The organism is Hymenobacter qilianensis, assembly GCF_014489555.1.
GTDB lineage: Bacteria > Bacteroidota > Bacteroidia > Cytophagales > Hymenobacteraceae > Hymenobacter > Hymenobacter qilianensis.
On sequence record NZ_CP060784.1, the window covers coordinates 2,007,835 to 2,123,177 of the forward strand.

General features: G+C 54.2%; 99 protein-coding genes, 2 tRNA genes, 5 pseudogenes and 1 riboswitch (2 of these 107 only partly in view). Of the genes and pseudogenes, 62 read left to right on the forward strand and 44 right to left on the reverse strand.

Annotation, left to right across the window (positions count from 1 at the left end; genetic code table 11):
- Positions 1-150, reverse strand: partial view of a hypothetical protein gene (locus tag H9L05_RS09315; RefSeq protein WP_187733921.1) — the beginning only. It extends 261 nt beyond the left edge of the window; only the first 150 of its 411 coding nucleotides appear in the window; it begins with the start codon at positions 148-150; its stop codon lies beyond the left edge, outside the window.
- Between the two features lie 617 nt (positions 151-767).
- On the opposite strand from H9L05_RS09315, the gene H9L05_RS09320 reads away from it, so the two are divergent.
- From H9L05_RS09320 to H9L05_RS09330, 3 genes are read left to right on the forward strand one after another with little or no spacing between them, the layout of a single operon-like run.
- Complete coding sequence (locus tag H9L05_RS09320) at positions 768-1,916, forward strand: hypothetical protein (protein ID WP_187733922.1); 1,149 nt, start codon at positions 768-770, stop codon at positions 1,914-1,916.
- An 8-nt stretch (positions 1,917-1,924) separates the two neighbouring features.
- Positions 1,925-2,224 carry a hypothetical protein gene (locus tag H9L05_RS09325; RefSeq protein WP_187733923.1) on the forward strand — a complete coding sequence of 100 codons (300 nt, stop codon included), beginning with the start codon at positions 1,925-1,927 and terminating at the stop codon, positions 2,222-2,224.
- Positions 2,209-3,279 carry a TonB-dependent receptor gene (locus H9L05_RS09330; RefSeq protein ID WP_187733924.1) on the forward strand — a complete coding sequence of 357 codons (1,071 nt, stop codon included), beginning with the start codon at positions 2,209-2,211 and terminating at the stop codon, positions 3,277-3,279. The genes H9L05_RS09325 and H9L05_RS09330 overlap by 16 nt, the downstream gene beginning before the upstream one ends.
- A gap of 50 nt (positions 3,280-3,329) precedes the next feature.
- Here the strand turns inward: H9L05_RS09330 and H9L05_RS09335 are convergent, their stop codons facing one another.
- A complete protein-coding gene (locus H9L05_RS09335; RefSeq protein WP_187733925.1) occupies positions 3,330-3,788 on the reverse strand; it encodes a hypothetical protein in 459 nt (152 codons plus the stop codon).
- 235 nt (positions 3,789-4,023) lie between these two features.
- Between H9L05_RS09335 and H9L05_RS09340 the strand changes: the two genes are divergently transcribed.
- A complete protein-coding gene (locus H9L05_RS09340) occupies positions 4,024-4,614 on the forward strand; it encodes a DsbA family oxidoreductase (protein ID WP_187733926.1) in 591 nt (196 codons plus the stop codon).
- A 107-nt stretch (positions 4,615-4,721) separates the two neighbouring features.
- Positions 4,722-5,417: a DsbA family oxidoreductase gene (locus H9L05_RS09345; RefSeq protein ID WP_187733927.1), complete on the forward strand. Its 696-nt coding sequence runs from the start codon at positions 4,722-4,724 to the stop codon at positions 5,415-5,417.
- A 257-nt stretch (positions 5,418-5,674) separates the two neighbouring features.
- Here the strand turns inward: H9L05_RS09345 and H9L05_RS09350 are convergent, their stop codons facing one another.
- Entirely contained in the window at positions 5,675-6,103 is a 429-nt protein-coding gene (locus H9L05_RS09350) for a DoxX family protein (protein ID WP_187733928.1), read from the reverse strand.
- Between the two features lie 175 nt (positions 6,104-6,278).
- Entirely contained in the window at positions 6,279-6,674 is a 396-nt protein-coding gene (locus tag H9L05_RS09355) for a VOC family protein (RefSeq protein ID WP_223284845.1), read from the reverse strand.
- A 199-nt stretch (positions 6,675-6,873) separates the two neighbouring features.
- Here H9L05_RS09355 and H9L05_RS09360 point away from each other — a divergent pair, with 199 nt between their 5' ends.
- The gene (locus H9L05_RS09360; protein ID WP_187733929.1) at positions 6,874-7,857 is read left to right on the forward strand and encodes a GlxA family transcriptional regulator; all 984 of its coding nucleotides are present in this window, start codon (positions 6,874-6,876) and stop codon (positions 7,855-7,857) included.
- Between the two features lie 18 nt (positions 7,858-7,875).
- Here the strand turns inward: H9L05_RS09360 and H9L05_RS09365 are convergent, their stop codons facing one another.
- Complete coding sequence (locus H9L05_RS09365) at positions 7,876-8,424, reverse strand: GNAT family N-acetyltransferase (RefSeq protein ID WP_187733930.1); 549 nt, start codon at positions 8,422-8,424, stop codon at positions 7,876-7,878.
- Between the two features lie 845 nt (positions 8,425-9,269).
- On the opposite strand from H9L05_RS09365, the gene H9L05_RS09370 reads away from it, so the two are divergent.
- Complete coding sequence (locus H9L05_RS09370; RefSeq protein ID WP_187733931.1) at positions 9,270-10,667, forward strand: FAD-binding oxidoreductase; 1,398 nt, start codon at positions 9,270-9,272, stop codon at positions 10,665-10,667.
- Positions 10,668-10,708: 41 nt separating this feature from the next.
- Here H9L05_RS09370 and H9L05_RS09375 read toward each other — a convergent pair whose 3' ends face one another.
- Complete coding sequence (locus H9L05_RS09375; protein ID WP_187733932.1) at positions 10,709-11,140, reverse strand: hypothetical protein; 432 nt, start codon at positions 11,138-11,140, stop codon at positions 10,709-10,711.
- 220 nt (positions 11,141-11,360) lie between these two features.
- Here H9L05_RS09375 and H9L05_RS09380 point away from each other — a divergent pair, with 220 nt between their 5' ends.
- The 3 genes from H9L05_RS09380 (at position 11,361) to H9L05_RS09390 (ending at position 16,523) form a co-directional block, all read left to right on the forward strand.
- Positions 11,361-12,995, forward strand: a complete 1,635-nt coding sequence (locus tag H9L05_RS09380) for an amidohydrolase (RefSeq protein WP_187733933.1) — start codon at positions 11,361-11,363, stop codon at positions 12,993-12,995.
- A gap of 390 nt (positions 12,996-13,385) precedes the next feature.
- Positions 13,386-14,783 (forward strand): S8 family peptidase, encoded by a 1,398-nt coding sequence (locus H9L05_RS09385; RefSeq protein WP_187733934.1) that lies wholly within the window; start codon positions 13,386-13,388, stop codon positions 14,781-14,783.
- A gap of 321 nt (positions 14,784-15,104) precedes the next feature.
- Complete coding sequence (locus H9L05_RS09390) at positions 15,105-16,523, forward strand: S8 family peptidase (RefSeq protein ID WP_187733935.1); 1,419 nt, start codon at positions 15,105-15,107, stop codon at positions 16,521-16,523.
- Positions 16,524-16,612: 89 nt separating this feature from the next.
- Here H9L05_RS09390 and H9L05_RS09395 read toward each other — a convergent pair whose 3' ends face one another.
- Positions 16,613-17,089 carry a hypothetical protein gene (locus H9L05_RS09395; protein WP_187733936.1) on the reverse strand — a complete coding sequence of 159 codons (477 nt, stop codon included), beginning with the start codon at positions 17,087-17,089 and terminating at the stop codon, positions 16,613-16,615.
- A gap of 331 nt (positions 17,090-17,420) precedes the next feature.
- Between H9L05_RS09395 and H9L05_RS09400 the strand changes: the two genes are divergently transcribed.
- The 4 genes from H9L05_RS09400 to H9L05_RS09415 all read left to right on the forward strand — a co-directional run bounded on the left by H9L05_RS09400 (position 17,421) and on the right by H9L05_RS09415 (position 20,037).
- Positions 17,421-17,618 (forward strand): DUF433 domain-containing protein, encoded by a 198-nt coding sequence (locus tag H9L05_RS09400; RefSeq protein WP_187733937.1) that lies wholly within the window; start codon positions 17,421-17,423, stop codon positions 17,616-17,618.
- Positions 17,619-18,072: 454 nt separating this feature from the next.
- Positions 18,073-19,122, forward strand: coding sequence for a hypothetical protein (locus tag H9L05_RS09405; protein WP_187733938.1), 1,050 nt, complete (start codon positions 18,073-18,075; stop codon positions 19,120-19,122).
- A complete protein-coding gene (locus H9L05_RS09410) occupies positions 19,109-19,444 on the forward strand; it encodes an STAS-like domain-containing protein (protein ID WP_187733939.1) in 336 nt (111 codons plus the stop codon). The genes H9L05_RS09405 and H9L05_RS09410 overlap by 14 nt, the downstream gene beginning before the upstream one ends.
- Positions 19,445-19,446: 2 nt before the next feature.
- Positions 19,447-20,037, forward strand: coding sequence for a hypothetical protein (locus H9L05_RS09415; protein ID WP_187733940.1), 591 nt, complete (start codon positions 19,447-19,449; stop codon positions 20,035-20,037).
- Between the two features lie 117 nt (positions 20,038-20,154).
- Here H9L05_RS09415 and mfd read toward each other — a convergent pair.
- Positions 20,155-23,627 (reverse strand): annotated as a pseudogene (mfd, locus tag H9L05_RS09420) (transcription-repair coupling factor).
- Between the two features lie 170 nt (positions 23,628-23,797).
- Between mfd and H9L05_RS09425 the strand changes: the two are divergent.
- The 3 genes from H9L05_RS09425 (at position 23,798) to H9L05_RS09435 (ending at position 26,441) form a co-directional block, all read left to right on the forward strand.
- Positions 23,798-24,094, forward strand: coding sequence for a hypothetical protein (locus H9L05_RS09425; protein WP_187733941.1), 297 nt, complete (start codon positions 23,798-23,800; stop codon positions 24,092-24,094).
- Between the two features lie 72 nt (positions 24,095-24,166).
- A complete protein-coding gene (locus tag H9L05_RS09430) occupies positions 24,167-24,907 on the forward strand; it encodes a metal-dependent hydrolase (RefSeq protein ID WP_187733942.1) in 741 nt (246 codons plus the stop codon).
- A gap of 538 nt (positions 24,908-25,445) precedes the next feature.
- Positions 25,446-26,441: an NYN domain-containing protein gene (locus H9L05_RS09435; protein ID WP_308421983.1), complete on the forward strand. Its 996-nt coding sequence runs from the start codon at positions 25,446-25,448 to the stop codon at positions 26,439-26,441.
- Between the two features lie 427 nt (positions 26,442-26,868).
- Here H9L05_RS09435 and H9L05_RS09440 read toward each other — a convergent pair whose 3' ends face one another.
- Both H9L05_RS09440 and H9L05_RS09445 read right to left on the reverse strand, forming a co-directional pair.
- Positions 26,869-27,336 (reverse strand): PaaI family thioesterase, encoded by a 468-nt coding sequence (locus H9L05_RS09440; RefSeq protein WP_187733944.1) that lies wholly within the window; start codon positions 27,334-27,336, stop codon positions 26,869-26,871.
- Between the two features lie 116 nt (positions 27,337-27,452).
- The gene (locus H9L05_RS09445) at positions 27,453-27,896 is read right to left on the reverse strand and encodes a GNAT family N-acetyltransferase (protein ID WP_187733945.1); all 444 of its coding nucleotides are present in this window, start codon (positions 27,894-27,896) and stop codon (positions 27,453-27,455) included.
- A 232-nt stretch (positions 27,897-28,128) separates the two neighbouring features.
- Between H9L05_RS09445 and H9L05_RS09450 the strand changes: the two genes are divergently transcribed.
- Together H9L05_RS09450 and H9L05_RS09455 are read left to right on the forward strand one after the other, a co-directional pair.
- Entirely contained in the window at positions 28,129-28,620 is a 492-nt protein-coding gene (locus H9L05_RS09450) for a YajQ family cyclic di-GMP-binding protein (RefSeq protein ID WP_187733946.1), read from the forward strand.
- A gap of 114 nt (positions 28,621-28,734) precedes the next feature.
- Positions 28,735-29,499, forward strand: coding sequence for a TerC family protein (locus H9L05_RS09455; RefSeq protein ID WP_187733947.1), 765 nt, complete (start codon positions 28,735-28,737; stop codon positions 29,497-29,499).
- An 80-nt stretch (positions 29,500-29,579) separates the two neighbouring features.
- On the opposite strand, the gene H9L05_RS09460 is transcribed toward H9L05_RS09455, so the two are convergent.
- From H9L05_RS09460 to H9L05_RS26835, 4 genes and pseudogenes are all read right to left on the reverse strand, one after another.
- Positions 29,580-30,398: a J domain-containing protein gene (locus H9L05_RS09460; protein ID WP_187733948.1), complete on the reverse strand. Its 819-nt coding sequence runs from the start codon at positions 30,396-30,398 to the stop codon at positions 29,580-29,582.
- A complete protein-coding gene (locus H9L05_RS09465) occupies positions 30,395-30,709 on the reverse strand; it encodes a hypothetical protein (protein ID WP_187733949.1) in 315 nt (104 codons plus the stop codon). Before H9L05_RS09465 ends, H9L05_RS09460 begins: the two co-directional genes overlap by 4 nt.
- On the reverse strand, positions 30,703-30,852 hold the full coding sequence (locus H9L05_RS09470) for a hypothetical protein (RefSeq protein WP_187733950.1): 150 nt from the start codon (positions 30,850-30,852) through the stop codon (positions 30,703-30,705). The genes H9L05_RS09465 and H9L05_RS09470 overlap by 7 nt, the downstream gene beginning before the upstream one ends.
- A gap of 139 nt (positions 30,853-30,991) precedes the next feature.
- A pseudogene (locus tag H9L05_RS26835) lies at positions 30,992-31,395 on the reverse strand (DUF6438 domain-containing protein).
- A gap of 142 nt (positions 31,396-31,537) precedes the next feature.
- Here H9L05_RS26835 and H9L05_RS09485 point away from each other — a divergent pair.
- The 3 genes from H9L05_RS09485 (at position 31,538) to H9L05_RS09495 (ending at position 34,105) form a co-directional block, all read left to right on the forward strand.
- Positions 31,538-32,389, forward strand: a complete 852-nt coding sequence (locus H9L05_RS09485) for a hypothetical protein (RefSeq protein WP_187733953.1) — start codon at positions 31,538-31,540, stop codon at positions 32,387-32,389.
- 70 nt (positions 32,390-32,459) lie between these two features.
- Positions 32,460-33,392, forward strand: coding sequence for a hypothetical protein (locus tag H9L05_RS09490; protein ID WP_187733954.1), 933 nt, complete (start codon positions 32,460-32,462; stop codon positions 33,390-33,392).
- A complete protein-coding gene (locus H9L05_RS09495) occupies positions 33,299-34,105 on the forward strand; it encodes a T9SS type A sorting domain-containing protein (protein ID WP_187733955.1) in 807 nt (268 codons plus the stop codon). The genes H9L05_RS09490 and H9L05_RS09495 overlap by 94 nt, the downstream gene beginning before the upstream one ends.
- A gap of 269 nt (positions 34,106-34,374) precedes the next feature.
- Here the strand turns inward: H9L05_RS09495 and H9L05_RS09500 are convergent.
- A pseudogene (locus tag H9L05_RS09500) lies at positions 34,375-34,910 on the reverse strand (RNA methyltransferase).
- Between the two features lie 147 nt (positions 34,911-35,057).
- Here H9L05_RS09500 and mutS point away from each other — a divergent pair.
- The 9 genes and pseudogenes from mutS to H9L05_RS09545 all read left to right on the forward strand — a co-directional run bounded on the left by mutS (position 35,058) and on the right by H9L05_RS09545 (position 44,884).
- Complete coding sequence (gene mutS / locus H9L05_RS09505; protein ID WP_187734231.1) at positions 35,058-37,769, forward strand: DNA mismatch repair protein MutS; 2,712 nt, start codon at positions 35,058-35,060, stop codon at positions 37,767-37,769.
- A gap of 183 nt (positions 37,770-37,952) precedes the next feature.
- Positions 37,953-38,028, forward strand: a tRNA-Gly gene (locus tag H9L05_RS09510).
- Positions 38,029-38,498: 470 nt separating this feature from the next.
- A complete protein-coding gene (locus tag H9L05_RS26840) occupies positions 38,499-38,666 on the forward strand; it encodes an HNH endonuclease (protein WP_223284930.1) in 168 nt (55 codons plus the stop codon).
- Positions 38,649-38,731 (forward strand) — tRNA-Leu (locus H9L05_RS09520). Before H9L05_RS26840 ends, H9L05_RS09520 begins: the two co-directional genes overlap by 18 nt.
- Positions 38,732-38,878: 147 nt before the next feature.
- Positions 38,879-40,510 (forward strand): PAS domain-containing protein, encoded by a 1,632-nt coding sequence (locus H9L05_RS09525; RefSeq protein ID WP_187733957.1) that lies wholly within the window; start codon positions 38,879-38,881, stop codon positions 40,508-40,510.
- Between the two features lie 38 nt (positions 40,511-40,548).
- Positions 40,549-42,062: pseudogene (locus H9L05_RS09530) on the forward strand (PAS domain-containing protein); the annotation flags it as partial.
- Entirely contained in the window at positions 42,036-42,896 is an 861-nt protein-coding gene (locus H9L05_RS26845; RefSeq protein ID WP_187733959.1) for an ATP-binding protein, read from the forward strand. The pseudogene H9L05_RS09530 and the gene H9L05_RS26845, both read left to right, overlap by 27 nt.
- An 80-nt stretch (positions 42,897-42,976) precedes the next feature.
- Entirely contained in the window at positions 42,977-44,035 is a 1,059-nt protein-coding gene (locus H9L05_RS09540; protein ID WP_187733960.1) for an AAA family ATPase, read from the forward strand.
- Between the two features lie 30 nt (positions 44,036-44,065).
- Complete coding sequence (locus tag H9L05_RS09545) at positions 44,066-44,884, forward strand: class I SAM-dependent methyltransferase (RefSeq protein WP_187733961.1); 819 nt, start codon at positions 44,066-44,068, stop codon at positions 44,882-44,884.
- A gap of 45 nt (positions 44,885-44,929) precedes the next feature.
- Here H9L05_RS09545 and H9L05_RS09550 read toward each other — a convergent pair whose 3' ends face one another.
- The 4 genes from H9L05_RS09550 to H9L05_RS09565 form a co-directional block, all read right to left on the reverse strand.
- Positions 44,930-46,228, reverse strand: coding sequence for a lipopolysaccharide biosynthesis protein (locus tag H9L05_RS09550; protein WP_187733962.1), 1,299 nt, complete (start codon positions 46,226-46,228; stop codon positions 44,930-44,932).
- Complete coding sequence (locus H9L05_RS09555) at positions 46,222-47,457, reverse strand: glycosyltransferase (protein WP_187733963.1); 1,236 nt, start codon at positions 47,455-47,457, stop codon at positions 46,222-46,224. The genes H9L05_RS09550 and H9L05_RS09555 overlap by 7 nt, the downstream gene beginning before the upstream one ends.
- A 109-nt stretch (positions 47,458-47,566) precedes the next feature.
- The gene (locus H9L05_RS09560; RefSeq protein WP_223284846.1) at positions 47,567-49,120 is read right to left on the reverse strand and encodes a hypothetical protein; all 1,554 of its coding nucleotides are present in this window, start codon (positions 49,118-49,120) and stop codon (positions 47,567-47,569) included.
- 49 nt (positions 49,121-49,169) lie between these two features.
- Entirely contained in the window at positions 49,170-52,028 is a 2,859-nt protein-coding gene (locus H9L05_RS09565) for a TonB-dependent receptor (protein WP_187733964.1), read from the reverse strand.
- Positions 52,029-52,325: 297 nt separating this feature from the next.
- Here H9L05_RS09565 and H9L05_RS09570 point away from each other — a divergent pair, with 297 nt between their 5' ends.
- Both H9L05_RS09570 and H9L05_RS09575 read left to right on the forward strand, forming a co-directional pair.
- Complete coding sequence (locus tag H9L05_RS09570) at positions 52,326-53,204, forward strand: YicC/YloC family endoribonuclease (RefSeq protein WP_223284847.1); 879 nt, start codon at positions 52,326-52,328, stop codon at positions 53,202-53,204.
- Between the two features lie 330 nt (positions 53,205-53,534).
- A complete protein-coding gene (locus tag H9L05_RS09575) occupies positions 53,535-54,074 on the forward strand; it encodes a hypothetical protein (protein WP_187309761.1) in 540 nt (179 codons plus the stop codon).
- A 207-nt stretch (positions 54,075-54,281) separates the two neighbouring features.
- On the opposite strand, the gene H9L05_RS09580 is transcribed toward H9L05_RS09575, so the two are convergent.
- The 13 genes from H9L05_RS09580 to tatA (H9L05_RS09635) all read right to left on the reverse strand — a co-directional run bounded on the left by H9L05_RS09580 (position 54,282) and on the right by tatA (H9L05_RS09635) (position 71,475).
- A complete protein-coding gene (locus H9L05_RS09580; protein WP_187733966.1) occupies positions 54,282-55,136 on the reverse strand; it encodes a M28 family metallopeptidase in 855 nt (284 codons plus the stop codon).
- The gene (locus H9L05_RS09585; RefSeq protein ID WP_187733967.1) at positions 55,049-55,495 is read right to left on the reverse strand and encodes a hypothetical protein; all 447 of its coding nucleotides are present in this window, start codon (positions 55,493-55,495) and stop codon (positions 55,049-55,051) included. Before H9L05_RS09585 ends, H9L05_RS09580 begins: the two co-directional genes overlap by 88 nt.
- Before the next feature lie 203 nt (positions 55,496-55,698).
- Complete coding sequence (locus H9L05_RS09590; RefSeq protein ID WP_187733968.1) at positions 55,699-56,106, reverse strand: VanZ family protein; 408 nt, start codon at positions 56,104-56,106, stop codon at positions 55,699-55,701.
- A gap of 18 nt (positions 56,107-56,124) precedes the next feature.
- Entirely contained in the window at positions 56,125-56,505 is a 381-nt protein-coding gene (gcvH, locus tag H9L05_RS09595; RefSeq protein ID WP_187733969.1) for a glycine cleavage system protein GcvH, read from the reverse strand.
- A gap of 145 nt (positions 56,506-56,650) precedes the next feature.
- Positions 56,651-63,196 (reverse strand): T9SS outer membrane translocon Sov/SprA, encoded by a 6,546-nt coding sequence (sov, locus tag H9L05_RS09600; RefSeq protein ID WP_262892696.1) that lies wholly within the window; start codon positions 63,194-63,196, stop codon positions 56,651-56,653.
- Entirely contained in the window at positions 63,079-63,789 is a 711-nt protein-coding gene (locus tag H9L05_RS24950; RefSeq protein ID WP_262892659.1) for a hypothetical protein, read from the reverse strand. The genes sov and H9L05_RS24950 overlap by 118 nt, the downstream gene beginning before the upstream one ends.
- On the reverse strand, positions 63,774-64,028 hold the full coding sequence (locus H9L05_RS09605) for a hypothetical protein (RefSeq protein WP_187733970.1): 255 nt from the start codon (positions 64,026-64,028) through the stop codon (positions 63,774-63,776). Before H9L05_RS09605 ends, H9L05_RS24950 begins: the two co-directional genes overlap by 16 nt.
- 95 nt (positions 64,029-64,123) lie before the next feature.
- Positions 64,124-64,729 carry a Holliday junction branch migration protein RuvA gene (ruvA, locus tag H9L05_RS09610; RefSeq protein ID WP_133271558.1) on the reverse strand — a complete coding sequence of 202 codons (606 nt, stop codon included), beginning with the start codon at positions 64,727-64,729 and terminating at the stop codon, positions 64,124-64,126.
- Between the two features lie 164 nt (positions 64,730-64,893).
- A complete protein-coding gene (locus H9L05_RS09615) occupies positions 64,894-67,164 on the reverse strand; it encodes an NADP-dependent malic enzyme (RefSeq protein WP_187733971.1) in 2,271 nt (756 codons plus the stop codon).
- Positions 67,165-67,329: 165 nt separating this feature from the next.
- Entirely contained in the window at positions 67,330-69,378 is a 2,049-nt protein-coding gene (locus H9L05_RS09620) for a LysM peptidoglycan-binding domain-containing protein (RefSeq protein WP_187733972.1), read from the reverse strand.
- Positions 69,378-70,817 (reverse strand): Asp-tRNA(Asn)/Glu-tRNA(Gln) amidotransferase subunit GatA, encoded by a 1,440-nt coding sequence (gatA, locus tag H9L05_RS09625; RefSeq protein ID WP_187733973.1) that lies wholly within the window; start codon positions 70,815-70,817, stop codon positions 69,378-69,380. Before gatA ends, H9L05_RS09620 begins: the two co-directional genes overlap by 1 nt.
- Before the next feature lie 13 nt (positions 70,818-70,830).
- Positions 70,831-71,244, reverse strand: a complete 414-nt coding sequence (gene tatA, locus H9L05_RS26050) for a Sec-independent protein translocase subunit TatA/TatB (protein WP_308421982.1) — start codon at positions 71,242-71,244, stop codon at positions 70,831-70,833.
- 9 nt (positions 71,245-71,253) lie between these two features.
- On the reverse strand, positions 71,254-71,475 hold the full coding sequence (gene tatA, locus H9L05_RS09635) for a twin-arginine translocase TatA/TatE family subunit (RefSeq protein WP_187309769.1): 222 nt from the start codon (positions 71,473-71,475) through the stop codon (positions 71,254-71,256).
- A 342-nt stretch (positions 71,476-71,817) separates the two neighbouring features.
- Here tatA (H9L05_RS09635) and H9L05_RS09640 point away from each other — a divergent pair, with 342 nt between their 5' ends.
- The 5 genes from H9L05_RS09640 to H9L05_RS09655 all read left to right on the forward strand — a co-directional run bounded on the left by H9L05_RS09640 (position 71,818) and on the right by H9L05_RS09655 (position 74,848).
- The gene (locus H9L05_RS09640; RefSeq protein WP_187733974.1) at positions 71,818-71,970 is read left to right on the forward strand and encodes a hypothetical protein; all 153 of its coding nucleotides are present in this window, start codon (positions 71,818-71,820) and stop codon (positions 71,968-71,970) included.
- Positions 71,946-72,785, forward strand: a complete 840-nt coding sequence (locus H9L05_RS09645) for a GAF domain-containing DNA-binding protein (RefSeq protein ID WP_187733975.1) — start codon at positions 71,946-71,948, stop codon at positions 72,783-72,785. The genes H9L05_RS09640 and H9L05_RS09645 overlap by 25 nt, the downstream gene beginning before the upstream one ends.
- A 450-nt stretch (positions 72,786-73,235) precedes the next feature.
- Positions 73,236-73,760, forward strand: a complete 525-nt coding sequence (locus H9L05_RS26055) for a S66 peptidase family protein (RefSeq protein WP_317175165.1) — start codon at positions 73,236-73,238, stop codon at positions 73,758-73,760.
- 29 nt (positions 73,761-73,789) lie between these two features.
- A complete protein-coding gene (locus H9L05_RS26060; RefSeq protein WP_317175185.1) occupies positions 73,790-74,170 on the forward strand; it encodes a hypothetical protein in 381 nt (126 codons plus the stop codon).
- An 81-nt stretch (positions 74,171-74,251) separates the two neighbouring features.
- A complete protein-coding gene (locus H9L05_RS09655; RefSeq protein ID WP_187733976.1) occupies positions 74,252-74,848 on the forward strand; it encodes a GrpB family protein in 597 nt (198 codons plus the stop codon).
- Between the two features lie 111 nt (positions 74,849-74,959).
- Here H9L05_RS09655 and H9L05_RS09660 read toward each other — a convergent pair whose 3' ends face one another.
- The 3 genes from H9L05_RS09660 to H9L05_RS09670 all read right to left on the reverse strand — a co-directional run bounded on the left by H9L05_RS09660 (position 74,960) and on the right by H9L05_RS09670 (position 79,070).
- Positions 74,960-75,796, reverse strand: coding sequence for a M28 family peptidase (locus tag H9L05_RS09660; RefSeq protein ID WP_223284849.1), 837 nt, complete (start codon positions 75,794-75,796; stop codon positions 74,960-74,962).
- 344 nt (positions 75,797-76,140) lie between these two features.
- Entirely contained in the window at positions 76,141-77,646 is a 1,506-nt protein-coding gene (gene cysS, locus H9L05_RS09665) for a cysteine--tRNA ligase (RefSeq protein ID WP_187733977.1), read from the reverse strand.
- Positions 77,647-77,960: 314 nt separating this feature from the next.
- Positions 77,961-79,070 carry an endonuclease/exonuclease/phosphatase family protein gene (locus H9L05_RS09670; protein WP_187733978.1) on the reverse strand — a complete coding sequence of 370 codons (1,110 nt, stop codon included), beginning with the start codon at positions 79,068-79,070 and terminating at the stop codon, positions 77,961-77,963.
- Positions 79,071-79,250: 180 nt separating this feature from the next.
- Here H9L05_RS09670 and H9L05_RS09675 point away from each other — a divergent pair, with 180 nt between their 5' ends.
- From H9L05_RS09675 to H9L05_RS09700, 6 genes are all read left to right on the forward strand, one after another.
- Positions 79,251-80,762 (forward strand): DUF7948 domain-containing protein, encoded by a 1,512-nt coding sequence (locus H9L05_RS09675; protein WP_187733979.1) that lies wholly within the window; start codon positions 79,251-79,253, stop codon positions 80,760-80,762.
- A complete protein-coding gene (locus H9L05_RS09680; protein WP_187733980.1) occupies positions 80,708-82,711 on the forward strand; it encodes a T9SS type B sorting domain-containing protein in 2,004 nt (667 codons plus the stop codon). Before H9L05_RS09675 ends, H9L05_RS09680 begins: the two co-directional genes overlap by 55 nt.
- Positions 82,712-82,875: 164 nt before the next feature.
- Entirely contained in the window at positions 82,876-83,319 is a 444-nt protein-coding gene (locus H9L05_RS09685; RefSeq protein ID WP_187733981.1) for a ribosome maturation factor RimP, read from the forward strand.
- A 170-nt stretch (positions 83,320-83,489) separates the two neighbouring features.
- Complete coding sequence (nusA, locus tag H9L05_RS09690; RefSeq protein WP_187733982.1) at positions 83,490-84,776, forward strand: transcription termination factor NusA; 1,287 nt, start codon at positions 83,490-83,492, stop codon at positions 84,774-84,776.
- Between the two features lie 122 nt (positions 84,777-84,898).
- Complete coding sequence (gene infB, locus H9L05_RS09695; protein ID WP_187734233.1) at positions 84,899-88,009, forward strand: translation initiation factor IF-2; 3,111 nt, start codon at positions 84,899-84,901, stop codon at positions 88,007-88,009.
- A gap of 165 nt (positions 88,010-88,174) precedes the next feature.
- A complete protein-coding gene (locus H9L05_RS09700) occupies positions 88,175-88,906 on the forward strand; it encodes a porin family protein (protein WP_187733983.1) in 732 nt (243 codons plus the stop codon).
- Between the two features lie 66 nt (positions 88,907-88,972).
- Here the strand turns inward: H9L05_RS09700 and H9L05_RS09705 are convergent, their stop codons facing one another.
- Positions 88,973-89,413 carry a hypothetical protein gene (locus tag H9L05_RS09705; protein ID WP_187733984.1) on the reverse strand — a complete coding sequence of 147 codons (441 nt, stop codon included), beginning with the start codon at positions 89,411-89,413 and terminating at the stop codon, positions 88,973-88,975.
- A gap of 263 nt (positions 89,414-89,676) precedes the next feature.
- Complete coding sequence (mscL, locus tag H9L05_RS09710) at positions 89,677-90,096, reverse strand: large conductance mechanosensitive channel protein MscL (RefSeq protein ID WP_187733985.1); 420 nt, start codon at positions 90,094-90,096, stop codon at positions 89,677-89,679.
- A 145-nt stretch (positions 90,097-90,241) separates the two neighbouring features.
- Here mscL and H9L05_RS09715 point away from each other — a divergent pair, with 145 nt between their 5' ends.
- From H9L05_RS09715 to H9L05_RS09750, 8 genes are all read left to right on the forward strand, one after another.
- Positions 90,242-91,030 (forward strand): enoyl-CoA hydratase/isomerase family protein, encoded by a 789-nt coding sequence (locus H9L05_RS09715; protein WP_187733986.1) that lies wholly within the window; start codon positions 90,242-90,244, stop codon positions 91,028-91,030.
- Between the two features lie 6 nt (positions 91,031-91,036).
- A complete protein-coding gene (locus H9L05_RS09720; protein ID WP_187733987.1) occupies positions 91,037-92,554 on the forward strand; it encodes a lipopolysaccharide biosynthesis protein in 1,518 nt (505 codons plus the stop codon).
- Positions 92,555-92,704: 150 nt separating this feature from the next.
- Entirely contained in the window at positions 92,705-93,139 is a 435-nt protein-coding gene (gene dut / locus H9L05_RS09725) for a dUTP diphosphatase (RefSeq protein WP_187733988.1), read from the forward strand.
- Positions 93,140-93,245: 106 nt separating this feature from the next.
- Positions 93,246-94,256 carry a sugar phosphate nucleotidyltransferase gene (locus H9L05_RS09730; protein WP_187733989.1) on the forward strand — a complete coding sequence of 337 codons (1,011 nt, stop codon included), beginning with the start codon at positions 93,246-93,248 and terminating at the stop codon, positions 94,254-94,256.
- Between the two features lie 123 nt (positions 94,257-94,379).
- On the forward strand, positions 94,380-94,898 hold the full coding sequence (locus tag H9L05_RS09735; RefSeq protein WP_187733990.1) for a tetratricopeptide repeat protein: 519 nt from the start codon (positions 94,380-94,382) through the stop codon (positions 94,896-94,898).
- On the forward strand, positions 94,829-96,211 hold the full coding sequence (locus tag H9L05_RS09740) for a tetratricopeptide repeat protein (protein ID WP_187733991.1): 1,383 nt from the start codon (positions 94,829-94,831) through the stop codon (positions 96,209-96,211). Before H9L05_RS09735 ends, H9L05_RS09740 begins: the two co-directional genes overlap by 70 nt.
- Positions 96,204-96,968, forward strand: a complete 765-nt coding sequence (locus tag H9L05_RS09745) for a DUF4292 domain-containing protein (RefSeq protein WP_187733992.1) — start codon at positions 96,204-96,206, stop codon at positions 96,966-96,968. The genes H9L05_RS09740 and H9L05_RS09745 overlap by 8 nt, the downstream gene beginning before the upstream one ends.
- Positions 96,952-98,325 carry a murein hydrolase activator EnvC family protein gene (locus H9L05_RS09750; RefSeq protein WP_187733993.1) on the forward strand — a complete coding sequence of 458 codons (1,374 nt, stop codon included), beginning with the start codon at positions 96,952-96,954 and terminating at the stop codon, positions 98,323-98,325. The genes H9L05_RS09745 and H9L05_RS09750 overlap by 17 nt, the downstream gene beginning before the upstream one ends.
- Positions 98,326-98,339: 14 nt before the next feature.
- Here H9L05_RS09750 and H9L05_RS09755 read toward each other — a convergent pair.
- The 3 genes and pseudogenes from H9L05_RS09755 to H9L05_RS09765 form a co-directional block, all read right to left on the reverse strand.
- A pseudogene (locus tag H9L05_RS09755) lies at positions 98,340-99,435 on the reverse strand (homoserine O-acetyltransferase family protein).
- Between the two features lie 269 nt (positions 99,436-99,704).
- The gene (locus tag H9L05_RS09760) at positions 99,705-101,090 is read right to left on the reverse strand and encodes an O-acetylhomoserine aminocarboxypropyltransferase/cysteine synthase family protein (RefSeq protein WP_187733994.1); all 1,386 of its coding nucleotides are present in this window, start codon (positions 101,088-101,090) and stop codon (positions 99,705-99,707) included.
- Positions 101,091-101,469: 379 nt separating this feature from the next.
- Positions 101,470-101,584, reverse strand: a riboswitch (SAM riboswitch).
- Between the two features lie 183 nt (positions 101,585-101,767).
- Entirely contained in the window at positions 101,768-102,067 is a 300-nt protein-coding gene (locus H9L05_RS09765) for a LysM peptidoglycan-binding domain-containing protein (protein WP_187309789.1), read from the reverse strand.
- A gap of 221 nt (positions 102,068-102,288) precedes the next feature.
- On the opposite strand from H9L05_RS09765, the gene H9L05_RS24955 reads away from it, so the two are divergent.
- Positions 102,289-102,702 carry a hypothetical protein gene (locus tag H9L05_RS24955; protein ID WP_187309790.1) on the forward strand — a complete coding sequence of 138 codons (414 nt, stop codon included), beginning with the start codon at positions 102,289-102,291 and terminating at the stop codon, positions 102,700-102,702.
- Between the two features lie 57 nt (positions 102,703-102,759).
- Here the strand turns inward: H9L05_RS24955 and H9L05_RS09775 are convergent, their stop codons facing one another.
- Positions 102,760-103,929: a lysylphosphatidylglycerol synthase transmembrane domain-containing protein gene (locus H9L05_RS09775; protein WP_223284850.1), complete on the reverse strand. Its 1,170-nt coding sequence runs from the start codon at positions 103,927-103,929 to the stop codon at positions 102,760-102,762.
- 178 nt (positions 103,930-104,107) lie between these two features.
- On the opposite strand from H9L05_RS09775, the gene dxs reads away from it, so the two are divergent.
- From dxs to H9L05_RS09795, 4 genes are all read left to right on the forward strand, one after another.
- A complete protein-coding gene (dxs, locus tag H9L05_RS09780; protein WP_187733996.1) occupies positions 104,108-106,048 on the forward strand; it encodes a 1-deoxy-D-xylulose-5-phosphate synthase in 1,941 nt (646 codons plus the stop codon).
- Positions 106,049-106,507: 459 nt separating this feature from the next.
- Entirely contained in the window at positions 106,508-106,783 is a 276-nt protein-coding gene (locus H9L05_RS09785) for a hypothetical protein (RefSeq protein WP_187733997.1), read from the forward strand.
- Positions 106,784-107,372: 589 nt separating this feature from the next.
- A complete protein-coding gene (locus tag H9L05_RS09790) occupies positions 107,373-107,810 on the forward strand; it encodes a T9SS type A sorting domain-containing protein (RefSeq protein WP_187733998.1) in 438 nt (145 codons plus the stop codon).
- A gap of 164 nt (positions 107,811-107,974) precedes the next feature.
- A complete protein-coding gene (locus H9L05_RS09795) occupies positions 107,975-108,820 on the forward strand; it encodes an alpha/beta fold hydrolase (protein WP_187733999.1) in 846 nt (281 codons plus the stop codon).
- A gap of 152 nt (positions 108,821-108,972) precedes the next feature.
- Here the strand turns inward: H9L05_RS09795 and H9L05_RS09800 are convergent, their stop codons facing one another.
- A complete protein-coding gene (locus tag H9L05_RS09800; RefSeq protein ID WP_187734000.1) occupies positions 108,973-109,971 on the reverse strand; it encodes an aspartate-semialdehyde dehydrogenase in 999 nt (332 codons plus the stop codon).
- A gap of 199 nt (positions 109,972-110,170) precedes the next feature.
- On the opposite strand from H9L05_RS09800, the gene H9L05_RS09805 reads away from it, so the two are divergent.
- From H9L05_RS09805 to H9L05_RS09825, 5 genes are all read left to right on the forward strand, one after another.
- Positions 110,171-110,479 (forward strand): hypothetical protein, encoded by a 309-nt coding sequence (locus tag H9L05_RS09805; protein WP_187734001.1) that lies wholly within the window; start codon positions 110,171-110,173, stop codon positions 110,477-110,479.
- Positions 110,440-111,057 (forward strand): hypothetical protein, encoded by a 618-nt coding sequence (locus H9L05_RS09810; RefSeq protein WP_187734002.1) that lies wholly within the window; start codon positions 110,440-110,442, stop codon positions 111,055-111,057. Before H9L05_RS09805 ends, H9L05_RS09810 begins: the two co-directional genes overlap by 40 nt.
- The gene (locus tag H9L05_RS09815) at positions 111,006-112,805 is read left to right on the forward strand and encodes a lamin tail domain-containing protein (protein ID WP_187734003.1); all 1,800 of its coding nucleotides are present in this window, start codon (positions 111,006-111,008) and stop codon (positions 112,803-112,805) included. Before H9L05_RS09810 ends, H9L05_RS09815 begins: the two co-directional genes overlap by 52 nt.
- Before the next feature lie 83 nt (positions 112,806-112,888).
- Positions 112,889-113,272 carry an SPW repeat domain-containing protein gene (locus tag H9L05_RS09820; protein WP_187734004.1) on the forward strand — a complete coding sequence of 128 codons (384 nt, stop codon included), beginning with the start codon at positions 112,889-112,891 and terminating at the stop codon, positions 113,270-113,272.
- A gap of 261 nt (positions 113,273-113,533) precedes the next feature.
- Positions 113,534-113,803 carry a hypothetical protein gene (locus tag H9L05_RS09825; protein WP_187734005.1) on the forward strand — a complete coding sequence of 90 codons (270 nt, stop codon included), beginning with the start codon at positions 113,534-113,536 and terminating at the stop codon, positions 113,801-113,803.
- A gap of 94 nt (positions 113,804-113,897) precedes the next feature.
- Here H9L05_RS09825 and H9L05_RS09830 read toward each other — a convergent pair whose 3' ends face one another.
- Both H9L05_RS09830 and H9L05_RS09835 read right to left on the reverse strand, forming a co-directional pair.
- On the reverse strand, positions 113,898-114,743 hold the full coding sequence (locus H9L05_RS09830) for a transporter (RefSeq protein ID WP_187734006.1): 846 nt from the start codon (positions 114,741-114,743) through the stop codon (positions 113,898-113,900).
- 107 nt (positions 114,744-114,850) lie between these two features.
- Positions 114,851-115,343: the 3' end of a TonB-dependent receptor plug domain-containing protein gene (locus H9L05_RS09835; protein WP_191334712.1), read on the reverse strand. Its footprint extends 1,100 nt past the window's final position; 493 of the gene's 1,593 nt are visible here — the last part of the coding sequence; its start codon lies off the right edge, out of view; its stop codon occupies positions 114,851-114,853.

Genomic DNA, 115,343 nt, shown 5'->3' on the forward strand with positions numbered 1-115,343 from the left:
TGCTTTTTTGGGCGGATAAGATTTGGCGGGCGAGGTATTGGCAGTGCTCGTTTCGGGGCGGGTGGAGGAGCTACCCGACGTGCTGCCCTGAGCGGCGGCCGTGGAAAGGCCCGCCGCGAGGGCCACGATGCATGCAAAAACAGTTTTCATAGAAACGTAAAAAGAGTGGGAAGTATTTACGCATAAGCTCAACACTATATGCATACAATCAATCTCTTACGCTTATAAAAGACTTGTGTTCGGCTGAAAAATACGGAGTTGGCAGCAATAGCTGAGCTTACTCTGGACCTGGGCAGCTAGCAAATAAGGCAGCGCTCGACGAAGCCAAACTTGTGTGCTACCCGCCAAAAGGCACGCTTTTTTGCGGAGAAATCGAGAAGAAAACGACGGGTTTGGAAGCTAAAAAGCCCCCAGACCAGCTTTTTGTAAGGGTGACGTGCCCGCTACCCCCGCAGCTACGGGGCGTTATGGCAAGGCGCTGGCAGCGGCAGACTACTACTTGCGGCAGTAGTACCACCCGCGGGCCAATCGACCCAGATTTCGTGGCATTAGCATAGGCAACGACGAAAAACACTTCGAAATTTAGTCAATAAACTCATTTTCAAGCATAAACGCAAGCCCGGCCGGAAGCGAATCCGCTGCTTTTGCCCCAGCCGGGCTGGCCGGGCGAAGCGAAATTATTCCTGTTGAGCAAGACCGGATAATGCCTTAGTATTCCTCTATATTCGAGCTTTATTATCCTTTGTATTCTTTTGTATTATAGATTTATGCTTCGTAGCAAAGCGTTATCAACCAGCATCTTTCTTTGCTTGGCGGTTTTGGTGATTGGTGGCTTTCAGGTAGTTCCAGCCGATGACTTCGTGCGTCAGGCCATTGGTCGCCTCCAGAATTTCTACATCGGGAGCTTCCCCGAAAAAAGCTACATCCACACCGATAAGGCGTTTTATGCCGTGGGCGAAACCATCTGGCTGAAGGCCTATGTGGTAGAAGCCTCGCAGCACCGGCCGGATACCATGAGCCGGGTGCTGTATGTGGATCTGGTTGCCCCCGATCAGCGCGTGGTGGCGCAGCGGGTGCTGCGCCTGACGCAAGGCACGGCCGCCGCCGACTTTGAACTGGCCGACAGTCTGGCCCAGGGTATGTACACGGTGCGCGCCTACACCAACTGGATGCGCAACTTCAGCCCCGACTATTTCTTTTCCAAGCGCCTGCCGGTGTGGCAGACGGCTGCTGTGCCTGCCACCGCAGATGCTGCTCGGCGCGGCGCGAGAACGATAGCCCGCAAAGCGGCTCAGGCTCCTAAGCCCAAAACGGATGTGCAGTTTTTTCCCGAAGGGGGCAATCTGGTGGCGGGGCTGCCTACCGTGGTCGCCTTCAAGGCCACTGACGAATACGGGCGCGGGGTAACCGTGAGCGGGCAAATTACCGACGACCAGGGCCAGGCGGCGGGCACGTTCAAAAGTCTGCACGCGGGCATGGGCACGGTTTTGCTGACGCCCCAGCCGGGCCGGCAGTATAAGGCGGCCGTGGTGTTGCCGGGAGGGGCTCGCGCCGAGTATCCGTTGCCGGCCGTAGCCGCCAGCGGGTTTGTATTGAAGGTTACCCAAACCAAAGAGTTTGTGTATGTGGGCGTGCAGCGCCAGACGGCAGCGGGCAATGCTCCCGCCGAAAATGTGACGCTGCTGGCCCACGTGCGCGGCAACGTAGCGTACGCCGCCAACGGTCAATTGACCGGCAGCGAGGGCTACGCGGCCCGCATTCCCAAAGCCAAGTTCCCAACGGGCGTGGCGCACTTCACGCTGTTCGATGGGCAGGGCGTGGCCCAGGGCGAGCGGTTGGCGTTTATTGATGCTCAGCCCGGCCTGCTGGTGCGCATCACCCCGGATAAAGCCACGTATGCTCCCGCGAGAAAGTAAACCTGACCGTGGCCGTGACCGATGGCACCGGCCAGCCCGTAGCCACCCAGCTTTCTTTGGCCGTGACAAATGCCTTGGCGACGGGCACAAATGAGGCGCCCCAAACGACCATTCTAACCCATCTGCTTCTCACCTCCGATTTGAAGGGCTACGTGGAAAACCCCGGCTATTATTTTCAGAACAAAACCCCGGCCACCGAACAGGCCCTCGATCATCTGATGCTGACGCAGGGTTGGCGGCGGTTTGTGTGGAAAGAGATTCTGACGGACAAAAAGCCCCCAGACCTTTTGCTTTGGAGCAAACTCTGAGTGTAGGTGGTCAGGTGGTGCGCCCCAATGAAAAAGCCGCCGGCGTAAGCCAGCTCACCATTTTCCAGGCGGGCGCTAAAGCAGGAATGACCATTGCCAACACTGATACCGACGGCAGTTTTGTAATCGGAGGCTTTCAGGGCAAAGACACGGCCCGCGTGGTGGTGCAGGCCCGGAAGGAGAAGGGCGGCAGCAACCTGCTGATCAAGCTGAACCCGCGCTGGCCCGAGGTAACGGCCCTTACCTGGCCTTTGCCCGCCGAGCCGCAGCCGGCCGTTACGGCATATTTGCAGCAAAGCCAGAAGCAACAGAAAGCTGAGCGACAGTATCGGGCTGATACGGCCAAAACCATCATGCTGAAGGGCGTGACGGTGGCCGGCCGCAAGCCCACGCCCCGCCCCGATGCGCGGCGTATTTATGGGCAAGCCGATGTGGTGCTGCGTACCGATGATATTCCGGGCAGCAACTCATTCTTTAGCGTATTGCAGTTGCTGCAAGGTCGGGTGGCTGGGGTTCAGGTATCGGGGTCGGCGCCCAACTTTCAGGTGCAGATACGGGGCGGTACTTCTATTTCCGGATCTAACTCGCCGTTGTTTGTCCTGGATGGCATTCCGGTTGATATCGATGCGGTAAACACGATACCCGTAACGGATGTTGAAACCGTGGAAATATTGAAAGGGCCTTCCGCCGCTATTTATGGCAGCCGGGGTGCGGGAGGCGTCATTGCCATCTTCACCAAGCGCGGCAACTCCAACTACGACTACTCCAAAACGCCCGCGCCGGGCATTGCTACCGCGATGTTGCCGGCCTACTATCAGGCCCGCGAGTTTTATGCTCCGCGCTACGAAACGGCGGCCCGCCCCGCCCAGCCGCGCCCCGACTACCGTAGCACTACGCTCTACTGGGCACCCACGCTGCGCACCGACGCCACTGGCCAGGCGCAGGTATCCTTCTACTGCTCCGACGACGCCAGCACTTTTCGGGTGGTCGTGGAAGGCTTATCGAACGCTGGTACGCCCGGCGTAGGTACGGGCGAGTTTAAAGTAGGTAACTAAAAAAGCCTCCCAGATAAGTACCGGGGGGCTTTTTTGGCGAGTAATCAAAGCTACCTGACTACGCGAACGTGGGTGTGGGCAGCAATAGATACTTTCTTCAGCAAGGTAAAATCAGCGGCTGAGGTTGTATCTCGAATGGGGCGGCTGAGTACGTGCAGCGTCGTATCGTTGGCCCGCAGCACGGCTACATCGGTGCCGGTGGTGAGATGGAATGCCCGAAATCCGAGCAGAGTACTATCTGGGAAGCCACGCTCCACCAGGCTGTCCAGTACCGTGGCACGTCCATCGAAAGTGCCCAGCGTCACTTGCTCAATGGGCGCTCCCTGCCGCGTCATCAGTAAAGCGGCCTGCGTAACGGGGCCGGAAGGCTTGGGCGGGGCATATGGGAATATCAGCCCCAAAAACAGTTCATCCGAAACTGCGGACGCTTTGGTTACTGACGGCTGCACAGTGGCGGTTTCCGCTGGCTCGGCTGGCTCCCGCACCGACTTTTGACACGCAACCAGCAAGCCTACGACGAGAACCGCGGTGCATGGTAGCGTTGTTAGAATAACCCGGCTCATTAGAGAGTTGGAAAGATGCGTATATAAAATACGGATTTACAGAGGCTTGTGGCTGTAATCTGGGGTTGTAATAAGTACAGAAGCTGGCGTAAGAATACAAAATCTCGTTAAGCTGATTTTAAAGGCGGTTGACGTAGCAGTAGCAAGCTTTGGTCAGCAGCCCATCGTAAAGCTTCGACGTATGATTTCTATCAAAGTATTCTCCGATTATGTGTGCCCATATTGCCTGCTGAGCGAGCAAGTATTGGCCCGCGCCATAGCCGGCAAAGATGTGAGCGTGGAGTGGATGCCCTTCGAGTTGCGGCCCTACCCCGCGCCCACGCTGCGGCCGGAAGGCGAGTATTTGCAAACCACCTGGGCCCAATCGGTATACCCGATGGCGGCGGCGCTGAACGTGCCCGTGGTGTTGCCCAAGGTGTCGCCTCAACCGCACACGCATTTGGCGTTTGAGGGCTATCAGTTTGCTAAAGAACAGGACCAGGGCGAGGCCTACACACACCGCATGTTTACTGCCTTTTTCCAAGAGGAGCAGGACATCGGCGATGTGGATGTGCTTACTCGTTTGGCCACCGAAGTTGGCTTGGATGCTGAGGCTTTTCGGGCGGCTCTTACAAATCGAACTTACCGCGAACAGCACCAGCGGGCCCTGCGTCAGGCGGCGCAGCTTGGTATCAGCGCTGTGCCCAGCTTTGTGATTGGCAATAAGCTGGTGCGCGGCCTGCCCCGCGAAGAGGATTTGGCCCGCCTGATTGATGCCGAAATGCGCGGCTAGAAGGGCACCGTATAGTTGAGGCAAGTGGTTCAGGGTACCGTAAGTAAACTTTTTACCCCCCAGCGCGCTTATACTCACTTATCTTTTGCTCCCCTTATTCGCTGAATATGAAAGTCGAAATCTGGTCTGATATCATGTGTCCGTTTTGCTACATCGGCAAGCGGAAGTTTGAGGCGGCGCTGGCCGAATTTGCCCCCCACAAGGATGTGCAGGTGCAGTGGCGTAGCTTCGAGCTGGACCCCAATATGAAAACCGTGCCCGGCCAAAGCATCCACGAGCTGCTGGCCGAGCGCAAGGGTATATCGGTGGCGCAGGGCCGCCAGATGAACAACCAAATGGCCCAAACGGCCGAAGAAGTAGGTTTGGAGTTCAACTTTGACAAAACCATTCCCGCCAACACGTTCAACGCTCACCGCCTCATTCACTTAGCCGCCGCCCACGGCCGGCAGGATGCGGCCAAGGAGCGAATCCTGTACGCGTACTTCACCGAAGGCCTGAACGTGGACGACCCCGCCACGCTCACCCAGCTCGCCACCGAGCTGGACTTGCCCGCGGCGGAAGTAGCGCAGCTTTTCGAAACCGACATCTACGCCCAGGATGTGCGCCACGACGAGTATCAGGCCCGCCAGATAGGGGTGCGCGGCGTTCCTTTCTTCGTTTTCGACGATAAGTACGCCGTGTCGGGTGCCCAGCCCAAGGAGGTTTTTCTGGAAGTGCTGGAGAAGGTGTGGGAAGAAAGCAACCCCAAGCCCACGCTCATAGCCGACGGCGCCACATGCGGCCCCGATGGCGTATGTGACTAAACCGCATCGAAAGAAAAACAAGAACGGCCGCCCTATGCAGGGCGGCCGTTCTTGTTTTTGGCTCTAAGATCTTGCTCGAGTAGACTGGAATGGGTGAACGGTTACTAAAAGAACGTCATGCAGAGCGCAAGCGAAGCATCTCGCGTGCTGACGAGAGGTTAGTAATCCCGCATCAGCACGCGAGATGCTTCGCGCTGCGCTGCATGACGGTCTTATGGCACAGGCGTAACTCTCTACAACCAGACTCGACCGTATTCTCAGGCTTCCATCTTTAGCTCAGGCTGCTCGCGAATTATTCGAAGGGTAGAAGAGGACCTGTCATGGCTTCGCAGCAGTTTGTGATGATAGATATACGAACCGCCCAGGATGATAAAGCCAATGGCCATTGGGGCCCACTGACTAGCCGGAACGCCGATGGCAATGTGGGAATACATAGCGCCCGCCAAATCAAAAAAGAAGCCTGCATACGCCCACTCCTTCAGCCGCGCGAAGCCGGGCGTAACCACCGCTAGGGCACCTAAAGCCTTCGCTACGCCCAAGAAAGGCAGCAGGTAAGCCGGGTAGCCCAGAAACTTAAAATACGCCACGCTCTCGGGCGAGCTCATGATGTTCGGAATGGCGGAGGCCGTCATCAGAGCAGCCAGCAGGCCAGTAAAAACCCAGTAAATGATCTTCGTCTTTTTCATCGTGGTGCGTAATTTCAGGTTGATGATCTGATGCAGTACAAAGCTGAATGAAGGAGAATAGCAGGTAGCTCTTGACGCTGTTTTCACCGCTTTTTTGGGTGGCGATTTCGCCAGTCATGTTTTCGTGAGGATGAGGAAGCAGCTACTTACTGCTGCGATGGTTCTTTATCGTAGTTCAGTAGCCAATCCATCCCGAACCGGTCGGTGAGCATGCCGAATTTTGCCCCCAGAAGGTATCATCCAGCGGCATGGTCACGTTGCCGCCTTCCGCCAGCTTTCGAAAGCAGGTTGTGATTTCCTCTTCACTACCACAGTTGAGCGATAGAGAAATGGAGTTGCCACGAGTAACTTTTTGCCCCCCCGCGTCGGAGCCGAACAGAATTATACTTCCATTGGTCAGGCTGGCGTGCAGCACCCCGTTTTGGGCCTCGGCGGGCATGTGCTCAGCGGCCGGCGTGCCGGCCACTTCCTGAATCATCAGCTCGCCGCCCAGGCACTGCTGATAAAAGGTCATGGCTTCACGGCAGTTGCCTTCAAAGGAAAGATAGGGGTTGAGGTAGGGAGCTTTCATACAGGGAGAAGGGAGTGAGATTTGGTGTGAATTGCGAGCGTGAAGGTGTGATGTAAAACTACTAATTTATTTAGCTAAATTGGCGCTGATCTACATCCATTACGCCAACAATATTAGTAAAAAATGCGTCCGGGTAGCGGGTGTAAATGCGACCAAATCAGGGTTTATTGCGACATTAGAGTTGGCCAGCCTTACTACTATGAAGCACATTACTATACTGGTTCCCATGGGAGCCATTTTGGGCAGCATCGAAGGCCCGCGCTTGGTATTTTCGGAGGTAAATGCGCTCCTGCAGCGCATGGGCAAACCCGCCTTGTTCGATATTCAGCTCGCCGGCCTCGCCGACGAAACGCCCGTGTGCGGCGGCATGTACTCGGTGTACACCAAAACGCTGATCCAGGACATTGCCCACACCGATCTGGTGGTCATCCCCGCCATTGACGGCGACATACGGCAGGCCCTGGAAAACAACCGCGCCTTTATTCCCTGGATACTAGCGCACTATAACCGTGGGGCCGAAGTGGCCAGTCTGTGCATGGGGGCCTTTATTCTGGCTTCTACGGGGCTGCTGAGAGGCCGGGAATGCACTACGCACTGGGCCGCGGCCAACGACTTCCGGCATATGTTTCCGGAGGTGAAGCTGGTCGAGGATAAGCTTATCACTGATGAGCACGGCATTTATTCGAGCGGGGGGGCTTTTTCTTACCTCAATCTGGTCTTGTACCTGGTAGAGAAGTATGCTGGCCGCGACATGGCCATCACCTGCGCCAAGGTATTCCAGATTGATATTGAGCGCGTTAGTCAATCGGCATTTATCGTGTTCAATGGGCAGAAGGAGCACGGCGACGAGCCCATCAGAAAAGCCCAGATCTACATCGAGGATAACTACCAGGAAAAAATAACCGTGGACCAGCTAGCGGATATGCTGGCGCTGGGCCGCCGCAACCTGGAGCGGCGGTTCAAGAAAGCGACGGCCAACTCGGTGGCCGAGTACATTCAGCGGGTAAAAATGGAGGCGGCTAAAACCAGCCTAGAGTCGTCGCGCGAAAACGTGAACGAGGTGATGTACCAGGTAGGCTACACCGATCCGAAAGCGTTTCGCTCCACGTTCAAGCGCATCACGGGCTTGTCGCCCAATGAGTACCGCAGCAAATACAACCGGGAAAGAGCAGTAGCTGCCTAAATCATTATAGTAGAGCGCTTACCGAAGCACCGTCACCTGCGACTTATCATACAGCCGCAGCCAGTCGCGGCGCAGAATCGCGTAGAGGTATTCGTCCTCAAACTCGCCCGCATCGTTGCGGCCCGATTCGCGCATGATGCCTTCAAACTGAAAGCCCGCGGTTTTCTCAATCGAGTGTTTGGACGACAGATTCGAGACCCGGCAGCCGGTCGCCACGCGGTTCAGGCCCAGCAACTCGAAGGCCAGATAAAACAAGTGCGGCTTGCTGCGCGGCGTGACGCCCCGCCCGCGCATGTGCTCAAACACATCGGCGCCCGTCGAGCCGGTGCGCTCTTCCCAGCTGTCCACCGTCAGCAGCGTCATACCGGCCAGCTCATCGCCCAGGAAGGAATAAAAGCCGAAGTTCGTCCGCTTGCCTTGCTCGTAGCGCGGCAGATAGTTGCGAAACAGCTCCTCCAGCATTGGGTTTGAGTCGGGAAAGCCCTGAAAATGGCGGTATATATCGGCCAGATTATCCTCGTTGATGAGGTGCAGAGTGATGGAATCGGATTGCAGGGCCTTGAACATAAACGGCTTGTTTTGAGACGACTACAGTTTATACGCTCGATTTTCATAGGAGTAAGCAGCCACTATCCGGAAACAATCCGCGCAAGCTCATCTGGGGGGAAATACCGGCTCCTTTGGTGCAATTAATTGATGGTAAAGTGTTAAATTGTAGTAGCCTGCTTCTAACGTGTACGACCATGGAACCCTACTGGTATATTCCGTGGGGGCAGCCGCAGGCCGACGATTACCCGGCGCGCTCCCCACCAACCACCAAGTGCTCATTCCACCCCTCCGGATACGTATTCCTGCGTCCTGATTGTAGAGTAAAAGCTTGATCTGGAAGAGTTTGTCGGGTCTGGCTATGAGCCTGTCGTCTGTCTTATAGAGTAGCGCGGTTGTTATCCTAAGAGGAATAAGGCGGTCATGCAGAGCATGTGGCGCATCAAGCCAGGGACGAAGCCTCTCGCGTGCTGAGGTTGCCAAACTAACTGTCATGCTGAGCTTGTCGAAGCATCTCTCCCGCTTCGTTGAGAATAGTAACCAGTAGAGATGCTTCGACAAGCTCAGCATGACGTTCTACTTGATTGGTTAGTACTTCTACTAAACACGCGAGATGCTTCGGCTTCGCCTCTGCATGACCGCCTTTTTGCTAATGACATAAGCCCTTAGATGACCACCTTTTCCTGCATCGGGCTGCTTTATAAGCTGAGCAGCTGGTTACAAAAACGCGCCAAACACCACCCGTCAAAAACCTGGGGAAAGCATCTGAAAAAGCCCCCCGGTTGTCTGAAATGATCTTTTGCCCTGGCGCCTGAAGTGCCTGTGGGCGACGATTCGTTATCCCATTCTTTCACAAGTTATACGCCATGCTAACGGAAGAACTCATTGCGGAGCCCCACCTGAATGTGCGGGGCAAGCTGATTCGGCGTCAGGATGCGGACTATGAGCAAGCCCGCAAAGTACATAATGGCATGATCGACAAGTATCCCGATATGATCGTGCAGTGCGTGGATGTGGCCGACGTGATTGCGGCCGTGAATTTTGCTCGCGAAAACGACGTGCTGGTGGCTGTAAGAAGCGGTGGGCACAGCGGAGGCGGCTTTGGCATGTGCGACAAAGGGCTGGTAATTGACCTGAGCCACATGAAAGGCATCCGGGTAGATCCTGTGGAGCGCACTGCGCTGGTAGAGGCCGGCTGCACCCTCGGCGACGTAGACCACGCCACCCACGCCTTCGGGCTGGCCCTGCCCAGCGGTATCGTGTCGACTACCGGGGTGGGGGGCATTACGCTGGGCGGCGGGCTGGGTCACCTCACCCGCCACTGCGGCCTCTCCATCGACAATATGCTCGAAGCCGATGTGGTGCTGGCCGATGGTAGCTTCGTGAAAGCCTCCGCTACGCAGAATCCTGATTTGTTCTGGGGCTTGCGGGGTGGCGGGGGCAATTTCGGCGTCGTTACGTCCTTTCTGTTTCGCCTGCACCCCATCAGTACGGTGTATGGCGGGCCCATGCTGTGGCCCATGAGCGAGGCCCGAGCCGTCATGCAGTGGTACCGCACCTTCATTCAGAAAGCCCCCGACTACATAAATGGGTTCTTCGCGTTTCTTTCGGTGCCGCCCGGCCCGCCGTTTCCCGAGCAGCTGTGGGGCCAGACCATGTGCGGGGTAGTGTGGTGCTACACCGGAGCGCCAGAGCAAGTCGAAAAAACGTTTGAGCCAATTCGCAGCTTCCGCCCGCCGGCGCTGGATTTGGTAGGGCCATTGCCGCTGCCGGCGCTGCAAAGCATGTTCGACGGCTTATATCCGCCCGGCTTGCAATGGTACTGGAAGGCGGATTTTGTGAATGAGCTAAGTGACGAAGCCATCGACATACACCTGAAGTTCGGCCATGAGCTGCCCACTCCGCTTTCCACCATGCACCTCTACCCGATAAATGGTGCCGCCGCCCGCGTGGGTGCCCAGAGTACGGCCTGGAACTACCGCCACTCCACCTGGTCGATGGTCATTGCGGGCGTCGATGCGGACCCCGCCAACCGGCAGCGCATCACAGACTGGGCCAAAGCCTACTGGAATGCCCTGCACCCGTACTCGGCCGGCGGTGCCTACGTCAATTTCATGATGGAAGAAGGCCAGGAGCGCATCAAAGCCACTTACGGCATCAACTACGAGCACCTGGTGACGGTCAAAAACAAATACGACCCTGACAACCTGTTTCGGGTAAATCAGAATATCCGGCCCACGAAAAATGGCCACGTATTCACCTGATCGGGCAGGGGCAAAGCCAGCTTTACCCCAATGAGCTGGACCTAAAAAGCCGCTTGGTCTGACCGACCAGCGGCTTTTGCATTCGTAGGCTCTGGTTGCTGGGTCAGGTTTTGCGGCCTGTCATTCAGGTAGCGCTTTAGGTCGCTGGAGCAGCAAAGAATGCCCAGAGCAGCCAGGTTGAGGGTATTGGTGAGCAAATGCCCCACAATGGGGTCGTCGTTGTCCAGATTATTATACAACACAATGGCGCTGAAGCATAAGCGCAAAATCAGCCAGCCCAGCATAAGGTTGAAGGCATTGCGCCAGCGCTTGAACAGGCCAAGCACCAACACCAGGCTGACGATAATGCTGGTGCTGAAGTTGCCGCTCTCGGCCACAAACCACGACTCTTGCCATCTGGGCAGCAAGTCAGCTACAAGTAGGCATCCGGCCACCAGGTACAAGTGCTGTAAGGCTGTTTTTTTAGAATACATCACGGATAGATATAAGAGTGGCTAATCAGTGAGCTAAGTAAATGACTATCAAGATACAAAAACCTGAAAAAAGCCCCCAGCAGATCCAGACTATGTAGCTTAAAAGACTTGGGGGCTTTTTCTGGTTCTTAAATATATGTCATCCAAAATATTTATCTTCCTATTAAGGAAGCAGCAACGCCGCTGCCTCTTATATGACAGCTGCTGGAGGAGCTATCCGATGAAGCACGTTCTGCTGGGAATCTGGTTGGTGTTAGGGCTGGGACTTAGGGCGCAAGGGCAGTCAGCGCGGGCCGATATGGTGCTGCTGAACGGCAAGATCTTCACCGCCGACACGGCGCGGCCATCGGCGGAGGCGCTGGCCATCCGGGGCGAGCGAATCGTGGCCGTGGGCACGGTGGCAGAAATAAGCAAGCTGGCTGGCCCTAAAACCCGCCGCATCGACTTGCAGGGGCGCGTCGTTACGCCGGGCTTCAACGATGCCCACAACCATTTCGACCCTATGCCGGCCGGGTTTCGGCTGGCCTTCACCAGCATGGAGCCCACCTGGGAAGAAACCAGCCAGGCTATCAAAGCCGCTGTTCAGAAGGTGCCCACCGGCACCTGGATTTTTGGCACCGTGGGCTCCAAAGTAGTGCTCGACCCGCAGGTAACCCGCACCGCCCTCGACGCGCTGGCACCCAACCATCCCGTATTGCTCGGCGCTTTCTACGGGCACGGGCACATTGCCAACACCAAGGCGCTGCCCCTACTACAGCTCGATATCGAACAGCCCGACCCGCTGGGGGGCAAATTTGAGCGCATAACAGGCTCGCGCGAGCTTAATGGCCGCATGCACGAGTACGCCGAATGGCGCTCCAACTTGGTGCTGGCCGCACAAGTACCTGATTCTGCGGCCATACGTGCCCTCCGCGCCATGGCAGCTGAAGCCACCAGCTACGGCATTACTACTATACAGCTGTTTTCCACCATGCCCATCGACCGGTTTGTGCGCCTGCTTACCCAGGCCAATCTGCCGGTGCGGGTGCATGCGCGGCCGTTTCCGCTTACCACGCCCCAGGGCCGCGAAACCACAGAGCTGCGCAAGCTGCTCACGCCGCCTCTGCCCAAGTTTGGCCCCCGCGTGCAGGTAAGCGGCCTGAAGTGGGTGCTGGATGGTACGCCCTACGAGCGGGGTGCCGCCCTGCGCACTGCCTACCGCGACCGGCCCAGTTGGAAAGGCGAGCTCAACTTTAAAGAAGACGAAGTAGCCAAGATGGTGCAAGAGGGCCTCGATTGGAAACAACCCATGCTCTTCCATTGCGCCGGCGACCGGGCTGCCGAAGTGGTATTCAATGCCCTCGAAGCTAACGACACCAATGTAAACTGGCCCGCTCGTCGCGTCCGCATAGAGCACGGCGACGGCATCATCGGCGACCTGATACCCCGCGCCAGGCGCCTGGGCGTGGTAGTGGTCCAAAACCCGACTCACTTCTCCGAGCCGGCACTATTCGGGCAGCGCTGGGGCAGCAAGATGCAGCCCTTACGCTCGTTGCTGGCGGCGGGCATACCTGTGGCCCTGGGCTCCGACGGGCCGATGAGCCCCTTCCTAAATATCATGCTGGCCGTCATCAACCCGGCCAACCCGGCGGAGGCCATTACCAGCCAGCAGGCCGTGCAGGCCTACACGGCTGGCTCAGCTTACGCCGAGTTTGCGGAAAAGGACAAAGGCACATTAGCCGTAGGCAAGCTCGCCGATCTGGCCGTGCTGTCGCAGGATATTTTCGCGGTGCCGCCCCCGGAGCTGCCCAAAACCACCAGCCTGCTGACTATGGTGGGGGGCAAAATAGTGCATGATGCCAAGGCGCTGAAGTAGGCTGGGGGGCTTTTTTAGCTGTTTATACTAAAACTAGGTAGGCTAACCGCTGTGCCATGGCTGAGGTGTAGCACCTTTATAAAGATAAGTCTATCCCGATCTATAACATAGTAATTCCTCTATGTCACAAATAGTCAGCTTTGTTTCACGCTGGCAGGAAGAAGTCCAACACCATATCAGTTGCTATTGCCTGATTTATAGATAGATAAATAAAATAAGATATTTTGAAGATCAATGTCACTGTTTTGGCATAAGTTTCCTTTTTAATACCAGATTATTTACAAAACTTGGTACTCAGGAAAGTCTCCCCGAATTATTGGACGATTTATCTCCCTGATTTCTTCAGGGGCATTTCCTGCATTTTCTCCCACACCACCCTAAACCTTTTTCATGAAACTGAACAACTTCTCCCTCCCCGCGAAAACATTGTTCGCGGCCAGCGTACTGTCAGCTTTTGTATTGAGCAGCTGCGAAAGCAGCCTCGACAATATTCAGGATGAGCCCACCACGGCACAAAGCCAGTCGGATGCCCAAGGCGAATCAGGCCGCGACTATGTAGCCAATGAGTTACTGGTCAAGTTTAAGGCTGGATTGTCGGAAGAGGCTAAGGCCAATGCCTTGGCCCGCATCAGTGGCAGAGTATCGGAGAAGATTCTGACTAAGGCCATGGAAAGAGCGGGGGAGAAGGAAGGCCTGCTGGTGGTGCACACGCCATTGCAAGCCTTGGAAGCCATGAGCAAGATGAAGGGCGGACCCGAAATCGAGTTTGCCGAGCCTAACTATATCTATCAGCACGCCGCTGCTACCAATGATACCTACGTAGCCAATGGCTCCCTGTGGGGCGTTGATGGTAACGCATTCGGTAGCCAGGCTTCTACTGCCTGGGCTGCGGGCCACACCGGCTCAGCAAGTGTAGTAATTGGTATCATCGACGAAGGCGTACAATTTGACCACCCTGATTTGGCTGGCCAGGTCTGGACGAACCCTTATGATGCGGCTGATGGGGTCGACAACGACGGCAATGGCTACATTGATGACGTTCATGGCTGGGATTTCGACGGCAACGATAACAGCGTATATGACGGCACCACCCGTGGTAGCTCTGATGACCACGGCACGCACGTAGCCGGTACCATTGGTGCTAAGGCTAACAACGGCGCTGGGGTAGCTGGTGTGAACTGGAATGTGACCATGATTTCCTGCAAGTTCCTGGGTCGTCGGGGTGGCACCACCGCCAACGCCGTAAAAGCCGTTGACTACCTGAATGATCTGAAGTCTCGCCACGGGCTGAACATTGTAGCTAGCAACAACTCCTGGGGTGGCGGTGGCTTCTCGCAGGCCCTCTCTGATGCTGTCGACCGCGCTAACACCCGCAACATTCTCTTTATCGCAGCAGCTGGCAACGGCGGCAGCGACGGTGTAGGCGACAACAACGACGCTGTAGCTAGCTTCCCCTCCAACCTGCCCCAGGCTAACGTAATTGCTGTAGCTGCTATCACCTCAACGGGCGGTCTGTCGAGCTTCTCCAACTACGGTGCTACTACCGTTGACATCGGTGCTCCTGGCTCAGCTATCTGGTCAACCACGGCCTACAACACATATTCGTCGTACAATGGCACTTCCATGGCTACTCCCCACGTATCGGGCGGCGCGGCTTTGTATGCTGCTTCAAATCCAGGTGCAACTGCTGCTACTATTAAAGCGGCTATCCTGAACAGCGCGACGCCAACGACTTCGCTACAAGGCAAAACGGTAACTGGTGGCCGCTTGAATGTAAGTGGTTTCTAGGCCTGACTAGCTTAACGTGAAAGGCAGCTTGCTGCAAGTCATATTCAAACAAAAAGCCCCGCCAATATGGCGGGGCTTTTTGTTTGGCCGAACTTATCCTGAACTCTCTATATGCAGCTTGTGAAGGAGCAGTAATTAGCAAAGCGGAGCATTTTTCAGCAACTATGATTATGCCTTTAAGCTTGTTCTTTGCTAATAAAAATTATAAGTAAAGGCGATTTAGTCATACTTGTTCTTGAATCACTGAAGACATTTTTGTAGCTTCCTATTCTTCGCCAAAAGCGCTTGTAAACAATGGTTTAACTTCTACTACCTCTCCCCATGAAACATAAACACATGGCCGTATTCAGCAAGCCACTACTAGTGGGCGGTTTGCTATCTGCTATTTTCCTAGCGGGCTGCGAAAGCAGCCTCGACAAGATTCAGGACGAGCCCACCACGCAAAGCCAGTCGGCCGATGCCCAGGGCGAGCCGGGCCGCGATTATGTGGCCAATGAGCTATTAGTGAAATTCAAGGCTGGAGTGTCGGAAGAGGCCAAGGCCAATGCGCTGGCCCGCATCAGCGGTAAAGTGTCAGAGAAGATCCTGACCAAAGCCATGGAAAGAGCCGGGGAGAAGGAAGGCCTGATGGTGGTGCACACGCCCCTGCAAGCCTTGGAGGCGATGAGCAAGATGAAGGGCGGCCCCGAAATCGAGTTTGCCGAGCCCAACTACATCTATCAGCACACGGCCACTTCCTCTGACCCATACTACACCAATGGCTCCTTGTGGGGAATGTATGGCGCTGGCACAACTCCGGCTAACCAATATGGCAGCAATGCCGCTGCTGCATGGGCCGCAGGTAAAACCGGCTCAACGGCTGTATATGTAGGTATTATTGATGAAGGCATTCAGTTTGACCATCCCGATTTGTCAGGCCAAGTCTGGACAAACCCTTTTGACCCAGTAAATGGACGAGACGACGATGGCAATGGCTACGTCGACGACACTAACGGCTGGGACTTCGATGGAAACAACAACACCATCTATGATGGTGGTACCAAGGGTAGCCTCGACGACCACGGCACGCACGTAGCGGGTACCATTGGGGCCAAGGCGAACGGTGCCGGGGTAGCCGGCGTGAACTGGGACGTGAGAATGATTTCGTGCAAGTTTCTGGGTCGTCGGGGCGGCACCTCGGCCAACGCCGTGAAAGCCGTAGACTACCTGACTACCTTGAAAACAAAGCACGGACTGAACATCGTGGCCAGCAACAACTCCTGGGGCGGCGGCGGCTATTCCCAGGCTTTATTTGATGCTATAAACCGCGCAAATAATGCCGGTATCCTCTTTATCGCGGCTGCTGGCAACGGCGGCAGCGACGGCGTAGGCGACAACAACGACGCAACCGCCAGCTATCCTTCCAATTATAATGTAGCAAACGTTATTGCTGTAGCCGCCATCACGAGTACGGGTGCGAGGTCGAGCTTCTCCAACTACGGCGCTACTACCGTCGACATCGGTGCTCCTGGCTCGGCTATCTGGTCAACCACGGCCTACAATGGCTACTCCTCCTACAGTGGTACGTCGATGGCTACGCCGCACGTAACGGGTGCCGCGGCTTTGTATGCTGCTGCGAAGGGTGGCTCTGCTGCTACAATCAAGAATGCCCTAATGAAAAGCGCCGTAGCAACTTCTTCACTGAGTGGTAGATGCGTGACTAGTGGCCGTTTAAATGCATATGGGGCACTTTCTTGGTAAAAGACTTTGCCTATAGAATGATAATTTATTGATGATTTATAGAAAAAGCCCCCAGAGCAGCTCTGGGGGCTTTTTAATTTGTTACTAACCTATTCTGTAAACGTAAGCGCCGGCGTCCGGGCAATGATGGTCGACTGGCCTGGTCCGGTCATGCGCTGTAAGTAGAAGTAGCAGGTAACCGGGTGCTGAAGTTGATACGGTACAGAAGCAGGCGTTTCCCAGACGGAAATCAGGGGAAAGGTTAGCTCTACGGTACCTTTTTTATCAGGCACAACCACCCAGCTTTGGCCACGCGTGAAGGTGACCCCGCTGACAGTCGGTTTGAAGAGGAGATCCACGCGGTAGCCAAACGCAGAAGCTTCATCATCGGCTAGGGTATAATTAAGAGTGGCCGAAATGATCGACTCTTTAGAGACTTTCGCGCCGGCCGCGGGCGTCATCGTGACAAGCGTAAGAGAGTTGGTAGCCGGCGCTTTGGGCGGCGCAGGTGCATCTTCTTTCTCGCCGCAACCGAGCAGCGACAACAGTAAAAACAGATAAGCGCTAACACGGGTAGCTAAAGGCATAAGACAACAGAAATTAAGTGAGTGAGGATATAATTTTCACTACAAATCAACCCATTTTCAGCAGAGTAGCAGCAGGTGGTTTATAAAATAAGTTAGAGACAGAAACGGCGTCCAGGACGAGTGGAGGTAAGTGCAGCCAAAAGCCCAGGAAGCAGCCGCGCCAGCAGCGTCTTGGGGCTTTTTTGGGCTGCTACACCAGATACAGCCCATACGCCCGCGTCAACTCCGCCTCGTGCCGGTGTTCCAGGAAATACACGCCCACGTGGCTAATCGCGTTCTTGGAGGAACTAGACGCTATCGACTACTTTTATAGGTAGCAAACCCCTTCGCTATGGACTACCAGGCTTACGTTTCCATTGACCCCGAAATCCGCTTCGGGCGGCCCTGCCTGACGGGTACGCGCATCAGCGTGGCCGATGTGCTGGGCTGGCTGGGCAACGGCCAAACGATACCGGAGATTCTGGAAGACTTCCCCGAGCTGACGCAGCAACAGATTCAGGCCTGCCTGCTGTACGGCAAACTGTCGTAACGATTTTATAACAATAAAAGCCCCCAGAGCAGCTCTGGGGGGCTTTTTTGCGGCTACGGCGGGTTCAATCGGAGGGAGGGGCATCGCGACGCTACGCTGGGGGCGGCAACCGGGGCGGAGGCGACCGAAGCCCCCGAAACCGAAGTTACGCAGGGTTGTCAGCTTTTGCAGTGGGGAGCTAGGCAGTAGCAGCAACTTTAAGCACTGTCTGTGCTAAAGATTATTCCTCAAGCTACTTTTCATACCCTAGCTATGGTCCTCCTAAAGAGGGGACTAAAATTAATTTATGTAGCCTCGATTCACTAATGACAAATCGACGCGTAGCATCTTGAAGCCAGTCATGATCTGTGAAGTTACTTTGGTTAAGAATATAATTTAAGAGTGATACTCATCAGTAACGAGGTTTAGTTATATTGCACCATGAATTTAAATTCATCTGTACTTCGTTTATTTTATGTATAAAATAAAAAACAAATCCATATTTTTTCTAAAATCAAGATTTAAATCTATTGCTAAAAGGAAAAAAAGTCATAATGAAAGGCTGATAAAATGGAAAATAAATCAAGGTGTAAAGAGAGCATTATATCAAAAATTAAGAGAGCCTGAAGATCACCCTGCACCGAAAATATTCTCGCTCATTCAAAATCCTGAAGGTGTTTTAAAATACTTTAGAGAGATTGGTGATGTGCTGAGTAGAAGGAAATCTATCTTATTGAATTTAGAAGATATAGAAGTTCTTACTTCTGATGCTATTGCATTTTTAATTGCCATAATCAAAGATCGTAGATTCAATCGTGGAGTAAAAATAGAGGGATTACCTCCCAGGAATCTAAAATTATTTAAAATGCTCGCCAGTTCTGGTTTTTATAAATTTGTAAAGAGCAAAATGTCTGCTTTGGAGAAATCAGATCATATTTTACTCCACACAGTCACTAGAAATAAGGTAGAAAATAGGTTAGCTAAACAAGCAGCGGCACAGGCAGTTTATCACACATTTGGTGATAAAAGAAAGTTTAGGCCAGTATATGAAATTCTTATAGAATGTATGGCTAATACCAACAACCATGCAGATACTATATACCAAGGAAGATATGATTGGTGGTTATTTGTTTACAATGATGAAGAAAGTAAAGTATCAAAATTTACCTTCCTTGATTTAGGGGTAGGAGTGTTTAATAGCATTCCCGTAAAAAAGTTTAAAGACTTAGTAACGTTGAAAGACTTGGCTGCAAAATTGGGTCTATTACAAAATATTTATTTGGTCGATGATTTATTCAATGGAAGAATATCTTCACGGACTGGCTTAGGTGAAAGAGGGCAAGGATTTCCTCTCATATATGAACATTCAAAAAATGATTTGCTTCAAAACTTTTATCTTGTCTCAAATGATGTCTATACTAATTTAAAGACAGGCGATAAAAAGGATCTAGAAAATTTACTGCCAGGCACATTACTGACATGGGAACTTCATCCTGAAAAATACATTGAAAATGAAACCAACTAAAATCATAAATATAGCAGCTGACTTTACGGATGCTCCTGGTGCTAGATATAAGAGTGATGGGCCTTTCTCTGGAGAAGCATTTTATGAAAAACTTTTATTGCCTGCATATATTGAGACAGTAAGAGATAATGGATTATTGCTTGTCGATCTAGATGATACATGGGGCTACGCTTCTTCTTTTATATCTGGTTCTTTTGGTAAATTATCTCAAAAATACGGCGCCGCTGATGTCTTAAAACATATTAAATTTAAATCAGATGATTCTCCTGCGTTAATCTTGAAAGTTGAGAATGAGATTCGGAACCCTATTAAAAATAAGTGATTATGTTTTTAAAAAGTAAAATACCTTTTATTATTACATTAATGTTAGGTATTATAATAGGTTTCATTATTTCGGTTGCACCTGATAGATTTTATCTATTGTCAATTGAGAGTAAAATATCTTTGGGGGAATTAAGTAATATACTTGTTACTATTATTTTGGCTTTAATAATACCTATTTCAATAAACAAGTGGATTGATGATAATAAATCTATTAAAAGCTTGTTCTCTTATGAAATAGATGCTAGTTTAAATTCATTAAAGGACATAAAAGATTTAATAGATATATGTTATGATAGCGGCCTGGCAGTTCAGGATGGTCAAAAAAATAAGATAAATTTTATGTTTAAAGTATTAGATAATAGAGTTGCGTTTATGGTAGAGAGAATAAACAGTAAATATAAACAGGAGTGTCAAGGTGTTATCGCGGATGTAAATGGCAAGAATAATACCTATTGGGTGACGGTCACTAATGGTGAATTAATGACTACTGGTTATATCATTAATAGTACATTTATGCGGAGACACGCTACCGCATACGTTAATTTAGAGAATGCACTAAAAAGAGTTAAGTACGAGTTAAATGAATTTTGATAATTGTTAAACCATTTGCAGATAATAGACTTGTAAATTGGATATTTATGACAAATGCCTAGTTACGTGACTACTTCAGTCAAGTAACTAGGCATTTGTAAGTTCTTGTTTTTAAGATTACACGCCCACCTTCTCCTCACTGCCCAACTCACTTAGAATCCGCTTGGCGGCCTGCACGCTTTTCACCTCCTCGATGCTGACGATGAGCTGTTCCTTGCGCTCCTTCATGGAGGCGGTGCGGGTGTGGGTTTGCACGTAGCTGACGATGTTGCCGAAGGTTTCGCCCTGGAAGTAAGCCTCGTTGTCGGTGGCCGAGATGTAGCCTTTCAGCAGATTCTTCTTCAGCGTCAGCTTCTCGAAGCCCACGTGGCAAGCTTGCCAGCGCAGGCGCACGATGTCGGCCAGTTGCTCTACTTCGGGCGGTAGGGGGCCAAAGCGGTCCACGATGCCAGCCACGATTTTGCGCAGCTCCTCGGGGCTTTTCACCCTATCCAGCTTGGAGTAGAGCTGCAAGCGCTCCGATACGCTGCTCACGTAGCTATCCGGAATCAGGATTTGCAGGTCCGTCTCGATGTTGCACTCCTTGGGGCCTTTGGTGCCGGCCGCTTCCTGGAGGCGGCCGGTGGTGTCGCCCAAAAACAGGTCGCGGAACTCGGTTTCCTTCAGCTCCGTCACCGCGTCGTCGAGAATCTGGTGGTAGGTCTCGAAGCCCAGATCATTGATAAAGCCGCTCTGTTCGCCCCCCAGCAGGTTGCCGGCCCCGCGAATATCGAGGTCGCGCATGGCCACGTTGAAGCCCGCGCCCAGGTCCGAGAATTCTTCCAGCGTGCTCAGGCGCTTGCGGGCGTCGGAGGGCAGGGTAGCTACGGGCGGGGTGAGCAGGTAGCAGAAGGCCTTCTTGTTGGAGCGCCCCACGCGGCCCCGCATCTGGTGCAGGTCGCTCAGGCCAAAGAGGTGGGCGCGGTTGATAATAATGGTGTTGGCATTGGGAATATCCAGGCCCGACTCGATGAGGTTGGTGCTCACCAGCACGTCGTATTCGCCGTCGATAAACTTCATCATGCGCTTCTCCAGCGCGTCGCCCTCCATCTGCCCGTGTATGTAGGTGATGCGGGCGGCGGGCACGAGGCGCAGCACCATGGCCGCCATTTCCTCAATGTCCTTCACGCGGTTGTGCACCAGGAAAATTTGCCCCCCACGCTTGATTTCGCGGGCCACCGCGTCCCGGATCAGCAGCTCATCAAACACGTGCAGCTCCGTTTGCACGGGCTGGCGGTTGGGCGGCGGCGTGGCAATCACGCTCAGGTCGCGGGCGCCCATGAGTGAGAAGTGCAGGGTGCGCGGAATCGGCGTAGCCGAGAGCGTGAGCGTATCCACGTTCACCTTCAGCTCCTTCAGCTTGTCCTTGGTTTTTACCCCAAATTTCTGCTCTTCATCAATCACCAGCAGGCCCAGGTCCTTAAACTTGATGTCCTTATTGGTAAGCCGGTGCGTGCCGATGAGAATATCGGTTTTGCCCTCCGCCACGCGGGCTAGGGTTTCTTTTATCTGCTTGGTGGTCTTGAAACGGTTCACGTACTCCACCGTCACGGGCAGGTTGGCGAGCCGCTCGCGGAAGGTTTTGTAGTGCTGCATGGCCAGAATGGTAGTCGGCACTAGCACAGCCGCCTGCTTGCCATCGGCCACGGCCTTAAACACCGCCCGAATGGCAATTTCGGTCTTGCCAAAACCCACGTCGCCGCAAATGAGGCGGTCCATGGGGTGAGGCACTTCCATGTCGCGCTTCACGTCCTCGGTGGCCTTGGCCTGGTCGGGCGTGTCTTCATAGATAAAGCTCGATTCCAGCTCGGCCTGCATAAAGCTGTCCTTGGCAAAGGCGTGGCCGGGGGCCGTTTTGCGCTTGGCGTACAGCCGAATCAGCTCGGCGGCAATGTCCTTTACCTTCTTCTTTACCGACTTCTTCTTGTTTTCCCACTCCGGAGAGCCCAGCTTGCTCATGGTGGGCGGCGTGCCCTCAGCCCCGAGTATTTGGCAATCTTGTGCAGGGCGTGAATGCTCACCGTCAGCACGTCGTCGTCGCGGTACACCAGCCGAATGGCCTCCTGCAAGTGCCCGTTTATCTCCACCTGGGTTAGGCCCGCAAAGCGCGCGATGCCGTAGTCCTGGTGGGTCACGTAGTCGCCGGGCGACAGCGTGCGCAGCTCTTTGAGGGTAAGCGCCTTCTTCTTGGAAAACTTGCGCGCTTCCTGGGCCCGATAAAACCGCTCAAACAGCTGATGGTCGGTGTACACGGTCAGGTTGAGGATTTCATCAATGAAGCCCTCGCGCAAAGCCAGCAGCATGTGCTGGAAGGTTACGTTGTTATCAAGCTCGTCGAAAATGGTGCGCAGCCGGTCGGCCTGCCGCACCGAGTCGGCCGCAATAATGCAGGTAAAGCCTTTCTGCTGGTTTTCGCGCAGGTTTTTCACCAAGCGCTCAAAGTCCTTATTAAAGCTCGGTTGGGGCCGGGCCGAAAATTGAAAGTCCTCGGCATTCTTAAAGCTGAACCGCTTGCCAAACTCCACCACGGCGAAGTTCTCCAGCAGCTTCTTAAACGACTTCCCCGACTCAAACAGGTCCTCCGGCCGGCTCACAATCTGCATACCGCCCGCCGATTGCAGCATCTCCTGAAACCCCTGGTCGGCCTTCTCAAACGACTCCCCGACAATGTCGATAGTCTGACGCACGTCCTTTATCCAGAGCGCCGTATTGCGCGGCATAAAGTCCAGAAATGCCTCCCGGGTTTCCTGCAACAGCTTGGTTTGCACGTTCGGGATAATGCTCACCTGCGGCTTCTGCTCCACCGACAGCTGCGTCTCCGGATTAAACGTCCGAATCGTTTCCACCTCATCCCCGAACAGCTCGATGCGATACGGCAGCTCGTTAGCATAACTGAAAATGTCCACGATACCACCGCGCACGGCAAACTGCCCGGCCTCGTACACAAAGTCGGTACGCTCGAAGTCGTACTCCGCTAGCATCTCACTGATAAAGTTGACATCCAGCTTCTCGCCCACTTTCACCAGAAAAGTGTTGGCAACTAAGCTTTTCTTGTTGATAACTTTCTCAAACAGCGCCTCCGGGTAAGTCACAATCAACTCCCCGCGCACTTCTGTTTTCGAAGCTTTGCCATTAGCGCCCACGGCGGCACCACTGCGGCTGCTGCTGAGGCGGTTGAGCACCTCGGCGCGCATGAGTACGTTGGCGTTTTCCGTCTCATCGAACTGATAAGGCCGCTTATAAGAGCTAGGGAAAATAAGCGGGTCCTCATCTGGCAACAGGTGCTGCAAATCGGCCAGGAAGTAGCTGGCCTCGTCTTTATCGTGCAGCACAAACAGGTGGTGCTGCTCCGGATAAAGCGTATGTGCAGCCGCGGCCAGCACGGCATCCTGGCTGCCCACCAGGCCGCGTAGATGGATGCGCGTTGGTCCGTCGGGCGCGGGCTCACCGGTAGCGCGCAACGACCGGGCAGTGGCCGGATTCAGGCGGGCCGCCACGGTCATGACAGTGGGGTCGAGGCGGTATAACTGGAGGAAGTCGGTGACTTTCAAAAGGCAGAGAAGGCTAGTAGGGAGGCAAAGGTAGAAGCCCGACCGGATGGTTTTCCGGTCGGGCTACTATGTGCTAGGCAATACCACACCGGCGGGCCGAAAGTTTCCAGCTGTGTAGCGTATATTCGTTGTAGCGTAACCAAGGCAGAATATTAGCGAATAACATAAGTATGGACGACAAGAATAAAGACCTGCCGCTGGTAGTATCAGAAATCCTGATTGAGATGCAACAGATGCGACAGCAGTCTGAGCAGCAGCACCAGGAACTGATTAAGGTTTTCAACCGTAGTTTTGACCTAGTGGTTGAACATTTTGGTGAATTAAGAACTGATGTTAAATCCTTGCGGGGCACCGTGGAGCAAATTGACAAGCGCTTAGCCAATGTGGAGCAAAAGGTCACCGAGTTCGTTGACTTTGACAAGCGCCTGCGGGTGCTGGAAGATATTGTGTTGAAAAAAGCTTCCTAAAAAAGCCCCCTAGACTGAAGCTGCCGTCCGCGCCGGTATCTTCGTCTTCTGGTTTCTGCTAAAATTTATAAAGTGCGCGGTTCTTCTCACCTGGCCATCGGCCTGATTACGGGCGTGGCCATTGCTGGCCTAATGCCCGGTATCCCCTTTTCACCCGCTGGTATTGCCCTCGCCGGCTTCTCCTCCCTAGCCCCCGACCTCGACCACCCCGAAAGCCGCCTGAGCAAACGCCTGGGTTTCTCCCATAACTACGTACGCTGGGCCTTCGCCGCTGCCGGTGCTGGCTTAGCCGCTTACACCCATTTCCTGCTACCCTTGGGCCCCGACCGGCGCATGGGCTTCACAGCCGCGCTGGCGTTTGGATTGCTGGGCTTGGCTATGCAAGGCGGCTCCGTACGCAAGCTGGCGCTACTGTTTACCGGCGTGCTCACCGTATTGGCCGGCTTATACTTTGAGTTTCTGTGGGTGAGTTTGCTGGGAATCTTCGTGGCTGTAGCGCCCTTCACCAGCCACCGCTCCTGGACGCATACCATTTGGGCCACCATCCTCTGGACCTACATCGGATACTTAGCTAATCAGGCCTTGGGCTGGCATGGGGTGGCTCACTTTGCCGGGGCTGGCTACCTATCCCACTTGCTCGCCGATTCGCTTACCAAACAGGGGGTGCGCTGGTTCCTGCCTTTCTCCGATACTAGCTTGAAACTGCCGCTTATCTCGACTGGGTCGGCTACGGGCAATGTATTGGAAGTTGCCATTTGCGCCGGCTACGGATTATTGGTTCTAGGGTTAGTGGTTGGGCGTTTGCAGTTTTAATAATTTATAAAGTCTCCTATCCTGAAAGCCCTGAAAGTACTCAGGGATAGCCGCAGAAGGTGCTACGTATATCGCGTATGGACAAAAAATAGATTATTGCACAGAAAGATGTACTGACAGAAGTTTGTATTCTAAAAATGATGCAGTTAGTTTCGCCTACTGAAAGATACTTGAGCGTAAATAATCTGGTGTAAAATACGTAGTATTAAATATATTTTTTTTAATATTACGTTTATATTAAATCAGTTACTTATACTGCGATTCCTGCAGCGCCTAGCGGCTTTCTACAATCAGTTTTATAACCTACTCTTTTTTCGAGCTGTTTTACTAGCATCGCCCCCAGTAGTTATCCGGAGCGATTGGCTCACCCAGCGACGCGGTACTCAAGTATTGCTTTAACTATTCTAGGTAGTGCGAGCAGCGTGCTTTGTATCTTTGGCCGGGCCATTCATTACTTTTTGATTACCCTGCCGAACTTACTTACCCGCTCCTATTTCACACCTCACTTGCGCACAAAAATTTATTTAGTATGAACCAGATGAATAGCCCTCTGATTCGGATAGGCGTCTTCTACGACGGCAATTATTTCCTGAAAATCAGCGATTACTACTACTTCCAGCATGAGCGTAAGGCTCGTATCAGTTTGGAAGGTCTACACGAATATATCCGTCACCAGGTAGCCGAAGAAGAAGACGTAGACGTGCGCCTGAGCCAGGTGACCGACTCGCACTTTTTCCGGGGCCGCCTAAGCGCTACCGAAGCCCGCGACAAAGATCGTCTTTTCCACGACCGTCTGCTCGACGATATTCTGATGCACCTGGGCGTGACTACCCACTATATGCCCCTGAAAACCCGCGACGGCCGTTTGCAGGAAAAAGGCATTGATGTATGGTTGGCTTTGGAAGCGCTGGAACTGGCTCTGCACAAAAGCTTTGACGTGATTGTGCTCATCGCCGGCGACAGCGACTACGCTCCGCTGATCAAGAAGCTCAATACCATCGGCACCCGTGTGATGCTGCTGAACTGGGACTTCAAGTATGTGGACTTCAAAGGTGAGAACCGCGTAACCCGCGCTTCTCAGCAGCTGTTGGAGCACGCCACGTACCCCATTTCTATGCACGACGTGATTGACGCCGGACTGGCCAGCAACGACGAGCTGATCGAAAATCTGTTTGTGACTCAGCCCGAGCCTGCGCCTTTCCCAACGGTGAAGCCTGCCCGCCCCACCGGGCCTACGGCCGCCGGCCCGGTAGGCACGGTGGGCATGAGCACCATCAAAAACCTCAAAAACGGGTTTGGCTTCGTGGTAATGCCCCCCAACAACCTTTTCTTCAGCTACGCTGACATGTCGGAAGGCGACTTCAACGACCTGCACGAAGGCGATTGGGTGGAGTTCACCGTTGGCCGCAACCACCGCGACGAGGATTGCGCCCGCAACGTGCGGAAAGTACAGCCCCCACAGGAAGGCGAAGGCGACGAGTACGACGACGAGACCGAAGAGCACGAGTCGGCCAACAGCTCGGAGCATTTATAAACCAACTTATGCCGCTGTAATTCCACCCAACGGTTCGGCGACCATCCACTTTCGACTCTTCATGGTTGCCAGAGCTAAGAGTTGAATTCTTTAACAAAAAAGCCCCCCACAGCTATGCGGGGGCTTTTTTGTTTGTAAAGTTTGAAGCCAACCGAACTAATACTGCCTCTCTAATCCGTTCGTCATGCAGAGCGGAGCGAAGCATCTCGCGTGTTTCATTGCAATGGTATTGTCATGCTGAGGAGTCGAAGCATCTCTCCCGCTGACGTCAGATTAGTATTGCAACGAAGCGGGAGAGATGTTTCGACCAGCTCAGCATGACCGCCTTTTAGCTAACAACATCAGCATGCGAGATGCTTCGCTGCGCTCTGCATGACGAACGGGTTGGGGAATAATGAGCACTAAAACAGTCGGCGCAATAATCTCTTTACTCCTCTTTCGGAAACAGCAACTCGTGGAAGTCGCGCTTGTCGGCGGGGTAGCGGTTGAAGGTGCCGAGGCCGCGGGCCACGACTATCTCGCGGGTGGCACAATAGATATCGGCGCTGGCTACGATGAGGGTTTTGCCGGAGTGCTCTACGTGTCCGCGGGCCAGCAGATGGTCGTGCAGCCGGACGGGCAGGAGGTAGTTTATCTTGAATTCAACAGTTGAGACTAGCTCGCTGGCGGTGAACGCCAGGCTGAGCGCGGCTGCGCCCAGCGCCGCATCCATTAAGCCAGCCAGCACGCCCCCGTGGCAGGTGCCGGGCGACGACAGGTGATCTTCCCGCACCTTCATGCTATAAACGACTTCGCCCGGCCTGGTCATGCTGAGTTCCATACCGTTGGTGCGGCCGTAGTTATTGATCTGGTTGTAGAGCGCGATTAGCGTGGCAACGTTCTGAGTAGGTTCCATAGTAGCTGAAAAGATACGGGTCCTTTGGATAAAGCCCCCCAATAACACCTGTTGCCTCCCAGCAATTTCTGAAGACGTCGGTACTGTAAGCAAAGCTTTTTTGCGGCAGCAAATGGCTATACGGCCAGCGACTTGCGCATCCGAAAATGCGGAATTACGCCAAACAGCGTATGCGAAGGCGCCACAATTTCATAGCCCAGCTTCTGGTAAAACGCCACGGCCGACTCGCGCGAGTCCAGTATGCATTCTGTAAAACCCTGTGCGGCAGCATATTCCTCCAGATACATCATCAGCTGCTGCCCAATGCCGCGGCCGTGCCAGTTGGGGTGCACAGCCACAGCGCGCACCTGTACCTGGCCCGGCCCGGACGGATGCACGCGGGCCACCCCGATAACCGTACCGTCGTCGGCTACGGCCATGGCGTGGTGGGTGGTGGGGGCCTCATCGTCGGCGGCGCGCTCCGAGCCGGGGGGCTGCTGCCAGGGCTGGCGCAACACCTGATAGCGCAGGGCATAATAAGCAGCAAAGTCGGCGGCGGAGCGGGGCTGGCGGATGGTCATGAGTGGTTCAAATGCGAGGATTGAGCAGATTTGCCCCCAGCCATCGGGTGCAGGCAGTGGCAGAGCGGCCTGGCAAAATAACGGAAACCCTCGCTTAGCTGGGGGGCAAATTTGGGCGGACGGCCTGAAACACAACCGCGCACGAACGTTGGCAAACGCCTACCTTTGGCGCCGCCGTCACCCAGACCGCCGGACTAACGTACTGATTACTCCACTCCTCAAAACCCTACCGATGCCTTCTTTCGATATTGTTAGTAAAGTAGATCCGCAAACGCTTGAAAATGCGGTGAATACGGCCAAAAAAGAGCTTCAGACCCGCTACGACCTGCGCGACACGAAGGGCGGCATCGAGCTGGACAAAAAAGCCAATACCATACAGCTCAGCTCCGAGAACTCCATGCGCGTGAAGTCTTTGGAAGATATTCTGCTGACGCGCATCGTGAAACAAGGCCTCGACGGCACCTGCCTCGACTTCTCGGAAGAGGAGCAGGCCTCCGGAGCGCTGGTGAAGAAAACGGTGAAAGTGCGGGCCGGCATCGATAAAGACACGAGCCGCAAAATTGGCAAGCTCATCAAAGACAGCAAGCTCAAAGTAGACGTGCAAACCCAGGATGAGCAGGTGCGCGTGGCCTCCAAAAAAATCGACGAGCTGCAGCAGGTAATGGCCCTGCTGCGCGGCGCCGACCTCGGTATTCCCTTGCAATTCGTGAATATGAAAAGCTAAACACAGCTTTCAAGAATGGGGCAGATGCTGCTGGCTCAACTGGCAGCGGCATCGGCTCCATTCTTTATTTCTTTAAATCCTTGCCCTCCGTTTACTCTGCAAACCTGCGTTTGAATGTTCGATATTTCTGTTTTCTCCGATCCTAATACCTGGATTAGTCTCCTGACGCTGACCCTTATGGAGATAGTGCTGGGGATTGATAACATCATCTTCATTTCCATCATTGTCAACCGGTTGCCGGCCGAGCAGCACGGGCGCGGTCGGACGATAGGTCTCGCGATGGCCCTGCTGTTTCGCATTGGCTTGTTGCTGAGTATCAGCTGGATTGTCAGCCTGAAAGACCCCTTATTCACGCTCAACTTGCCCTTCCTAGACGCTGACCACGGTGTATCAGGGCGCGACCTGATTTTGTTCGCTGGGGGGCTTTTTCTGCTGGCTAAAAGTACCACCGAGATTCACACCAAGCTCCAGGGCGAAGAGGAAAGTCACGAAACTGGCCAGTACAGCACCTTTGCGCGAGTTATCATTCAAATCATTCTTATCGATATCGTCTTCTCCTTCGACTCTATTCTGACGGCCGTCGGCCTTGTCGATAATGTGCTGGTCATGATCATTGCCGTTATCATTGCTATGGGCATTATGCTGGCCTTTGCTAAGATCATCGGCGACTTCGTGAATAAGAATCCGACGGTAAAAATGCTGGCCTTGTCCTTCCTGATTATGATCGGTATCATGCTGGTTATGGAAGCTTTCCACCAGGAAATTCCGAAAGGCTACGTGTACTTCGCCATGTTCTTCTCCTTAGGTGTGGAAATGCTGAATCTGCGCTTGCGCAAAAAAGTGCCCCCCGTGGAGCTGCGCGATTCGCGCTTCGATTAGAGCATTCAACTCGTAAACGAACGGGGGCTGAATTCGCGGTAAAACGCGAATTCAGCCCCCGTTTGTTTGGAAGCAATAGCCTAGATGCGCAAGAGGAGATAGAGATTGATTAGGGCAAACAGACAAGCTGTTATGGCTGCATCTACGGTCCGGCGGCGTACCAGACCGGGCCAGACTCCTACCAGCGCTGCTATCCACATAAGGAAAATAAATACCAGTTGCGGCAGGCCATAGATGGTTCTCTCCCAGTTATCAATGGTATCCGCCCGCGGAGCCAGCGCGGGGCGATGCGTCATAACCTGCTGAAAAATGGCAGTTCTGGTGAGGTTAAGCAATTGGCCTTCCGTATAAGGAACCTGGCTCTGAAAGGAAGTTTGGGGCGTTTCTATTTGGTAATAACTATCAACAATAGAGCCCCGGCGACCATACACAAAGTAACGGGTTTGCGACACTACCGGCTCCTGAACAAGGGTAAAAGTCCATTGCGAATCGACGGCCAGCAGCAGGCCAAACCCAATCAGAATGCGGCAGATAAGCCGGGCCACCGGCGTGTAGCGGGCGTATTGGGCGGCATACGGGTCGCCTTTGGGGCGGCGCGGCATTACGGGTGGGGGCCACGGCCCGCGGTAAGCGGGATCGGGGTGCCGGGGAGCAGCAGGACGAGGCGCCACCGGCGGGGGCGGATTGCGCAATGCCCACAAGCGTGCATCGTACGCCTTGCGCTTGTCGGGCAAGCTCAATATTTCGTAAGCTCGGTTTATGGCCAGATAACGCTCGTGCGCGGCCGGGTCCTGGGTGCGGTCGGGGTGGGTGAGAAGTACCAGCCGCCGATACGCCTTCCGGATATCGGCCGCCGACGCTTGCTCAGATATCTCCAGCGCCTCATAGTGTGTGCTCATTCCCCAGTTGCAGTTCCTTCAGCAAGTAGGGAAGCCAGGGCAGTCACATGGTCCTGCACCCGCCGAATAGCCAGCTCCAACAGGCGCCGGTTGAGCTCAGCGCGGTTTGGGCGGTAATAAGCTAACTCACTCTGCGTAAACAAGCCCACCACCGTGCCCACCAGCAGGTAGCGCAGCTTCACGTTGCGCGTGAGCAGCTCTGCCACCACCCGCTGCTGCTCCACCACCGACGACGCGAGAAACGGAATATGGTGCTCCTGAATGAAATCGGCTACCAACAGCAGCAACAGCTCATTTTGCAGCTTCAGCACAGGCCGCAGCGTGCGGTGCAGGAAGTCGCCAACGGTGGGGCCATCAGCGGTGGGGGCAAAAAAGCCGTTTCAACCAATGGGCGCGAGGTGAGAATTGCCGCGTCGCGGTCGGCGGGAGTAAAAGCGGCAGAAGTCTGACTCATGGTTAAAAAAGCCCCCAGCGGCTTAAAAGGGAAGATATGGGTGGTAAAAGGTAATTGGCCCTGCGCTATCTGGCTGGCATGGCGCTCTGCTGCCAACGGTCGGCTTTTATTAGTTTGATTAACTCCGCCTCCAACGCTTTCAACGCCGCTGGGGCGCCGTCGTAATCCCGGATGCGCTTGCTCTTGCCCCCTTCCAATAAGTGATGTACTTGGTCGGATAGTCGAGCTTGGTAGAAACATAGCTATCCTGAAAAGCGAAGAAATTAGCCGCGTCGAACTTGGCTATGAGCTGCTTTCGCTCGGCCGCCGTCAAGCGACTCCGATATGTGCCCTGCCGGGGGCATTTTCGCCGCCTTTGTACTCCATACGGCCATCGGTGTACACCGTAATCTCATCGACGGGGCAGGGGCCCATGCAGGCAGTGCGCTCCAGCTGTATAAGCTTTTCGGTGGCCGCCTGCACCGGCCGGCAAGCGGCCAGCCAGGCAATGGTCAGTAGCAAAAGCACACCGGATAAAGTCCTGCTATAAAATAGCTTCGTCATAAAAAGAGCCCAGATTCGGCGCAAATACCGAAGCTAATAGGAGCATACTGGTAAGAAGGGATATTTTTTCGGAAAAATGAGCGCGATACTCTAAATTTAAGGATCTACAGCTTTATTGGCCGAATGTGCCGTCCGTTGATTTGTGAAAAAACTACTCTTACTCTCTTTCCTGGCATGCGGAACATTGGGCACCGCGCGCGCGCAGCAGCTGGTATCACAGGCCGAACTGGTGCTGGAATCGCGGCCCGCGAAGCCCGTGATCTGCTACGCCCGGAACGAGGACATGCACACCTATGTGGCGCCTCCGGCTCAGTTTCTGAACCGCACTGCCGGCCGCCCCACCGCCGACCGGGCCCGCATTGAGGTTACCTACATTGGCTTCCCCGCCGATGCCCGCGCGGCCTTCCAGAAGGCAGTCGATATCTGGCAGTCCTTGCTCTTTTCGCCGGTTGTTATTCGGGTAGAAGCTCGTTGGGAAGCCCTGGATGAAGGTGTGCTGGGTGCCGCCGGCGCTACCCAGATTTATCGGAACCTGCCGGGCGCGCCCAAGAGCAACATCTGGTATCCGGTAGCTTTAGCCGAGAAAATTGCCGGCCAGGAGCTCAATGGCACAAATGCCGACATCAGCGCCGAGTTCAGCAGCAACTTCGACTGGTACCTGGGTCTTGATGGGCTTCCGCCCGCCGGCAAATACGACCTGGTATCGGTGGTGCTGCACGAGCTGGGCCACGGCCTGGGCTTCGTGGCAGCTTCCAGCTACACCGATCCGCCGCCCGTAACGGGCCCCATAGCAAGTCTGAACAGCTCCGGCTTCCCTGGGTTTTCTCTACATACATCGAGAATGGTCCGGGAAACCGGCTGGCCGGCAACAGCCGGTTCCCTAGTCCTTCCCTGGCCCTCGCCGATCAGTTCACTAGCAATGATCTGTACTTCGGCAGCCCATTGGTTAACGCTGTCACGAACGGGCAGCGCGCCCGTCTGTACGCCCCGCTAAGTTTGATGGCGGCTCCAGCATTTCGCACCTGGACGAGGTTTCTTATCGTGCCGGCGACCCAAATTCCCTGATGACACCCGTCCTTGGCAGAGCCGAGGCTATTCAGAGCCCTGGCCCAATCACGCTCAAGATGTTCGACGAAATGGGCTGGTTTAATACCGCTATTCGTCACAACCCTTCCTTACGAGATACCGAAACCGCCCAGGACTTTGTGGTGCGGGCCAATGTGGTCAGCGACGGCACCATCGTGCCGGGCTCCGTGCGCCTGTACTACCGCGTTGATAATGGCACCGATGCGCCGGGCGCTACCGACACGGTGCTCCCGATGACGGCCGCCAACGGCTCTACGCAGTATACGGCCACCATTCCTAATCCCGGCCTGGGCCGTCGGGTGAGCTATTATATTTCGGCCGCCGATGTCGAAACGGCTCGCACGTACACGGCTCCTGGCGTGCTGTTGTCCACGGAAGCAACGAACACGCAGCCGCGCTACCAGTTCTTTGTTGGCCCCGACGTTGTGCCGCCGGTGCTGGTTCATCAGCCGTCCCCGTTCATCTTTGCCAGCAACCTGCCTTTAGTCCTGACGGCCCAGGCCAGTGATAACATTGGAATAGCCTCTGTAGCAGTAGAATACAGTGTGAACGGCATTGCGCGGCCCACCTTCAACCTGACGCGCCAGTCTGATAATATTACGTATCGGGGCTCCATTGCCAGCACGGCGGGCGCACCTATTGTGGCGGGCGACCTAATCGCCTACCGCCTTATCGCCCGCGATGCTTCTTCCAATGCCAACCAGACGGTGAACCCCACCACTGACGTATACCGGGTGCCGGTGGTGAGTATAAAAGCCCCCCAGGCTTCCTACGTCAATAATTTTAACGCCATAACGGCAGCTACGCCCCCGATTTCGTGGGTAATGGCTTCTCCATCGCGCAGCCAGCAGGCTTTAATGATCTGGCTATTCACTCCGCTCATCCTTACCCCGATGCCAATAATACGCTGATATATCAGCTGCTGACCCCCATTATTGTTGAGGCTGATCCGGCGAAGTCAACCCTTACCTTCGATGAAGTGGTTCTGGTAGAGCCAGGCTCAGATGGTGCTCCCTTCCCCAGCGCCGATTTCTTCGACTATGTAATAGTAGAAGGCAGCACGGATGGCGGGCAGACCTGGAATCCGGTGGCTGATGGCTACGACTCCCGCGATAAAGAGGAGTGGCTGGCCGCGTACAATAGCGCCATCAATGAAGAGCAAAACTCCACGGCTGTAGGTACGCAGGCGCTCTTTTTGCCGCGTGCCATGAACCTGCGCGACAACGGCTACTTCCTCGCCGGCGATGTGGTACGTCTGCGCTTCCGCCTTTTCGCCGATCCGGCGGCGCACGGCTGGGGCTGGGCCATCGACAACCTGCGTATTCAGGATAACACCGTCACTAGCCTGGCTTCCGAGTTGAAAAAGACCGGCGGCCTGAATGTGTACCCTAACCCAAGTGAAGGCAGATTCACGGTGCAGGCACGCTTTGCGAAGCCCACCGCCGGTTTGCAGATCATCGTGCGCAATACGCTGGGGCAGGTAGTGTTGCGTCAGTTACTGGCCGGCGCGCAAACTGAACTCAAGCAAGCCCTCGACCTGAGTGCGCTTTCGGCTGGCATGTATATGGTAAGTGTAGGCGTAGAAGGCGACGCCGCCGTGCGCAAAGTGCTGATTACGAAATAACTATTTGCCAACTGAAAAAGCGGCAGCTCCACATCGGGGCTGCCGCTTTTTTGTGATTGGGGATTAACGAACGGAATCAATCCTTTCCACACTAAATATTAAATCAGAACGTCATGCAGAGCAACGCGAAGCATCTCGCGTGTTTTGCAGGATTAGTAATCCAGTGTCAGCACGCGAGATGCTTCGCGTTGCTCTGCATGACGTTCTGATTTGTTCGTTCGGATCAAATTTTTCCATATTCATATAAGGAGGACCTATAGGTGGTATGACTAATTGCCAAAACCCATCTTCCGCATAAAATCCCAGAGCACCACGCCCGCCGCTACCGACACGTTCAGCGAGTGCTTGGTCCCGAACTGCGGAATTTCTACGGCCGCGTCGCACAGGGCTAATACTTCGTCTTCCACGCCAAACACCTCATTGCCCATTACCAGCGCATAAGGCTTCGTTGGATCAGGCTGGAAAGCACTGAGCGACTGGCTGCTATCCGTCTGCTCCACCGCAATCACCACGTAGCCCTCGGCTTGCAGCTGGCGCACTACATCGGTGGTCTGGGGGCAAATTCCCAGGCTACCGACTCCGTGCTGCCCAGGGCCGTCTTGGTGATTTCGCGGTGGGGCGGGCGCCCCGTGATGCCGCAGAGCCAGATTTTCTCTACCGCAAATGCATCGGCGGTGCGGAAGGCGGCGCCCACATTATGCAGGCTGCGCACGTTATCGAGCACGAGGGTAAGGGGGATTTTTTGCGTATTTTTGAAGTCTGCTACCGTCAGTCGGTTCAGCTCTTCCATCGAAAGTTTGCGCATAACGCAAAGGTAGGAACGCGTTCCGGCGCGCTGGCCAAGAGTGGCCCAAAAGCACAGAAACAGTTGAAAACAAAAGTTAAAAAAGGCCCAGGGCCGCGCTCCGAAGCTTACGCCGCCGTGGCGCCTACCCTCGAAACGACGCCCCTCATGCGTCAGTACTATCAGCTGAAGCAGCAGTACCCCGGTGCGCTGCTCCTGTTTCGGGTGGGCGATTTTTACGAAACCTTCGGCGAAGATGCTGTCACCACAAGCCGCATCGTGGACATTGTGCTCACCAAGCGCGGCGCTGGCACCTCTTCAGAAGTGGCGTTGGCGGGCTTTCCGCACCACTCCCTCGATACGTATTTGCCCAAGCTGGTGCGCGCCGGGCAGCGCGTAGCCATCTGCGACCAGCTCGAAGACCCCAAGCAAGCCAAGGGCCTGGTGAAGCGCGGCGTAACGGAATTGGTTACGCCGGGCGTCTCGTTCAACGATAATGTGCTGGAGCGTAAGTCCAACAACTACCTCTGCGCGGTTCATTTTGGCAAGCAGGAGGCTGGTATTTCCTTTCTCGACATCAGCACCGGCGAGTTTCTGGTGGCCCAGGGCGACGTACCGTATCTAGGCAAGCTGCTCCAGAACTTTGGCCCTGCCGAGGTGCTTTTCTGCAAAAAAAGCCGCCAGGAGTTTGAGCAGCACTTTGGCCCCGACTTCTGCCACTACGCCCTCGATGAGTGGGTATTTGGATTTGATTACGCCCACGATACGCTCACGCGCCACTTCAAAACCACTTCGCTTAAAGGTTACGGCATTGATGGCTTGCGCGAGGGTATCACGGCGGCGGGCTGCATTCTGCACTATCTGGCCGAAACCAAGCACACCAACGTGGGCCATATTGCCGGCATTGGGCGTCTGGAAGAGGATAAATACGTGTGGCTGGACCGCTTCACCGTGCGCAACCTGGAACTGGTGCAGCCTCAGCACATAGGGGGCGTGCCGCTGATTGAGATTCTGGACCAAACGGTGACGCCGATGGGCGCTCGTCTGCTGCGCAAATGGGTAGTGCTGCCGCTAAAGGAAGCCGCTCAGATTCAGCGCCGCCTTGATACGGTGGAAGCTTTGTTGGCAAATACTGATCTATTGGGGGAAATAACCCAGCACCTGCGCCAGATAAATGACCTGGAACGCCTGATTTCGAAGGTTGCCGTGCGCCGTATTAACCCGCGGGAGCTGCTGCAATTGAGTCGGGCGCTGGAGGCTATTGGCCCCATTCGGACAGTGCTGGCGGGCTCTGGCATCCGCGCCTTGCAGAAGCTGGCCGATCAGCTCAACCCTTGCGAAACTCTCTGCACCGACATCACTACCAAAATCCGCCCCGATGCGCCCGTGCTGACCAACCAGGGAGGCGTGCTCAACGATGGCATTGACAAGGAGCTGGACGAGCTGCGCAGCATCGCCTTTTCGGGCAAGGATTATTTGCTGCAATTGCAGCAGCGCGAGCAGCAGAATACGGGTATTTCTTCCCTGAAAGTAGCTTACAACAAGGTGTTTGGCTATTATCTGGAAGTGTCTAATGCCCACAAGAATAAGGTGCCAACCACCTGGATTCGTAAGCAGACACTGGTAAATGCTGAGCGCTACATTACGGAGGAGCTAAAGACCTACGAGGAGAAGATTCTGCACGCCGAGGACCGCCTGTTCGTAATTGAGCAGAACATCTACAACGAACTGGTGCAAGCCGCCGCCGACTATGTGCCGCAGATTCAGCAGAACGCCCGTGCGATTGGCGTGCTCGACTGTCTGGCCTCGTTTGCAGCCACGGCTCGTCAGTACAACTATGTAAAGCCGACGGTGAATGACGGCAGTCTGCTCGATATTCGTCAGGGCCGCCACCCCGTTATTGAGCGACAATTGCCGCCCGGCGAAGCTTACATTCCAAACGACATCTGCCTAGACCAGGACGACCAGCAGATTGTGGTCATCACGGGTCCTAACATGGCGGGCAAATCGGCGCTACTTCGCCAGACGGCTCTTATTGTGCTGCTGGCCCAAATCGGCTCTTTTGTACCCGCCGATGCTGCTACCATCGGCGTTATTGACAAGATTTTTACCCGTGTAGGTGCCTCCGATAACCTGAGTAAGGGCGAAAGCACCTTCATGGTAGAGATGACTGAAACGGCCAGCATCCTGAATAACCTCTCCGACCGCAGCCTCGTGCTGATGGACGAAATTGGGCGCGGCACCAGCACCTATGACGGTATCAGCATTGCCTGGGCCATTGTGGAGCATTTGCACAACAGCCTAAAAGCGCGGGCCAAAACGCTATTTGCCACCCACTACCACGAGCTAAACCAGCTGGCCGATGATTGCCCTCGCGTGCGCAACTACAACGTGGCCGTGAAGGAAGCCGACGGGCGCATTCTGTTTATGCGCAAGCTGGTGGCCGGCGGTTCAGAGCATAGCTTCGGTATTCATGTGGCGCGAATGGCGGGTATGCCCACTTCGGTGGTGCTGCGGGCCAACGAAATCATGCATCACCTGGAGCAGGAGCGGGCTCATGCCGGCGACGCCGAGACCGACGCGCCCACCGAGTTTGATGAGTTGCTGGCAGGCCTGGAACCCGATGAGCAAGGTGGCAAAGTACTGCCCTTAAATGGCCAAGCGCCCGAAAAAGCCCCCCAGCGCGGTCCGCGGGCCCAGCCGGTGGCGGCCGTAGCTACAGCCCCGCGTCCGAGCCTGCAACTAAGTATGTTCGAGCCCGCCGACCCGGCGTTGGAGCGCGTGCGCGACCTTATTCAACAGCTTGATGTGAATACACTCACGCCCATCGAAGCGCTGCTAAAGCTGAACGAGTTGAAGCTGGCGCTGGGGGGCAAATAAGGAAAGCCATTTAAAGTTGCGCAAGCCAAAGAGCAGAACCAGGTAGTAAAAAAAGTGCCTGAGAATGAGGGCGAAGCAACTTTTTGCGAGATAAATCAAGAAAAATGTGGCTTCACCTCTTGACAAAAGCGAAATACATTGTACTTTTGTCGCACCATTCGCTGCTTCGGCGGCGTATCTCAAGCGAGAGTAGCTCAGTTGGTAGAGCGCGACCTTGCCAAGGTCGAGGTCGCGAGTTCGAACCTCGTCTCCCGCTCCAGATGAAAAAAGGACGTTGCTATTCAGCAGCGTCCTTTTTCTTTTTTAGCTTGTTCAATACGCTTATTGATGAAAAGGCAGACATTAATTTAGATCGTTAAATAAGTGTCTACCTTTATGAGGATGTTGCTATCTTTGTGCAGATAGTTTTGCATGAGAAGAAAAATATCGGACGAGGAGTTTAGCAAAGCTGTAGCTCAGAGCTTATCGATTGCACAGATAATTGTGCGATTAGGGCTAGTGCCAGCGGGGGGTAATTATAAGACGGTGCAAACGCGTATCACCAAATTGACCCTTGACACAAGCCACTTTACGGGTAAAGGTTGGAATGTGGGAGAACGGTATCAATCTTTTTCAAAAAGCTTTTCGTGGGAGAATGTGCTCATCCAAAATTCTAAGTACACGTCGAGTAACCGCTTGAAATACCGTCTGCTAAGTACAGGTCTTAAGCTTCATCAATGTGAGCAATGTATGTTAAGTCAGTGGCTAGAACAACCCATCCCATTGGAACTACATCACGTGAATGGCGTAAATAATGATCATAGAATTGAGAATTTACAGTTATTGTGCCCAAATTGCCACGCTCAAACCCCAACCTACCGGGGTAAGAACCAAGCAAGAGCCGGAGTGGTGGAATAGGTAGACACGCAGCACTTAAAATGCTGTTTCCTTTGGAAGTACGGGTTCGATTCCCGTCTCTGGTACTTTAAAAGCCTTCTGCCAACTGTGCAGGGGGCTTTTTTTGCTTAATGCCAAAATCAGTGCGTTCAATTGCGCCGGGCAGCGTACCTTACTTTGTATGATTATTGCCGGAGGACCTACTTGTGCCTAAAGGCTGTTGCTCTGCTTGTATGACCCTAGATTCAGTTGATTATCAAGCCTTATTTGAAACGTTGCCAGGTAGCTATCTGGCTTGTAGCCCCGAGTTGGTTATTGTAGCGGTTTCGGCTGGACTGGAAGTAGCAACTGGAAGAGCAAAGGAGCAGTTGCTGGGCAAACCATTAAAAGAAGCTTTGCCCGAGGAAGGCGGGGCACGGCGAAGCCTGTATGCGTCACTACGCCACGTACTGGAGCATTCTACGGCGCATGAGCAGACCCTAGCTTCGAATCCAGTAGCCGTAGATACTGGCGACTCGACGAGTATAAAGAGAAATTGGCACAGCCGAGCATGGCCGGTGCTGGGGGCGGGGGGCAAAATTCGTTATGTTTTGTATAGTGTGGAGGCTGTGCCAGTGCCTGCTGCGCGCGTTGCTACGGGTCAAACGGTACAGTGGAAAGCTGCCGACACGAATGAAGCTCCGGCGGGCCAGCCTCGTCAGCAGCTAATAGCGGCCGACCAACAGCTCCAGCAGATCTTACGGCAGGTGCCAGCCCAGATAGCGACTCTGTTAGGCCCTGATCATGTATATGGCTTTATCAATGAGCAAGCCCAGCAATTGTTGGGCGAAGCGGCAGCGCTTGGTGTGCCCGCTGCCATAGCTCGCCCTTCGCTGGTAGATACGGGCTATATCCGTCTGGTAGACCAGGTTTATCAGACGGGAGTACCGTTTGAGCTGAGCGAAATGCCTACCAAGCAGCCTGACACGGCAATCAACTCCCCCGGCGAAACGCTGTATTTTGATGGCGTGCTGCGACCCCTGACCGATGAGCAAGGGCAAACGCAGGGAGTGCTGGTGTTTGGAATAGATGTAACCGAGCGGGTTCGGGCCAAGCAACGCGCCGCTGAACTGCTAGAAGAAGTACGCCTGCAGGACCAGCAGTTTCAGCAAGTAATGGAAGCCCTGCCTCAAATGGCGTGGGTAGCGCGACCTGACGGGGGCGTCACGTATTACAACAAACGCTGGTACGACTTTACGGGGAGCAATTTTGAGGAGATGCAGGAATGGGGCTGGGAAGGGTTTGTTCACCCCGACGACCTGGCGACCACTGTACAGCGCTGGCAGACGGCTATAAGCCAAGGAACAGTGTTTGAAACCGAGCACCGCTGGCGCGATCAGCAAGGCAGCTACCGCTGGTTTCTGGCCCGCGGCGAAGCAATTCGGGCTGCTAATGGCAGCATTCTGCGTTGGGTAGGAACCAATACCGACATTGATGAGCAAAAGCGCTTTCAGCAACAGCTAGCGGCAAAAGACGAACAGCTGCGCCAGATTCTGCGCCAAAGCCCAGCCCTGATTGCCACGCTGGAAGGCCCTGACCATCGCTATGCTTTCACCAATCCGGGGTATGACCTATTGGTGGGCTACCGGGCCCAGGTGGGAAAGCCGGTGGCTGAATGCCTGCCGGAACTGGTAGAACAAGGCATTATCGACAAACTCGATAGCGTTTACCAAACGGGTGAGTCAGTCGCTAATCTCCAAACCTACCTTGAACTGGTAGACCCGGTGAGTGGAACGCGACATCCCATTTACATTGATATTACTTACCAAGCTCTACGTGATGCTGGGGGCAAATTCAGGGAGTTTTGGCCTTTATCGTGGAAGTAACGGAGCAAGTACTCGCTCGCCAGCGCACCCAGGCCCTGATGGAGGAAGTGCAGGCGGGCTCTTTACAGCTAGCTCAACAGCGCGAAACATTTTACCGGCTTTTTCAGCAAACCCCGGCCAGCATAGCTATTCTGCGCGGCCCTGAGCACCGCTTCGACTACTTGAATCCTCGGTATCAAGCACTGTTTCTCGATCGGGAACTGCTGGGCCAACCGATGTCGGAGGCGCTGCCCGAAACAGTGGAGCAGGGTTTTGTGGAATTGCTTGATCGGGTGTACCGCACGGGCGAAACCTTCTTTGGCAATGAACTGCCGCTTCGGATAAATAGCACATCTGCTGACGGCTCCAAATACTTGTATTTCAACTTCACGTATCAGGCTTTACAGGAAAATGGCCTTACGGTGGGCGTGGCCATTTTTGCCTACGACGTAACCGAGCAAGTAAAAGCGCGCCGGCAAACCCAGGTGCTGCAAGCCAAAATGGGTCGGCGCGACCGGGAACTGCGGATGATGGCCGAGAGCTTGCCGCTCGTCACTTTCGTGACTGAAACCGACGGCCGACTGAGCTACATAAGCCCGCAATGGTACCAGTATACAGGCAAGGCTTCTGACTCAGGTTTTCAGGATACCTGGACTGATACAGTTCACCCTAACGACCTGGAGGCGCTGCAAAAACAGGTCCTCGACGCTACCAATAGCCTACGACCCTGGCGCTGCGAGTTTCGCTTGCTTCGGCATGATGGACAATACCGCTGGCATCTGGGCCAAGGCGTGCCCGATCTGGATGTGACCACGGGGCAGCCACGGCGCTGGTTTGGCTCGAGTACGGACATTCACGAACTCCGCGACCTGCAGGAACAGTTGGTACTAAAGGACCAGCAGCTACAGCAGATTCTAAGTGAGGTGCCGGCTTACATTGCCACCGTAACGGGCCCCGAACACCGCTATGCCTTTGTCAACCCTGGCTATAATTCCCTCATGGGTGGGCGCATAAAACTAGGCTGGCGAATAGCCGACTTGCTGCCGGAGCTGGTAGAGCAAGGTTTCGTGTCGCTGCTGGATGAAGTATATACTTCTAAAAAGCCCTACGTAGGTCGCGAAACCCCCATTCAACTTCTCGATCCTGAAACTGGCAGCAGCCGGGAGTACTACCTGGATTTTGTGTACCAACCGCTGTATGATGCGCAAGGTCAGACCCAAGGCATTCTGGGTTTTGGCATCGATGTAACGGAGCAGGTACGCGCCCGCCAACAAACCACGGCGCTGCAAGCCGAGCTGCGAGGCCGCGACGAGCAGTTCCGCTTCCTGGCCGAGAGTATTCCCCAGATTGTATGGACGGCGGCGGCCGACGGAGAAGTAGACTACTTCAATCAGCAATTGTGGGATGCCACAGGCTTTCATCCAAGCGAAAGCCTGGGCGCGGTAGCGTGGCTGAAACTTATTCATCCGGACGACCAGCAACGCTCCCAGGCAGCTTGGGAGGAAGCGGCCCGCACGGGGGCAAATATGAGATTGAGTACCGATTTGTGTCGCGCCTGGGAGGCTACCGCTGGTTTTTGGGGCGGGCCGAGCCTCTGCGCAACACGGCGGGCGAGGTAATAAAGTGGTTTGGCTCGTGCACGGATATCGACGATGTAAAACACGCCCAACAGCACCTACAAATGCAAAATGCCCAGCTGATTCGTATCAATCAGGACCTGGACAACTTCGTGTATACCGCTTCGCACGACCTCCGGCAGCCCATTTACAATATGGCAGGCATTTTTGAGGAGCTGACCCGCACCACGCATTTCAATGACCCCGACACGGCCGAGTTGATCGCCATGTTTGAGGAAGCCCTGCAACGCATTTATGGCACCATTCAGGACCTGGCCGACTTGGTGCAGGTGCAGCGCCGCCACGAGCAGGTTCCCGCCGAGCCAGTAGATGTTAAGTCGCTCGCGCAGTCGGTTATTCGTAGTATGCAGGAGCAGGTAGAGGAAGTGGGGGGCAAATTTGAGCTGGATACCACTGCCGTGCCCACGCTGTGGTTTGTGCGCAGCAACCTGCAAAGCGTGCTCTATAATCTGCTCAGCAATGCGCTGAAGTACGCCATGCCCGGCCGGCCGCCCTATATCCGGGTGCGCACCGATTTGGTCGACGGCGTACCCGTTCTCACCGTTACCGACAACGGATTGGGGATTGATATGGCCCGCCACGGCGCGGAGCTGTTTCAAATGTTCCGCCGCTTCCACGACCACGTAGCGGGATCCGGCATGGGGTTGCACCTCGTCAACCGGATTATTCAGCAGGCTGGCGGCCACGTGGAAGTGGAAAGCACCGTGGGCGAGGGCACCACGTTCCGGGTATATTTCAGCCCCCAACAACAGTTGCGCAGCGCCAAATAGGCAAGGAGCTTGAGAGAAAATATGGTCATAAACAGACTAAGGCGGCAAAACCGGAGTTTTAATCTGCTCCCGGCTGCAAAATGCGCCGGCTGCTAAGCCGCGTAATCACTACTTTTAAGCCTTTCCTCCTCGCCCTCCCCTATGGCCGCTCCCGATTCCCCGCCTACGCCGCCGATCAGCTCGCTTATTACCAGGACAAAATCAAGCAGGTATTTGCCGAAGTAGGCAAAGTGGTGGTGGGCCAGCAGTACATGGTCAATCGGCTGTTGATTGGGCTGTTTACTGGGGGGCATATATTGCTGGAAGGCGTGCCGGGGCTAGCCAAGACACTGACTATCAGTACACTTTCTAAAGTGTTGCACCTGCACTTTCAGCGCGTGCAGTTCACGCCCGACTTGCTGCCTTCCGACCTGGTAGGCACCATGATTTACAATCAGAATCAGTCGGAGTTTCAAGTAAAGAAAGGACCCATTTTCGCCAACCTCGTACTGGCCGACGAAGTGAACCGCTCACCGGCCAAAGTACAGAGCGCCCTGCTCGAAGCCATGCAGGAAAGACAGGTCACCATCGGCGAAACCACTTACCCGCTTGATTTGCCTTTTCTGGTATTGGCTACCCAAAACCCAGTAGAGCAGGAAGGTACGTATCCATTGCCCGAAGCCCAGGTCGACCGCTTTATGATGAAAGTGTATGTCGATTACCTGAAGAAAGCCGATGAATTGGAAGTGATGCGACGCATGGCCAACCTCAGTTACGTGGGCGATGTCAGCCCGGTGCTTACCAAGGAAGACGTGTTTGGCGTGCGTGGCCTGATCAATCAGGTTCAGATTTCGGAAACCCTGGAGAAGTACATTGTGGAACTAGTATTTGCCACACGTAAGCCCGCCGAGTACGATTTGGCCGAGTTTGCACAGTACGTGCAGTTTGGGGTAAGCCCTCGGGCCAGCATTGCCCTGCACCGCGCCGCCAAAGCCGTGGCCTTCTTCGACAGCCGCGACTATGTATTGCCCGAAGACATCAAAGAAGTAGCCACCGACGTGCTCAACCACCGCATTCTGCTCAACTACGAAGCCGAGGCCGATGGCATCCGCACGCAGGATTTGATTGAGGCCATTCTGAAAAAAGTGCCGATCAGCTAGTTTCACGCCTAAAACCTGCCCTGCCACACTGTGTCTCGCCTTACCAAAACCCTGCGGGCGCTGGGTAGCCTTGTGCGAAATCCGTGGTTGCTCAATCACGTGGTGGCTGCTGACGAAGCAGCATGGCAGCGCCAGGCATTGGCCAGTGCTGCTGGCCGCCACTGCCTGACGGCGCACGGGTTGCCGGCGGTAGCTCTCACGTCATTTTTGCCCCCCAGCGGCGATACGGTGCAGCCGTTTGCCTTTCGCGAGGGTGGCTCGCTGCCCACCGACCTGGCCTTGCTGCGTGGTCTGGCGCGTTCTATGGCGGATTGTCGCTACTTCGAAATAGGGACGTGGCGGGGCGAAAGCGCTGCAAATGTGGCGCAGGTGGCCAAGTCAGTTCATACGCTCAACCTATCAGCAGCCGAAATGCGGGCTATGGGTTTGCCTGCGCGCTACGCCGAGCTACACGGGTTTTTCTCGAAAGACTTAGCCAATGTGCAGCACCTCTACGGCAACTCCGCCAGCTTTGACTTAGTGGGGATAGGCCAGACATTTGATTTGATTTTTATCGACGGCGACCATCATTACGAAGCAGTACGCACGGATACGCGCCGCGTGTTTGAGCACTTAGTCCATCCCCACACGATAGTCGTGTGGCACGATGCGGCGCGCCAACCGGGGCAGCCGCGCTGGGAGGTACTGGCTGGCATCCTGGCTGGGTTGCCCGCCGCCGCTAGGGGGCAATTAGTGCAAGTAGCGAATACGCTTTGCGCCATGTACCTGCCCGAACCGCTGCTTGCTTCTGCCCCCGATCATCTGGCGGATCCAGTGCCCGCGTTTTCGGTACATATTCAGCCGCACTAACTCGGTGAAGAAAGCCTGATGGCGCTTAATGAGCTGACGAAAGACCTATTTAACGGCTACTTCTCTTGTGGGCTCAACTTTGCTTCTCTGAAGGCGCAGCAGCTGAATAAGGTAGTGCAGCTCAGCTTTTCCGGGCAATAACTCGCTTAGAGGTAAACCGTTGGCATTTCGGAAAGTACGCAGTAGATACGCGGTCGAGAAGAGGTAGGACAAGGTCGCTGCCGTGGCTGCTCCCTCAATTCCCCACTGAGATATCAGTAGCCAGCACCCCGGAACCGTGACAAAAAGCCCCCCCATGGCTGCCGCCGTATTGACCTGATAGCGTCCTAATCCGGCAAAGTAAGAGTTGAGAATAATGCTGACCGCCATGGCTACTACTCCCGGAGCCAGCAGCAGGATAACGGGCCGCGCTTCCCCAAAGTCAGCCCCGAATACGGCGGCCAGCACGCTAGCCGGCAGCAGGCATAGCGCCAGCACAATAACCGTGGTGCTGAGCAGTGTGAGGCGAATGCCGCGCAGGGTAGGAGCCAGTTGGGAGCGTTTATCAGTGGCATAAATCAGGTCGACGTATTGGCTTTGCGAAGCGCTGCGCGCAATCACCCAAACGGCCTCCGTCAGGGCTACGCCCACCGACAATACGCCGACGGAATGGGTATCGGCATAGTAGGCTACAAAGTAATAGCTGAGGCGGAAGTTGATGAAGGACAATATGTTAGACAAATGAGCAGCGCGGCTGTGACGGGCCAGCTCGCGGGCCGAAGCGCGTAGCCGACGGCTCATCTGCCAACGGTCGGCCAGGCGGTAGAGAAGCGTCAGGCTCAACAGAAAAGGAATGCCTTGGGCGATGTAAGCGGCGTAGTAATACACCTCCACTGCGTGCCAGCGCCCCAGCGTAAAAGCCAGCAGGAGCAAGCCACCTTGCAAGCCAGTAGCTAAAAGCAGCAGCGAATTATAGGTGCGCTCCTGCCGCCGCCCCAGCAATAGCCCGGCGTTTATCAGAAAAAAGGCTTGCAGCAGACATATGCCCCACAGATGTCCCGCGTAGCTGAAGGGCACTGCCCGCCACACCCAAATACCCGCCGCGCCCGCCGTACACACTAATCCTGCCCATATATAAGCCGGTATCAGCAGGTTCCAGACGTTGCGGCGTGGCGCCAGATAGATAAGCGAAACGCCGCCCACCAGCCCGATAAACAGCAAAAGCAAGGCACAATCCGTCACGAAAAGGCTGATGGCGCCGCGGCCTGCCGCACCTAAGTAGCGTGCCGTGAGCCACACAATGCCGAAGCTGCCTCCGGCCGTAGCCAGCCGCGTGACCATATTTTGAAAAACCCGCTTCAGCATGAGACAAGCGCTGAATGAGGGCTGATTTGTGCCGGAATTTGCCCCCCAGCGGACCGCAGTATGCTGGCGTAAAGAGCTGCAAACTGGCTGCCCACCCGCGCCGGACTACAGCGAAGCCCGGCATCACGGCGGAGCTGATCGGGCTCAAAAGTTGCGCTGCCACTTAGGACCGCCGAAAGGGCCGCCGCCAGCTCGGCTTCGTTATCGGGGGCTACGAGGAGACCAAAGTGGCCCACTGGCTCAAATAGCTCCGGCACCCCGCCCGTATGCGTGGCCACCACGGGGCAAGCACAGGCCCGGGCCTCCAGCAGTACGCAGCCAAAGGTTTCGGCCCGGCTAAAGGAAACCAGCGCCGTGGCGCGTTGCATTTCGGCGGCTACGGCGGCGTGCGAAAGTTTGCCCAGGAAAGTGACCGTACGATCGGAGAGCAAGCCTAGCTCCTGGGCCGCGTGCCGTATGCGAACCTCATCGGGGCCGTAACCAGCCAGGCGCAGACGCAGATCGGGCCACGCCGGACGTAAGCCAGCCACCACCCGCAGGATGCCGGTCAGGTTTTTAACGTCTTCGTGAAAAGCGGCTACGTGCAAAAGCGTCTGGGGAGCGCGCAAAGCGTCTGGGGGGCAAAAAAGGTCCGTATCGACCACGTTGGCAATAACTACGCTTATGTCATTTCTGAATCCCAGGTCCTGCATAGCTCTTTGCAGCGCCTTCGATACGGTATGCCGCGCCGCCGCGCAGCGCACAACCACGCGCGTGAGCTGCCGCCGAAGCCAGCCAATAGTATGAGCCCGAAATGGCAGATACAGCGTCCAGTGTTCGGTAATAATATAAGGAACTCCGTGGCGCCAGCGCCACCACAGCGCAGCAAGTCCCGTGCGCAGCAGCACATGCACATGCATCAGGTCAGGATTTGCCCCCCAGCGCTGGGTTGCCTGCTTGTAGCCTTGCCCCACGCACCAATAGTAGAGCAGCAGCTTCAGCAGCTTATCGAGCATTGGCAACCCGCTGGGCCGCGCCCGATAATAGTAGCGCAGAACAGGTACCGGGCCATCCATAGATTCTTCGCACTCGGTAAGGGCGGCTAATGGGCCGCCGGCTACCGTCGCGAATACGACCGCCACGTCTGCGTGGGGCGCAATAGCTGCCACGTGGCGCGCCACGAAGTCACCATCCTGGTCATCGTAGCGGTTGGGGTACCACTTGGGCAGCATAAGTACGCGCGGCTTCATACTGGCTAAGCTAAGCACTATTTATCGGCCTGCTAACCCATAAAAAAAGAAGCCCCTTGCGGAGCCTCTTTTTCATGAATAGTATATCAGATAAAGATAGATGATAAGCTTAGTAATCAGTGTTTTGGGGGTCGAAGTTAGTCCAGCCGGCCATCCAGTTATCAGCCGAGTTGCCGGAGCCGGAGAATGCGCCGATGTAATCTACTTTGGTGAAAAAGGGATCTGAAACCTTGGCATCCGTGAAGTTGGCGGGCGCGGCCGGAGCCGTGGCGGGGCTCACCGTCACGATCGGGGATGCCGTGCGGGGCAGGAAGCTGGGCGCCGTCAGGTTGAAAGGATTCAACAGTTGCACGTTGTCGGCGGTGGTGTAGCGACGGTTACCGCTGGCTTTCAACCACGTAAGCGGGCCAACAGCCGAGCCCCAGGCCGCCGAGTCGGAGCTCATGGTATTGTTGGGCGTCAGGTTGCTTGGCCCACCCGATGGACCTACGTAAATAATGTCGCGCTGCCCCCGCACGGAGTTGGAGTTGGTCAGCGAGCCAGCCACAATGTTATTCTTGAATACCAGCTCATTGGCCGCAATACGAGCCGCCGTTACGCCATTATCGATCAGCACTCCGGTTGGGTAACCGACGATAACCGAGTTGAGAATGCTGGTAGAAGTATTGCGACGTAAATGAGCGCCAGCCGTGTATTGGTTGCTGATATTGGCCTGGGGCGAAGGGTTCAGCAAAGGCCCAATGGCCGTAATGTTGGAGAAAACCGGTGCTGTGCGCGGCAGGTTATTGGATGAGTTGCCGTCGTTATCGGATTCAAATGCCTTGGAGCCTGACTGGTCGGCTTGGAGCGGATCGCGCAGGGAGACCCCAAACTGCACTTTGCCCGTGAAACCAAAGTCGGTGTCAAAATCGTCATCGAAAGCCCGGTGCGATACCAAATATTTAGCATTCACAGCCCCACCGTACCATTCAAATGAGTCGTCGCCATTATAGCTGACCTGAATATGGTCGATAGTAGTGCCGCTGCCCACGCCGGCCAGCGTAAGGCCGTTTACTTCATTGTTGGGCGAGAAAGCGATGCCACTAAACTCAATGCGCACATACTGGAGCGTACCGGAGTTGTCGGCCTTCAGCGGAGAGTTAGGATCGGTAACATTGACGGTACCATACCTGGTCGTTGGTCCGCCCTCAATAACTGGGCGGTCTGTGGGGTTCACAGGCGCATTGCCGGCAATAATAACTCCTCCCCAGTCGCCATAATTACGTGCGCCTTTGGGCTGGTTTGAGGTGAATACAATCGGCTTCGCAACTGTTCCTTTCGCTTCAATTTTGGCCCCCGGCTCAATAATTAGAGCACCTTTGGTATCCTTGTCACCTTTGATGATGGTGCCGGGTTCAATGGTGAGTGTGGCGCCGCTGCGTACATACACAAACCCTTTGAGTAGATATTTATTCGCCGCCGTCCAGGTGGTGTTGGTAGTGATTTCGCCCTGCACATCCACCGACTGGCCAGTGGGTGGGGTAGTGACGGGGGGCGTAGTGCCACCCGTGGGGGGCGGATTTGGGGCTGGCGTCGTGTTTTCCTTCTCGCAGGCTGCCAGAGTCAGCATCAGTGCTGCCGAGCAGGCTAGCGGGGTGATGCGAAGTAGCTTTTTCTTACTCATACAAAAGGTGAAGTGTTGACTAATGGGAGTTAGATAAAGCAATTGGAAGCTAGGGGAGGGGAGTGCGGGGCGCTTTACCATCGAGGGTGAAGCGCATGCCCACGGTGTAGTAAGCGCCACGACGGTAGCTGCTCAGCGAAGGATCGGTGTCTACCTCGTACTTCTTGTCGCGGTTGAAGTCCTGGAGCAGGTTCACGCGCTGGTTGAACACGTCCTGAATACCGGCATTCAGCGACCAGTTTTTGGAAATCGACTTGGTGAGCGTCAGGTCCACGGTGTGGCGCGGCATCTCCACTACGTCGGGGTATTGGTCGCTGCCGGCAAACAGGATGCGGGGGCCAAATACGTTGTAGAGAGCGGCCATCTGCCAGGTATTATCGGGCGTCTGGTAGTACAGGCCCGTATTCACCACGTAAGGCGACTGACCTTGCAGCGCGCGGTTGCGGTCCCAGGCCACCACATCCGAGCCCAGCTTCACCTCGCTTTTAATCAGCGACGCGTTGAACACGGCCGTCAGATTGGCGAAAGCTTGCGTGTTGAAGGCCTCGTCCAGGAAGTTCAGGTTCTTCTTGATGTCCAGCTCCAGGCCGTAGGCATAAGCACTCGGCGCATTGGCAAAAGAGTAAGCCAGGTTGGACGTGGCGACTACAATGTTCTCAATCGGGTTGCGGAAGTTCTTATAAAAGGCCCCCACGTGAATCAGCTCGCCCTCGGAAGGATAAAACTCATAGCGCAAGTCCACGTTGTCGATGGTGGCAACCTTCAGCGGGCTTTCGGGGCTCAGATACAGCGACCCGTAGTTGAGGACGTTGAAGTCGAAATCGTAGTAGAAGAACGGCGCCGACTCGCGGAACTCCGGCCGGTTTAGACTCCGGCCGTAAGACGTGCGCACCAGGCTGGTTTCCGAAAAATTATAGCTCAGATTAGCCGAAGGCAACAGGAAGTTGGTCGTGTAGTTCTGGTTTACCGGCTGCCCGTTCAGGCCGGTTTCTATTTTCTGCACGTTGCGCTCAAACCTCGCTCCGGTCAGCAGCTTGATCTTAGGCGTCACCGGCACATTCACCGATAAGTAGCCCGCCTCCAGCTCATTGCTTGCACCATACTGATAGGTGGAGTTGATGTCTTCATCAACCCTGAAACCGCCTGAGGCGATGTTCTGGGGGGCAAATATGTTCCCGATGTTCTGGTTGCGGATGGTCTGATCGGTGGCCGTGCTGTTGAGCGAGTAGCCGAAAGCCCGCGCCTCAAAGTTTCGGTCGCGATACTCGATGTAGGTGCCCGCGCCCAGCTCTACTTCCCGCTCACCCACCGTGAGCTTGTGCTTGCCGTTAACGTTAACGGTGTAAATGTCCTCGTTCAGCTTCTGGAACAGGCGGCCGGCATTGTTCACGTCTACCTGACCAGCGGCCGGCGTCAGCACCGTTTCGACCGGCTCTCTTCCTTCTGCATTCCCTGCCGGCTGCACGGAGTATGCTACCCGGCGCAGATCGGGCTCGTTGCGGCTGGAGTACCCGTAGCCGCCCACCCATTCGAGGCTGGTTTTTTCGTCGTTGAAGCTATGCGTGCCTGCCAGCTGGCCCGTGTAGGTAGTGCGGCCCTGGTAGCCCATCGCGTAGCTTTTGCGCACCTGCGTACCCTCATTATCGTAGCCGTCGCGGGTGGTAAGCTGGTTGCGGCCAAACTGGTTGAAGAGGTTGCGAAACTCCAGCTTGTCGCCATTATCAAGCATTAAGCTAAAGTTTTGGACGGCTCCCAAGCGCACGTTGTTGGTCGACTGATCATCGCGCAAACGGTCCGTGCGCTCTCCACTGGCATCGTACACATTGCGGTCGATGCTGTAGTTGGTGAAGGTATTGGTGTAGTTCAGCGAGGAAATGCTACCGATTTCCAAACCACCTATGTTAATCTGATCCAGATACGAGGCGTTGAAGCGCACATCAGGCATCGCCTGGGTTTTGAAGATAGGGAAGGTATTGTCCAGCTGCTTCGCATAGAAGTCGCGCTCGTACTGCTGATAAGCCGAACCCAGCACCGGAAAGCCCCCCGGCAGCTCCCGCTGCCAGGCGCCAAAGCCCAGCCAGTCGGTGTTGCTGCCTTTGTCGGTATAAAAGGTATTGCCGGTAGTGCCATTGCGGTAGCCGCCGGAGTAGTTTACCGTCAGCAAGCGCTCGTTCAGCACTGGCTTGCGCAGGTACACTTTCACCAAGCCGCCGGCAAAATCACCGGGCAATTCGGGTGAAGGGTCTTTAAACACGAGCACTCTATCGAGCAGCGCACTAGGTACGATATCGAAAGAGAATGATTTCTTGTCCGTCTCGGAGCTAGGCGCGGTTACATCATTCAGCCAAACTGAGTTATAGCGCTCACTCAAGCCTCGCACCTGGATAAAGCGGTTATCAATGATGGTGACACCCGGAATGCGGCGCACCACTTCGGCGGCGTCCCGATCCTGCGTTTTTACGATTTGCTCCGATGATATGCCGCTCACTACCTGCGTGGCTTCCCGGATTTCAGAAATAACGGATACCTCCGTATTGGTGCGCCGCACGCCTCGCACAACTACTTCACCGAGCTGCTTGGTATCCTCTTCCAAGGTCGAGTTTACCGTTGCCGTTTCGCCCGCTTTTACTACCACCTGCGGTATTTCGCGGTTTTTGTAGGAAACGGACGTGATAATGACTGTGTAAGTACCAGCCGGAACATTGGAGAGAATGAAGCTGCCATCTACATTGGTTTGCTCGGCCAGCGTGGTGCCCGCCAGCCGGACTGTTCCGCCAATAACCCCTTCCTGGGTAGTAGCGTCCTTAATAGTACCTTTTAGAATACCGTTTTGGGCCAACCCTACAGTAAGGGTAAAAACGGTTAGAAACAGGGCTAGAAAAGCCTTTTTTGAGCAGATGTTTCCCATATCGAGTACAAAAGTACCGGGGGGCTATTAGCTCAATATTTCCTGGGTGTTATGTAATCGTTAACCACCTAGCCACCACTCCTATTTCATTCGGAAAGCCGTTTTTACCACTCATTATTATTTATGATCGGTAGTGTGTCAACCTAATAAGTGCTTTTCTTTTTAAAGTATAACTCAGAAAAACAAGGAATTAGCTGTGTAAGCTGGACGCTGCTGGTCAGTTAGGCATCAATAGTGAGTTCTTTACATTTGTAGAGGTTCACTTCTTTTCCTGACTCGCTTTTTATGCTTCAATCCATGACCGGTTACGGTATCGCGCACCGCGAAACTGACCGTTACTCAGCCACTGTTGAAATCAAATCGCTCAACTCCAAAACTCTGGATCTGAGCCTGCGCCTACCTCGCTTTCTGCAGGATCGGGAATTAGAAATCCGAAATCTGGTAACCAAAAGTCTGGTGCGAGGCAAAGTGAATCTGAACTTCGATTTTACGCGTCCTACTGCTGCCCGCACCACATCTAATGTAAGTCGGCCAGCCTTGATGGCGGCATTTGAAGAGCTGAAAACCGTGGCTCATGAAGTAGGCATTAACCCTGGTGAAGAGACGCTGCTGGCAGCTCTACGTTTCCCCGGCGTAATACTGTCGGCTAGTGAGATGCAGGCTGAGCCAGAGGAGGAAGTTGCCTGGGAAGAATTGTTGCCCTTAGTGCATGAGGCACTGGAGCATCTAAATCATTTTCGCCACAATGAAGGGCAGGCACTGACTATCGAAATCGTCAGTTACGTCGACCGTATCCGCATCCTGCTAGCCGACATAGACCGGCACGATCCTACCCGCATCGAAAACGTGCGCCTGCGCTTGCAAGCTCATCTTGGCGAGTTGACTAAGCATGAGCAGTTTAATGCCATCCGCTTTGAGCAGGAGATACTCCATTATATAGAGAAGCTGGATATCGCTGAAGAGAAAGTGCGTCTCATCAGCCACCTGCATTACTTCACCGAAACAGTTTACTTGCCCGAACTCAGCGGTAAGAAGCTGGCATTTATTGCCCAGGAAATGGGTCGGGAAATAAACACGATCGGCTCCAAGGCCAATGACTCAACAGTGCAGCATCTGGTGGTCAGCATGAAGGAAGAGCTTGAAAAAATTAAGGAGCAGATCAACAACATCCTCTGATCCTTTGAACGTCATTTACTAGCTGAAATTCTGGAATGGTATATTTATAATATTAATTAGTATATAACTTTATCAACAATTAAATGAATCATAATCTTTGTTTTCGGCCAACGTAAAAAAAGTTGTTGAAGACCAAATCGCTGTTTTTAGGCTGTTTTGAAAGATTTGATGCTTAAATAAGTTATAATTAGCAGTCTTGAATAATTATTTTTCCATGATAAGCTTGCGTCTTCATAAATGGTTCGTAAATTGTGTTATCCAAACAGAGCTACTTCTGCTTTCATGGATAAATGCTCTATTTTGAGTTTCACATTTTTTCGGTTCAAGGCTATGAGAAAAGTCTTACTATTACCTGTTCTGTGCCTCTTCCTTCTTCTGACGGCAGCCCGGCCAGCCGCTGAAGTTGAGCTAATCAAGAAGCGTGTATTAAGCGAGCGAGTTGAGATCCTGATTCCGAAAGGATTTGAGGTGATGAGCGAGCAGCAGATGGAGTTCAACTACGCAAAGTCGCAGAGTCGGCCGAGCATGATCTTCACTAACAGCAAGGAAGCTAGCTTAGCCTTTAACTACACCGACAATGCTGCCGATCAGGATATGATCGACATGTACGCAGCTACGTTCTATAAAACCTATACAAAGCAGTTTAAAGACGCTAAGTGGTTTGAGAACGGTGTAAAGGAAATCAACGGCCGCAAGGTGGGCTACATGGAGCTGATGAAGCCCGAGCTAGGTCACGAGGTGTACACGCTGATTTTCTTCACCGATGTTGAAGACAAGCTGCTCATGTGCACTTTCACCTGCGCCGACCGTCAGAAGCCAGAGTGGGAAGCTGTAGCCAAGCAGATCATGGCTTCCGTAAAAACGAATTAGTACGCCTTTTCGGCTTACTTGTAAAAAGCGCTTCGGCCCGGCTGAATTCACATTATGTGAGTTCAGCCGGGCCGAAGCGCTTTTTACTTTAACAGCTGTTGGCCCGAACAGGCCCTTCTTTCTATTCAACCAGCCTATAGTGTATTAGCTAGGCAGTGTGATGCCATGCTATTGTGGCTCTCATTTACTTATCGCGGAACTTTGCAGCTATTTCGCGGGCGCGGCTCCCAAGCTATTTAAGAATGCGCTTACCAAACCAAAAACGCCAGTAAAAGCTGTAAGCGGGAGCGTTTCAGCACGGTCCTGTACATCATGGTAAGCTTTGATGCCACCGCGTGTGTACAGAAAGAAGGCCGGTACCCCACGCTCTGAAAAAGGAAAATGGTCGGAGTTAGCCGCGCGTCCCCGGGCTGCGATGTCAGAAACGAAGTGCTGCTTTTCGTTGAGGCTAGTTAGCAATTGATACGCGCTGGGCAGCAGACGGCCGTTCACTACTGTCAGGCCTTCATCACCGGTGCCCAGTAAGTCGAGGTTAACCAGAAACTTTATCTGCGTAAGTGGCACCAAAGGATGGTCTACGAAGTAGCGGGAACCTATTAGTCCGGCTTCCTCCGCCCCAAACGCAATAAATACGACGGAGTATGCGGGCCGATTGGCTGGCTGCGTGTAATAAGCAGCTAGCTCCAGCAGCATAGCGGTGCCGCTAGCATTGTCATTGGCACCCGGAAAGTAGGCCTGCTTGCCCATGCGCCCCAAGTGGTCGTAGTGAGCCGTAACGATGAGAAATGAGTCGGGCTGAGTACGGCCCGGCACATAGCCAACCACGTTTTGGCTGCGGTAGTCGCGCTGGAGGCGCGCCTCTACCTGAATTGTAGCCTGGGGGGCTTTTTCAGGCCAACGGTCAGCCAGAACGAGCAGGCGAGGCTGTGGTTCCTGCGAAGCAGCCAAGGAAGCTGTTAGCTTGGAAACCAGTGTCAGGCGGGCAGCGGCCTGGTTAAGATGTTGGGTGAAGGCGTCGGGGAGAGTGAGCAGGCGGTCCGCATCGCGCTGGCGCAGGACCACAATTTTGCCCCCAGCCTCTGCTCCAGCCAGCGTTGCCCGGCAGTTTCATTGGTGAAGATGAGCGTATCTAAAACCAGAATGGACCCCGAGACGCGGCCTCCGCCAGAAGCGGGCTCGGCAATAAAATCGACACCGGGCCGTAGACTTTGCCCCCCAGCCTGAAGCCGTAAGTTTCCGGGAAAGGTATTAATGTCGAGGGGAAAGGGCTGGGTAAAGTCAGGCGCTAATGGCTGAAGTTTGAGCTGCCGGAAGCGCTGGCGCAAGTAGTGGGCCGCTTTCTGGTCGCCTTGCCGCACGTAGCCGCGCCCATGCATAGCGGGCGCTGTGAGGTTGCGGATATTCTGGCGAACACGCTCCATATCCTGCGCAGATACTGGAACTGATAAGCTCAACCATAAAACCCCCAGCAACCCTGTTGGCCGTATCGCCGCTAATAATAGATGAGTGGTCAGTCGCCGAGTAGCCAGCATAAGTAGCGCTTAAAAACTGCTTGGTTACCGCACTAGGTCCTTTACCTTTTTGGCGTTGGTTGTTGACTAGAAAAAGGACGAATGGCGGGTTTCTATTTGATCCACCGACTAGCAATCTGCGCAAAAAAGCCCCCCAGCAGAGCCCCAATGCCGTCACTGAGCAAATCCGACCACTCACCGTGACGACCAAGGTTCATACTACTTTGTAGAACTTCAATCAACCCACCAAACAGAGTGCTCCCAATAATAACGAAGGGCACAGCCATAGCGCGCAGCCCTGGAAAGCGGCTTTGACGACGTATCGAGAAAAAGCTGAGCACTGCCAACACCGCAAATACGAAAGCATGCGCGGCCGTATCGAAGGAGAGCAGCTCCCAACGCGGCGTGACCGGCATATCCTTGCTCGGCGTGAGGGTCAGGAGCAAAATGAACGCCGCCCACGTCCCCGGTAGGGCCACATAGGCCCGGCGCGGAGAAGCAGGCGGCGCTGAAGGAGACACTGCCAATGCAAGAGTAAATTAAGCGCCTACAAGCTCGCCGTACGCTTCAGCTGTCAGCAGCGCTTCTACTTCGGCGGGGTTGGCAACGGATATTTTAATAATCCAGCCGTCGCCGTAAGGGTCAGAGTTTACGGTTTCGGGGCTGCCGTCGAGCTGGCTGTTTACTTCCAGTACGGTACCCGAAATAGGGCTAAATAGGTCGGAAACCGTTTTTACGGCTTCTACTGTTCCAAACACCTCGTTCTGCGCTACCTCTTTGTCGAGGGTGTCAATGTCCACGTACACGATGTCGCCAAGCTCTTTTTGGGCGTGGTCGGTGATGCCGATGTAGGCTACGTCGCCTTCTACACGCACCCACTCGTGCTCTTTGGTGTACTTCAGATTTTCGGGAAGATTCATAGGGGACAAAATTGAAGAGGTAGAGAGAGCAAAAGTAAGAGTTAAATGGGCAAATGGCTAACTGGCTAAATAGTGGATTGTTCAATGGGAAAACAGAACAATCAGCCGTTTAACCTTCTAACTATTTAGCCATCTGCCCATTTATTTACTGCCCTAAGCTGTAGCGTAATTGCACACCGCCCTCGGTAGACGACGTTTTGAAGGCATTCTCCACGCGTGGATCTGAGATGTTGCGGGTAAAGAAAAACTGCAGATTCAGGCGCTGATTGAGCACATAGTCAATGGTGGGGCGAAGCTGCACCTGCCGGTTGCCATTCGTAGTTAAGCTAACCGGGCGACCCAGGCTAGGAGTTTGACCAGAACTTGGGTCAACCACATCCAGAATAGTGCGCTGAATGGTGGTGTTTTCGCGGATAGAAAGGTCAAGGCGGGCCGTCAGCTCGTTGTTGAGTACACGCTGATTATTGCCCGATCCGAAAGGCAGCTTAAGCCCATTCGTGACGTAACCGAAACCAATTACCAGCTCCTGCGTGTGCAGTTCCGTGATTTGCGCATTGGTCGTATTCAAACCAATATCACGCTCCGTGCGGTATTCCACCCGGCCCGTTACCTTCTCCAAGGTCTGAAAATCAACGCCAATCAGGGGGCTCAATCGCTCGGCAATAGTTACTTGTCCGATGACGTAATATGGAATGAACTGCTCCAGCCTGTTGATTTCCGTTGATAAATCTTCTGGCTCAAGTTTGTTCTGATATTGGCTGGCTGTGCCGTAACTACCTACACTATAAATGGAGCTGTAAGCGTGGCGCAGGGTAACAGAGCGGAAATAGCGCTTCACGAAAGGCAGCTCAGCTAGCCCATTGTAGTCGATACGCCAGTTGGGAATCGGTATTTTGAGGAAAGGAGTAAACTTTCCATCATTCGTGTTGCTCGATGACTTGCCCCGATATGCATCCAGGAAAGCGGGCAAAAGTACGTCTTGCGAATTGTAGCCGTAAGTGCCTCGTGTATTATTGGCCGCCGTTAGCCGCTCCTGAATTGGCCCCCGGTTCTCGACAAAGCGGTTAAATGCTTGTGAAATGGTGCCATTAGCCGTCCGGTCGCCGAAGAAGGTTTGAATCGAAACGATGGACGTGCTGAAAGAGCCCGTGCCCAAGCGCTGACGACGTGCCAGTTCACCCGTGAAGTTGCCGTTGGTATCCTGAAGGGGCAGCAGCGATACTGAGTCTACGGCCAAGCGGTAGAATACATCTTCATTTTGTACTCGCTGCCAACGGGCATCCAGGCGAATGTTGAAGTCGCGGAAAGGCTCCAGCGCAGTCTGTACGGTGATGTTATCGGTTCGTAGCGAACTCAGCGGCGTATTCAACAGGTCGCTACGCTGGGTATACCAGCCACGGCCAGCGGCCCGGTCATACAATGCATCGAGGTCGTACTGACGGCCAAGCAGGAAGGGTACACCAGGCGCATCGAAGTCGCTGTCCAACCCGAAAAACTTGGTGCGGGGCAGATAGCCTGGCAGCAGGGTGCCGTTGCTGAGCGTGTACGTAAAGTTGATGGAGCGAGCCGTCATCAGGGAGCGCAACACAGCCTTCAGGAAGCGCAGCTCAGGTCCCTTGGCCGAATCGGCGGGGGCCGGAACAGCGCCATTGGCCGGCTGTGGGGCATTTTGGGTGGCGGCGCGGGCCGTTGGCGGCGGCGCGTTATTGATAATATTCAGAAAGCGCACCTTGTTATACAGCTTCACCAAATCGATGCGGCCGTTGGCACTAAAGGCACCATTGTTTTGAATGGTATTGCCCAGGTTGAGCGGAATGGTGGTGGTGTCGGCGAAGTTGGACGGGTTGACTGGCGCCCGCAACGCAGTGGAAGCCGCCTGCCACGTGTAGTTAGCTTCGTAGCGCGTGTCGGCGGTTAACCAGTCGGTGAGCGGGAACTTGTCCAGCGGCAGCCGGTAGGTGAGGGCGATAGTCTGGTTGAAGTTTGTGGTGCGGCCTCCTCTCTCAAACAAGTTGCGGCGCAGCAGCTCCCGGTTACGCTCAGCCTCGGGGCTTTCGCCCAGTACACGGCCCGGACCTTCATCAATTACTCCGCGGTTGGTGGCGGTATAGTCCAGAATAAGACTTTTTGTCAAATCCCACTTCAGGTCGTAGATCCGGTTAAAGAAAAAGCTCTTCAGGAATACACCTGGAATTCCGGCGGTAGTCGGTACCTGACCAGGTATCTGTGTGCGTTGGAGGAAGCGCTCATTATATCGTCTGTCCAGATCAGCGCGAAAGGAGAATCGGCTGGGAGTCGGCGTGAAATTCAGTTCCTGGAAAATCTTCAGATACGGTGAGTCCAGCGCCTTTACATTGGCCAGCGGCGTGTAGCTACGGGGCGTGGTCTGGTAGATGTAAGCCAGCGCCCCGTTGTAGGTGCGCGTAAAGTCGCGGTCCGTTACGATGTCGGTGTGCCGACGCTCCGTGAGCGAATAGCTCAAAGCCAGGTTCTCTATATCGTAGGGGCGCACCTTGCGCTCCGTGTTGGTGCGCTCTTTCCGCACATTTAATATACTGATGCTTTTACTGCTGGTCTGGTCGATTACCTCTCTGCGGTAGTCAGAGCGCGCCGACTCGCTATCAAACTTTTGCAACGACTGCGTGAGCTCCGTGTCCGGGTCGAGTGGGTCGTATTTTGGTACGCGGCTTTCCGTGCCGGCCTGAAGCAGCACAGGCACGCGCAGGGCCAGCTTTTCGGGGAAGAACTTCTCGGCCGCTATGGTCGCGTTCAAGTCGCCGCGGCTGACGTTGTCCAGTGAGCGTTGGCTGGGCCGATCCTGCAAGCCACCAAAGCCCACCGATGTAAAGCTGCCCGTAGCCGTGATATTGGCCAGATCGGCCAGCTTGGTATTGAAGCGGGCTGTAGCGGCGTAACCCGATTCACGGTCGAAGTCAAACACCCGGAACTCATCAGCCCATAAACAGATCGACTTGGGCGCATTGTCGTCGGTGGGATTAAGAATACCAATCATTGCCCCCTGCACCGCACTGAAATCGGGGTTGCCCACAATGGTAATTTGAGCCTCTACCCCGTTCTGACCAATTACAGTCTTCACAAACGGCACGTTGAACGCCACGCCGGCTGCATTACGCTCCGCTTTGGCATCAACGAACTGCTGTAAAGAAATCTGAACCTCATTTTCCAAAGGCCAGATATCGCGCTGACCCGTGAGGCCGGGGCGGGTTAATTTGAGGGGAACAGAGTATTCGTAGTAGTTCTGGGTATAGTCGGTGCCGATGCGGATAAAGCCGCGTACCTGACCATCCTGAATGCTTTGGTCCTGGCTTTCGGCGTGCAAAAACAAGCGCAGCTGCTTGTAGCGTAGCATGTTGATGCTGATATTCTTATACGCTGCCTTGCCGTAGCCATCGCGCAGGCCTTCCACGCACAAGCGCAACGACTGCTCGTTCTGCTGACGATTCACGGTGCTGGAGCCGTATTCGCGGTCACGCTCGATGCCGGGGGGCAAAACGTACGGAATCTGGTCGGCGCCCGCGGCCAAGCCGTTCTCTTCTAGGCTTACCGTGGAAATGTCGAAGGCGTCAGCGTCAGTATCGGTGTTGATGTTTGGGCGGCCGGGCTCAGCAATAGTAGTCAGGAAGCGGCGCCACTGGTTGGCCACAAACTGTAGCTGCACCAGGCGCAGCACCGCGGGCTGCTGCCACTGGGTCATATACATCCGCACGAAGCGGATAGATTTGAACCCGAAAGGCTGCCCGTTCTGAGTGCCACGCACCGCCGAATACTGACGCACCGGTATCCGAAACTGATACCACGATACATCATTGCCGTTTCTCTGTTTGGTGATTTTGTCGATGATGTAGTTCTGACCTACCGCTAACTGCCCCGGCTGGAGCCGAATCCGGTACTCATAGTAGCGCTCCTGGTCTGAAATAGCATTGTCGCGGTTCAGATCTTCCTTGTCAGGGAAAGCGGTCGAACTCTGCTGAGCGTCGCCGTTCGAGTTGCCTTCCATGCCATTGAAGTTCTTGTAGCGACCCAGAATCTTTACGTCGCGGCCCTCCGAGTTGTAATAGCCATCGAGGTGATGGCGAAAGTTGTCGGCAGAGGGGTCAGCAAACTGAGAATATACCCCCTGGAAGAAGGTTTTCTCATCCGTATCATTAAAACCATCCAGACCAATGTCCTGCAACTCGCGCCCGCCGGGAGCCGAGCTAAAGGCATCGGTAATAAATTGCTGACGCGTTACGCGGCCCCAGATGCCCTGCTGCGCATCGGCATTCGTAATGCTGGCGCCATCAGGCAGGCCGTTCTCAAACTCGTGCCGCCCATCCTTGAGCACATCTTCCGACACCGACCCCAGGTTCAGATACAGGTCACCGCCGGTGGTGTTGTTCTGGGGGGCATTTTCGGAGTCGTTAATCTGTCCGTTGGGCCCGGCAATGAAAGGGTCCATCAGCCAGAACTCCAGGTACTCTACGTTGGCGTTGTCGAAGTCCGTATCGAAGGTGATTTCCCGGCTGATGCCGCCATACCGCGCCGCATTGGCCGCTGGTGCCTGGTTGGCAAACTTGCGCTCATCGGTCGTTGATACCTCCGGCGTGTAGTTATACTGCCCCCGCTCGCCCGGATAATACGCCATGTCAAAGCTGAACTCGAAGCTGTTGCCGGTGGCACCTAAGTCGCGGTTAGGGAAAATCTCGCTCCGCTCAATACCACGAGTGTAGTGGTTGCTCAGGCTGGGGTCGTTGCTGGAAATGTTCTGCGGCTTGCTCTGCCCACTCGTATAATAGGTCTGATCAATAGTGTACCAAGCCAGCTTCGCCCGCCGGTATGCCGACGACAATCCATCCGGATTTGCCCCCTGCAAAGGCAGTGGAGTAGCAGCCAGGCGCCAGGCAATGTTTCCGTTCAGGCCACCTAGTGAATAAGGAGTGCGGGCCGTTTCGAAGTCGTCGATGTAGGAGACGCCGTTTTCGCCGCGGCCCAGCTGCGAGCGGCCCGGTACCAGTCGTGCAAACTCCCCGCTGAACGCTACTGAGGAGGGCTCCTTCGTGGCAATCAGTGGCAGCATATCCAGGTACTTGGTCAGCACCCGCGAGTCGCGGCGCATGTTCACGTCGAGGCCGTAGATGGTATTGTTGCCCGGCTCGTCGCCGATGCTGACGCGGTTGATACCGGGCGCTTGATTTTCGCGCAGGTGCAGCACCGTGGCACCAAAGTTTATGTCCTGGTTCAGGCGATAATCGAAGCGGGCACCCACCAACCGACGCGGCTGAATCTGCACGACGGCGTCTTTCTCAAATTCTACCCGCAGCTCGTTGGCGGAGTTCAGGTAGCTAGGATTGAGAATCTTGACCTTCGCCTGATCGTAGAAAACCTGGTAGTCACGGCCTTCTTCCAGCAAAGTGCTGCCCGAGCGCACCCGCACCGAGCCCGGTGCCACCCGAATACCGGGCAAGGCAATTTCGTCGGTAGCCGTGGCTTGGAAACGCCCTTTGAGAAAGAACTTATCCTTTACCTGCACCTGCTGGGCATCGCTTTGCACCTGCGTATACAACTCATTGTACACGTATTTCTCAATCAGGGCAGTCTCAGTAGGAGTGAACTGGGCTTGTAAATAACTACCAAAGGGCTCTACTACTGGAAAGATAATCTTGCCTTGTTCCGGGTCGATGGTAATGCCGGAAATGAAGTCGAAGTTGCCGTCGGGATTCTGGTCGTTGTTGGGGTTGACGTTATCCAAGTTCAGCACCTCAATTAGGGGGCGATTGGCAATCCGTTCACCTTCCTTCAGTGAAATCAAATCGACACCCGTTTGGTCATCTTTATAAATTACCTGAAGCTGAAAGTTGTCGCGGTTGAGCTGGCTGGCATTGAGAGGATAGACGTTTTTCATCATCAAGTCCCAAGTAGGCAGGTTGCCGCTGGCCAGGTTTGGATTGCTAGGATTCGCGGCCGGATTAGCTAAACCCACCCCGGGGTTGGTGGCCTTCAGCATCTTCAAGAATATCACCTCATCCTGCCGAACGTTGGCATAATCCTCAACCAACTCACCTACTTTGTATACCTCGCCGTTATAAAGGTACTCGTATGACACGCCCAACACCTGCTCCGGCAGCAGCGCGGTATTTAGGCTTAAATAACCAAGCTGGGCATTAAACGTGTACTCGCGTGGGTCCAGTTTACGGGCCCTAACACGCTCGAAATCAACTGTTTTTTCCAGATTCAGGCCGGCCAGGAAGTTATCTACGGTTAGCTCGCCGCGGACTTGGGCTCCGCCATTCGCTAGCGCGTTGAATTCACTGTTAGCGTTGTTGGTGGCTACTACACGCGGGCTAGGGTTCTGAAACTGCTGTCGATACACGCGCGTCGGCTCAGCCAAGTCCATCAGTGTCACCACGTTGCGTAGGTTATCCGTGGTGCGGTTGTCATTGGTCACGTACACCTCCAGGCGCCGGATCTCAATACCCGACTGTACCGTAGGCAGGTTGCGCAGCGCCGCATCGTAGCGCTCGCGGAAAAAGTGCGACAGGAAAAAGTGCCGGTCGCGTTCGTATTGGCTGGCCTTTAATTCAAATAAGCGGCTCTGTGCGCCATTCTGCACCCGCACCTCATCAGCGGTGCCGCGCAACGTACTGGCAACCGCCGTGATACCCAGCTTGCCAAACTGCAGCTGGGTCTTAATACCAAACAAATTTTGCCCCCCTGCACTAGGGAGTTGTTCAACGGCAAGCTCACGTTGCCCAGCTCCACCTTGCGGATAATATCGGTTTCGTAGCCCGTATAATCGAGCTTCATGTTGTTCTCGAAATCAAAGGCCGCTTTGGTGTCGTAGTTAAACGTGAGGCGCAGCTTTTCCCCGATCTGACCTGTCACATTTAGGTTCAGGTTCTGATCGTACTCGAAGTCGCCCACGCGCTGCTGCCGCAGGGTAAGGGCGGGATTACGGTTGCGGTTGAAGCGCGCGCCTGCTCGCAGCGTCACGGCACCCTGGGGCTTGATATCCACGTAGCTGCCGCCAAAAATGCGGTCCGCAATAGGACCTAAGTAAATGCGCGGAATGAGGCGACGCGAGCCCGTTACACTTTCCCCATCCAAGCCGGCCGAGCGCGTGCGAAAATAGTCGCGCACCACGCGCTGCTGCTGATAGCGCGAGTATTCCTCAAAGCTGACGCGCGTCGGGTCGCGAAAATCAATGTCCGACCCGACGCTCTCCCGGATATCATAATTTTGGAGACTGTCATCGGGCGTCACCTCCACATTCACGTTTGAAGGCAAGTCCAGCAGCAGCGGCGACCGGCGGCGCTGGGGCGAAAGCGGGGAGCCAATACGGTCCTGGGGGCAATTTTGGGCCGCCGGCTGGAGCGGTAAATGCTCGTATCGGGCAGTACGGTGCGCGGCGTATCGGGTACTATGGATATGTCTGGCCGGCTAGCCGCCGGCAGCCAGCTCCAAAGCTGGCGCAGGGCAAACGGGTGGGCTTCGGTAGGTTCAGCCTGCGATAACCAAGTCAGCAATGACGCGACAACGACTATAGAGGCGGCGAGAGACTTCTTACCGTGGGTCAAGGGAGACTAAAAAAGACGGGCAGGCGAGCAGCCGGAGAGTAAACCTAATTCGACTTCAAGGCAAATTTAATCAATTCCTCCACGCTCAGATCATTACCGTGACGGTGCTGAATGGTCTCCAGCGTTTTTTCCGCCGCCGACCGGGCAAATCCCAACGTGACTAGAGCGGCTAACGCTTCGCTGCGGTTGGTATTGTGCGCCCGCGCCAGTGGCACCGTATCGATGCCGGCTTTGGCCAGTAATTCGTCTTTGCGTAGCTTGTCTTTAAGCTCCAGCACCACCCGCTGAGCCGTTTTTGGGCCTACTCCCTTGATGCTTTGAATGGACCGCACATCTTCCTGAATAATGGCCTGCCGAATGGCACCCACGCCCATGCTCGATACCATCACGATTCCTGTGCCCGGCCCAATACCTGATACCGAAATCAGCAGCATAAACAGCACTTTTTCGTTCGGATCGAGGAAGCCGTAGAGAGCCTGTATATCTTCCTTGATGTGCTGGTAGGTATAGATTTTTGCTTTTTCGCCTTCGGCGGGAAGCTTTGAATAAGTAGCCAATGAAATCCTTACCTCATAGCCCACACCGCTCACATCCATAATGGCTAAAGCAGGGTCTTTGTAGGCAAGGGTACCGTCGAGATAAGCAATCATAAAAGGGGATTGAGTGTAAGATTTGTGTGTTGAAAGATGCTCTAGTTTCAACACACAAATAGTAAGTTAATGTCTCCTCAAAAGCAAAATAATTTAGCCATTAACCAATAATATTAGCAAAAGAATCTGCTTCTAGTTGGCTAAGTTATCTAAATCATGCTGACTTATAACGGCTTATTATAAGTCTGAGCATCAACCACGGCTATAGCCGTCATATTCACAATCTCGCGCACCGAAGCGCCGAGCTGAAGCACATGGACGGGTTTGCGCATTCCCATCAGTACAGGGCCTATTACCTCGGCGCCACCTATTTCCTGTAGCACTTTGTAGGCAATATTGCCCGATACCACATTCGGGAAAATCAGCGTATTAGCCCCATGCTCGGCTAGTTCTGAGAACGGATAATGCTCCCGCAGAAGCTGAGGATTTAAGGCCGTATTGGCCTGCATCTCGCCATCCAGAATCAGATCTGGGTAGCGCTTTTTAGCTAACTCGGTGGCCAAGCGAGCTTTATCGGGCAAAGCGCCGCGGTTTGAGCCAAAGTTGGAGTAGCTAAGCACGGCAATGCGAGGCTCGGTGTCGAAAAAGCGTACTCCACGTGCCGTCAGACCAATGATATCCACCATTTCCTCGGCCGTAGGGTCGATGTTTACGGTAGTATCTGCGAAGAAGAATGGGCCCTTGCGGTGCTGAATAATGTACATGCCTGCCACGCGCTGCACGCCATCTTCCACCCCAATAACCTGTAAGGCCGGCGTAATTGACTGACCATAATCTTTGGTTAGACCAGTGATAAAGGCATCGGCCTGCCCGGTTTCGAGCATCATAGCACCGTAGTAATTGCGCTCGCGTAGCAATCGACGACCTTCGTAGAGGGTGATGCCGCGCCGCTTCCGCTTCTGAAAAAGCAGCTCAGCAAACTCGGCCCGCTGATCGTTTTCTTCCAGAATATCAATAATCTGACAGCCTTCCAGATCGAGGCTGTTGGCGCGGGCTATCTCGTCAATTTTCTTGCGGTTGCCGAGCAGAATGGGGAAAGCAATGCCCTCATCGTGCAGAATCTGAGCGGCTTTGAGCACCTTATAGGTATCGGCTTCCGCAAATACCACGCGCTTCGGATTGGAGCGGGCAGCGCTGGTGATGCGGTTCATCAGCTTCTGATTTACACCCAGTCGAGCCCGCAAATCATCCTCATAGCCCTGCCAATCGGTGATGGACTGGCGCGCTGAGCCGCTTTCCATGGCAGCGCGTGCCACCGCCGGCGAGATGGTCGTAATCAGGCGAGGATCAAGAGGCTTAGGAATTAGGTATGTCCGGCCAAAAGCCAGCGTATTGTCTCCGTAGGCTTTATTCACCATATCTGGCACGGGCTCCTTGGCCAGCTGCGCCAGCGCCTGCACGGCCGCCAGCTTCATGGCTTCATTGATTTCAGTGGCGCGCACGTCCAAAGCTCCCCGGAAGATGTAGGGAAAGCCAAGCACGTTGTTTACCTGATTCGGATGATCGGAGCGACCAGTAGCCATAATCAGGTCGGGCCGGGTGGCCATGGCTACTTCGTATTCAATCTCCGGGTTTGGGTTAGCTAGGGCAAATACGATAGGATTGTCGGCCATGCGCAGCAGCAGCTCGGGCGGCAGCACATTAGCCGCCGACAAACCCAGAAATACATCGGCTCCTTCCAGCGCTTCGGCAAGCGAAGTGACAGCGCGCTGGGTGGCAAACTGCATCTGCAAGTCGGCCAGATCGGTGCGCTCCGCGTTGATAACGCCTTTGATATCAAATACTACGACGTTCTCGACCTTAAGCCCCAGCGCTAAGTACAAACGCAGACACGAAATAGCCGCTGCCCCAGCGCCACTGACGACCAGCTTAATCTCGTCAATCTTTTTGTCTACAACTTCCAGCGCGTTCAGCAGCGCCGCCGACGAAATAATGGCTGTGCCGTGCTGATCGTCGTGCATGAGCGGGATGTTCATTTTCTCCCGCAGTTCCGTCTCAATCCGGAAGCACTCCGGCGCCTTAATATCCTCCAGATTGATGCCGCCAAACGTGGGCTCCAAGGACTTTACGATGCGAATAAACTCATCCGGATCAGTGGCGTCAATCTCAATATCGAAGCAGTCTATGCCCGCGAATTTCTTGAACAGTACGCCTTTGCCTTCCATCACGGGCTTGGATGCGTCGGGCCCAATGTTGCCCAAACCAAGCACCGCCGTACCATTTGAAATTACGCCTACCAGGTTGCCTTTGGCCGTGTATTTATAGACCTCCTCTTTGTTGGCGGCAATAGCCAAGCAAGGCTCTGCTACGCCGGGCGAGTAGGCTAATGCCAGATCGAGTTGCGTGCTTAGAGGCTTGGTGGGCACCACTTCAATCTTGCCCGCGGGGGTACGGGAATGGTAGTCGAGGGCTTCCTGTTTGTTGATTTTCAGCATTACTAGAGAGGGTCGGGTGAGAGGTGCCGGGCGAGGCAACGAATAAGCAAGTTGGGGCGAATTTGCCCCGAATCAAAGTTGAGGTAAGACATCTATATTCATAAAAGCCCCCAGCACAGGGTCTGGGGGCTTTTTTTGAATAACAGGACTACAATATTAGGGTGCTTACCGAGCTACAATCAACTGTTGGCCGGGCTTCACCGCGTCTGACTTCAGGTTGTTGAGCTTCCGCAACTGGTCCACCGTTACGCCCTCGTAGCGGCGTGAGATGTTGTAGAGCGTATCGCCGGGCTGCACCAGATGTACCTTCTTCATAGCGGCGCTGGTGGATGACACTTTGGGGCTGGGCTTGGTCGACGCTACGCGCGGGGCTGGCTCCTCAGTGGGCTGGGGGGCATTTTGGGCTAGAGATTCCGCGTTGGCGGGCATATAAAAAATCAGCTTCTGACCCGGCGATAAGCCCACTGACTTCAACTGATTCCAAGCCATGAGCTGCGCCACGCTTACCCCTTTAGTGCGAGCCAGCTTCTCCAGAAAGTCACCTTTGCGCACGATGTACTCGGTGGGCAGGCTATCCTGCGCTGTTTCGGTAGTGGCAGCAAACGTAGTACCGGTGGCTACTACGCCCGAATCAACTTTAGCTGTAGCCGCTACCGGCTTCAACGCAACAGCCTTGCTGCTGGGAGCAGCTACATTCTGCTCCGCTATAGCTATAGTAGCTGGATCCTCTTCTTCCTCAACTGCTTCAGCTATTGAAGCTTGAGCAGGCCTCGCTGACACGGTTTTTGCTACTGTGGGGGGCATTTTTACGGCCATCAATGGTAGCTTTTCGGGCACCACCAGCCGGTTAGCAGCCACCATCTTTGTGCTTGGCGCAGCCTTTTCAGTGACTGGCAGCAGAACAACCAGCTGTTGCTTTGGCACTAGCGCCTTGCCACGCTGCAAGCTGTTCCAGCGGGCCAGTTGAGTCGTTGTTACATCATAGCGGGCCGCTATGGCTCGAACCGTCTCGCCGCGCTTCACCGTATGACGCACTTTGCGCTGGCGTGGCTCGGTTGGTGCCGGTTTACTGTTGGCTGCTACAGCCGTAGAGCTGAAGCCAAAGCCCTGGAAATCAGGCAAGCGAGGCGTGAGAGGAGAGGGTGGCGGTACCGATACTTTGCAAAAATCCAGAAACAGGTTTCGGTCCTGAGCAGCTAATTCCTGCCGCACCCGCACGGGCACTTTCAGGGAATAATTGCGAAGCGTTTCGGGAATGTAGGGTTTGCGCAACTCAGGATTGTAGCGCGAAACAGCGGCCGAATCGAGCCCAAACTGAGCCGAAAACTTGCGCAAATCCAACGACCGGCCCGAAATAAGCAGCGTGTCCATCGGCTCCGGATATTGGTACCGTAGCGAATCCGAGTGCAGCCTGTGCTCCCGCGCGTATTGCAGCGAATAGAAAGTAGCCGTGAACGTTGGTACGTAGTTGCGCGTCTCTTTCGGCAGATAAGGGTAAATAGCCCAGAAATCGCGCTTGCCGCCTGACTTGACAATGGCGCGGCGAATGTTGCCGGAGCCGTAGTTATAGGCAGCCAACACCAGTTCCCAATCGCCAAACATGCGGTATAAGTCGCGCAGGTACTTGCAGGCCGCCTCCGTCGATTTCTCGGGGTCCATGCGCTCATCCACATACTCATTGCGCACGAGCCGGAGGTCGCTGGCGGTAGGGCCCATGAACTGCCACAAGCCCAGCGCACCTACCCGCGACTTCGCCTGCGGTAGCAACGCCGATTCCACTACTGCCAGATATTTCAAATCCTGCGGCAGGTTGTACTTAGCCAGATATTTCTCAAACAGCGGGAAATACAGGTTCTGCCGCTCCAGAATGCGCTGCGTATACGTTCGGTTGCGTACGGTAAAGTAGTCCACAAAGCTCATAACGGAGTTGTTGAACGTATGCGGCACGTCGGTTTCCAGACAGGCAATACGATCAGCAACAAGGTCGCGAACGGCGGGGGGCTTTTGCAGCCAGCGAAGCCGGGCTGTATCAATCAATACAGGCTCGATGAACACGAGCGTGTCCGGCAGCAGCTCGATAGACACGCGGGTCGTATCGTAGTTGGCACGCTGAACGTCCGGTTTCGGATTAGCGAGCTTTTGGGCCGCCGCTGGGCGGGCAACAGCAAGGGTCAGCAGAAATAGAACGGCAGTGCGCAACAACGATTTTTTCATCAGGGCAAAACAGGCGTGAGCGATTCCGTTACAGATTTGGCGAAGGCCAGTAGATGTTCCTCGCGGAAAGCTCCGCTCAGAATTTGCAGCCCAATGGGCAACCCCGCCGCGTCGTGTCCGGCTGGTACTGATACGGCCGGCACACCGGCCAGCGAAGCCTGTACCGTGAAAATATCAGCCAGGTACATGGCTAGTGTATCTTGTTCATTTTCCCCAATCCGGAATGCCGTGGTGGGCGTAGTCGGAAGCACCAAGAAATCATACTGGCGCAATAATTCGTCCGTTTTCTCTTTGATCAAACGTCGAACGCGTTGAGCTTTGGTATAATAAGCATCGTAATAATCAGCTGATAATACGAAGGTGCCCAGCAAGATACGGCGTTGTACCTCAGGGCCAAAGCCTTGCGACCTGGTTTTTTTATACAATGACTCCAGATCTGTTGCATCCGAGGCCCGATAACCAAACTTTACCCCATCGTAACGGCTCAGGTTGGAGCTGGCCTCGGCAGTGGTCAGGATGTAGTAGGAGGGAACGATATAGTCGAGATAGGGGAAGTCAACTGCCTCCACCACATGCCCCTGACCACGCAGTACATCAAGAACAGTTTCCGTAGCCGCCTTTATTTCTGGGTTCAGCCCTGGGCTTTCCAGGCAGTCGCGGATGTAGCCAATGCGTACATGAGGAGCAGGAGTTAGTAGCTCACTGTACGCCGGTACCGGCTGCTGGCTAACGGTACTATCAAAGTTGTCGGGGCCCGCCATTACCTCTAGCAGCAAGGCCGCATCATCAACGGAATGCGTTAGCGTACCTATTTGATCAAAAGAAGACGCGTAGGCCACCAATCCATAGCGGGAAATTCGTGAATAAGTAGGTTTAAACCCTACTATCCCGCAGAAAGCGGCCGGCTGACGCACCGACCCACCCGTATCGGAGCCAATGGAAGCCAAGCACAGATCGGCCTGTACGGCAACGGCTGAGCCACCTGAAGAGCCGCCGGGTACCCGGTCCGGGTCGATGGCATTGCGAGCGGGCCCGAAATAAGACGTCTCGTTGGAGGCGCCCATCGCAAACTCATCGCAGTTTTGCCGGCCAATAATGATGGCATCAGCATCAAGCAGGCGCTGCACGGCCGTACCGGTGTAAAGCGACTTGAAGCCGTCGAGAATATGGCTGCTGGACTGTAGCGCGTGGTCTTTGTAAGCCAGCACGTCTTTCAAACCGATAACCATACCCGCCAGCTTCCCGGCGGTACCTGCCGCCAGCTTGACATCTACAGCGTCGGCCTGAGCCAACGCTTCATCAGTGAATACTTCGAGGAAAGCATTCAGATGGCTATGCTTCTGAATGTTATCCAGATAATACTCCACGAGCTGACGACAGGTGGTAGTGCCTGCCGTCAGCTCGTCGCGAACTTCGGTAAGTGAATTAAAACGTCTCAAAGGATACGGGCAATCAATTGGATGACTGGTCGAGGCGGGGCCGCTCGGGAGCAGGCTGGGGGGCAATTTCACCGTCAGCAGGCTGTGCTATGCTCGTTCCGGTAACAGGATGTTCCATCGAGGTCATAGTGGTTACAGCAGGCTGATCAGCAGAAGATGGTTGCTGAGCTGTGTCATAGCTTGGAACGCTGGGAGCAGCATAAGCAGTGGGCTGCTGATACGGCTGGTTTTGCTTTGGCAGACCCGCGTTTTCAATCTCGCTGCGAATTTCGCTGGAGGCATCCTTAAACTCGCGGATACCTTTGCCGAGGCCACGCGCCAGCTCCGGGATTTTATTTGCCCCGAAGAAGATGAGAATAACGACCAGAATCAGCATGATTTCGCCGCCGCCAAGGTCGCCTAAGAACAGGAAAAGAGGAGTGCTCATGGCTACTACTTACAATCGAGTGTTGGTAGGGTCATTCGGATTCACCGGCCGGTCCCGAAACTCAGGCTTATCTTCTTTGGTGGCATCCTTAAACTCGCGGATACCTTTGCCAAGGCCTTTGGCCAGCTCCGGAATCTTGCGGGCCCCGAAGAGTAAAATAATGACGAATAAGATCAGCAGTATCTCGGTTGTACCGAAGTTGCCAATCAGGAAAAGCGAACCAAATGTCATAATGGAGAGGCGCTCAGGCCGTTTGGGAGGAACAAACCAAGTATACGCAAGTCGGTATGCGACAGGATTGGTAAAGGTACCGGTTAATTTTAAAAATTGCTGCGGATAACCACTTTAGCTTGGTAACAGGTGGGGGGCTTTTTCGCCGAACCTAAATCCGTTGCTCGTGTTTTTGCCGTATTAAAAAGTTGCCTGTCGTGAACGTTAAAATGTTTTAACGTGCAAAAGTCTAATTTCATCGGTTTGAATCGCAGTTTCGTAGCGTAAGTATGATTACTTTGTGATGGCTAAATGCGTTTGAAATCAAAGTATTAGTGTTATTTCCCGCCTTTCCCTTTTCCTATGCCTGCCAAGCCAGTTCCGTCCACTAAAGCTTCTTCACTTCCCTTTGCCGCGTTGGGTAAAGAAAGTGAGGCCGTGCGACTGGAAGTACTGCGCAATTATCAGATTCTGGATACGCCCCTGAACAGGTGTTCGACGATCTGGCGCAATTAGCGGGCTTTATCTGCGGAACGCCTATTTCTCTGGTATCCCTGATAGACGCGGAAAGGCAATGGTTTAAGGCTAAAGTGGGTTGGGATGCCAGCGACAGTACGGATCGGGATGTGGCCTTTTGTCAGCACACGATACTGGGAGAAGATGTGTTCGAAATTGAGGACACCACCAAGGATCCGATGTTTTGCGATAATCCGCTGGTAACGGCTTCGCCAAGTATTCGCTTCTATGCGGGCGCTCCGCTCATAACGCCTGAAGGAGTTCCGCTAGGCACCATTTGCGCCCTCGACACGGTACCTCACCGCCTCACCGATGCCCAGCGAAATGCCCTCCGCATTGTGGCCCGCGAAGTAGTATCGCACCTGGAGCTGCGCCGGGCGCGCCAGCAGCTAGAGCAGGAGCAACGCAAGCTGGACGGCCTCTTGCGCATGGCCAACGACGCGGCGGAGTCCTTATATATGGGCAGCAAGGCCGAGATTTTTATTAAGCAGGAAAACAAGCTCTTGCGGGTAGAAACGGCTGATATACGCTATGTCGAGGCCCTCGGCGACTATGTGAATATCTACGTAGCAAAGGAGCGGTATACTGTGTACAGCACGATGAAGGAGTTGGAGGCGAAGCTACCGGCCCGTGATTTTGTGCGTGTACACCGCAAATACATTGTACGACTCGATTGCATTGTGGCCATTGAAGCTGATTCTGCACTTATTGCTGGCGCCCGCAACTGGCATTCTGATAGTGGAAGCAATACGTTGCCAATTCCCATCGGCAACTCCTACAAGTCAATCTTGATGAGCCGGCTTAATCTGGTTTAGCGTTACGTAAACGCTGTAGGTCGGCTGGTTGCTTAAAAAGTTGTACCTCAAAACGTAATATTCACCGAGTAAATAAGCGAGTTCGGCGAATAGAATTTTTATACAATTGAAAAGAGCTTATCTTTCGGGCTGTTATCGGAGTGTTTAACCTGAATGTTAGCCTTGAAGGTATTTCTTGACTTCTTATTTAGGTGAGGTTTTCTGATAGCTAAGTTTGTTTTCATAGCTCAGAAAGGCACCGTGCACTGCACGGTGTTTTTTTATGCCCGCTGGTTTGCTGGCTTATAAGAAGGCACATCAGAAAAATAGTTGTCCATTGATTTCTTGTTTAAATTCAAAAGACTGGGCTGTGGAGTTTCTGCTGGCTGAGCAGAATTAATACGTCACGCTGATTCTGGTAAACGCTGGATTGTCCGTAGGTTTGCGACCGGTCAAATTTGCCCCCCAGCCATGCCTACTGCCCCTCCTGTCCTGCGTTCCGGCGACCGAGTCGCTATTGTGTGCCCTGCCCGTAAAGTTACCCATCAGGAACTGGAGGCATCTATTGCTATTCTGACTGCCTGGGGCCTGGAAGTAGTATTGGGAGCTACCGTAACCGCCCAGCATCATCAGTTTGCCGGCCCCGACGAGCTGCGCCGCCAGGATATTCAGCAGCAGCTCGACGACCCCAGCATTCGCGCCATCTTGTGCGCCCGTGGCGGCTACGGCACTACGCGCATCATCGACCAACTAGAATTTTCGCGCTTTGCCGATAACCCCAAATGGATTGCGGGCTTCAGCGACATCACTACGCTTAATTGCCACTTGCTGGCGCTGGGCCACGAGAGTATTCACGGCGTAATGCCGCTGCTCTTCAATCAGGAAGGAGGGGAGGAGGCATTGGAAAGCCTGCGGCGCGCTTTATTCGGGGAGCCCATTAGCTATTTTGCCCCCAGCACGCATTTAACCGCCTGGGTAGCGCTACCGGCGAGCTGATTGGCGGCAATCTGAGCCTACTGCAAACTATTACCGGCACGGCCTCCGACTGCTCGCTGGCTGGTCGTATTTTGTTTATTGAGGACATCGATGAGTATCTGTACAACATCGACCGCATGATGGTACACCTCGACCGTACCGGCAAGCTTGCCAGCCTGGCAGGGTTGCTGGTGGGGCATTTCACCGATTCCAACGATAACCTAATTCCTTTCGGCCAAACACCCTACGAAATCATCCGGACGTATGCCGCCAAGTATGATTTTCCGGTAGCTTATGGCTTTCCGGTGGGTCATGAGCCGCTAAATATGGCCTTGATTTGCGGACGCGCCGCCCACATGGTAGTCGATGAAGCTGGTGTGCACCTAAACTATGTGAGTGTAGCTCAGCACACGGAAGCGGCCCTAGGTTAGGGCCGCCAAGACAAACAATATGGTTTTTGATATTCGCTGAAATGCTTGGCTAAAAGGTAGTGGCTGTCTACAGGAAAACGCATGCATAGTTTGCCAGCTTTTGCTTCCTCGCGGCCGGTAGTACTGCTGCCGTACCAGCCAGCGTGGTCACATGAGTTCGCCGAACTAGCCCAGCGTCTGCGGAAAGTGGCGGGCCCGAGCCTGCTCGAAATCAATCATATCGGCTCCACTGCTGTGCCCAGCCTGTGCGCTAAAGACGTGCTCGATGTACAGATCCAAGTGTCGAGTATAGCGGATGTGGGCAGCCTTACGCAGGAGCTTCGCCGTGCAGGTTTCCAGAAAGGGGAAAGCATAACCTGCGACATCTTTAACGGGCTGCCGCCACAATCACCAGAACTCTACAAATACTACATGCGCGAACCTTCGGGCGAGCGGCGCATGCATCTGCATATTCGGGAGGCTGGCCGGTTTAATGCCCGTTACGCCCTGCTCTTCCGCGACTATCTGCGGGCTCAACCCTTGGCTCGGGAAGAATATGGTGAATTGAAGCTTCGGGCAGCAGCGCTATTCCCGTATAGTATTGAGGGGTATCTGTATTTGAAAGAACCTGTGTTTCACTTGCTTTATTACGCCGCCGAATTGTGGGCTGAGAAGGTTGGGTGGAAGCCAAGCAGCTAACTGGCAAACGTATTCTCACCCAGCTCATTTATTGATTCAAGGTTCCCATGCTATCCAAAAAGCCTCCCCTGATCAGGGGAGGCTTTTGCGGTTTTGAATTTTCTGTGGCCGCTACTCAGCGTACACCGTCTGTAGCACTGTCTGCCCGACGGCTTTGAGCGTACGCCGGTCGATGATGCTCATATTATCCTGCGTAGTGTGGTGGTAGGCAGGAAAATAGTCGTCGCCGATGGGCAAGTGGTCGATGATATCGATGGTGCGTACGCCGGCCTGATTGGTGTACACGTGGTCGTCGGTGATGCCGGGGCTGTCTTGAAACAGGAAAAAATCGGAGTAGCCGAGGCGGGCGGCCGTATTCCAAACCTTATCTACTACGTCGCGGGCTACTTCGCGGGAGAGCTGCTCACGACTGAACTTGGCGTTTTGGGCGCCCACCATATCCAGCAAAATGCCATAGCTTGGTTTGTAACCGGCCGGCAACAGGTTTTTAGACCAATACTGCGAACCCAAGCACCAGGTATCAGTGCCTTGAGCGGCCAGCTTGTTTTGGAGTTTGCTCTGCGTGGCAGTGTCGTACCCATAGTCCTCGGCGTCGAAAAGGATAAAATCGACACCCACGGCAGGGGCTGTGCTATCGGACTGCTGGCTCAGAACGCGGGCCATTTCCAGCGCTACCGCTACACCACTGGCCCCATCGCTGGCCCCATCGAGCGGGGCGTTCGGATTTTGTTTGTCTTTATCGGCGAAGGGGCGCGTGTCCCAATGGGCGAACACCGCAACGCGGCGAGCGGCCTGGGGGGCAAATTGGGCGATGATATTGCGGGCACGCAGCATTTTGCCATCCCAGGCCATAGCCTCGAATGGCTGCTCGCGTACCGTCAATCCCATTTGCTTGAACTCCGCCACCAGCCAATCGCCGCAGGTTGCATGGGCTGGCGAACTAGGCACTCGGGGGCCAAAAGCTACCTGTTTGGCTGTAAAAGCATACGCCGAATCGGCATTGAAGGCGGGGCAGCGCGCATGGCGGGCTCTTCTGGAGTGGTGGCAGATTCCTGTCGGGTTCTGTCGGGGCAGCCTGTGAGCACTAGCAGTGCAACTACAGCAACAGGAGCAAGACGAAAAAGCTTCATAAGGGGCACAGTATCAGCGGGCTTGACTTGGCGCGTTGTTCGTTGGGTGGGCAGCAGACAGTGGGCCGCGCCGGCTTCTGTTTGCGGATAAGCAGCAGGGTAAGAAACGCTGGGGGGCTTTTTTATTGCCCTCTGCGGTTCCGGTGGTAGCATTAAGTGCTTTTAGTCTTCGCTGTAGGCCCAGTCGACGCCGGTTTTTAGGTCTTTAATGACAATACCTTGCTGCTTCAGGGCAGCCCGAATCTGGTCTACCTTATCGTACGCTTTGGTGGCTTTGGCTTCCTGATAAAAATCCAGGGTCAGGTTTAGAAGCTGTTCGGCATTGGCGCGCGGCTCATCCTGAAGGCCCAGAATCTCGCTTACCAACGTGCGGTAAGCGGTGGTTGCCTCATCCAGGGCCGCTTCGCTTACCGTAGCCAGCGTGGGCAGATTAGCAAAGAAGCCGTTGAGCTTGCGCAGCAGATTGAATAGGCTGGCTATGGCCCGCGCAGTATTCAGATCGTCATTAAGCCCCGTAAAGCAATCGGCGACGAGCTTGCGCAGCTCGGTGTCGGCCTTCTCGGTGTCTGGCTGGCGCTCTGTTCCTTCGGGCAGGCTCAGCTTTTCCAGCAGGCGCAATCCATTCATGAGCTTGCGGTAGCCTTTGCGGGCCGCCTGCATCGCCTCATCCGACACATCAACGGGGCTGCGATAATGCGCCTGCAACAGGAAAAAGCGCACTACCATAGGCGAATAGGCCTGCGTAAGCGTAGCCGTGGGCCCCTTGAACATACTGCCCAGCAGCACGAAGTTGCCCAGGCTCTTGCTCATCTTGGTGCCATTTACGGTTATAAGGTTGTGATGCACCCAGAAGCGCGACTCGTCGGTGTGGGTATGGCTGCCCTGGCTCTGCGCTATCTCGCACTCGTGGTGCGGAAACATCAGATCCAGGCCGCCGCCGTGAATGTCTGAGAGCTGGCCTAGGTACTTGCGGCTCATGGCCGAGCACTCGAGGTGCCAGCCGGGAAATCCATCGCCCCAGGGCGAAGGCCAGCGCATAATATGTTCCGGCGACGCTTTTTTCCAGAGTGCGAAATCCAGGGGGCTGCGCTTTTCGTCCTGCCCGGCCAGCGTGTCGCGGGTGCCGGCCAGCTGGTCGTCGATGCTTCGGTTGGAGAGCTTGCCGTAGCGGTCCTGTTCGGCATTGTAGCGGGGCACATCGAAGTATACACTGCCGTTCACTTCGTAGGCAAAGCCATTGGCAATGATTTCCTCCACCATGCTGATCTGCTCCGTGATGTGGCCGCTGGCCTGGGGCTCGATATCGGGCGGTAAGCAGCCCAGCGCCAGCATATTCTGGCGGTAAAGATTAACGTAGTGCTGCGCAATCTGCATGGGCTCCTGCCGCTGAGCGCGGGCAGCTTTTTCCATCTTGTCCTCGCCTTCATCGGCGTCACTTTCGAGGTGGCCTACGTCCGTGATATTGCGCACGTAGCGAACGGTGTAGCCGAGGTGGCGGAGGTAGCGCGTGAGAACGTCGAAGACTACCGGGCCACGGGCGTTGCCCAAATGAGCCTCACTATACACGGTAGGACCGCATAGATACACGCCAACGAAAGGCGAGTGTACAGGTTCGAACGCCTCTTTGCGGCGGCTAAGGGTGTTGTAGAGCGAAAGCGGGTGGTGCATGCAGTAAAAGTAAGTACTTACAGCTTGGTAAGCTTAGAGAATAGCATCTGGTACGTGGTTTACCGGTTATCGATTAACCAGAAATAAATCCTGCACTAGCAGCTCGGAAAGGCTATTTATTAGTACATAATTCCTGTGAGTAGTATATAAAGTTCAATGAGTAGTTTAAACTCAAAGCCGATAGTAATAAAATAGTTGGCTGTTGTTGGCGCTTTGCAGATTTAAAAAAGCCCCCAGATCATCGTAGCTTGTCAAATACTGCTGCGCTCAGGTGCGCTCAGGCCCGAACGCACCTCACTGGGTTATCGGCAGCTTTACTTCAGGCGGTATGTGCCCGACGTCGGGAAATGGTCGGAGTAAGGAATTTCGTAGTGCACCTGAAAGTCTTCGACCAGCCAGCGCGGACCGGCAAACTGGTGATCGATGCGGACGAAGGGCAGGCGGCCGTTATAAGTAGCGCCTACGCCGGTGCCAACGGTAGTCCAGGCATTCTGAAAACGATCGGCGAGCTGGTCGTAGGTGTAGCTGTAGGGAAGATCGTTGAGGTCGGCGCAGAGCAGAATAGGGTAGCGGCAGCGCTCAAAGCGGCGGATTAAAGTGTCTATCTGTACGCTGCGCGCAATGAGGCCGCGCTTGTAGCGGCGTAGCAGGCCGCGGCCCTCCCGCTTCAGCCCTTCCCGACTCGAATAGCTATCGACAATAGCTTTTTCCTCCATGCTCATACTCTGGAGATGAAAGTTATACACCCGAATGGTGTCGCCGGCGGGCAGCCGCACGTCGGCGAACATGGCGTGATTCTGCGTGAGCTTGCCAAAGGAAATGGTGCCCCGCTTTACAATCGGAAAGCGAGAAAAAATGGCCAGCCCAAATTCCGCCCCGATGCCATTGGTCAGCGTTTTGGATAAAAAAGCCCCCCGCCCGCTTTCCTCTCCAATTTTATCGACTGCCCGAAACACCTGGCCATCCTCCCGGGAGCCGCGGGGCTCATTATAGAATTCCTGCAGGCACAGCACATCGGCGGAGTTGTCGGCCAGCCACTGAATCATCTTTTTGGAAGAAGCCAGATCAGGGTCGCGGAGCTGCGGGTACACGTTGAAGATGCGCACGTTGGCACTCAGCAGCCGCACTTGTTTATCAGCTTTGCCGGTGGGCGCCTGCGCCGTATGCAGCGGATGTAAAGCCACGCCCCGCTGAAAATGCGGCCAGGTAAGCAAGGCGGCTAGCAGGGGCAGAGCTGCCACGCGCCAGTCGCGCAAAAACCAATAAACGACAGCTAGCAGATTTAGCGCCAGTGCGACGGGCAAGGTAAGCGCTCCAAACGACGCTGGCCAGAACGTGTGAGCCGGAATCTGCACGCACCCAATGGCTACCAAAAGCCACAGCAGAATTAGCAGAGTACACTTGAAAGCGAAGGAGCGACGCACGAATAAACAACTCTTAATTACGGAGAACTCAAAGGTAGCGCATGCACCGCGAATGCCGCCGGTGCTCACTTGATAAGCCAGTAAAAGCTGGGGGGCAAAATTCCGCTTCTCACCCGCCCTGACCTAGCTGAAGCCGCCTCAATAAATCGTAGCTTGCGCTATCCTTATTTAGCTGACACTATGCTGTATTCTACCCTTCGTTTACTTCTATCTACAGTGGCGCTTACGGCCTCTGTCTGGGTATCGGTTCAGGCCAAGCCCGCAGCATCGGCCCCAACTACCAAGTCATTAGAGTTTGTGGAGAATAAGGGGCAGTGGGATGCCCGCGCGCAGTACATGGCCGAGCTGCCCGCGGGGCGGCTATTCCTCGAAAAAACGGGCTTCACCTACACCTTCGCCGACCCGGAAGCCTTACGCAGCCACCGCGAGCATTCGAGCCCCGCTGGCGCCGGTTCGGAAAAACTACGGGCGCATGCTTACCGCGTCACCTTTGATGGCAGCAGCTCAGGCACCAGTCTTACTCCCGACGAGCCCACGGCAGGCTTTCGCAATTACTTTCTGGGCAATGATGCCAAGCATTGGGCGTCCAGCGTCCGAGGGTTCAGGCAAGTGCGCTATACCAATGTGTACCCGCGCATCGGCGCCCGAGTATACGAGAATGCGGGGGGCAATTTGGAGTACGACTTCACGGTGCAGCCGGGCGGCAAGCCATCTGCCATTCGGCTGCGCTATACCGGCACCGAGCGTCTGAGTCTGGAAAACGGTCAGCTAGTGGTGCAAACCAGCGTGGGCACCGTCACGGAGCAAACACCGAAGGCATGGCAGGAAATAAACGGGCAGCGCGTGCCAGTGGCGTGTGCGTTTATACTGGAGAAAAACGTGCTCAGCTTCCGCGTGGGCGCTTATGACTCGCGCCAGCCGCTGATTATTGACCCCACGGTTATCTTTTCGTCCTTCACTGGCTCAACAGCCGATAACTGGGGCTTCACGGCTACTTACGACGCGCAGGGCAATATGTACTCCGGCGGCATCGTGTTTGGATTGGGCTATCCGGCATCGTTAGGGGCTGTTAGCCAGAGCTTTGGCGGTGGGGTTGATGTGGCCATCATTAAGTATAACACAACCGTGCGGGGCAGTGCCGCCCGCTTGTATGCCACGTACTTGGGGGGCAATTTGATCGACGCTCCGCACAGCTTAGTGGTAAACAGCCAGAATGAATTGGTGATCCTCGGCTCTACGGGCTCCAACAACTTTCCCGTTTCGCGCACCACGTTCGACGATTCCTTTAATGGCGGGCCCCGAGTTGTTCCGCAAGGCGGCGGGCCCGGAATGAACTATGAGGCAGGGGCTGATTTATTCGTGAGTAAGCTTAATAGTAGCGGCAGTACGCTGGTGGCCTCCACTTATTTAGGCGGCACCGGCACCGACGGTATTATTCTGGGCGCTACGACGCTGACCCAAAACTACGGCGACGAATTCCGGGGAGATATTATCACCGACACAGAAGGAAATATCTACATAGCCTCTACCACAAACAGCACTGGCTTTCCGGTTCGGAACGGTTTCCGTAGTACCAGTCAGGGCGGCGCCTCCGATGCCGTGGTGCTAAAGTTTGCCGCCGATTTGCGCACGTTGGTTTGGTCCAGCTATCTGGGGGCTCCGGTGCCGACGCGGCCTATTCCATACAAATAGATGATGACCGCAACGTGTATGTGAGTGGCGGCACTACCAGCTCCAATCTGGCCGGTACCACGGGCCGGTATCAGCCCCAGCTGCGCGGCGGAATCGATGGGTTTGTGGCACGCATCAGCAGCGATGGAGCTGCTTTAACCCACGCCACGTATGTGGGCACCCCGGAAATAGATCAGACTTATTTTTTGCAACTGGATGCCGTTGCTAACGTGTATGTGCTGGGCCAGACTCGGGGCGCATTTCCGCGTACGGCCGGCTTATACGGTGTAGCCAATGGCCGCCAGTTTGTGCAAAAATTCGATAACACACTTACTACAAGCCCGTACTCAACGACGTTCGGTACCGGCCGTGCTGTGCCCGACTTATCTCTAACAGCCTTTCTGGTAGATGATTGCGAGCGTATCTACGTGAGCGGCTGGGGCGGCGCTACCAACTCCAATGGCGGCAATACGCAAGGTTTGCCCACCACGCCCGATGCTTCCCAGCGCACCACCGATGGCTCCGATTTTTATATTGTTCAGTTTAAGCCGGGCATGACGGCTATTGAATACGCTACTTTCTTTGGGGAAAATGGTGGCCGGGGCGAGCACGTAGATGGCGGTACTTCCCGCTTTGATAAGCGGGGCGCTATCTACCAAGCCGTGTGCGGTGGCTGCGGAGGCACTTCGGGCTTTCCAGTGCCGCCGGGGGCCAATTTTTATAGTACTACCAATAATGCGACTAACTGCAATAACGCCGCCTTTAAGATAGACTTCGCGGCTGTCGTGGTGAATCCTGGTCCCAACCGGACGGTGTGCTACAACGCCGGCGCGCAGCGTTTGGGCGGCAGTCCGGCTGGCGGTGTCTGGAGCGGCCCGGGCGTTACAGCCATTGCAGGCGGTGGCTACCAATTTACTCCCAGCGCTTCATTGGTAGGTCGCAATACACTGACTTACACTGTAAACACAACCGGCGTGTGCCAGAGCACCAAGCTACTGCGCATGACCGTAACTCCGGAGGCGGCCATCACATTTGCGCCCCCGGCCACCGTGTGCAGCAATACTACGGCTGTGCCGCTCACAGCTACGCCCGCCGGTGGTACCTTTAGCGGACGAGGTGTTACGGGAAGTACCTTCAATCCGAGCGCAGCTGGCATAGGCTCCCATGTAATAACCTATACGCTGGCTGATACTCTTGGCTGCGGCACGTTTTCCCGCACAATCGTGGTGGACGCCCAACCCGCCGTATCAGCCGGTCGCGATACTACGCTATGCTCGGATGAAACGCGGGCCTTCCGCATGTTGCGTGCCTCCCCAGTCGGCGGCGTCTGGAGCGGACCCGGTATGACGGCTGATGGCATGTTCACTCCGCCCAACACCAATAATCTGGGGGGCATTTTTACCCTTGAGTACACCGTAACAGTAGGCGTTTGTAAAATTGTATCGACTCGTAAAGTAACCATAGCGCCTACGTCATCTACCAACGTAAGCCTGAATACGCCCGAGTGCCAGGCTGCGCCTGAATACACTGGCTTAGCGCCCTTCACGATGCAGTTTGCACCCGTATTGGCTGGCGGTAGCTTTAGCTGGGATTTTGGCGACGGTACCACTTCCAATGAGGAAGCGCCTAGCCATGTATACGAAAATCCCGGCACATACCCCGTGCAGCTTACAGCTCGATACGCCGGTTGCACCGTCGTCACGCAGTTTGCGGCGGTGAAAGTAGGTAAGGTACAGATGCCGAACATCTTCACACCTAATAATGATAATCTGAACGACACATTTGCCCCTCGGATCAGCTGTAAAAACGCTCATCTGACCGTGTTCACGCGCTGGGGCAGTAAAGTGTACGAAGCCGACAACTATCAGAACGACTGGAGCGGCGACAAGCTACCCGAGGGTGTTTACTACTATCTGCTGCGCGATACAGACGGCAAATCAGCGAAAGGCTGGGTAGAGATAAAACGGTAGGCTCATGTCACTGCATCGTATCATCGGCGCAGCCTTGCATTCAGCCGAATATTGTACTATCTTTGCACCAGCAATGAAGTTAAAAAGAGGGGACGAGTCGTCCCCTCTTTCTTTTGTCACCTAGTTCAGTCTGTATGCGATTTGACCGTACCCAACTACTCGAAATGCTCCAAGAAAGCCTGTCCGGCCCGGAGCTGTTCGTTGTGGGCCTGACCGTGTCCGACTCCGCCGTTCGCCCCAAGATTACGGCCATCCTGGATAGCGAGCAGGGTATGGGTATTGAAGAATATGCCCGCGTAAGCCGCCGTCTTGCCCATCGCATCGATGAAACGTACGGGGAAGAAGCCAGTTACACGTTGGAAGTTACCTCCCCCGGTGCCGACCAGCCACTGACCGATTCACGCCAGTACACCCGCCACGTTGGCCGTAAGCTGCAACTGAAACTCACCGATGGCACTGAGAAAACCGGGACCCTCGAAGCAACTGAGGCTGAAGGTGTTCAGCTGACTGAAGAAGTGAAAGAAAAGAATAAAACGAAGACCCTGCCCACCGCATTTATCTCCTTCTCAACCATCGCGGAGGCTCGGGTTGTGATTTCATTTAAATAGGAATGCAGGTTTTGTTGAATGAAGCCGAATATCCGGCTGTATTCAACTTCTGGGGGGCAAATTTTCAGCTCCGGCAACTGCCGCTAAACCAGTAATATCTGCTTAAATTGTAACTGCTGCTTGCTTTTCGCATCTGCGCAATCTCTTTAAATCTGCAAAATCTGTGATTTATGAACAGCAACGTGCTAATTGAATCGTTCGCCGAGTTCGCCCGCTCCAAGAACATCGATCGTCCTACCATGATGAGTATTCTGGAGGACGTGTTTCGCACGATGATCCGGAAAAAGTACACTACCGACGAGAACTTCGACGTAATTCTGAACGTGGACCAGGGTGACTTGGAAATTTGGCGTAACCGTGAAATCGTGGACGACAACTCCGAGGATATCTGGGATTTCGATAAAATTCCGTTGACCGAGGCTCAGAAAATCGAGGCCGACTTCGAAGTAGGCGAGCAGGTAGCCGAGGAAGTAAAGCTCGAAGACTTCGGCCGTCGGGCCGTGCTGATGGCGCGTCAAACGCTGATTCAGCGCGTAAAAGATTTAGAGCGCGACCACCTCTACCAGCAGTATAAGGATCAGGTAGGCGAAATCGTGACCGGCGAAGTCTATCAGGTTTGGAGCCGCGAGGCTCTCATCTTAGATAAAGAAGAAAACGAGCTTGTACTGCCCAAATCGGAGCAGATCCCGAAAGACCGTTACCGTAAAGGCGACAACGTGCGTGCCGTAGTGCATCGCGTTGAAATCATCAATGGTACGCCCAAAATTATCCTTTCGCGGGCTGCACCGGCGTTTTTGGAGCGCTTATTTGAGCAGGAAGTGCCTGAGATTTACGATGGCTTGATTACCATCAAAAATATCGTGCGCGAACCCGGTGAGCGGGCCAAAGTAGCGGTAGAAAGCTACGATGACCGTATTGACCCGGTTGGTGCTTGCGTAGGTATGAAAGGGGCTCGTATTCACGCCGTTGTGCGCGAGTTGGAGAACGAAAATATCGACGTTATCAATTACACAGATAACTTAGAGCTATATATACAGCGGGCTTTATCGCCGGCTAAGATTGGCTCAATGAAAATCAATGAACAAACTGGTAGGGTTTCCGTGTTCTTGAAGCCCGACCAAGTAAGTTTGGCCATTGGCCGCGGCGGTGCCAACATCAAATTGGCCAGCCGTTTGGTAGGAATGGAAATTGATGTGTTCCGCGAAGCTGGTGACTATGACGAGGATATCGCCCTCGACGAGTTCCAGGACGAGGTAGAGCCCTGGGTATTGGCCGAATTGAAAAAAATCGGACTTGACACAGGCCGCGCCGTACTAGCCGTCAGCAAGGAAGATATCGTGCGCCGCACGGAACTGGAAGAGGAGACTGTCGAAGACCTTTTCCGTATCATCAAGCAAGAATTCGACGACAACAGCGAAGAACAAGAAGAACAAGCAAATTCCGGCGACGCGCAATGAGTGCGCGGCGGCCGGTCCGGCAAGGGCGTTGAATTGTGCCAAGCGGCGCGATTCAACGCCGTTCGGCAAGATTTAATATAGTACCTTTGCACCTCAATACGAGTATCGTTCGCGAGCACAGAATGGCGGAAGTAGCAACTAAACGGCTGAATCAGGCGGCCAAAGACCTGAACGTTGGATTGTCCACTATCGTGGATTTTCTGGCGGGCAAAGGGCACCAGATCGAAAACAAGCCAACGACCAAGCTGACGGCTGAGCAGGTTTCCCTGCTCGACAAAGCTTTTGAGTCATCGGCTCAGGATAAGATCGAAGCTGCGAAGCTCAGCCAGGCCAAGCGCCAGAGCGAGCTGGAGGCTTCTGCCCATGCCCGCCCCGAACCCGTGGCTCCTAAGGCCAACGGTGCTACTGCTGCGCCCGCCCCAGCCGAGGCACCCGTAAAGCCAGCCGAAGAAATTCGGCCAACCGCGCCTGCTCCGGCACCTGTGGTTGCAGAAGCCGCGCCTGCCCCGGCTCCAGTTGCTACGCCTGCTCCTGCACCACCAGCTGAGGCGCCAAAGGTGCCCGGCTTGAAAGTGCTAGGCAAAATAGAGCTCGACGCAAAAGGACGGCCCGTGCCTCCGCGGCCAGTGGCTGCCCCTACGCCTCCAGCACCGGCCCCTGCTCCGGTAGTAGCCGCGCCAGCTCCGACTGTAGCTGCTACACCGGCTCCTGAGCCAGAGCCAAAGCCCGCACCAGCTGCACCAAAAGAAGTTGTTGCGCCTGCGCCGGCTCCTGTAGCCGAAGCAAAGCCCACGCCGGCCCCAGCGGCACCGACTCCAGCTCCGGCTCCACCAGTTGAAGCTCCAGTCGCCGCTGCAGCTCCAGTTGCGGCAGCTCCGGTACCCGTAACTCCAGACGAACCAGTGGCACCAACTGTTGAGGATAGCACAATCGTAGCTAAGGCCGATCAGCTGAAAGGCCTGACGGTGCTAGGTAAGATTGAGCTTCCCATGGATGCCTCACGCCGTGGTGGTCGGGGTGCCCGTCCCGTCGCTTCGTCGGATGTGCGCAAGAGTGGCATAAATCAAGATAACAAGAAAAAGCGCCAGCGCATTGCTATACCCGGCTCGCCTGCTACTCCTGGTCAAGGAGGTCAGGGCGGCCAAGGCGGACAGCAAGGTGGTGGATATCAGGGTAACCGCCCAAATACTCCCGGTCAGCCGCGCCCAGCTGGTGGCCAAGGACAGGGTGCCCCTCGTCCTGGTGGTCCTGGTCCGCGTCCAGGTCAGCCAGGGCAGAATCAAAATGCCCCCCGGCCTGCTCCCGCTGCTAATAACCCAGAGCAGAACGATAAGCAGATTCAGGAGCAGATCAAGGCTACGTTGGCTAAGCTCAGCGGTGGCCGTGGTGGCAACCAGAACAACCGGGCAAAGTATCGCCGTGATAAGCGCGCCGGTGTAGCGGAAGACCGCGAAGCCCAACGCGCTCAGAACGAGTTGGATGCTAAGACGCTGAAGGTAACTGAGTTTATTTCGGCCAACGACCTTGCGTCCCTTATGGACGTATCGGTAAACGAAGTAATCAAAGTGTGCCTGAACATGGGCATGTTCGTTTCCATCAACCAGCGCCTCGACGCGGAAGCCATCACCGTTATTGCCGATGAGTTTGGCTACGATGTGGAATTCCTGTCGGCTGAGGAAGAGGAAACCGATGTTACGGTTGAAGACAGCGAAGAGGACTTAGTGCCCCGCGCGCCGATTGTGACCATCATGGGCCACGTCGACCACGGCAAAACATCGTTGCTTGACTATATCCGGAATGCGAAGGTAGCCAGTGGCGAAGCCGGTGGTATTACCCAGCACATCGGCGCTTATGATGTAATGACCGCTTCTAACAAGCGCGTTACCTTCCTTGATACGCCGGGTCACGAAGCCTTTACGGCCATGCGTGCCCGTGGTGCTAAGGTGACGGACATTGCTATCATTGTAATTGCGGCTGACGACTCTGTGATGCCACAAACGCGAGAAGCCATCAACCACGCGCAAGCCGCTGGTGTGCCGATCGTAATTGCGATGAACAAGATTGACAAGCCGGGTGCTAACTCCGAAAAGATCCGTGAGGAGCTGTCGGCTATGAACATCCTGGTGGAAGAGTGGGGTGGTAAATACCAATCGCAGGAAGTATCGGCTAAATCGGGTCTCGGCATAGACGACTTGCTCGAAAAGGTATTGCTGGAAGCCGAATTATTGGAGCTGAAAGCCAATCCTGACCGCAATGCAGTCGGTACTGTGATCGAAGCCATGCTAGACAAAGGCCGTGGCTACGTAACGACGGTGCTGGTGCAAACTGGTACGCTGCACGTAGGCGACGTTGTGTTGGCTGGTCCGCACTATGGCCGCGTAAAGGCCATGACCGATCACCGCGGTAAGAAAATGAAATCAGCTGGTCCGGCTACGCCGGTGCAGGTACTCGGTCTGACCGGTGCCCCACAGGCTGGTGATAAGATTCAGGTGATGGAAACGGAGCGTGAAGCTCGTGAACTTGCCACCCAGCGTCAGCAACTCTCGCGTGAGCAGAGCATGCGCACCAAGAAGCACATCACCCTTGATGAGATTGGGCGCCGCTTGGCTATCGGTTCGTTTAAGGAACTGAATGTGATTGTAAAAGGTGACGTGGACGGTTCGGTAGAAGCACTTTCGGATTCGCTGCTGAAGCTTTCTACTCCTGAGGTGAAGGTGAATATCCTCGCCAAAGGTGTGGGCGCCATTTCCGAGTCAGATGTACTGTTGGCTTCGGCCTCCGATGCCATCATCATTGGCTTCCAGGTTCGTCCTTCGCAGAGTGCTCGCAAATTGGCCGAACAAGAGCAGATCGATATCCGTCTCTACTCGATTATCTACAATGCTATCAATGAGGTGAAAGATGCCATGGAAGGCATGCTGGCCCCATCGGTGCAGGAGATAGTAGTTGCCAACGCCGAGGTTCGTCAGGTATTCAACATCACCAAAGTGGGCTCTATTGCTGGCTGTATGGTGACGGAAGGTACCTTCACCCGCCGCACCCGCGTACGTGTCGTGCGTGACGGTATTGTGGTGTACGCAGGCGAAATTCAAGACCTCAAGCGCTACAAAGACGATGTGTCGGAAGTGCGCCAGGGCTATGAGTGCGGTATCTCGGTGAAGAACTTCAATGATCTGCGCGAAGGCGACAACATCGAAGGTTTCGAGGAAAAAGAAGTGAAGCGGACACTGTAAAAAGTTGCCGACGAAGTAATAGTGAATAAAAAGCCCCCAACATACCGTTGTGGGGCTTTTTACGTTTAGCCAAAAGCTTTACCGCTCGCCGCAGAATCGCTTAGCTTTGCAGCAGACTACTTTAACTACCAGCTGGCGCAACTGTGCCAACTGCTTTTACTACTTATGAGAGCATTTTCGCTTCTACTGTGCCTTACGCTCTGGATGGGTCTGAACTCATTAACCTTGGCTCAAACCGCCCGGCGACCCACTGCCAAGCCAACAGCCAATAAACCGGCTTCAACGCCGACAAAGTCAGTTCCAGCTAGTGCTGAGACGTCAGGCGACGACGAAATTCCGCCCCTCGATACCCGCTTTCCTGAGTTATTCAAACCAGAAAGTACGCCTACCTTTCGTAAAGGCTACTCGATAGTGAATTTGGGCTTGGGACTGTTGAGCCCCAACAATGGCTACGATCTGTTTGGCAGCCTGAAAAGCGCACCAGCACTTACCTTGGCTTATGATCGGGGCGTGGTAGAAGGCATCGGGCCGGGTACTATTGGTCTGGGGGGCATTATTGGCTACAAAGGTTACCGCTACGACTTTCCCAACACCGACGAAGACGCCACCTGGACCGACATCGTACTTATGGGGCGTGCTACCTACCATTACAATTTCACCACCAACCCTCAGCTCGATACCTATGGCGGTATCAGCTTGGGTGTGCGGGCTAATTTTTATAAAAACGAAGTTTCAACGGCCGCTGAACGTGACCGTTATACCGGCGACGGCCTGCACTTAGCGTATGGGCTGTTTGCGGGCGCACGCTACTACCTCACCGAGCGATTTGGAGCCTTTGGAGAAGTAGGTTACGACATGTCGTACCTGAAACTCGGACTCAGTTATCGATTTCAATAAGACATGAAAAAAGGCCCCCAGACCTAGTCTGGGGGCCTTTTTTCATGTAAGACAACGCTGAAAGAATTAAAAAAACAAAAAGCCGTTGCGTTTCTTATGCTTCAGCGGCTTGCCTTTCGGATCAATGCCGGGTGCGGCCCGCGAGAGGCCGCGCTTCTGCTTGGCGGTACCAACACGCTTGTCTTTGAATTTTTTGACCGTGAAGCCGCCCGTACCCTTATCGTACTGACGAGCCGGGCCAGTGCCGCGACCGAAGCTGGTGTTGGCCGTGCTGGCACCGGAGCGAGCTTCCAGAATTTCTAACTGTTGATCACGCTTCGCGTCATCGGGGTTCATATTCATTCGGCGCTGCATGCGCGCCACATCAGCCGACTCGTCTTTCGATTTCTGTTTACGAGGCTTGGCTCCTGCCTCCTGATCGGGTGCGGGGGGCACAACCTGGGCGTAAGCAGGCGCCATGAACAGACCGGAAAGCGCCAGCACTGCGCCGGCAAGAAACTTTTTCATGCACAAAAGATAAAGAGAGGAATAGCTACCAAACGACGGAAGGGCAACTTTCGTACCCGTCCCGGCAACGGGGTCTGTATAAAGTTAGTTTCAAACGCCAGAAACTTGTAACTGAGTCTACCAGCCTGAATTTCTTTGGGTTAGTTGCGTTTCTTCGGGTCGCTAAGGTTGCGCACAATAACCGGAATAGCAAAAAAGCCCCCAGCTTAAGATCAACTTTTGGCTGGGGGGCTTTTTTGCTGGTACTCATCGAGCAGTGTGGATTAGGGACGGCGCAGGGCGTCACGGATTTCCATAAGCAGTGCCTGATCCTTCGTTGGACCTGGATCTACGGCCACCACTTCTGTAGGCTGGCGGAAGCGGTTAGCAAAGCGCACAATCAGGAAAACGCAGAAGGCGATGATGAAGAAGTAGATAACTGCGTTCAGGAACAGTCCAAAGTTAAGCGTCGCGGCTCCGGCTTCCTTCGCGGCTTCAATAGTTGCATACGACTCCCCATTAAGAGCTACAAACCAATTCTTAAAGTCGACGCCGCCCGTAGCCAACCCGATTAGGGGCATGAGAATATCTTCAGTCAAAGAGGTAACGATTCTGCCGAAAGACGCACCTATAATTACGCCTACCGCGAGGTCGAGCACGTTGCCTTTTGCTACAAATTCTTTGAACTCAGAAATAACGCTCATAGGATTACAAGTTAAATGAGAGAGGCTTAAGTAAATATATAAGTATTTGCTTGAGGAAGCTTAACAGTGTCTGCAACCGGAGAATAGTGCCCCAATGGTTTTGCTTTATCTTTGCGGCCATTCTGTTTTGCCCTGCCCCACCACCATGACTACTTTCGACAATCTCCTTCTAGACCTCGATACCGCTTCGGGTATTCTTACCATCACCCTGAACAGGCCCACGAAGCTCAATGCCTTGAATAGCGCCACCATCAGTGATATCCACGGAGCCATGCAGCAAGCTCTTGATGATGAGCAGGTGCGAGGAATAATTATGACGGGAAGCGGCGAAAAGGCCTTTGTGGCCGGTGCCGATATTGCCGAGCTGGCGGGGCTGAACGAAATCAGTGGCCGCCGCTTTGCCGAGCAGGGTCAGGATGCCTTTGCCCTGATTGAGGAAAGCACGAAGCCCGTTATTGCCGCCGTCAATGGCTTTGCTTTGGGTGGCGGCGCTGAGTTGGCTATGGCCTGCCATCTGCGGGTAGCCAGCGAAAACGCCCGCTTTGGGCAGCCTGAAGTAAACCTAGGATTGATTCCGGGCTACGGCGGCACCCAGCGCTTGGCCCAATTAGTAGGCAAAGGCAAAGCGTTGGAAATGATGCTCACCGGCGACCCCATCAAAGCCGACGAAGCCCTGCGCTTGGGTTTAGTAAATCATGTAGTGCCCCAGGCCGAGCTGTTGGGCTTTTGCCAGCTGCTGCTCATGCGCATCCTCAGCAAAGCTCCCTTAGCCGTGGGCTTAGTGATTGACTGCGTGAATGCATTTTACGATCCTGAGCGCCACGGCTACCAGACCGAAGCCAACTCTTTCAGCCGGTGCTGCGGCTCCGACGACTTCCGCGAGGGCACCAGCGCTTTCCTCGATAAGCGCCCAGCCGCTTTCACGGGAAATTAAGCTAGCATGAGCGTCGCCAAAAAGCTGGCCAGCCAGACGGCTGTGTACGGCCTTAGCAGCATACTGGGGCGGGCGCTTACGTTCGCCCTGGTGCCGCTGTATACGGCTCGGTTTGCACCTAGCGAGTATGGTATCGTTACGGATCTGTATGCTTACGTGGCCTTCCTGAATATCGTATTCACCTACGGAATGGAAACGGCTTACTTCCGCTTTGCCAACCGTCCGGGCACCGACCGCCGCCAGCTATATAACCAGGTGATGAGCATGCTACTAACTAGTAGCCTGTTGCTCAGCGCATTTCTGGTGCTACTATCTGGTCCGTTAGCCGATGCCCTCCGCTACCCCGACCGCACCACCTACATCGTGTGGCTTGCTTTGGTGCTGGGCCTCGATGCCATAGTGGCCGTGCCGTTCGCCCGGCTGCGCTTAGAGAATAAAGCTAAGAAGTTTGCCGCTATTCGCTTCACCAATACCCTGGTGAATGTAGGTTTATCCTTGTTTTTCATCGTTTTCTGCCGCGATGTGTACGAGGGACGCATGCTTCCCGAGTTGCGGCCCTTGGTGGCGCGCATCTACAATCCGGAGTTAGGCGTTGGCTATATCTTTTTGATTAATCTGATAGCCAATGCCCTGTACATTCCGCTGCTCTGGCGCGAACTGCTGGACTTTCGCTTCCGCCTGAATCTGGCGCCGCTGCGGCCTATGCTGCAATACGCTTACCCGCTGATGTTGATGGGCTTAGCGGGCATGGTAAACGAGGTAGTCGACCGTATTCTGCTCAAGTACTGGCTGCCCGAAGGCTTTTATCCCGGACAAAGCAACCTGACGGCCGTCGGAATCTACGGTGCCTGCTACAAGCTGGCCATTTTTATGTCGCTGGTCATTCAGGCCTTCCGCTATGCGGCCGAGCCTTTCTTCTTTTCTCAGGCAGATGACAAAAACTCGCCGGCTACGTTTGCTGTCGTTTTAAAGTGGTTTACGCTCTGCTGCGCCGTTATTTTCGTGGTCATCAGCGTTTTTATCGAAGACTTTGGTTTGCTGCTGCGTAGTCCTGAGTACCGCACGGGCCTGGCGATAGTGCCGGTTTTGCTGCTCGCAAACTTATTTTTAGGTGTTTATTACAATTTGTCGGTCTGGTTTAAGCTCACCGATAGAACCTACTTCGGTACCTATATCAGTGTTGGCGGCGCCATACTGACTGTCGTGCTCAACCTGCTGCTCATCCCGATATTAGGTTACATGGGCAGCGCCCTTGCCACGCTGGCGTGCTACTTTACGATGGCGGCTATCTGCTGGTGGCTGGGCAACCGCTACTTCCCCATACCCTATCCGGTGCTGCGTATTAGTGTGTGGCTGCTGCTGGCTGTCGGGCTGGTAGCCGCCACGTGGTTTATCAATATCGAAGACTACTGGCTGCGGCATGCTTTTCATTTGGTAGTGTGCTTAGGGTTTGTGGGGGGCATTTTTTTAGTTGAGCGCGCCGACCTGACGCGTAAGACCAGGCCCCAGGTGAAGCAGGCTTAGCACAACGGCCGGGAGTCGCAAAAAAGCCCCCCAGACATGATATCAACTCTCAGACCGTCGCTTTTACACTTCGCTTTTAGCAGCGAGTGCCTTATATTCGTTTAGTTGCCCCCAAATCGTTTACTCTGCTGTTCGGGCTATATTTGTCGCATGCTGATTCCTATTATTAATCGCTCTACGCATCCATTGCCAGCTTACCAGACTGCTCATGCCGCGGGCATGGACGTGCGCGCTTATCTTTCAGAACCCGTTACGCTGCACCCTTTGCAGCGTGCCCTCATTCCAACGGGGCTTTTCATGGAGATTCCCGTGGGCTATGAGGTACAGGTACGGCCCCGCAGCGGCTTGGCTTTTAAGCACGGCATCGGCATCGTCAACAGTCCTGGCACCATCGACGCCGATTACCGCGGCGAGCTGAAAGTGCTGCTGGTCAACCTCTCAGATGAAGAGTTTGTGGTGCAGGATGGGGAGCGCATTGCTCAGTTGGTAGTAGCCCGCCACGAAACGGCCGTTTGGCAGGAAGCTGCCACGCTAAGCGAAACCACGCGCGGAACGGGTGGCTACGGCAGCACCGGAGTTAATTAGCATTGACTTTGCGAACGTTAAATCCCAGCGGAAGCAACCCAACTACAGTATTTCAGTTAGTATACATTCCGATCAACTCAAACTAGCAACCCAAACAACCTACTACATGAAAATCATCGTCCCGATGGCCGGCATGGGCAAGCGCATGCGCCCCCACACACTCACCGTTCCTAAGCCTCTGATTCCGATTGCGGGCAAGCCAATCGTGCAGCGCCTCGTGGAGGACATCGCGAAAGTTTGTGGAGAGCAAGTAGAAGAGGTGGCTTTTATCATCGGACGCTTTGGCGAGACAGTAGAGAAAAGCTTGGTGAAAATTGCCGAGTCGGTAGGGGCCAAAGGCTCTATTTACTATCAGGATGAGCCCCTGGGTACTGCTCATGCTATTCTGTGTGCGAAGGACTCGCTCAGCGGACCGCTCGTAGTAGCTTTTGCCGACACTTTGTTTAAAGCCGATTTTACGCTGGATAGCTCCGCTGCCGGTACCATCTGGGTACAGCGCGTCGACGACCCGAAGCCCTTTGGCGTGGTGAAGCTGGATGACCATGGCCAGATTACGGACTTCGTAGAAAAGCCCACAGAGTTTGTGTCAGATCTGGCCATTATCGGCATCTACTATTTCCAGGATGGCGACTATCTGCGCGACGAGTTACAATTCTTGCTCGACAATGATATCAAGGACAAAGGCGAGTTTCAGCTTACCAATGCCCTCGAAAACATGAAAAACAAGGGCACAACCTTCGTGCCCGGCCGCGTAACCGAGTGGCTCGACTGCGGTAACAAGGACGCCACGGTGTTTACCAATCAGCGCTACCTGGAGTACTTGCAGGAGCGGGGCGAAAAGCTGGTATCTGAATCGGCTACTCTGACCAATTCCATCGTGATTCCACCAGTGTATATTGGTGAGAATGTGAAGATTACTGATTCAGTGGTTGGCCCGCACGTTTCATTGGGCAACAATGCCAACGTGCGCCAATCAGTTGTTTCTAACTCAATCGTGCAGGAATCGGCTACTGTATTGAACACCAACGTGACCAATTCTATGATTGGCAACCACGCTACCGTTACCGGTGTGCCTCATGATTTGAGCCTTGGCGACTATAACACGCTGCGCGTGTGACATTTTCCGCCTCTCGGACGTTAGCAATAGCGCGGACTTATGTTCGCTGGTTTGTTTAGTGCGAAGCCTGCTTCGTTTTAGTACCTTCTGAACAGCGGATTATTGGTCCGCGCTCTTGCGTCCATGAGTCGTATTTCTGCCCTTGTTTTTTTGCTGATCAGCCTGCTGTTTGCCGTTCCGGCGTGGGCGCAGCAATCTGCGCCCGCCAAAAAGGATGCGCCTAGTAAAAAGTCTGAGAAACCGGAAAAGCCGCGTAAGCTTAGCCGACGGGAGAAGAAGGAACTTAGCCGGCGCGCGGAAGTAGAGGCTGCCCAGCTTCGGGTAGGAGCAAACTTATCGGACCGCGACCGGGACATGAGCGAGTCTTACTTCGTGGATGGGGTGAAGTATGTGCTGCTGGAAGACTACAATAAAGCGTTGGAGCGCCTGCTGAAAGCCTACGCACTGAACCCTACCAACGCAGCCATCAACTACAAGATAGCCGAGACGAACTTGCTGAGCGGCAATCTGAAAGATGCCACTAACTTTGCGCAGGCCGCCGTCAGATATGCCCCCAGAATGCTTATTACTACTTGCTGCTGGCGCAGGTATATACTTCGCAGAAGCAGTTTGATAAGGCTACGCAGGTGTATACCAGCCTGATCAAGGAAGTACCAGATTCTGATTACTATCTGTTCAATCTGGCCGACTTATACATGGCTCAGGGCAAGCTGAATGAGGCGCTGGCTACATTCGAGCAAGCAGAGAAGAAATTTGGCCCCCTTGATGAGGTCTCTTTCAAGAAGCAGCAGATATATCTCAAGCAGAATAACTTAGAAAAAGCCCTCCAGGAGGGCGAGGTCCTCATAAAGACCAACCCGGAAGAGGTGCGCTATGTGCTGGCGCAGGCAGAGATGTATGCTTCCAATAATCGTTTCACTGATGCTATTCGGCTAAGTGAGCAGGCGCTGAAGCAAGACCCAGATAATCCGCAGGCCCGCATGATTCTGGCGGATGTCTATCGCATACAAGGCAACTCAGTGGAGTCGGCCAAGCAGATCAAGCTGGCCTTTGCCAGCCCGGCGCTCGACATAGATGATAAGGTGCGCATCCTGGTTGATTACATCAAGCAACTGCCTAATCCAGCTATCGAGCAAACGGCCCTTGATCTGGCAACTATTACTACCAAAGTTCACCCAAAGGAAGCCAAAGCGTTTTCAGTAGCTGGCGATTTACAAACTATCACGGGCCATAAGGCTGCTGGGCGGGAGGCTTATTTGCAGGCCATTCAGCTCGACGATTCCAAGTTTCTGCTTTGGCAGCAAGTCGTGCTGATTGACGCGGAGCTAAACCAAACGGATTCTCTCTTGCGTCACACCGAGCGGGCTTTGGAGCTTTTCCCCAACCAGGCTGCCATGTGGTTCTACAACGGGGTAGCTTATATTCTAGACAAGCAGCCAGTAAAAGGCGTGAAGTCACTTGAATATGGGCGGAAGCTGGCCACTGACAATCCGGAGCTACTATCGCAGTTTGACACGCAGCTGGGCGATGCTTACCACGAGTTGAAAGAGTATGCCAAGTCGGATGCTGCCTACGAGGCTGCGTTGAGCTTTGATGCCAACAATGCGCAGGCGCTGAACAATTACAGCTACTATCTATCGTTGAGAGGCGATAAGCTGGAAAAGGCGAAGGAAATGTCGGGTAAGCTAGTTAAGCAGTTTCCTGACAATGATACCTACCTGGATACGTACGCTTGGGTTTTATACAAGCTTAAGGATTACCAAGGGGCCAAGCAAGCGCTGGAAAAGGCCCTCAAGACGACTACTGATGCCACTGTAATAGAGCATTACGGGGATGTGTTATTTCAACTGGGCGAAAAAGACAAGGCCGTGACTCAGTGGCAACGCGCCCAAAAGGCCGGCGGCGCATCGGCGTTCATCGTCCGCAAGATCAAAGACCAAAAATTGTATGAGTAACCGCTTTTTGCTGCTTTTTGTAGTCCTCATTATCCTGGGAAGCTGCGCCCGCAAGGCCATTCCCGCCAAAACTGTTATTCCACCAACTGCCAATGCAGTTAAGGCCAACAACGTAGAGTTTCGGTACCTCTCGGCCAAGGGCAAAGCTCAGATTGAGCAAAACGGCAATAAGCTCCCCAATGCGAATCTGACGCTTCGCATGCGCCGCGATAGCGTGATCTGGTTATCGGTATCGGTGGCTGGATTTGAGGGCGTGCGCGCTTCCATTACCCAAGATTCGGTTCGGGTACTGAATAAGCTGCAGCACGAATATTATGTAGGTGATTTTGCCTACTTAAGTCGTCAGCTTAACGTGCCTGTTTCCTTTGCTCAGGTTCAAGCTTTGCTGCTTGGCAACTACCTGCCCGCCACCAACGGAACGGAGCCCACAATAACGACGGAGGGAGCTACGCAGCGCATACAGTACAACCAAGCCAGTTTATTTATTGAGCAGCTTATTGAAATGAGCCTGGGTAAGCTACAAAAGCTCAGCGTGCGTGATGATGCCAGTAAAAATAATCTGCTGGTAGATTACTCTGACTTTCGCACGTTGATGCCTACTAATCAGAGTTTTGCTCATAATACGGTGGTTCAGGTGCAGCAGGCCAATGGTAAGACCAACTCATCGGCCGCTATTAACTATCGCAATGTGGACGTAGACACCGAGCGTTTGGATTTCCCGTTCTCGGTACCTTCGGGCTATGTACGCAAAAAGTAAGCACTGGCTTTGCTGGCTGCTATTGGGATTGATGTTGGTGCAGGCTGCGCCATCGGTGGCTCAGCAGCGCAGTAAAAAAACAACCACGCGCAAAGCCCCTGTCCGGAAAAGCACCACTAAATCGAAAGCACAGCTGGAACGCGAGCGGTTAGCTAACCTGCGCCGGATTCGGGAAGCCAGCCGCATTTTGAGTCAGACACAAAAGCAGAAAGAGGCTTCGCTTGGTCAGCTGAATGCGCTCAAAGAAAAGCTGGACGTGCAGAAGGGCGTAATCCGCAACATCTCCTCGGAGCTGAAGTACATTGAGTCGGATGTACGGCAGACAGAAACCCAGGTGCAGCAAACGCAGCAGAGTCTGGAGCAGCTCAAGAGCGAATATGCCCGGCTGATCTACGCGTCCTCCAAAACGGCCAATAGCTACAACCGCCTCATGTTTTTGTTTGCGGCCGAGTCGTTCAACCAACTCATGCTGCGCATGCGCTATGTTCGGCAGTACTCGGAGGTACGCAAAACGCAGGCGGCTCAAATTACGAGCGTACAGCAGCGCCTCAACCGCCAGCTTACGGGCCTGACGGAGAAGAAGCAGGAAAAAAGCAGTTTGCTTACTACGCAGCTGGCCGAGAACCGCAACCTCAGCACATTGAAGGTGCAGCAGGACCAGGTAGTTACGAAGCTGAGCCGCCAGGAGGAAAACCTGCGCCAAGAGCTGGCCAATCGTCAGGAAGCCGTCAGGAAGCTGGATAATTTGATTGCTCAGCGAGTGCGTGAAGAGATAGCCCGAGCTGCCCGGGTGGCCGCAGCCAAAGCAGCCGCAAAAGCGGCCGCCGAACGTGCCGCAGCTGGTAGCAGTAGCCCTGGCAGTACCGCCCGCACCAGTCCGGCAGCCGAAGCGGCCGCTACCCGCGTCGACCGCATTACGCTCACACCCGAAATAGCCAGTATTTCCTCATCATTTGCCGAGAACAGGGGGCGCATGCTGTGGCCTGTAGCCCGCGGATTTATTTCTCAGCACTTCGGCCGTCATGCGCATCCAGTGCTAAAAAACGTGATTGTTGAGAACCGCGGCGTCGATATCCAAACAAGCGCCGGAGAAGCTGTGCGAGCTGTTTCAGCCGGTAAAGTGCTTACCGTTACCAGTATTGCGGGCATGAATAACATCGTGATGGTGCAGCACGGAGAGTACTTCACCGTGTATGCCAAGCTGCGCAGCGTAAGCGTAAGTGAGGGCGACCAAGTGCAGGCCAAGCAGTCAATCGGGACTGTGTACACCAATTCGGAGGGTACGTCGGAGCTACAGTTTCAGGTGTGGCGCAACAGCTCCAACCTGAACCCCGAAAGCTGGCTGGGACAGAAGTAAAGCTCAAAGACAGTTTAGGTGCGAGCTGAGCTGCCAGATGCCAGCATATTTGCCCCCAGCGGCTGTGAAACGCTTAAGGCGCATTTCTGCGCGAGCTTCTGCACGTAGAAGCTTTCGAGGAACTGAGTGATTTGGGCGGTTTCGATCAGAAAGCCATCGTGGCCGTAGCCGGAATCCATTTCGGCGTAGATAGCGCCGGGGATGTGGCGAGCCAAAAGCTGCTGCTCACTGGGTGGAAATAATACATCAGACGTGATGCTTAGCACCAACGTGCGAGCCCTGATCTGGCCCAGCGCAGCAGGTACGCCCCTCGGCCTCGGCCCACATTATGCGAGTCCATCGCTCTGGACAGCGCCACATAGGTGTACGCATTGAAGCGCGCCACTAGCTTATCGCCCTGATATTGCTGATAAGAGCTGGCCCGAAAATCCGTGATTTTGTTTTCCTCGGGTTCATGCTGGGTATTGCCATATGCCTCGTAGCTGCGGTAGCTGAGCAGGGCTATGGCGCGGGCTGCTTTTAAGCCAAATTGCCCCCCAGTCGGCGTGGCCGACTGGTAAGTAGGGTCGGCGAAAATGGCCAGGCGCTGCGCTTCGTTAAAAGCAATGCCCAGGGCGAATGCTGCGCGTTGGTAGCCAGCACAACAAGGTGCTCGAACACAGTGGGTCGCTGAATCGCCCACTCCAATGCCTGCTGCCCACCTAATGAGCCGCCAATCAGCGTGTGAATATGGCCTATACCCAAATGCTGGCGCAACGCTTCGTGCGCCGCGACCATATCGCGCACGGTAAGCAGCGGAAAATTATGGTAGAGCCGTTCCTGCGAATCGGTGGGGGTGAGCGGGCCGGAAGATCCGTAGCAGGAGCCCAATATGTTGGCGCATACGATGAAATGATTTGCCGGATCGAAGTAGCAGTTATTACCAAACAGACCGGGCCACCAGCTGAGCACATCAGCGTTGGCCGTAAGCGCATGGCATACCCATACCACATTGTCGCGGGCGGCATTCAGCGTTCCATAGGTCTGGTAAGCTATCTGCACCTGAGGCAAGGTGGCGCCACTTTCGAGCTGAAGCGGCGCGGGAAGAATAAACATCTGATAATCAGTCATGCGACGCTAGCGGATTCCCGAGCCAAGAGGGGATTGTTGAAGCTGCCAATACAGCAGTCAGACTCATGACGAATGGTAAAGCAGATTTTCAATAGCTCCCAAACCGAGTGAGGTTAACCCGATCAGGGGTTGGTTCGGGAGCTATTGAAGGATGGGCAAGGCGGTATCTTTCTTCCGTTTCTACCTTGTCACCCCGCCAAACCGTAGGACTGGAAAACGGAGCGCCGGTTGCTGCAACGGCCGCGCTCCGTACTTTCTGCTTGCCGCAGTTATACTTCCAGCACTACGGGGTGTTCGAGAGCTGGCTCTGGGAGCGCGTCGCTTTCGCTTTGCTGACGCTGGGGGGCTTTTTCCGCTACCGCGTCGAAGGCGTTCTGCAGGTCAGCTTTGATGTCTTCGATGTGCTCCAAGCCCAGAGAAATGCGCAGCAGCGTGGGCGTCACGCCAGCCGCTATTTGCTCCTGATCGGAGAGCTGCTGGTGGGTAGTGGCAGCGGGCTGAATGATCAGCGTTTTCGCATCGCCCACGTTAGCCAGATGACTCACCAGCTTTAAGTTGTCGATGAAGTGCGTGGCTGTTTCTTTGCTGCCTTTTATGCTGAAAGTCAGTACGCCACCTGCGCCGCGCTTCAGGTATTTCTGGGCTAAGGTGTGGTAGCGGCTGCTTTTCAAGCCCGGGTAATTTACGGCTTCCACCTGCGGATGCTGTTCCAGCCATTCGGCCAGCTTTTGCGCATTTTCTACCGTCCGGTCTACGCGCAACGACAGGGTTTCGAGGCCTTGCAACAGCAGGAATGAGTTGAAGGGGCTAATAGCAGGACCAAAATCGCGCAGGCCTTCTACCCGTGCCCTAATGATAAAGGCAATGTTGCCAAACGGTCCGCCTTTGCCGAAGACATCGTTGAAGACGAGGCCGTGGTAGCCTTCTGATGGCTCCGTAAACTGCGGAAACTTGCCGTTGCCGAAGTCGTATTTGCCCCCGTCCACAATCACGCCGCCAATGCTGGTGCCGTGGCCGCCAATCCATTTTGTGGCCGACTCTACCACGATGTGCGCGCCGTGCTCCAGGGGGCGAAACAAGTAACCGCCCGCGCCGAACGTGTTATCAACGATGAGGGGTAGGTCGTGCTTGTCAGCAATGGCAGCAATGCGCTCAAAATCGGGGATGCTGAAGCTGGGATTGCCAATGGTTTCGAGGTAAAGCGCCTTGGTGTTGTCGTCGATCAGTGCCTCAAAGCTTTCGGGGGTGTCGCCATCGGCAAAGCGGGCTTCGATACCTAAGCGCTTGAAAGCCACCTTGAATTGGTTGTAGGTACCACCGTAGAGGTGCTGGGTGCTCACGAAGTTATCGCCGCCCTGTAGGATGTTGTTCAGCGCCAGAAACTGGGCTGCCTGCCCCGAACTGGTAGCCAACGCGGCCACGCCACCTTCCAAGGCTGCCACCCGTTGCTCAAACACATCGGTGGTGGGGTTCATGAGGCGCGTATAAATGTTGCCGAACTCCTTAAGGGCAAATAGATTAGCCCCGTGTTCAGCGTTTTTAAACACGTAAGAAGTGGTCTGGTAGAGAGGAACGGCGCGCGAGCCAGTAGTGGGATCGGGCTGCTGGCCAGCGTGTAGTTGGAGCGTTTCGAAGTGCAGGTTTTGCGTGGACATAGTAAGTCTGATTGAGTTTTATTTGAACTAGGAAGAGATGAGAAGATGCAGATAGTTAGGCGCATCAGGGCCGCAGGAGGCGGCAAGCTGAGCGGGCTCCGTAGCCAAAAGAGCTAGACAGAGACGGGCGAAAACCTACCGTCGGAGCGAGCATAAAGCCCAGCGTGCGACACGGTTTTGAAACGACTAAAGAGGAAAGGGTCTAAACCGGAAGCCAGCTTAGCAACAGCATGCGCAACAACAGCACATTCGCGTAGCCTCATAACTGCCAACGGCAGGGGGCAAAACGCAGAAACCCGCAAGCCAACCAAGGCGCAAGGAAGCAGCCGGGACAAACGGGTGAAGTAAGAAGGAAAAAGCAGTGTTTTTCATGGCACTCAGCTTATATCTCCCGCTGGCAAAATGGCCGAACGGGCAGGAATTGGCACCTTTCAAAACAATGAAGGTTGCCAGCGGGTCAGGGAGCCTGTTCTCTCGCCGCTTCTGTATAAAATCTGAAAAACTGTCTCGTCGATAACGAGGAGTACCGGGTTGGTAAGTGCAAATGTACAGTTCGAAATGAGAACGCCAAATGCAATAAAAAGTTTTTACGGAGGCTAACTCAATGAGTAACAAGCAAAAAAGCCCCCCAACATTTTGCTGGGGGCTTTTTGACTACAATTTAGCCTCGGGTGTACTTAAGCTTGGGGCAAGGTCAAAACCTGGCCTACTTCGATATGATCGGGGTTCGAACCAATGGTTGACTTGTTGGCGTCATAAATCTGGTGCCACTTAGCGGCGTCACCGTAGTGCTTCTTCGCGATTTTAGAAAGTGAATCGCCGCTAACTACTGTGTATTGCGTGCCTTGAGCGGCCGTAGGGGCAGCGGGCTGGTTGGCGTTGCCAAAGAAGTCAGTATTAGCCTTCTGGTTAGGGTTGGCAGCCGGCTGAACCGGTTTTTCGTCGCCTTTATTGGTTAAGAAATCGAACAGTCCCATAGTCGTGGTTGATTAAGGAGAAAAAGGCGCATGTGCTTGATAGCTATGCTGTCACGCCGTATTACGCCCCCACTGAAAATAAGTTGCGGGTCTCAAAAAGGCTTATCCGTTGTTAACTCTTTCCGGCGAGGCGCGTAAGAAGCGCAACATTGCTTTGCTGGAATATAGGACCAGCTGAAGTCGCTCCTTTCCATTTTTCGTTAACCCTAAGGTCACTCCTCATGAAAACTATTGCACTTCCTTTCCGCTATTTGGCCAGCCTCATTATGCTGTTGTCGCTATTCACGGCTGCTTGTAGCCAGAAAGACAAAGTTGGTGAAACCAATATGCTGTATGGCACCGAAAGCAAGGTCTGGAAAACGGATAAAGAAACCACTGCCAGCGGCGACAAAGTGGCCCAAACCGATGCTGATAAAGATACTGAGCTGCGTTTCTACGCCAACGGTAACTTCAACATGACGTCGCCTCAGCAGTCAATGCAGGGCAAGTACACCTTCGATCAGCCCGGCAAGAAAATCACCCTTACCCCCGACGGCGGCACTACATCCATGAGCTTTGATGTGGTAAACCTGACGGACGACAAAATCACGTTGCGCGGCGTAAATGGCGAGCAAATGATGCTGGAGTCTGAGTAATCGGATTTCGCTTACTTATAAAAAAGCCCCCAGTAGTACACTGGGGGCTTTTTTGCTTTAGGAGTTCATGACCTTCTTTACCTGATTTCGGCCGAATACCCGGGCTACCCAGCGGGGCAGGAAAATGGCCCCCAGCACCAGATACAGGTAATACGTAACAATACGATACAGCAGAACCACAAAATTTGTCATGGTGGGCGTGCCGATAAACTTGCCAAAAAAGGTGGGGAAAGCGCCCTCCGCAATGCCCGCGCCACCCGGCGTAATGGCCACCAGTAGCACCACTTTATAGATCAGGTTGCGGCTGAAAATCAGACCAAATTCCCCCCAGCTTAGATCCACAAAGGCAGCAATAATGCAACCGATTACCAAGTAGCGAGCCGTCCAGACGAAAGCCGTAGAAAGGGCCGCTTCTACCCAATATCTCGGTCCGTTGCCACGGAGCTGAGCCGAGGCCCACACCATCTCGTTGCCATGCTGATAGGCTTTGGCTCGCCAGCGCCGTAAGCCTTTCAGGGAAAACAGCCGCACCAATAACCGCTTAACCGACTGCGGATTAATAAAAAGCGCATAAAGCATTACGCCCGAGTACAGCGAAACCAACAGGTAGCTCAGCACGAAAGCCACCTTCAGGGTAGTTACAAAACCTCCCTGAAGCGCCTCGTGTGGGTACAGCGCATCGCCCGCCAGCCACACCACCAATGGCACCGTCACGACATAATAAACGTTGTCGAGCAATGCCGTAACCATCACGTAGGCAAGTGATTTGCCGAGAGAAATTCCTTCTTTATTCAGCAGAAACGGCGCTACGGAGGTGCCACCCACAGCGGAAGGCAATACGCAGGAGGCAAATTCCCAGATCATAATCACATCCAGGCTCTGGCGCCAGCTCAGTACTTTCTCCGAGATGTGTCGGATGCGGTAGATGTAGCCCCAATCGCGCGCTACCAGTACTGCTACCATCACCAATAGCCAATGCAGCTTGGCATTTGCTAAGGGCGCCAAATCCCCTGGCCGGTAGCTGCGCCAGAACATAAAGCCTACTACGCTCAGGCCAATAAGAACCGGCAGAACGATGCGAGAAGGCTTTAGCTTATCAAGAAGTTGCTTTTCCTGACTATCCTGGGTGAGCGGCATGGGTAAAAGGCGGGTGGTGGGGTAAAAGTAGGCAATAATGAGAGCGGCCCCTACCAAATACGCGTTAAGTGTTGCCTCGGACGAGGCCAACGCATGAGGTTAGAAGTAGGTGGAAGAAAGGTGAGCGTTTGCGACTTCCATCAACAACCGGCCCTAATGAAAAGTCGTACCTTTGTCTGGTAACTTCGGCAGGAAACTTGGACGGTTCCAACCTTTTACATTGCTAGTAGGTTATGGTGCTATATTTTACTTTTTGCTTTTCTGAAAGATGATTGTTGAACCCGGTGAACTACTGGCGGCCATTGACTCGCCTGATGACCTCAAGAAGCTCAGCGAGGACCAACTTGTCCAGGTAAGCCAAGAGCTGCGCCAGTTCATCATTGATTCAGTTTCGATTTATGGGGGGCATTTTGGTGCTTCTCTTGGCGTAGTAGAGCTAACGGTAGCTCTGCATTATGTCTTTAACACCCCCTACGACCAGCTAGTGTGGGATGTGGGCCACCAAGCCTACGGTCACAAAATCCTGACGGGTCGCCGCAACCAGTTCCCTACGAATCGTCGCTACGGCGGCATGTCGGGCTTTCCCAAGCGCAAGGAAAGCGAGTACGATGCCTTTGGCGTAGGTCACAGCAGCACCAGTATCGGCGCTGCCTTAGGCATGGCAGTAGCTTCCGAGTACAAGAATGAGCAGGACCGTCAGCACATCGCCGTAATCGGCGATGGTGCCATGACGGCCGGTATGGCCTTTGAAGCCCTCAATCATGCCGGCGTTGCCAAGTCTAACCTACTGGTTATTCTTAACGATAACTGCATGAGCATTGACCCCAATGTGGGTGCGCTCAAAGAATATCTTACCGACATCACCACCTCCCGCACGTACAATAAAGTGCGCGATGAGTTGTGGAACGTATTGGGCAAGCTCAGCAAGTTCGGCCCGAATCCCCAGCAGATTGCCCGCAAAGTAGAGCAGGCCATGAAGGCAACGCTGCTCAAGCAAAGTAATCTGTTTGAGGCCCTCAACTTCCGCTATTTCGGCCCCGTGGATGGCCACGATGTGCAGCATCTGACTACCATTCTGCGCGACCTGAAAAGCATTCCAGGTCCCAAAATTCTGCATTGCGTAACGGTAAAAGGAAAAGGCTATGCCTTAGCTGAAAAGGACCAAACGCTATGGCACGCGCCTGGTCTGTTCGACAAAATAACGGGTGAGATCCATAAGAAAACCTACGATAGTCCCCAGCCACCTAAGTATCAGGATGTGTTCGGCCACACTATCGTAGAACTTGCCGAGCAAAACGAAAAAGTGATGGGTGTAACGCCCGCCATGCCCTCCGGCTGCTCCCTGAATATCATGATGAAGGCCATGCCGGATCGTGCCTTCGACGTGGGCATTGCCGAGCAGCACGCTGTTACGTTCTCTGCGGGCTTGGCTACACAGGGCTTGGTACCGTTCTGCAACATCTATTCTTCCTTTATGCAGCGTGCCTACGATCAGGTAGTGCACGATGTGGCATTGCAGAATCTAAACGTGGTTTTCTGCCTCGACCGTGCCGGATTTGCCGGTGCCGACGGTCCCACTCACCACGGCTGCTACGACATAGCCTTTATGCGTTGCGTACCCAACATGGTGGTTTCGGCACCCATGAATGAACAGGAACTGCGTAACCTAATGTATACCGCCCAGCAGCCCGACATGGGTCCTTTTAGTATCCGCTATCCACGAGGTGAGGGCGTGATGCCTAAGTGGCGTACTCCTTTCCAAAAAATCACTGTTGGTACGGGCCGCGTAGTGCGCGAAGGGCAGGGTGTCGCTATCTTGAGTTTCGGCCATATCGGCAACTACGCAGTGAAGGCTACCGCTGCTTTGGCTGCTGAAGGTATTCCTGCCGGCCACTACGATATGCGCTTCGCTAAACCATTAGACGAAGCAATGCTTGCCGATGTACTCAGCCGCTACCAAGCTATTGTGACGGTAGAGGATGGCTGCCTGCAAGGCGGCTTTGGGGCTGCCGTGCTGGAGTTTATGGTTGACCATGGCCACAGCGTTCCTGTTAAGCGCCTGGGTATTCCTGACCGAGTTGTAGAACACGGCTCTCAGGATGAATTATATAAGGAGTGCGGCTTCGACGCCACTGGTATTGCTAACGCGGTGCGGGAATTGACTAGTAGGGTGGTAGCGAAAGCTTCTGTTGAGCGGTTCGCTCTCTAAAAGGAAAATTTACACATCTTCAGCTAGGCTATTCTTGCATATTAACGCTTTTCGTAATGCGGCAGTAGTGTGCTAACCTCTGTCAGTATTCATTACACTATTATTGAGAATTATTATACTTGTCCGGGCTTTCTATAGGCTCGGACTTTTTTTGGTGTTCTTTATTATACTATTATCACCAGTTGAGCTTATTGTATATAAACAGTTAAAAATGAATGCTATAATAGTGCTGCATAGGCCTTGAATCTATGCCCTTTGTAATGTTCTACGGCTGAAATAGTAAACGATGGTTCATGCCCAAACTTTGAATTATAATAAAATAAGGCATAGAATTAGCTTGTATATATAACTATTGAGTATAAATTTGTCAAGGTGAAATATTGCTTGCTGAACTACAAAATGGTTTTCCAACTTCTTACTTTCCTTTATCTGATCTCGCTTACCTAACCCTTTTGCATTTTGAAACATTATCTACTCCTCTGCTTAACCTTTGTGTTAATGGCCTTTGCCAGTAGCAATGCCTCAGCTCAATGTGTGTACACTAGTATCTCTAATGGAAACTTTTTTCTTCCAGGTACAACAACCATTAATCCAGCCGTTATACAGCGATCTTTAACTGGCTGTGGCACTCAAGATACGCCCAGTAATAGCACCATTATTATTGATGATAATGTAATCCTCAATGGTGATTTTACCACCACAGGTGAAATTAGAATAAAAGCTGGGGCTCATTGATAGAAGACGGCACCAGACGGACCTTAACAATAAATACCCAAGGTAACGTAGCAGGTTTTTTGGCAATAGAAGCTAGTGCAGAGCGTGTTATAAATTCTCCACAGGTAAGTGTATCGGTTCTTATAGGTAATAAGGCTAATATTATAGTAGATGATAATTCTATTTTACGGGTGAATTGCACCTTGCAGTTGATTAATCAGTCATACGTCGGGTTAGGTAATAATTCCTTACTCAATGTACTTGGTGATATAGATGTTCAGAATGGTAATGTTCTGATCACTGGTCCAGACCCCACTCAGGGGGGTCACCTGCAGGGTTACGCGTTGCCGGTGCTATTCGCACTAATAATGGAGGAGCAGACCTTTTCGCGCCTAATGATCTATTGATTACTTGTATACAGCAAAAAGAGATTCCCTGTACTGTCTCAACTGGACCAAATGTAACCCCAGTCAACTCTAGCAACGACCCATCATGCATTTCGGTGTTGCCTGTGACGCTTACTCGCTTTGTTGGCAACTGGGCTTCTGGTGGTACTGCAGTTAACCTGAAATGGACCACAGTTACTGAGGTTAATAATGCTCATTTCGCAGTGGAGCGTTCGGTTGATGGAATTACGTTCGAGAAGATAGCTCAGGTAGCAGGTGCGGGTAGCTCTACCATGCTGCGGAATTATGCTTACACTGATGTTAGCCCTTTAACTTCTTCTTCCTACTATCGCCTACGGCAGGTAGATTACGATGGCAAAGCCACGTATTCAACCATTATTTCCTTGGGCAAACCCCAGCGAACCACTGATTGGCTTGTTTCTACCTCTTCACCCCGCCATTTTACAATTCAGAGCCAACTGGACGGGGATAGCCGCTTCTCCGTGCTAGACGTAACTGGTAAGCCTGTGTTCTCGCAAGCTGTATCAACGGAAAATGCTGATGTCGTAATTCCTTCTCTCCCAACGGGCGTGTACCTTTTCCGTCTCACGACGAAGCAGGGCCGATTTACAGTTCGGCAGGTAGTTACAGCTGGCAAATAGTTAGGTGATCAAATTCGTAATAAAGCTGCCCTTCATAAGCCTTAAAACGAAACATAAACGCCAGCAAAAAGGCCAGGACCGTATACGGTCCTGGCCTTTTTGCTGGCGTTACCTTGCTCTTCAAATTACCAAGGTTTTAGATTTTAATTAACGAACTAGTAACTATGATTGAAGCATATAAAAAACCAGTTATTATCTTCCTCCACGGCTTTGCTGAAAGCCGCAACATCTGGGCTGAGTTTACCCAAGATTACCCCCCAGAGTACCGGATTCTCACACCCAACTTCCCCGGTTATGGCAACCAAAAGGAGCCACCTGTTGCTGACTACTCTATGGAAGCGCTGGCTGAGTTTGTACAAGAAGAGCTAGATCAGACCGGTATTCAACAAGCCATTTTTATTGGTCACTCTATGGGCGGATACGTGGCGTTGGCCTTTGCCGAGAAGTATCCGGCGCGGGTGGCGGGTTTGTGCCTCTTTCACTCGTCAGCCCAGGCAGATAGCGAGGAGAAGAAGGCCAACCGCGACAAGAACATCAGCTTTGTGGAGCGCCACGGCGTGGCAAAGTTTATGGAGACCTTCATCCGACCGCTGTTTGCCAATGCCAACGAGGAAGCCATGATGCCCTACCGGCGCCAGTTGGAAGAAATAGGTGCCGCCACCTCACAGGCTAGTATAGTTGGGGGTATGCGAGCCATGCGCAACCGGCCCGACCGTACGGAAGTGTTGCGCAAAGCCACGTTTCCAGTGCTATTTATAGTGGGTAAGGAAGATGCGGCGGTGCCGTTAGCTACGTCTTTGGAGCAGGTAGCACTGCCGCCTGTGAGCACAGCCCTGTTTCTGGAGCGCGTGGGTCACGTTGGGTTCTTTGAGCGGCCGCAAGTTACCCGACGGGCAGTGCTAGACTTCGTGGGGGCATTTTTGGAACGTAATAGGATCATCAGCAAACAAATAAAAAGCCCTGCTAGCAAACTAGCAGGGCTTTTTTCTAGGCAAAGAAATGCCTACTGAACTGGTACCATTTTATCACGCAGGCTAGTGGGTGCTCCCTCTAGCGACATGATGCACAAATTAGCTTTGTCGGTAAGGTTATAGCCCTGTGCACTAGGAACTAGTCCCTTGCATGTCTTTATCAGAAATGCGGCATATAGCATAAAGAGGCGTTAACTCCTTAATAATCCCATTTTCATCATTGCCTCCGCAATCTGCACGGCGTTGGTGGCAGCTCCTTTACGGAGGTTATCCGCCACTACCCACATATTGAGCGTGCGCGGCTGCGACTCATCACGGCGGAGTCGGCCGACCAGTACAGCGTCCTTGCCGTGAGCGTCTTTGGGCATTGGGTACTGGTTTTGGGCTACGTCGTCAACCACTTCCACGCCATCGGTTTCGCGCAAAATACGGTACACGTCGGAAAGCTCAAACTCCTGCGCAAACTCTACGTTTACAGCCTCCGAGTGACCCCCCATTACGGGAATCCGCACGGCCGTGGCGGTTACCTGAATAGTGTCGTCGCCGAGGATTTTCTTGGTTTCGCGTACCATTTTCATTTCCTCCTTCGTGTAGCCATTGTCCTCAAATACGTCGATGTGAGGCAGCACATTCAGGTCGATGGGGTGGGGGTAGGCGGGGTTGGAAGCCGTCTGGCCCGCCCGCTCCTCCATCAATTGATCAACAGCTTTTTTGCCGGTACCGGTTACGCTTTGATAGGTGCTTACTACAATGCGCTTGATCTGGAAAGCCTCGTGCAGCTGGTGCAGGGCCAATACCATCTGAATAGTAGAGCAGTTGGGGTTAGCGATAATCTTATCGGCTGAGGTAAGCTCTTTGGCGTTGATTTCGGGCACGACTAGCTTCTTAGTAGGGTCCATGCGCCAGGCCGAGGAATTGTCGATAACGACGGTGCCAACCTCTGCGAAGCGTGGAGCCTGTTCTTTTGAAACGCCGCCGCCCGCCGAAAAAATAGCCACCGCCGGTCGAGCCGCAATGGCCGCGTCCATGCTTACTACCTTATATTTTTTACCCTGAAACTCGATTTCCTGGCCTACCGATTTTTCGGAAGCCACGGGCAGCAGTTCAGTGACCGGGAAATTGCGCTCGGCCAGCACTTTCAACATTTCGCCCCCGACCAGGCCGGTGGCACCAACTACGGCGATTTTCATAGGAAAATTGGGTTTCTAAACATTGGCCGCACCTACGGCTCCTACACAAAGATAGGGGCGAAGCGACTTTCATTTCGCGGTATCCTTCTTGCATAGGCGCGCGGCGCGCTGGGGGGCAAATTATAGGCAGCTTGTTATACCGCTTCTCCGGTCAGCACACAAACTTATATAGGTAGCGATACCGCCGACGATAGTAAGCATGCGAGCATTCATACTGGGTTTAATTCCTTTAGTTTTTTCCATAGCTGCTAATGCTCAGCTTGTTGAGTCTTTTGCCGACGGTAATCTCAACCAAAACCCAACCTGGGCCGGCGATGAAGGCAGTTTTCAGGTAAGCGGCGAACAGCTGCAAAGCAACGGACCCGCCACCACCGGCACTACGCTGCAACTGGTAACGGCCAGCACCGCGGCCAGCGGCGTTACGTGGGAGTTTTATGCTAATCTGCGCCTGGCTACCTCGGGGGCAATTTGGCCGATGTCTGGCTCATGGCCGATCAGGCCAGCTTAAAAACGAGCGGCACCAAAGGCTACTTCGTGCGGCTGGGAGGTACGCCAGATGAGATTAGCTTGTTCCGGCAAGATGCCACGGGTAGTCCTGTATATGTTATTAATGGTCAGGATGGTACGCTGAAGTCTGCTAACAATAACGTAGTGCGTGTGCGTGTGACTCGCTCTGCTCAGAATGTCTGGGTGCTGGAACACGACCTGGCTGGGGGGCAAAATTTTGCTTCCGGCGGCACGGCTACCGATGCCACGCACCAGCGCAGCGCCTTTTTCGGGGTGCGCCTGACCTACTCTTCCGCCAACAACCGCAACTTTTACTTCGACGATTTTCGGATTACTGATACGGTACCGCCCGCTCTGCTGAGCGCTACGCCCACCGGCCCCCACCAGCTGGATGCTTTATTCAGTGAAAACCTTGATGCTATCAGCGCTGCCAGCTTCCGCCTCGTAGCCGGGCCGGCAGTACTTACGGCCCAAACCGATGCAGACAATCCGGCCCTGGTACACCTGACGCTGGGGGCAATTTTCCCTTGGGAAACAATACGCTCGAAGCGCGCAATATCACCGATGCTAACGGAATAGTGGCTGCTGGGCCGCTTACTGCTGCTTTTGTAAATCAGGGTTTTGCCGTGGTGCCGGCTTTCAATCAGGTGCTCATTACCGAAATAATGGCCGATGACACCCCGGTGGTGGGGCTGCCCGCGTCGGAGTACATCGAGATTCATAACCCCACGGCAAGTACGGTGCTTGATTTGGCGGGTCTGCGGCTGCTGAAGCCGGGCAGCGCTACGGCCGCTGTCTTTCTGGCTGGGGCCGTGCTGCTGCCGGGCGAGTATGCTGTGGTCTGTGGCAGCACGCGCGTTAGTCAGTTTGCCGCTTTCGGGAAAGTCTTTGGGCTGACGAATTTCCCCAGCCTTTCAAATGCCGGCGACCAGCTTGTATTGCGCGCCCGCAACGGACAAACCTTGTTTGAAATCACGTATTCGGATACCTGGTACAAGGATTTGCGCAAAAAAGAAGGCGGCTGGTCGCTGGAAATGGTAGATGCTGCCAACCCCTGCGCCGGCAGCAGCAACTGGACCGCCAGCACCAACGACAGTGGCGGGACGCCCGGCCGCGTCAACGCGGTGCGGACTACTAACCCTGACCGTACCGCGCCCACCTTACAGCGGGCCGTGGCCCTGACTCCGACTACGGTGCGCCTGGTTTTCGGGGAGAAGCTGGATAGCTTGGCCAACACCAACGTTGGGCTGTATGCCTTAACACCCGCTGTGCCTATCACGCGGATAGTACCGCAGGGCCCCGATTTCCGTGCTGTCGATTTGCTGCTGGCTACCAATTTGCCCCCCAACCAGCCGCTGACCGTGGCCGTGCACCGCGCCACCGATTGCGCGGGGAATGGCGCGGGGCCGATTACCTCCACAGCCTTTGCCTTGCCCATAGCGGCCACAGCTGGCGACGTTGTAATCAATGAAATCCTGTTCAATCCACGCACGGGAGGCGTCGATTTTGTGGAGCTGCTGAATCGTTCGGCCAATTATCTGGATGTGCAGGGCTGGCAGTTGGGCGTGGAGCAAGCCGCGGGCCTGAGCGCCAGCCCTATCAGCGCAGAACCGTATGGCTTGGCGCCGGGCCAGCTGCTGGTGCTCACTACCCGCCCCGACGTGGTGCAAAGTGAATATCCAACCCATGACCCGGCGGCGTTCCTGACCATGGCCAGCTTTCCCAGCCTCCCCGACGATGCCGCTACGGTAGTAGTACTGGACGCAAAGGGCCAGACAATTGACCGCTTCAGCTACGACGAAAAGCTGCATCTGCCCTTACTCAGCGACCGCAACGGCGTGTCGCTGGAGCGAATTCGGGCGGCGGAACCTAGCGTGGGGGGCAATTTTCACTCCGCGGCCAGCGCCGTTGGGTACGGTACCCCTGGCCGGCCCAACTCGCAGTACCAGGCCGACCCTACCGGGGCGAAGCTCTTCCAGATTGAACCCGAGATATTTACCCCCGACGAAGACGGCCAGCAAGATTTTACGACGCTCACTTACCGCTTCGACTACCCAGGCTACGCGGCCTCTATTACCGTTTATGATGCGCAAGGGCGGCTGACTCGTCGCCTGCTGCGCAACGAAACCTTACCTAATAGTGGGTTTTTGCGGTGGGATGGCCTCACCGATCAAGGCCGTAAAGCTGCTATCGGGCCCTATGTGCTGCTGATTGAGCTGTATCGGGTGGCTGGGGGCGAGACGCATACTTATAAGCGTAACGTGGTGCTGGGGGGCGATTTTAGTAGCTTTTCCCGAGGTGTCTATTCTACACATGAGGTTAGGTGAGAGCGTGGCAGTTGAGCAATACCCTTTGATTATCAAGTCCGTAAGAGTTAAGAGATTCCTGTCCATCTTAACTCCTACCAGCTATGAAAGTAATCTCGCCTCGTGTACATGGTATCCTCGACTATGGCACGATACTCCTTTTTGCCTTGGCGCCTACCATATTCGGCTTTGAAGGTATGTACGCCACTGTCTGCTATATCTTGGCTGCTGGCTACTTAGTTGTCACGCTGCTCACCGATTTCCCAATGGGCATAGCGCACGTAATTCCATTCCCCGTGCACGGCGGCTTGGAGCTGGTAAGCGGCTTGGTGTTGCTGGCTTCGCCCTTCATCTTCGGTTTCAACGACGACAACGAAACTGCCCGTAACTTCTTCATGATAATGGGGGGCGTGTTTCTGGGCGCATGGCTCCTGACCGATTGGCGCGCTCAAACTCGCAGCCATAAAACGGTTATGTCGAATCATTAGCAACTTTTACCAAGCAGAAAAGCCCCCAGCTACTCCGCTGGGGGCTTTTTGCTTCAGAATGAGACGTGATTCCTACAAGATCGATAGTATCCTTCCACCATGCTTATCGTACTGATCTCAGTCATTCCTTCTTTATTAACTAACCTGGTTATCTATGAAAATCCTATCACCAATAGCGCATGGCGTCATTGATATAGCCTTCATCACCGTCCTGGCAATGGCACCCATCATGTTTGATTTGGAGCCCGCTGTAGACACCGCGTGCTATTTGATGGCGGGGGCTATTTGCTGCTCACCCTTATGACCGACTTCCGATTTGGCCTTCTCCGCTTGGTGCCATTCCCTGTGCATGGCTGGCTCGATTTGCTGACGGGAATTGCCCTGTTGGCTGCACCGTTTTTGTTCAATTTCGAAGCTGGCAGCGCTGAGCGCAACCTTTCCCTGGCGTTAGGTGTGGTATCTGTAGTTACCTGGTTTATAACTGATTGGAAGGCCAACACTCGTTCCCTAATGACAGATAAGAATACCTGATCCGCCACTCCTGAACGATACGGAACTAAAAAGGGGCTGAAGTACTACCAAATGCTTCAGCCCCTGTTTACTGCAGTGACTTAACTTCCGCAGTCTATATCCTGACGGTGACACCCACAAAAAACTCGCGCTCCGCACCGGGCGTGAGGGGTAGTATGGCTCCCACATCGAACTGAGTATTTTCGCCCACTTTCAGCTCCGGACCAATGTTGAAGGTGGCCTGCCAGTCATTCTCGCGGGCATTCCAGCGGCCTATTACTTCGCCAAACAGGCCCAATGCCTCCGAAAATGCATGCTCGGCAGTGATTCCGGGTACAAACTGAAAGTAGTGGCGCTCGGCTTCCCGATCATAGGCCCGGTCGCCTTCCAGCTGAGCCGTTACCTCCCAGGTTTTGGTCAGATGATAGTTAAGCGGCAGCACCAGCCCCATCTCGGTGCTGCCCGCGCCCTGACTTCCGCCCATTGGCAAGCGCACAAAACCCGTGACCGACATTGCCGCGCGGGTTTCATCGTCATCGCCGAAGAGGTTGCGTTTGAGGCGTAGCGTCACGTCGCCAAAGCCGCTGCGACGCTGCTGGGGCTCGTTTTCAGCCCATTCTTTTTCTATCGTATACGACTCCAGCGCAACCTGAAAATCTATTTGATCGGATATGCCGACCTTGAGCACGAGGGGCGCCACCTGCCAGGTACGGCTCCGGTTGCCGGCGCTGCGGCTGGTGAGAAGACGTAAAAAGTCGCCTTCTACCTGAAAATGGCCCGGGTCGATGGTGAAAGGACTTTCCGTGATACCTGGCCGGTCGGGGTGCAGCTCCCGCATAGAATCGCGGGGTACCGGCCGAAACAGCGAGTACCCATCCATCTTGGTGCCTTTTTCAGGCTTTTGGGCATATGCCGTAGTTAGGGGCAGCAAGGCCAACAATAGCCAGTAGAGCTTATTCATTTGATTTGAAAGCAAAACCCCAACCCGGAGCGGGCCACATTACGCAGAACCAGTCTGGAAGATGGATTTATTTCTATGTTACTGGTAAAACTGTCTCGCAAGCTCACTCATTTTTGCCCCCCGAACACGGTGTACCGCAACCCCAGAAAGCCCCGAATACCTTGGTTGGAGGCGTACACGTAGCTTGGGTCAAACGTCAGGGCATTCGGGTTTTCGGCAGTCGCTGCGGGTTGTCCGGCCGCGTCAAACTGCACTTGCTTGTCGAAAGGGTCGAAGGCGCGGGCAATGGCTGCGGAAGTGGGGCGGAAGTTGAGCAGGTTTTTTACGCCCCCGTATACTTCCAGCTTATCGCCCAGCCGCTTGGTTACCTGAATGTTCTGAATACTAAACGCGGGCGACGAAGCCGGCCGTGGGTCCAGCGCCCCCAGTAAAGGCAAGCGCATGGGCCCGTACACGTTGCCCGTATAATCTACGCTCAGGCCGGCTGCAGCAAAGCGGTAGCTCAGCGCGAACGTACCCGATATGCGCTCCGTGAGTAGTTGGCGCTGCTTCCGCGTCTGGCCGCTGGCGTCAGCGCTGACCTGGTATACATCCAGCGCC

What these genes read in the sequence shown, in the direction of transcription:
- H9L05_RS09320 (WP_187733922.1), top strand. Translation starts at nt 768, where the DNA reads ATGCTTCGTAGCAAAGCGTTATCAACCAGCATCTTTCTTTGCTTGGCG.
- H9L05_RS09340 (WP_187733926.1), top strand. Translation starts at nt 4,024, where the DNA reads ATGATTTCTATCAAAGTATTCTCCGATTATGTGTGCCCATATTGCCTG.
- H9L05_RS09345 (WP_187733927.1), top strand. Translation starts at nt 4,722, where the DNA reads ATGAAAGTCGAAATCTGGTCTGATATCATGTGTCCGTTTTGCTACATC.
- H9L05_RS09350 (WP_187733928.1), bottom strand. Translation starts at nt 6,103, where the DNA reads ATGAAAAAGACGAAGATCATTTACTGGGTTTTTACTGGCCTGCTGGCT.
- H9L05_RS09355 (WP_223284845.1), bottom strand. Translation starts at nt 6,674, where the DNA reads ATGAAAGCTCCCTACCTCAACCCCTATCTTTCCTTTGAAGGCAACTGC.
- H9L05_RS09360 (WP_187733929.1), top strand. Translation starts at nt 6,874, where the DNA reads ATGAAGCACATTACTATACTGGTTCCCATGGGAGCCATTTTGGGCAGC.
- H9L05_RS09365 (WP_187733930.1), bottom strand. Translation starts at nt 8,424, where the DNA reads ATGTTCAAGGCCCTGCAATCCGATTCCATCACTCTGCACCTCATCAAC.
- H9L05_RS09370 (WP_187733931.1), top strand. Translation starts at nt 9,270, where the DNA reads ATGCTAACGGAAGAACTCATTGCGGAGCCCCACCTGAATGTGCGGGGC.
- H9L05_RS09375 (WP_187733932.1), bottom strand. Translation starts at nt 11,140, where the DNA reads ATGTATTCTAAAAAAACAGCCTTACAGCACTTGTACCTGGTGGCCGGA.
- H9L05_RS09380 (WP_187733933.1), top strand. Translation starts at nt 11,361, where the DNA reads ATGAAGCACGTTCTGCTGGGAATCTGGTTGGTGTTAGGGCTGGGACTT.
- H9L05_RS09385 (WP_187733934.1), top strand. Translation starts at nt 13,386, where the DNA reads ATGAAACTGAACAACTTCTCCCTCCCCGCGAAAACATTGTTCGCGGCC.
- H9L05_RS09390 (WP_187733935.1), top strand. Translation starts at nt 15,105, where the DNA reads ATGAAACATAAACACATGGCCGTATTCAGCAAGCCACTACTAGTGGGC.
- H9L05_RS09395 (WP_187733936.1), bottom strand. Translation starts at nt 17,089, where the DNA reads ATGCCTTTAGCTACCCGTGTTAGCGCTTATCTGTTTTTACTGTTGTCG.
- H9L05_RS09400 (WP_187733937.1), top strand. Translation starts at nt 17,421, where the DNA reads ATGGACTACCAGGCTTACGTTTCCATTGACCCCGAAATCCGCTTCGGG.
- H9L05_RS09405 (WP_187733938.1), top strand. Translation starts at nt 18,073, where the DNA reads ATGTATAAAATAAAAAACAAATCCATATTTTTTCTAAAATCAAGATTT.
- H9L05_RS09410 (WP_187733939.1), top strand. Translation starts at nt 19,109, where the DNA reads ATGAAACCAACTAAAATCATAAATATAGCAGCTGACTTTACGGATGCT.
- H9L05_RS09415 (WP_187733940.1), top strand. Translation starts at nt 19,447, where the DNA reads ATGTTTTTAAAAAGTAAAATACCTTTTATTATTACATTAATGTTAGGT.
- H9L05_RS09425 (WP_187733941.1), top strand. Translation starts at nt 23,798, where the DNA reads ATGGACGACAAGAATAAAGACCTGCCGCTGGTAGTATCAGAAATCCTG.
- H9L05_RS09435 (WP_308421983.1), top strand. Translation starts at nt 25,446, where the DNA reads ATGAATAGCCCTCTGATTCGGATAGGCGTCTTCTACGACGGCAATTAT.
- H9L05_RS09440 (WP_187733944.1), bottom strand. Translation starts at nt 27,336, where the DNA reads ATGGAACCTACTCAGAACGTTGCCACGCTAATCGCGCTCTACAACCAG.
- H9L05_RS09445 (WP_187733945.1), bottom strand. Translation starts at nt 27,896, where the DNA reads ATGACCATCCGCCAGCCCCGCTCCGCCGCCGACTTTGCTGCTTATTAT.
- H9L05_RS09450 (WP_187733946.1), top strand. Translation starts at nt 28,129, where the DNA reads ATGCCTTCTTTCGATATTGTTAGTAAAGTAGATCCGCAAACGCTTGAA.
- H9L05_RS09455 (WP_187733947.1), top strand. Translation starts at nt 28,735, where the DNA reads ATGTTCGATATTTCTGTTTTCTCCGATCCTAATACCTGGATTAGTCTC.
- H9L05_RS09460 (WP_187733948.1), bottom strand. Translation starts at nt 30,398, where the DNA reads ATGAGCACACACTATGAGGCGCTGGAGATATCTGAGCAAGCGTCGGCG.
- H9L05_RS09470 (WP_187733950.1), bottom strand. Translation starts at nt 30,852, where the DNA reads ATGAGTCAGACTTCTGCCGCTTTTACTCCCGCCGACCGCGACGCGGCA.
- H9L05_RS09490 (WP_187733954.1), top strand. Translation starts at nt 32,460, where the DNA reads ATGACACCCGTCCTTGGCAGAGCCGAGGCTATTCAGAGCCCTGGCCCA.
- mutS (WP_187734231.1), top strand. Translation starts at nt 35,058, where the DNA reads ATGCGTCAGTACTATCAGCTGAAGCAGCAGTACCCCGGTGCGCTGCTC.
- H9L05_RS26840 (WP_223284930.1), top strand. Translation starts at nt 38,499, where the DNA reads ATGTTAAGTCAGTGGCTAGAACAACCCATCCCATTGGAACTACATCAC.
- H9L05_RS09525 (WP_187733957.1), top strand. Translation starts at nt 38,879, where the DNA reads ATGACCCTAGATTCAGTTGATTATCAAGCCTTATTTGAAACGTTGCCA.
- H9L05_RS09540 (WP_187733960.1), top strand. Translation starts at nt 42,977, where the DNA reads ATGCGCCGGCTGCTAAGCCGCGTAATCACTACTTTTAAGCCTTTCCTC.
- H9L05_RS09550 (WP_187733962.1), bottom strand. Translation starts at nt 46,228, where the DNA reads ATGCTGAAGCGGGTTTTTCAAAATATGGTCACGCGGCTGGCTACGGCC.
- H9L05_RS09555 (WP_187733963.1), bottom strand. Translation starts at nt 47,457, where the DNA reads ATGAAGCCGCGCGTACTTATGCTGCCCAAGTGGTACCCCAACCGCTAC.
- H9L05_RS09560 (WP_223284846.1), bottom strand. Translation starts at nt 49,120, where the DNA reads ATGAGTAAGAAAAAGCTACTTCGCATCACCCCGCTAGCCTGCTCGGCA.
- H9L05_RS09565 (WP_187733964.1), bottom strand. Translation starts at nt 52,028, where the DNA reads ATGGGAAACATCTGCTCAAAAAAGGCTTTTCTAGCCCTGTTTCTAACC.
- H9L05_RS09570 (WP_223284847.1), top strand. Translation starts at nt 52,326, where the DNA reads ATGACCGGTTACGGTATCGCGCACCGCGAAACTGACCGTTACTCAGCC.
- H9L05_RS09575 (WP_187309761.1), top strand. Translation starts at nt 53,535, where the DNA reads ATGAGAAAAGTCTTACTATTACCTGTTCTGTGCCTCTTCCTTCTTCTG.
- H9L05_RS09585 (WP_187733967.1), bottom strand. Translation starts at nt 55,495, where the DNA reads ATGGAGCGTGTTCGCCAGAATATCCGCAACCTCACAGCGCCCGCTATG.
- gcvH (WP_187733969.1), bottom strand. Translation starts at nt 56,505, where the DNA reads ATGAATCTTCCCGAAAATCTGAAGTACACCAAAGAGCACGAGTGGGTG.
- ruvA (WP_133271558.1), bottom strand. Translation starts at nt 64,729, where the DNA reads ATGATTGCTTATCTCGACGGTACCCTTGCCTACAAAGACCCTGCTTTA.
- H9L05_RS09615 (WP_187733971.1), bottom strand. Translation starts at nt 67,164, where the DNA reads ATGCTGAAAATCAACAAACAGGAAGCCCTCGACTACCATTCCCGTACC.
- H9L05_RS09620 (WP_187733972.1), bottom strand. Translation starts at nt 69,378, where the DNA reads ATGAAAAAATCGTTGTTGCGCACTGCCGTTCTATTTCTGCTGACCCTT.
- tatA (WP_308421982.1), bottom strand. Translation starts at nt 71,244, where the DNA reads ATGAGCACTCCTCTTTTCCTGTTCTTAGGCGACCTTGGCGGCGGCGAA.
- tatA (WP_187309769.1), bottom strand. Translation starts at nt 71,475, where the DNA reads ATGACATTTGGTTCGCTTTTCCTGATTGGCAACTTCGGTACAACCGAG.
- H9L05_RS09640 (WP_187733974.1), top strand. Translation starts at nt 71,818, where the DNA reads ATGCCTGCCAAGCCAGTTCCGTCCACTAAAGCTTCTTCACTTCCCTTT.
- H9L05_RS26055 (WP_317175165.1), top strand. Translation starts at nt 73,236, where the DNA reads ATGCCTACTGCCCCTCCTGTCCTGCGTTCCGGCGACCGAGTCGCTATT.
- H9L05_RS09655 (WP_187733976.1), top strand. Translation starts at nt 74,252, where the DNA reads ATGCATAGTTTGCCAGCTTTTGCTTCCTCGCGGCCGGTAGTACTGCTG.
- cysS (WP_187733977.1), bottom strand. Translation starts at nt 77,646, where the DNA reads ATGCACCACCCGCTTTCGCTCTACAACACCCTTAGCCGCCGCAAAGAG.
- H9L05_RS09675 (WP_187733979.1), top strand. Translation starts at nt 79,251, where the DNA reads ATGCTGTATTCTACCCTTCGTTTACTTCTATCTACAGTGGCGCTTACG.
- H9L05_RS09685 (WP_187733981.1), top strand. Translation starts at nt 82,876, where the DNA reads ATGCTCCAAGAAAGCCTGTCCGGCCCGGAGCTGTTCGTTGTGGGCCTG.
- nusA (WP_187733982.1), top strand. Translation starts at nt 83,490, where the DNA reads ATGAACAGCAACGTGCTAATTGAATCGTTCGCCGAGTTCGCCCGCTCC.
- infB (WP_187734233.1), top strand. Translation starts at nt 84,899, where the DNA reads ATGGCGGAAGTAGCAACTAAACGGCTGAATCAGGCGGCCAAAGACCTG.
- H9L05_RS09700 (WP_187733983.1), top strand. Translation starts at nt 88,175, where the DNA reads ATGAGAGCATTTTCGCTTCTACTGTGCCTTACGCTCTGGATGGGTCTG.
- H9L05_RS09705 (WP_187733984.1), bottom strand. Translation starts at nt 89,413, where the DNA reads ATGAAAAAGTTTCTTGCCGGCGCAGTGCTGGCGCTTTCCGGTCTGTTC.
- mscL (WP_187733985.1), bottom strand. Translation starts at nt 90,096, where the DNA reads ATGAGCGTTATTTCTGAGTTCAAAGAATTTGTAGCAAAAGGCAACGTG.
- H9L05_RS09715 (WP_187733986.1), top strand. Translation starts at nt 90,242, where the DNA reads ATGACTACTTTCGACAATCTCCTTCTAGACCTCGATACCGCTTCGGGT.
- H9L05_RS09720 (WP_187733987.1), top strand. Translation starts at nt 91,037, where the DNA reads ATGAGCGTCGCCAAAAAGCTGGCCAGCCAGACGGCTGTGTACGGCCTT.
- dut (WP_187733988.1), top strand. Translation starts at nt 92,705, where the DNA reads ATGCTGATTCCTATTATTAATCGCTCTACGCATCCATTGCCAGCTTAC.
- H9L05_RS09730 (WP_187733989.1), top strand. Translation starts at nt 93,246, where the DNA reads ATGAAAATCATCGTCCCGATGGCCGGCATGGGCAAGCGCATGCGCCCC.
- H9L05_RS09735 (WP_187733990.1), top strand. Translation starts at nt 94,380, where the DNA reads ATGAGTCGTATTTCTGCCCTTGTTTTTTTGCTGATCAGCCTGCTGTTT.
- H9L05_RS09745 (WP_187733992.1), top strand. Translation starts at nt 96,204, where the DNA reads ATGAGTAACCGCTTTTTGCTGCTTTTTGTAGTCCTCATTATCCTGGGA.
- H9L05_RS09750 (WP_187733993.1), top strand. Translation starts at nt 96,952, where the DNA reads ATGTACGCAAAAAGTAAGCACTGGCTTTGCTGGCTGCTATTGGGATTG.
- H9L05_RS09760 (WP_187733994.1), bottom strand. Translation starts at nt 101,090, where the DNA reads ATGTCCACGCAAAACCTGCACTTCGAAACGCTCCAACTACACGCTGGC.
- H9L05_RS09765 (WP_187309789.1), bottom strand. Translation starts at nt 102,067, where the DNA reads ATGGGACTGTTCGATTTCTTAACCAATAAAGGCGACGAAAAACCGGTT.
- H9L05_RS24955 (WP_187309790.1), top strand. Translation starts at nt 102,289, where the DNA reads ATGAAAACTATTGCACTTCCTTTCCGCTATTTGGCCAGCCTCATTATG.
- dxs (WP_187733996.1), top strand. Translation starts at nt 104,108, where the DNA reads ATGATTGTTGAACCCGGTGAACTACTGGCGGCCATTGACTCGCCTGAT.
- H9L05_RS09795 (WP_187733999.1), top strand. Translation starts at nt 107,975, where the DNA reads ATGATTGAAGCATATAAAAAACCAGTTATTATCTTCCTCCACGGCTTT.
- H9L05_RS09800 (WP_187734000.1), bottom strand. Translation starts at nt 109,971, where the DNA reads ATGAAAATCGCCGTAGTTGGTGCCACCGGCCTGGTCGGGGGCGAAATG.
- H9L05_RS09805 (WP_187734001.1), top strand. Translation starts at nt 110,171, where the DNA reads ATGCGAGCATTCATACTGGGTTTAATTCCTTTAGTTTTTTCCATAGCT.
- H9L05_RS09820 (WP_187734004.1), top strand. Translation starts at nt 112,889, where the DNA reads ATGAAAGTAATCTCGCCTCGTGTACATGGTATCCTCGACTATGGCACG.
- H9L05_RS09830 (WP_187734006.1), bottom strand. Translation starts at nt 114,743, where the DNA reads ATGAATAAGCTCTACTGGCTATTGTTGGCCTTGCTGCCCCTAACTACG.